Annotated in this window: 101 protein-coding genes, 1 tRNA gene, 1 pseudogene and 1 riboswitch (2 of these 104 running past the window's edge); of the genes and pseudogenes, 45 read left to right on the forward strand and 58 right to left on the reverse strand. The window is 61.8% G+C overall.

Annotated features, from left to right (window positions below):
* The 11 genes from frdA to ACWHVV_RS01975 all read left to right on the forward strand — a co-directional run.
* On the forward strand, positions 1–962 hold the 3' portion of the coding sequence (gene frdA / locus ACWHVV_RS01925; RefSeq protein WP_447927829.1) for a fumarate reductase (quinol) flavoprotein subunit. 832 nt of this gene lie to the left of the window's left edge; 962 of the gene's 1,794 nt are visible here — the last part of the coding sequence; its start codon lies off the left edge, out of view; it ends in the stop codon at positions 960–962.
* Positions 959–1,726, forward strand: coding sequence for a succinate dehydrogenase/fumarate reductase iron-sulfur subunit (locus ACWHVV_RS01930; protein ID WP_447927830.1), 768 nt, complete (start codon positions 959–961; stop codon positions 1,724–1,726). Before frdA ends, ACWHVV_RS01930 begins: the two co-directional genes overlap by 4 nt.
* Positions 1,719–2,114 (forward strand): fumarate reductase subunit C, encoded by a 396-nt coding sequence (locus tag ACWHVV_RS01935; RefSeq protein ID WP_447927831.1) that lies wholly within the window; start codon positions 1,719–1,721, stop codon positions 2,112–2,114. Before ACWHVV_RS01930 ends, ACWHVV_RS01935 begins: the two co-directional genes overlap by 8 nt.
* Positions 2,115–2,116: 2 nt before the next feature.
* Complete coding sequence (gene frdD / locus ACWHVV_RS01940) at positions 2,117–2,524, forward strand: fumarate reductase subunit FrdD (RefSeq protein WP_447927832.1); 408 nt, start codon at positions 2,117–2,119, stop codon at positions 2,522–2,524.
* 40 nt (positions 2,525–2,564) lie between these two features.
* Entirely contained in the window at positions 2,565–3,425 is an 861-nt protein-coding gene (gene menB / locus ACWHVV_RS01945; protein WP_447927833.1) for a 1,4-dihydroxy-2-naphthoyl-CoA synthase, read from the forward strand.
* On the forward strand, positions 3,425–4,366 hold the full coding sequence (menC, locus tag ACWHVV_RS01950) for an o-succinylbenzoate synthase (RefSeq protein WP_447927834.1): 942 nt from the start codon (positions 3,425–3,427) through the stop codon (positions 4,364–4,366). The genes menB and menC overlap by 1 nt, the downstream gene beginning before the upstream one ends.
* A gap of 55 nt (positions 4,367–4,421) precedes the next feature.
* A complete protein-coding gene (gene menE, locus ACWHVV_RS01955) occupies positions 4,422–5,852 on the forward strand; it encodes an o-succinylbenzoate--CoA ligase (RefSeq protein WP_447927835.1) in 1,431 nt (476 codons plus the stop codon).
* A 243-nt stretch (positions 5,853–6,095) separates the two neighbouring features.
* Positions 6,096–6,920, forward strand: a complete 825-nt coding sequence (locus ACWHVV_RS01960; RefSeq protein ID WP_447927836.1) for a toll/interleukin-1 receptor domain-containing protein — start codon at positions 6,096–6,098, stop codon at positions 6,918–6,920.
* A 72-nt stretch (positions 6,921–6,992) separates the two neighbouring features.
* On the forward strand, positions 6,993–7,916 hold the full coding sequence (locus ACWHVV_RS01965; protein WP_447927837.1) for a hypothetical protein: 924 nt from the start codon (positions 6,993–6,995) through the stop codon (positions 7,914–7,916).
* Between the two features lie 117 nt (positions 7,917–8,033).
* Positions 8,034–9,608, forward strand: a complete 1,575-nt coding sequence (locus ACWHVV_RS01970; RefSeq protein WP_447927838.1) for a transposase — start codon at positions 8,034–8,036, stop codon at positions 9,606–9,608.
* 204 nt (positions 9,609–9,812) lie between these two features.
* The gene (locus ACWHVV_RS01975) at positions 9,813–10,130 is read left to right on the forward strand and encodes a hypothetical protein (RefSeq protein ID WP_447927839.1); all 318 of its coding nucleotides are present in this window, start codon (positions 9,813–9,815) and stop codon (positions 10,128–10,130) included.
* A gap of 161 nt (positions 10,131–10,291) precedes the next feature.
* On the opposite strand, the gene ACWHVV_RS01980 is transcribed toward ACWHVV_RS01975, so the two are convergent.
* Genes ACWHVV_RS01980 through ACWHVV_RS02000 form a run of 5 tightly spaced genes read right to left on the reverse strand, consistent with a single transcriptional unit; the run spans position 10,292 to position 15,606 of the window.
* The gene (locus ACWHVV_RS01980; protein ID WP_447927840.1) at positions 10,292–11,701 is read right to left on the reverse strand and encodes an amidase; all 1,410 of its coding nucleotides are present in this window, start codon (positions 11,699–11,701) and stop codon (positions 10,292–10,294) included.
* Positions 11,701–12,969 (reverse strand): Zn-dependent hydrolase, encoded by a 1,269-nt coding sequence (locus ACWHVV_RS01985; protein ID WP_447927841.1) that lies wholly within the window; start codon positions 12,967–12,969, stop codon positions 11,701–11,703. The genes ACWHVV_RS01980 and ACWHVV_RS01985 overlap by 1 nt, the downstream gene beginning before the upstream one ends.
* Positions 12,966–13,823, reverse strand: a complete 858-nt coding sequence (locus ACWHVV_RS01990; RefSeq protein ID WP_447527600.1) for a FadR/GntR family transcriptional regulator — start codon at positions 13,821–13,823, stop codon at positions 12,966–12,968. Before ACWHVV_RS01990 ends, ACWHVV_RS01985 begins: the two co-directional genes overlap by 4 nt.
* Before the next feature lie 11 nt (positions 13,824–13,834).
* Entirely contained in the window at positions 13,835–15,352 is a 1,518-nt protein-coding gene (locus tag ACWHVV_RS01995) for a sodium:solute symporter family protein (RefSeq protein ID WP_447927842.1), read from the reverse strand.
* The gene (locus ACWHVV_RS02000) at positions 15,352–15,606 is read right to left on the reverse strand and encodes a hypothetical protein (protein ID WP_447927843.1); all 255 of its coding nucleotides are present in this window, start codon (positions 15,604–15,606) and stop codon (positions 15,352–15,354) included. The genes ACWHVV_RS01995 and ACWHVV_RS02000 overlap by 1 nt, the downstream gene beginning before the upstream one ends.
* 377 nt (positions 15,607–15,983) lie before the next feature.
* On the opposite strand from ACWHVV_RS02000, the gene ACWHVV_RS02005 reads away from it, so the two are divergent.
* Positions 15,984–17,264 (forward strand): aminotransferase class III-fold pyridoxal phosphate-dependent enzyme, encoded by a 1,281-nt coding sequence (locus ACWHVV_RS02005; RefSeq protein WP_447929110.1) that lies wholly within the window; start codon positions 15,984–15,986, stop codon positions 17,262–17,264.
* 17 nt (positions 17,265–17,281) lie between these two features.
* Positions 17,282–18,778: a CoA-acylating methylmalonate-semialdehyde dehydrogenase gene (locus tag ACWHVV_RS02010; protein WP_447927844.1), complete on the forward strand. Its 1,497-nt coding sequence runs from the start codon at positions 17,282–17,284 to the stop codon at positions 18,776–18,778.
* Between the two features lie 78 nt (positions 18,779–18,856).
* Here ACWHVV_RS02010 and ACWHVV_RS02015 read toward each other — a convergent pair whose 3' ends face one another.
* Positions 18,857–19,714, reverse strand: coding sequence for a PhzF family phenazine biosynthesis protein (locus ACWHVV_RS02015; protein WP_447927845.1), 858 nt, complete (start codon positions 19,712–19,714; stop codon positions 18,857–18,859).
* The gene (locus ACWHVV_RS02020; protein ID WP_447927846.1) at positions 19,701–19,901 is read right to left on the reverse strand and encodes a DUF1127 domain-containing protein; all 201 of its coding nucleotides are present in this window, start codon (positions 19,899–19,901) and stop codon (positions 19,701–19,703) included. Before ACWHVV_RS02020 ends, ACWHVV_RS02015 begins: the two co-directional genes overlap by 14 nt.
* A 163-nt stretch (positions 19,902–20,064) precedes the next feature.
* Between ACWHVV_RS02020 and ACWHVV_RS02025 the strand changes: the two genes are divergently transcribed.
* Positions 20,065–21,495 (forward strand): aminotransferase-like domain-containing protein, encoded by a 1,431-nt coding sequence (locus ACWHVV_RS02025; RefSeq protein ID WP_447927847.1) that lies wholly within the window; start codon positions 20,065–20,067, stop codon positions 21,493–21,495.
* Positions 21,496–21,627: 132 nt separating this feature from the next.
* Positions 21,628–22,164 carry a DUF1176 domain-containing protein gene (locus ACWHVV_RS02030; RefSeq protein WP_447927848.1) on the forward strand — a complete coding sequence of 179 codons (537 nt, stop codon included), beginning with the start codon at positions 21,628–21,630 and terminating at the stop codon, positions 22,162–22,164.
* A 139-nt stretch (positions 22,165–22,303) separates the two neighbouring features.
* Here the strand turns inward: ACWHVV_RS02030 and ACWHVV_RS02035 are convergent, their stop codons facing one another.
* Entirely contained in the window at positions 22,304–23,902 is a 1,599-nt protein-coding gene (locus ACWHVV_RS02035) for a hypothetical protein (protein ID WP_447927849.1), read from the reverse strand.
* 384 nt (positions 23,903–24,286) lie between these two features.
* Between ACWHVV_RS02035 and ACWHVV_RS02040 the strand changes: the two genes are divergently transcribed.
* The 5 genes from ACWHVV_RS02040 to ACWHVV_RS02060 all read left to right on the forward strand — a co-directional run bounded on the left by ACWHVV_RS02040 (position 24,287) and on the right by ACWHVV_RS02060 (position 33,985).
* A complete protein-coding gene (locus tag ACWHVV_RS02040) occupies positions 24,287–24,916 on the forward strand; it encodes a hypothetical protein (RefSeq protein WP_447895023.1) in 630 nt (209 codons plus the stop codon).
* Between the two features lie 24 nt (positions 24,917–24,940).
* Positions 24,941–26,872, forward strand: a complete 1,932-nt coding sequence (locus tag ACWHVV_RS02045) for an SPFH domain-containing protein (protein WP_447927850.1) — start codon at positions 24,941–24,943, stop codon at positions 26,870–26,872.
* Positions 26,873–26,979: 107 nt separating this feature from the next.
* Positions 26,980–31,923, forward strand: coding sequence for a DNA repair ATPase (locus ACWHVV_RS02050; RefSeq protein WP_447927851.1), 4,944 nt, complete (start codon positions 26,980–26,982; stop codon positions 31,921–31,923).
* Positions 31,924–31,984: 61 nt separating this feature from the next.
* Positions 31,985–32,263: a PAAR domain-containing protein gene (locus ACWHVV_RS02055; RefSeq protein ID WP_447527622.1), complete on the forward strand. Its 279-nt coding sequence runs from the start codon at positions 31,985–31,987 to the stop codon at positions 32,261–32,263.
* Positions 32,264–32,896: 633 nt separating this feature from the next.
* Positions 32,897–33,985, forward strand: coding sequence for a type VI immunity family protein (locus ACWHVV_RS02060; RefSeq protein WP_447927852.1), 1,089 nt, complete (start codon positions 32,897–32,899; stop codon positions 33,983–33,985).
* A 53-nt stretch (positions 33,986–34,038) separates the two neighbouring features.
* Here the strand turns inward: ACWHVV_RS02060 and ACWHVV_RS02065 are convergent, their stop codons facing one another.
* Complete coding sequence (locus ACWHVV_RS02065; RefSeq protein WP_447927853.1) at positions 34,039–34,593, reverse strand: zf-TFIIB domain-containing protein; 555 nt, start codon at positions 34,591–34,593, stop codon at positions 34,039–34,041.
* A 312-nt stretch (positions 34,594–34,905) separates the two neighbouring features.
* Between ACWHVV_RS02065 and ACWHVV_RS02070 the strand changes: the two genes are divergently transcribed.
* Positions 34,906–35,526, forward strand: a complete 621-nt coding sequence (locus ACWHVV_RS02070) for a TetR family transcriptional regulator C-terminal domain-containing protein (protein WP_447927854.1) — start codon at positions 34,906–34,908, stop codon at positions 35,524–35,526.
* Between the two features lie 112 nt (positions 35,527–35,638).
* Positions 35,639–35,941: a putative quinol monooxygenase gene (locus ACWHVV_RS02075; RefSeq protein WP_447927855.1), complete on the forward strand. Its 303-nt coding sequence runs from the start codon at positions 35,639–35,641 to the stop codon at positions 35,939–35,941.
* Here ACWHVV_RS02075 and ACWHVV_RS02080 read toward each other — a convergent pair.
* From ACWHVV_RS02080 to pdxR, 3 genes are all read right to left on the reverse strand, one after another.
* Complete coding sequence (locus tag ACWHVV_RS02080) at positions 35,938–36,630, reverse strand: uracil-DNA glycosylase family protein (RefSeq protein ID WP_447927856.1); 693 nt, start codon at positions 36,628–36,630, stop codon at positions 35,938–35,940. The genes ACWHVV_RS02075 and ACWHVV_RS02080 overlap by 4 nt on opposite strands.
* Before the next feature lie 3 nt (positions 36,631–36,633).
* Positions 36,634–37,359 carry a phosphatidylcholine synthase gene (gene pcsA, locus ACWHVV_RS02085; RefSeq protein WP_447927857.1) on the reverse strand — a complete coding sequence of 242 codons (726 nt, stop codon included), beginning with the start codon at positions 37,357–37,359 and terminating at the stop codon, positions 36,634–36,636.
* A gap of 203 nt (positions 37,360–37,562) precedes the next feature.
* Positions 37,563–39,062, reverse strand: a complete 1,500-nt coding sequence (gene pdxR, locus ACWHVV_RS02090) for a MocR-like pyridoxine biosynthesis transcription factor PdxR (RefSeq protein WP_447927858.1) — start codon at positions 39,060–39,062, stop codon at positions 37,563–37,565.
* Positions 39,063–39,155: 93 nt separating this feature from the next.
* Here pdxR and ACWHVV_RS02095 point away from each other — a divergent pair, with 93 nt between their 5' ends.
* Positions 39,156–39,599: an N-acetyltransferase family protein gene (locus ACWHVV_RS02095; RefSeq protein ID WP_447927859.1), complete on the forward strand. Its 444-nt coding sequence runs from the start codon at positions 39,156–39,158 to the stop codon at positions 39,597–39,599.
* A 14-nt stretch (positions 39,600–39,613) separates the two neighbouring features.
* Positions 39,614–40,069, forward strand: a complete 456-nt coding sequence (locus ACWHVV_RS02100) for a rhodanese-like domain-containing protein (protein ID WP_447927860.1) — start codon at positions 39,614–39,616, stop codon at positions 40,067–40,069.
* Between the two features lie 41 nt (positions 40,070–40,110).
* Here ACWHVV_RS02100 and ACWHVV_RS02105 read toward each other — a convergent pair whose 3' ends face one another.
* The 5 genes from ACWHVV_RS02105 to ACWHVV_RS02125 form a co-directional block, all read right to left on the reverse strand.
* Complete coding sequence (locus ACWHVV_RS02105; protein ID WP_447927861.1) at positions 40,111–40,608, reverse strand: 6,7-dimethyl-8-ribityllumazine synthase; 498 nt, start codon at positions 40,606–40,608, stop codon at positions 40,111–40,113.
* Between the two features lie 99 nt (positions 40,609–40,707).
* Positions 40,708–40,858: riboswitch (FMN riboswitch) on the reverse strand.
* 108 nt (positions 40,859–40,966) lie between these two features.
* Entirely contained in the window at positions 40,967–41,440 is a 474-nt protein-coding gene (locus tag ACWHVV_RS02110; protein WP_447927862.1) for a YbaK/EbsC family protein, read from the reverse strand.
* Positions 41,441–41,491: 51 nt separating this feature from the next.
* Positions 41,492–42,739, reverse strand: a complete 1,248-nt coding sequence (gene codA, locus ACWHVV_RS02115; RefSeq protein WP_447927863.1) for a cytosine deaminase — start codon at positions 42,737–42,739, stop codon at positions 41,492–41,494.
* 11 nt (positions 42,740–42,750) lie between these two features.
* Positions 42,751–44,022, reverse strand: a complete 1,272-nt coding sequence (gene codB, locus ACWHVV_RS02120) for a cytosine permease (RefSeq protein ID WP_447927864.1) — start codon at positions 44,020–44,022, stop codon at positions 42,751–42,753.
* Positions 44,023–44,192: 170 nt separating this feature from the next.
* Entirely contained in the window at positions 44,193–45,083 is an 891-nt protein-coding gene (locus ACWHVV_RS02125) for an ABC transporter substrate-binding protein (RefSeq protein ID WP_447927865.1), read from the reverse strand.
* Positions 45,084–45,286: 203 nt separating this feature from the next.
* Here ACWHVV_RS02125 and ACWHVV_RS02130 point away from each other — a divergent pair, with 203 nt between their 5' ends.
* Complete coding sequence (locus tag ACWHVV_RS02130; protein WP_447927866.1) at positions 45,287–46,072, forward strand: class I SAM-dependent methyltransferase; 786 nt, start codon at positions 45,287–45,289, stop codon at positions 46,070–46,072.
* Here the strand turns inward: ACWHVV_RS02130 and preA are convergent.
* The 4 genes from preA to ACWHVV_RS02150 are packed head-to-tail and all read right to left on the reverse strand — an operon-like array spanning position 46,069 to position 51,150.
* The gene (gene preA, locus ACWHVV_RS02135; RefSeq protein WP_447927867.1) at positions 46,069–47,403 is read right to left on the reverse strand and encodes an NAD-dependent dihydropyrimidine dehydrogenase subunit PreA; all 1,335 of its coding nucleotides are present in this window, start codon (positions 47,401–47,403) and stop codon (positions 46,069–46,071) included. The genes ACWHVV_RS02130 and preA overlap by 4 nt on opposite strands.
* Complete coding sequence (locus ACWHVV_RS02140) at positions 47,400–48,779, reverse strand: NAD(P)-dependent oxidoreductase (RefSeq protein WP_447927868.1); 1,380 nt, start codon at positions 48,777–48,779, stop codon at positions 47,400–47,402. The genes preA and ACWHVV_RS02140 overlap by 4 nt, the downstream gene beginning before the upstream one ends.
* Before the next feature lie 31 nt (positions 48,780–48,810).
* Positions 48,811–50,253: a dihydropyrimidinase gene (hydA, locus tag ACWHVV_RS02145; RefSeq protein ID WP_447927869.1), complete on the reverse strand. Its 1,443-nt coding sequence runs from the start codon at positions 50,251–50,253 to the stop codon at positions 48,811–48,813.
* Positions 50,254–50,283: 30 nt separating this feature from the next.
* Positions 50,284–51,150: a nitrilase-related carbon-nitrogen hydrolase gene (locus tag ACWHVV_RS02150; protein ID WP_447927870.1), complete on the reverse strand. Its 867-nt coding sequence runs from the start codon at positions 51,148–51,150 to the stop codon at positions 50,284–50,286.
* A 590-nt stretch (positions 51,151–51,740) separates the two neighbouring features.
* Here ACWHVV_RS02150 and ACWHVV_RS02155 point away from each other — a divergent pair.
* Positions 51,741–53,243: an NCS1 family nucleobase:cation symporter-1 gene (locus tag ACWHVV_RS02155; protein WP_447927871.1), complete on the forward strand. Its 1,503-nt coding sequence runs from the start codon at positions 51,741–51,743 to the stop codon at positions 53,241–53,243.
* 17 nt (positions 53,244–53,260) lie between these two features.
* On the opposite strand, the gene ACWHVV_RS02160 is transcribed toward ACWHVV_RS02155, so the two are convergent.
* The 8 genes from ACWHVV_RS02160 to ACWHVV_RS02195 all read right to left on the reverse strand — a co-directional run bounded on the left by ACWHVV_RS02160 (position 53,261) and on the right by ACWHVV_RS02195 (position 63,676).
* A tRNA-Sec gene (locus tag ACWHVV_RS02160) sits at positions 53,261–53,358 on the reverse strand.
* 27 nt (positions 53,359–53,385) lie between these two features.
* On the reverse strand, positions 53,386–55,302 hold the full coding sequence (selB, locus tag ACWHVV_RS02165) for a selenocysteine-specific translation elongation factor (protein ID WP_447927872.1): 1,917 nt from the start codon (positions 55,300–55,302) through the stop codon (positions 53,386–53,388).
* Positions 55,299–56,735, reverse strand: coding sequence for an L-seryl-tRNA(Sec) selenium transferase (selA, locus tag ACWHVV_RS02170; protein WP_447927873.1), 1,437 nt, complete (start codon positions 56,733–56,735; stop codon positions 55,299–55,301). The genes selB and selA overlap by 4 nt, the downstream gene beginning before the upstream one ends.
* A 54-nt stretch (positions 56,736–56,789) precedes the next feature.
* On the reverse strand, positions 56,790–57,752 hold the full coding sequence (gene fdhE, locus ACWHVV_RS02175) for a formate dehydrogenase accessory protein FdhE (protein ID WP_447927874.1): 963 nt from the start codon (positions 57,750–57,752) through the stop codon (positions 56,790–56,792).
* Between the two features lie 39 nt (positions 57,753–57,791).
* A complete protein-coding gene (locus tag ACWHVV_RS02180; protein ID WP_447927875.1) occupies positions 57,792–58,511 on the reverse strand; it encodes a formate dehydrogenase subunit gamma in 720 nt (239 codons plus the stop codon).
* 2 nt (positions 58,512–58,513) lie between these two features.
* Positions 58,514–59,467, reverse strand: a complete 954-nt coding sequence (fdxH, locus tag ACWHVV_RS02185) for a formate dehydrogenase subunit beta (RefSeq protein ID WP_447527648.1) — start codon at positions 59,465–59,467, stop codon at positions 58,514–58,516.
* Positions 59,464–62,550 (reverse strand): formate dehydrogenase-N subunit alpha, encoded by a 3,087-nt coding sequence (fdnG, locus tag ACWHVV_RS02190; RefSeq protein ID WP_447929111.1) that lies wholly within the window; start codon positions 62,548–62,550, stop codon positions 59,464–59,466. Before fdnG ends, fdxH begins: the two co-directional genes overlap by 4 nt.
* 211 nt (positions 62,551–62,761) lie before the next feature.
* The gene (locus ACWHVV_RS02195) at positions 62,762–63,676 is read right to left on the reverse strand and encodes a LysR family transcriptional regulator (protein ID WP_447927876.1); all 915 of its coding nucleotides are present in this window, start codon (positions 63,674–63,676) and stop codon (positions 62,762–62,764) included.
* A 182-nt stretch (positions 63,677–63,858) separates the two neighbouring features.
* Between ACWHVV_RS02195 and ACWHVV_RS02200 the strand changes: the two genes are divergently transcribed.
* Positions 63,859–66,945 carry a bifunctional diguanylate cyclase/phosphodiesterase gene (locus ACWHVV_RS02200; protein WP_447927877.1) on the forward strand — a complete coding sequence of 1,029 codons (3,087 nt, stop codon included), beginning with the start codon at positions 63,859–63,861 and terminating at the stop codon, positions 66,943–66,945.
* On the opposite strand, the gene ACWHVV_RS02205 is transcribed toward ACWHVV_RS02200, so the two are convergent.
* Genes ACWHVV_RS02205 through mobA form a run of 4 tightly spaced genes read right to left on the reverse strand, consistent with a single transcriptional unit; the run spans position 66,911 to position 70,825 of the window.
* On the reverse strand, positions 66,911–67,945 hold the full coding sequence (locus tag ACWHVV_RS02205) for a CobW family GTP-binding protein (RefSeq protein WP_447927878.1): 1,035 nt from the start codon (positions 67,943–67,945) through the stop codon (positions 66,911–66,913). The genes ACWHVV_RS02200 and ACWHVV_RS02205 overlap by 35 nt on opposite strands.
* A 3-nt stretch (positions 67,946–67,948) precedes the next feature.
* A complete protein-coding gene (moaA, locus tag ACWHVV_RS02210) occupies positions 67,949–68,941 on the reverse strand; it encodes a GTP 3',8-cyclase MoaA (RefSeq protein ID WP_447927879.1) in 993 nt (330 codons plus the stop codon).
* A gap of 22 nt (positions 68,942–68,963) precedes the next feature.
* The gene (locus ACWHVV_RS02215) at positions 68,964–70,223 is read right to left on the reverse strand and encodes a molybdopterin molybdotransferase MoeA (protein WP_447927880.1); all 1,260 of its coding nucleotides are present in this window, start codon (positions 70,221–70,223) and stop codon (positions 68,964–68,966) included.
* Complete coding sequence (gene mobA / locus ACWHVV_RS02220; RefSeq protein WP_447927881.1) at positions 70,220–70,825, reverse strand: molybdenum cofactor guanylyltransferase MobA; 606 nt, start codon at positions 70,823–70,825, stop codon at positions 70,220–70,222. Before mobA ends, ACWHVV_RS02215 begins: the two co-directional genes overlap by 4 nt.
* A gap of 177 nt (positions 70,826–71,002) precedes the next feature.
* On the opposite strand from mobA, the gene ACWHVV_RS02225 reads away from it, so the two are divergent.
* The 3 genes from ACWHVV_RS02225 to ACWHVV_RS02235 are packed head-to-tail and all read left to right on the forward strand — an operon-like array spanning position 71,003 to position 73,062.
* Positions 71,003–71,329 (forward strand): DUF1244 domain-containing protein, encoded by a 327-nt coding sequence (locus ACWHVV_RS02225; protein ID WP_447527655.1) that lies wholly within the window; start codon positions 71,003–71,005, stop codon positions 71,327–71,329.
* A 13-nt stretch (positions 71,330–71,342) separates the two neighbouring features.
* Positions 71,343–71,852, forward strand: coding sequence for a molybdenum cofactor biosynthesis protein B (moaB, locus tag ACWHVV_RS02230; RefSeq protein ID WP_447530489.1), 510 nt, complete (start codon positions 71,343–71,345; stop codon positions 71,850–71,852).
* Positions 71,845–73,062 (forward strand): molybdopterin molybdotransferase MoeA, encoded by a 1,218-nt coding sequence (locus tag ACWHVV_RS02235; protein WP_447927882.1) that lies wholly within the window; start codon positions 71,845–71,847, stop codon positions 73,060–73,062. Before moaB ends, ACWHVV_RS02235 begins: the two co-directional genes overlap by 8 nt.
* Here the strand turns inward: ACWHVV_RS02235 and ACWHVV_RS02240 are convergent.
* From ACWHVV_RS02240 to ACWHVV_RS02265, 6 genes are all read right to left on the reverse strand, one after another.
* On the reverse strand, positions 73,059–73,592 hold the full coding sequence (locus ACWHVV_RS02240) for a chemotaxis protein CheW (RefSeq protein ID WP_447927883.1): 534 nt from the start codon (positions 73,590–73,592) through the stop codon (positions 73,059–73,061). The genes ACWHVV_RS02235 and ACWHVV_RS02240 overlap by 4 nt on opposite strands.
* The gene (locus ACWHVV_RS02245) at positions 73,585–75,252 is read right to left on the reverse strand and encodes a diguanylate cyclase (protein WP_447927884.1); all 1,668 of its coding nucleotides are present in this window, start codon (positions 75,250–75,252) and stop codon (positions 73,585–73,587) included. The genes ACWHVV_RS02240 and ACWHVV_RS02245 overlap by 8 nt, the downstream gene beginning before the upstream one ends.
* Before the next feature lie 16 nt (positions 75,253–75,268).
* The gene (locus ACWHVV_RS02250; protein ID WP_447927885.1) at positions 75,269–75,640 is read right to left on the reverse strand and encodes a response regulator; all 372 of its coding nucleotides are present in this window, start codon (positions 75,638–75,640) and stop codon (positions 75,269–75,271) included.
* Between the two features lie 28 nt (positions 75,641–75,668).
* Positions 75,669–77,786 carry a hybrid sensor histidine kinase/response regulator gene (locus tag ACWHVV_RS02255; protein ID WP_447927886.1) on the reverse strand — a complete coding sequence of 706 codons (2,118 nt, stop codon included), beginning with the start codon at positions 77,784–77,786 and terminating at the stop codon, positions 75,669–75,671.
* Complete coding sequence (locus ACWHVV_RS02260) at positions 77,776–79,191, reverse strand: CheR family methyltransferase (protein ID WP_447927887.1); 1,416 nt, start codon at positions 79,189–79,191, stop codon at positions 77,776–77,778. The genes ACWHVV_RS02255 and ACWHVV_RS02260 overlap by 11 nt, the downstream gene beginning before the upstream one ends.
* 84 nt (positions 79,192–79,275) lie before the next feature.
* On the reverse strand, positions 79,276–81,231 hold the full coding sequence (locus ACWHVV_RS02265; RefSeq protein ID WP_447927888.1) for a methyl-accepting chemotaxis protein: 1,956 nt from the start codon (positions 81,229–81,231) through the stop codon (positions 79,276–79,278).
* 426 nt (positions 81,232–81,657) lie between these two features.
* Between ACWHVV_RS02265 and ACWHVV_RS02270 the strand changes: the two genes are divergently transcribed.
* A complete protein-coding gene (locus tag ACWHVV_RS02270; protein WP_447927889.1) occupies positions 81,658–82,572 on the forward strand; it encodes a hypothetical protein in 915 nt (304 codons plus the stop codon).
* 7 nt (positions 82,573–82,579) lie between these two features.
* Here ACWHVV_RS02270 and ACWHVV_RS02275 read toward each other — a convergent pair whose 3' ends face one another.
* The 6 genes from ACWHVV_RS02275 to ACWHVV_RS02300 all read right to left on the reverse strand — a co-directional run bounded on the left by ACWHVV_RS02275 (position 82,580) and on the right by ACWHVV_RS02300 (position 86,822).
* Positions 82,580–83,746, reverse strand: coding sequence for a glutathionylspermidine synthase family protein (locus tag ACWHVV_RS02275; RefSeq protein ID WP_447927890.1), 1,167 nt, complete (start codon positions 83,744–83,746; stop codon positions 82,580–82,582).
* 7 nt (positions 83,747–83,753) lie between these two features.
* Entirely contained in the window at positions 83,754–84,365 is a 612-nt protein-coding gene (locus tag ACWHVV_RS02280; RefSeq protein WP_447927891.1) for a DUF1190 domain-containing protein, read from the reverse strand.
* Positions 84,366–84,375: 10 nt separating this feature from the next.
* Complete coding sequence (locus ACWHVV_RS02285) at positions 84,376–84,786, reverse strand: DUF350 domain-containing protein (protein ID WP_447527660.1); 411 nt, start codon at positions 84,784–84,786, stop codon at positions 84,376–84,378.
* 62 nt (positions 84,787–84,848) lie between these two features.
* On the reverse strand, positions 84,849–85,574 hold the full coding sequence (locus tag ACWHVV_RS02290; protein ID WP_447927892.1) for a DUF2491 family protein: 726 nt from the start codon (positions 85,572–85,574) through the stop codon (positions 84,849–84,851).
* Positions 85,575–85,643: 69 nt separating this feature from the next.
* The gene (locus tag ACWHVV_RS02295; protein WP_447927893.1) at positions 85,644–86,345 is read right to left on the reverse strand and encodes a PspA/IM30 family protein; all 702 of its coding nucleotides are present in this window, start codon (positions 86,343–86,345) and stop codon (positions 85,644–85,646) included.
* Between the two features lie 15 nt (positions 86,346–86,360).
* Positions 86,361–86,822 carry a DUF2170 family protein gene (locus tag ACWHVV_RS02300; RefSeq protein ID WP_447927894.1) on the reverse strand — a complete coding sequence of 154 codons (462 nt, stop codon included), beginning with the start codon at positions 86,820–86,822 and terminating at the stop codon, positions 86,361–86,363.
* 179 nt (positions 86,823–87,001) lie between these two features.
* Between ACWHVV_RS02300 and ACWHVV_RS02305 the strand changes: the two genes are divergently transcribed.
* The 3 genes from ACWHVV_RS02305 to ACWHVV_RS02315 all read left to right on the forward strand — a co-directional run bounded on the left by ACWHVV_RS02305 (position 87,002) and on the right by ACWHVV_RS02315 (position 89,137).
* Positions 87,002–87,622, forward strand: coding sequence for a cyclodeaminase/cyclohydrolase family protein (locus ACWHVV_RS02305; RefSeq protein WP_447927895.1), 621 nt, complete (start codon positions 87,002–87,004; stop codon positions 87,620–87,622).
* Between the two features lie 142 nt (positions 87,623–87,764).
* Positions 87,765–88,913, forward strand: coding sequence for an MFS transporter (locus ACWHVV_RS02310; RefSeq protein ID WP_447927896.1), 1,149 nt, complete (start codon positions 87,765–87,767; stop codon positions 88,911–88,913).
* Between the two features lie 35 nt (positions 88,914–88,948).
* Entirely contained in the window at positions 88,949–89,137 is a 189-nt protein-coding gene (locus ACWHVV_RS02315) for a DUF1289 domain-containing protein (RefSeq protein WP_447927897.1), read from the forward strand.
* Here ACWHVV_RS02315 and ACWHVV_RS02320 read toward each other — a convergent pair.
* The 3 genes from ACWHVV_RS02320 to ACWHVV_RS02330 are packed head-to-tail and all read right to left on the reverse strand — an operon-like array spanning position 89,134 to position 92,848.
* The gene (locus ACWHVV_RS02320) at positions 89,134–90,177 is read right to left on the reverse strand and encodes an ABC transporter ATP-binding protein (protein ID WP_447927898.1); all 1,044 of its coding nucleotides are present in this window, start codon (positions 90,175–90,177) and stop codon (positions 89,134–89,136) included. The genes ACWHVV_RS02315 and ACWHVV_RS02320 overlap by 4 nt on opposite strands.
* Entirely contained in the window at positions 90,165–91,871 is a 1,707-nt protein-coding gene (locus tag ACWHVV_RS02325) for an ABC transporter permease (RefSeq protein WP_447927899.1), read from the reverse strand. Before ACWHVV_RS02325 ends, ACWHVV_RS02320 begins: the two co-directional genes overlap by 13 nt.
* The gene (locus ACWHVV_RS02330; RefSeq protein WP_447927900.1) at positions 91,871–92,848 is read right to left on the reverse strand and encodes an ABC transporter substrate-binding protein; all 978 of its coding nucleotides are present in this window, start codon (positions 92,846–92,848) and stop codon (positions 91,871–91,873) included. Before ACWHVV_RS02330 ends, ACWHVV_RS02325 begins: the two co-directional genes overlap by 1 nt.
* Positions 92,849–93,040: 192 nt before the next feature.
* Between ACWHVV_RS02330 and ACWHVV_RS02335 the strand changes: the two genes are divergently transcribed.
* Genes ACWHVV_RS02335 through ACWHVV_RS02350 form a run of 4 tightly spaced genes read left to right on the forward strand, consistent with a single transcriptional unit; the run spans position 93,041 to position 96,611 of the window.
* On the forward strand, positions 93,041–93,907 hold the full coding sequence (locus tag ACWHVV_RS02335; protein WP_447927901.1) for a putative selenate ABC transporter substrate-binding protein: 867 nt from the start codon (positions 93,041–93,043) through the stop codon (positions 93,905–93,907).
* A gap of 2 nt (positions 93,908–93,909) precedes the next feature.
* The gene (locus ACWHVV_RS02340) at positions 93,910–94,563 is read left to right on the forward strand and encodes an ATP-binding cassette domain-containing protein (protein WP_447927902.1); all 654 of its coding nucleotides are present in this window, start codon (positions 93,910–93,912) and stop codon (positions 94,561–94,563) included.
* A complete protein-coding gene (locus ACWHVV_RS02345; protein ID WP_447927903.1) occupies positions 94,563–96,038 on the forward strand; it encodes a PhnE/PtxC family ABC transporter permease in 1,476 nt (491 codons plus the stop codon). The genes ACWHVV_RS02340 and ACWHVV_RS02345 overlap by 1 nt, the downstream gene beginning before the upstream one ends.
* A gap of 27 nt (positions 96,039–96,065) precedes the next feature.
* Positions 96,066–96,611 (forward strand): YgjV family protein, encoded by a 546-nt coding sequence (locus ACWHVV_RS02350; protein ID WP_447927904.1) that lies wholly within the window; start codon positions 96,066–96,068, stop codon positions 96,609–96,611.
* Here ACWHVV_RS02350 and ACWHVV_RS02355 read toward each other — a convergent pair whose 3' ends face one another.
* The 7 genes from ACWHVV_RS02355 to ACWHVV_RS02385 all read right to left on the reverse strand — a co-directional run bounded on the left by ACWHVV_RS02355 (position 96,612) and on the right by ACWHVV_RS02385 (position 104,867).
* Entirely contained in the window at positions 96,612–96,896 is a 285-nt protein-coding gene (locus tag ACWHVV_RS02355; RefSeq protein ID WP_447927905.1) for a YrhK family protein, read from the reverse strand.
* 39 nt (positions 96,897–96,935) lie between these two features.
* The gene (recQ, locus tag ACWHVV_RS02360; protein WP_447927906.1) at positions 96,936–99,056 is read right to left on the reverse strand and encodes a DNA helicase RecQ; all 2,121 of its coding nucleotides are present in this window, start codon (positions 99,054–99,056) and stop codon (positions 96,936–96,938) included.
* A gap of 81 nt (positions 99,057–99,137) precedes the next feature.
* Entirely contained in the window at positions 99,138–99,977 is an 840-nt protein-coding gene (locus ACWHVV_RS02365) for a carbohydrate ABC transporter permease (protein WP_447927907.1), read from the reverse strand.
* A 13-nt stretch (positions 99,978–99,990) separates the two neighbouring features.
* On the reverse strand, positions 99,991–100,875 hold the full coding sequence (locus ACWHVV_RS02370; protein WP_447927908.1) for a carbohydrate ABC transporter permease: 885 nt from the start codon (positions 100,873–100,875) through the stop codon (positions 99,991–99,993).
* 70 nt (positions 100,876–100,945) lie between these two features.
* Complete coding sequence (locus ACWHVV_RS02375; RefSeq protein ID WP_447927909.1) at positions 100,946–102,223, reverse strand: ABC transporter substrate-binding protein; 1,278 nt, start codon at positions 102,221–102,223, stop codon at positions 100,946–100,948.
* A 15-nt stretch (positions 102,224–102,238) separates the two neighbouring features.
* Positions 102,239–103,363, reverse strand: coding sequence for an ABC transporter ATP-binding protein (locus ACWHVV_RS02380; protein WP_447927910.1), 1,125 nt, complete (start codon positions 103,361–103,363; stop codon positions 102,239–102,241).
* Positions 103,364–103,454: 91 nt separating this feature from the next.
* Entirely contained in the window at positions 103,455–104,867 is a 1,413-nt protein-coding gene (locus tag ACWHVV_RS02385; RefSeq protein ID WP_447927911.1) for a sigma-54 interaction domain-containing protein, read from the reverse strand.
* A gap of 206 nt (positions 104,868–105,073) precedes the next feature.
* Between ACWHVV_RS02385 and speB the strand changes: the two genes are divergently transcribed.
* From speB to ACWHVV_RS02405, 4 genes are all read left to right on the forward strand, one after another.
* A complete protein-coding gene (gene speB / locus ACWHVV_RS02390; protein ID WP_447927912.1) occupies positions 105,074–106,024 on the forward strand; it encodes an agmatinase in 951 nt (316 codons plus the stop codon).
* Between the two features lie 107 nt (positions 106,025–106,131).
* Positions 106,132–107,514 carry a YjiH family protein gene (locus ACWHVV_RS02395; protein WP_447527685.1) on the forward strand — a complete coding sequence of 461 codons (1,383 nt, stop codon included), beginning with the start codon at positions 106,132–106,134 and terminating at the stop codon, positions 107,512–107,514.
* 10 nt (positions 107,515–107,524) lie between these two features.
* Positions 107,525–109,147: a 5-guanidino-2-oxopentanoate decarboxylase gene (locus ACWHVV_RS02400; RefSeq protein WP_447927913.1), complete on the forward strand. Its 1,623-nt coding sequence runs from the start codon at positions 107,525–107,527 to the stop codon at positions 109,145–109,147.
* Between the two features lie 9 nt (positions 109,148–109,156).
* Positions 109,157–110,605: an aldehyde dehydrogenase family protein gene (locus ACWHVV_RS02405; protein WP_447927914.1), complete on the forward strand. Its 1,449-nt coding sequence runs from the start codon at positions 109,157–109,159 to the stop codon at positions 110,603–110,605.
* 48 nt (positions 110,606–110,653) lie between these two features.
* On the opposite strand, the gene ACWHVV_RS02410 is transcribed toward ACWHVV_RS02405, so the two are convergent.
* The 3 genes and pseudogenes from ACWHVV_RS02410 to ACWHVV_RS02420 all read right to left on the reverse strand — a co-directional run.
* On the reverse strand, positions 110,654–111,334 hold the full coding sequence (locus tag ACWHVV_RS02410; RefSeq protein ID WP_447927915.1) for an RES family NAD+ phosphorylase: 681 nt from the start codon (positions 111,332–111,334) through the stop codon (positions 110,654–110,656).
* Positions 111,331–111,732 carry an MbcA/ParS/Xre antitoxin family protein gene (locus ACWHVV_RS02415; protein WP_447527689.1) on the reverse strand — a complete coding sequence of 134 codons (402 nt, stop codon included), beginning with the start codon at positions 111,730–111,732 and terminating at the stop codon, positions 111,331–111,333. Before ACWHVV_RS02415 ends, ACWHVV_RS02410 begins: the two co-directional genes overlap by 4 nt.
* 134 nt (positions 111,733–111,866) lie before the next feature.
* A pseudogene (locus ACWHVV_RS02420) lies at positions 111,867–112,076 on the reverse strand (hydroxymethylglutaryl-CoA lyase); the annotation flags it as partial.
* A gap of 559 nt (positions 112,077–112,635) precedes the next feature.
* On the opposite strand from ACWHVV_RS02420, the gene ACWHVV_RS02425 reads away from it, so the two are divergent.
* The 3 genes in view from ACWHVV_RS02425 to ACWHVV_RS02435 are tightly spaced (at most 8 nt apart) and all read left to right on the forward strand, a layout consistent with a single transcriptional unit that may run on beyond the window.
* Positions 112,636–113,250: a dual OB domain-containing protein gene (locus tag ACWHVV_RS02425; RefSeq protein ID WP_447927916.1), complete on the forward strand. Its 615-nt coding sequence runs from the start codon at positions 112,636–112,638 to the stop codon at positions 113,248–113,250.
* Between the two features lie 8 nt (positions 113,251–113,258).
* On the forward strand, positions 113,259–113,699 hold the full coding sequence (locus tag ACWHVV_RS02430; protein WP_447927917.1) for a DUF488 domain-containing protein: 441 nt from the start codon (positions 113,259–113,261) through the stop codon (positions 113,697–113,699).
* Positions 113,699–113,964 carry the 5' end (the start) of a DUF4326 domain-containing protein gene (locus ACWHVV_RS02435; RefSeq protein WP_447927918.1) on the forward strand. 340 nt of this gene lie beyond the right edge of the window, so 266 of the gene's 606 nt are visible here — the first part of the coding sequence; its start codon is at positions 113,699–113,701; its stop codon lies off the right edge, out of view. The genes ACWHVV_RS02430 and ACWHVV_RS02435 overlap by 1 nt, the downstream gene beginning before the upstream one ends.

The raw sequence follows: 113,964 nt of genomic DNA on the forward strand, positions 1-113,964 counted from the left end.
CGCTGGGCCAACCGGAAAACAAGTACATGGAGCTGGGCCCGCGGGACAAGCTCTCCCAGGCGTTTTGGCAGGAGCAGCAGGCCGGGCGCACCGGCAAGTTCGGCGACAGCGACGTGGTGTATCTCGACCTTCGCCACCTGGGTGAGAAAACCATCCTCGAGCGCCTGCCGTTCATCTGCGAGCTGGCCAAATCCTATATCAACGTCGACCCGGTGAAGGAACCTATCCCCATTCGCCCCGCCGTTCACTACACCATGGGCGGGATCGAAACCAACCCGCAGTGCGAAACCTCGATTACTGGGCTCTATGCCGCCGGGGAGTGTGCCTCGGTCGGCTTGCACGGCGCCAATCGGCTGGGTTCCAACTCGCTCACCGAACTGCTGGTGTTTGGCCGCCTGGCCGGTGAACAGGCAAGCCGGCGTGCGGCACACACCGAGTGGGCCGATAGCGCTCTTCTACACGCCCAGGCCGAGCGCCAACAGGCCACGCTTGCGCGCCTTTGCGATGGCACCCGCAGCGGCAGCGGCGAGAACTGGGTGGATCTCAAGCACGCCATGGTGCAGGCCATGGAAAGCGGCTGTGGTATCTACCGCACCGAGGAGAGCATGGCCCAGGCGTTGGCACAAATTCGAAAGCTGCGCGCGCGCTACCGCGAGATTCGCGTCAACGATACCAGCAAGATATTCAATACCGAGCTTCTGGAGTGCCTCGAACTTGGGTGTGGCCTGGATATCGCCGAAGCCTCGTGCCTTGGTGCTCTGGAGCGGCGTGAATCCCGCGGTGCCCACCAGCGTCTGGACGAAGGGATGCAAACGCGGGACGACGTTAACTACCTCAAGCACAGCCAGGTGATCTATCAAGGCGAGGCGCCTGCCAGGCTGCACTGGCAGGAGGTCGATGTACGGTTTTCCGCCCCGGCGGAACGGGCCTATGGGGATGCCGGTAAAGGGGGCAAGGTATGAACAAGACCATTAGCGTTAAGCGCTACGTACCCGATAACGCGGCGGAGTCTTACTGGCAGCAGTACAAGCTGCCGGTTGATGACAGCACGTCGCTACTGGACGCCCTCAACCATATAAAAGAGCAATTGGATAGCACGCTGAGCTACCGCTGGTCGTGTCGCATGGCGATCTGCGGCTCCTGTGGGGTCATGGTGAACGGCATTCCCAAGCTCGGCTGCAAAACCTTTTTGCGCGATTATGACGGCGAGATCCGTATCGAGCCGCTAGCCCACTTTCCGGTACAGCGCGACCTGGTCGTGGACATGGAGATCTTTCTCGAGCACCTGGCGGCGGTGAAGCCCTATCTGATTGACGACAATCCGGTAAAACCTTACGACCCTAAAGCGCCGGAAACCTATAAGCAGTCGCCGGCGCAGCTTGCCCGCTACAAACAGTTCGCCAACTGCATCAACTGCGGGCTCTGCTACTCGGCGTGTCCGCAGTTTGGGCTCAACCCGGAGTTTCGGGGCCCGGCGGCGATCGCGCTGGCCCACCGTTATAACCAGGACAGCCGCGACCACGGCAAAAAGCAGCGGATGGCGGAGCTCAACCGCCACGAGGGCGTGTGGAGCTGCACCTTTGTCGGCTTTTGCTCGAAGGTGTGCCCGAAGCACGTCGACCCCGCCGCGGCGGTGAACCAGGGCAAGGTCGAAGCGGCCAAGCATACCTTGATCGCCTTGTTCAAAGGCGATGAGATGAACGGTGAGGGGAAGGCGCATGAATAAAACATCATCGCAACGCTTGCCGCCACTGAAACGCAACTGGTGGCTAAAGCATCGGTTTTTCAAGCTTTATATGCTGCGTGAAGCCACGGTTTTGCCGCTGGTGTTTTTCCTGCTTTGTTTGATGGCAGGAATGGTGGCGCTCGTTCAGGGGGCGGAGAGCTGGCAGGGCTGGGTGGGCTTCATGGGCTCGCCGCTGGTGCTGGCGCTGAACCTTCTGGCGCTTGCCGCCAGCCTTTATCACGCCGCCACGTTCTTTGTGCTGTTTCCACGGGTCATGCCGCTGCGCATCGCGGGCCGTAGCCTGCCTGACAACATGATCGTGGCGGGGCAGTGGGCAGGTGTGGTGGTCGTCGCGCTGCTGTTCTTCTGGTTATTGGGGAGGGCCTGAATATGAGCAAGCAAGCCATGAGTAAACCCGGCAGTACACAGGCGGCCCCCCACCAACAAGCCTTCGATGAGCCGCTTTGGTGGGGGCTTTTCAGCGCGGGCGGCGTCTGTTTTGCCGTCCTTTTGCCCGCCGTTATCCTGTTTATTGGCGTTTTGTTGCCGCTTGGGCTGCTGCCCGCCGACGCGCTAAGCTACGGGCGGGCCACGGCGCTACTGTTCAGCGTACCGGGCTTTTTGTTTGTCGGCGCAGTGGTGTGCCTGCCGCTCTTTCATGCTGCCCACCGGCTGCGCCATGGCCTGTTCGATATAAGCGTGGGCCGCGACGGCTTCAACAAGAAACTGATGTACGGCGCGGCTACGCTGCTGAGTATGCTGGCATTAGGCCTGGTGGTGGCCGGTATGCTGAGCTGACCGGGACGCAGAACGCCTTAACCGATTAAAAGAGACTGACATGATTAACGGACTGACTGAATCAGAACTCTATGCCCCCATCGAGTGGCAGGACAACTCCGCAGACTACCAGGATATTCTGTATCACACCTCGAGCGAGGGCGTGGCCCGCATCACCATCAACCGGCCCGAGGTGCGCAACGCCTTTCGCCCGCAAACGGTCAATGAAATGGCCCAGGCGCTCAACCGCGCCCGCCACGACAGCGCTATCGGCGCCATTCTACTGACCGGCGCCGGGGATAAAGCGTTCTGCTCCGGCGGCGACCAGCGCATTCGAGGCGACTACGGCGGCTACCAGGACGAAGAGGGCACCCATCACCTCAACGTGCTGGATTTTCAGCGTGATATTCGTACCTGCCCCAAGCCGGTGGTCGCCATGGTGGCGGGCTACGCCATTGGCGGCGGCCACGTGCTGCACCTGATGTGCGATTTGACCATCGCCGCCGACAACGCCGTGTTCGGCCAGACCGGCCCCAAGGTCGGCTCGTTTGACGGCGGTTTTGGGGCCTCGTATCTGGCGCGCATCGTGGGTCAGAAAAAGGCCCGGGAGATCTGGTTTTTGTGCCGCCAGTACAGCGCTGACAAGGCGCTCGACATGGGCCTGGTCAATCACGTGGTGCCGCTTGCCGAGCTAGAGCGTGAGAGCGTGCGCTGGTGTCGCGAGATGCTCCAGCACAGCCCCATGGCGCTGCGTTGCCTGAAGGCCTCGCTCAATGCCGACTGCGACGGCCAGGCCGGGCTTCAGGAGCTGGCCGGCAACGCCACCATGCTCTACTACATGACCGAAGAGGGCCAGGAAGGGCGCAACGCGTTCAACGAAAAGCGCCGCCCAGACTTCTCCCGCTACCCGCGTAACCCCTGATGGCGCGGGCGCTCTACCGCTACGCGCTGGCGCTGACTAAGCCGCTGATCTTCAACGGCCAGCGGCTGACCCACCGCGAGGGGCTGCTGGTCGAGATTGACGGCCAGTGGGGCGAGATCGCCCCGCTGCCGGGCTTCTCCCGCGAGACACTGGCCCAGGCCGAAGCCGAGGCGCTTGACCGCCTTGCCGCCCTCGAGCGCGGCGAACCCATCGCCCCGCAGCTTGCCTCGGTGCAGTTCGGCCTCGACTGCGCCCGGCGCGCCTGGCCCGAACACTTGCCCGAGGCGGCCGCCCCTTATCCGCTGCTGCAGGGCACGCCCGCCTATCTGATGGTCGCTATCGAAGTCCGCCTCAAGGCCTGGCGAACGGCGCCGCCTGCGCGCCTCAAACTCAAGGTCGCCCGTTACCCCCTCGATGAAGAGCTGGCGCTCATCAAGCGGCTAAGCGAGCGCCTGCCCACCACCCGGCTGATCCTCGATGCCAACGGGGGCTTTACCCGCGAGCAGGCGCTGCGTTTTTGCGCCCGGCTGCCCGAGGGGCAGGTCGACTATCTGGAAGAACCCTGCGCCGCGCTTGCCGACACCCAGGCGGTGGCCGAGGCGACCGGGGTGGCGTTTGCGCTGGACGAAACGCTCTCGCAGCAGCGCCCCTGGCAGCCCCACCCGCAGCTCGCGGCGCTGGTCATCAAGCCCACGCTGGTCGGCTCGCTCTCCAAATGCCAGGCGTTGGTCGAACGCGCCCGGGCGTTGGGGCTTCGGGTGGTGGTCTCGTCGAGCTTCGAATCCGACCTAGGGCTAGGCCTCCTTTCGCGCCTTGCCCGGGAGTGGGCGCCTGGCCAGCCGCCGGGGCTCGATACCGCGGACTCGCTTGCGGAGCGCATCACCGATGAGCGCGGCGCGGTCCTGCGTGAGCGCTGCCAGTGCCTTTACCGCGCCGAGTGAGACGCCATTACGTTCCCCGTTATCCACTTCATTCAGCCATCGTCAGGAGTGTTGCGTGACCGAGCCATGCCCCATCCATTACTGGGCCACCCAGACCCCCGAACATACTGCGATCGAAGCGGGCGACCTGCGGATAAGTTACCGCGACCTGGACCGCCGCGTGGCCGCCCTTGCCCAGCAGCTGGCGCGACACGTCCCGCCCGGCGAGCGGCTGTTGGTGCCCGCCCGCGGCTCGCTTGAAGCGCTGTTGCTGGCCTGGGCCTGCCTGCGCGCCCGCGTGGTGTTCTGCCCGGTCAACCCGGCATTTCCCGCTGCCCAGCAGCTCGCCATGGCGGCGCGCCTGCCCGCGCGTTTCGTGGCCCAGCCCGAAAGCATCAGCGCGGAGCTTACAAGCGCCAGGGCACTGACGCCGCTGGCGCTGGACTTCACCGCCGAGGCCGAACCGGGCGAACCCACCCTCGACCCAGAACAGCCCAGCAACACGATTTTTACCTCCGGCTCCAGCGGCACGCCCAAGGCGGTGCAGCACCGGCTGGGTAACCACCTGGCCTCCGCCCGAGGCTCGGCGTCGTTCATTCCCGTCGACCAAACGAGCGGCTGGCTGCTCTCGTTGCCGCTTTTTCATATCGGCGGCTACGCCATCGCCTTTCGCGTTTTTCTGGCCGGCGGGCGCGTCATTATCGACGACGGCTCGCCCTTATTGGCGCGCCTCGAGCAGCGGCCGATCACCCACCTGTCGCTGGTGCCCACCCAGCTCTGGCGCCTGCTCCACGCGGGCTTCGACCCGCAAAAGACAGCGCTGCGCGAGCTGCTGCTGGGCGGCGCGGCGATCCCAACGCCGCTGGTCGACAAAATGACCGGGCTCGGCCTGACCCCCAAAGTGAGCTACGGGCTCTCGGAGATGGCAAGCCAGGTATGCACCGGCCTGCCCGGCGACCCCGGCGTGGTCGGCGTACCGCTACCCGGGCGCGAGGTACGCATCAAAGAGAGCGAGATTCAGGTGCGCGGCAAGACGCTCTTCGACGGCTATTTGCGCGAAGGGCAGCTCGACCCGGCGGTGGATAGCGAGGGCTGGTTTGCCACCAAGGACAAGGGTTACTTCACCGAACAAGGCGAGCTGGTGGTTGAGGGGCGGCGGGATAACGCCTTTATCTCCGGCGGCGAAAACATCCAACCCGAAGCCATCGAACAGCGTCTGGTCGACCACCCCGGCATCGCCCAGGCGCTGGTGGTGCCCGTGCCCCACCCGGAATGGGGCGAACGCCCGGTGGCCTTCATCGACTACCACGCCGAGGCGGTGGCCGAAGCCGCGCTCGACGCCTGGGTGCGCGAGGCGTTGCCCGGCTTTATGGTGCCCGATGCATGGCTTGCCTGGCCCGAGTGCGTGGGGTTCAAGCCCTCGCGGCAGGCGTTTGCGGCGAAGGCGCGGGAAGCGCTTGGGCAAGTCGAAAAAGCTGGTGAGTGTACATCTACGACCTATGACTGATGGGTGTCATCAAATTTTTGCGTGATCTAAGTTAAGTTTGGCGATAGGGTATGGTTGAATCGAGTAAAACGAGCGGGCACGCGAACAGTGGATAGGCTGTCTGGAAATTTATCGGCGGTATAGTGATCAGTAAGTTAGGGTCCGCGGGCGGGCCACATAACCCCAATAAAAGCGCCGGCGCGTTTATTGGGGTTATGTAGATGGGCATATAATCGCTGTTAAACGTTATCCAAGGATTGAACATTGAAAGAAGAACATAGATCTTATCTGCTAGAGTTGGATTATGGGAACCGGAAAGGAGAGAGGGACTTTGTAAAAGACATTCTGTCTCGATACGATAGAAACACCTTAGTAGGGTCACTTCTTTTTGTTAATAACAATCCGTATCACTTCGAACTTTTGTGGTTTCTAAACTTCGAGAAATCACATGAAGATTTTGATAAGTATTTGGCTAGCAAATATCCAGCTACGAAAAGAGCCTATAATCGGTTCGTTGATGACCTCATGGCCTCGATGGGCAATAAGTCGTACAACGTTATTTCAGTGAGCAATCCGGAAGACGTGGATAAAAATATGACGTCTGAAACAAACGAAGCGTTTTTCTTTCCAGACAGAGATGTATTTTTCGGCATATGGGGTAAACCAGTAACTATGGATAAATTCACAGTATTTTTATCTCATTCCAGTAAGGACAAGAAATTTGTAGATAGTATATTCAATGAGCTTCAAAAATCTGAAGTTCGCGCCTGGTATGACAAAGAGGAAATTGCTCCGGGAGAAAGTATTACCGACAAAATAAATGATGGGCTAAGGAAGTGTGATTTTGGTCTTATATTCCTTTCAAGCAATTTCCTCAATGGAAAATCAGGATGGACGACTGCTGAGGCAAACTTTTTTATGCAGCAGAGAATGAGAGACAGATCAAAGAAATTCGTGATAATCAATATTGATGTTGACCATCCTGACATGCCGCCTCTGATGCAAGATTATAGGTATATCGATGCTTCAAGTGATGGATTTATGGAGGACATAAAGAAAGCGATTAGTCATCACCAGAAAAACGTTTAACAAGCGCATCAATTAGGACGCTCGCAAGCTCGCGCCTATTACGCGGGCGTTATATTAAATTTGGAACCGTGTATGGAAAAGACACTTCAGTCAGGCTGGTTTGATATATTCAGAAAAAAGTTGATGGCTGAGTTTAATTTGGATGTCAGGAAAATTAAGAATTATCAGCCAGATATGTCTCCAATAGTGTATTGCTGTTTACAGCACAGGCGAGTTAAACCTAAGCCAAGAAATGTAATTTTAAGCAAAAAACTCCAAGAAAGCTCATGGGCTACTAATAAAGAATGGATGTCGCTTCAAGAAAGCATTAAAAAAGGAGATGATATAAATGGGTATATGAGTAAGAAAATAAATGAATGGCAGGCAGTTGATTATTTGCTCTATACATGCAATATATCGCATTTTCACTTGTATAAAAATAAGAAAGGGGGGGTCAGAGAGTCTTTGGTTTTCGGTATTTTTACGAAAGATTTTTTTTATGCCCTAGATATTGGCGGTCATAACGACTTATACAAGGCGGACTATTTAGTTTCTATTGTTAGTTCAAATTGGCCCAGCCTAGATATTTTCAAAGTAAAAGAAGCAGCAGGAAAAACAGAAGCAGAGTTTAATCAAAAAAAATTTAAGCGAACTGCAAACGACCCTAATTTACAGTGCAACATGATAGCCCCTACATGTTTCACCGATCATAATGGCCAACGAAAAGAACTAGACAACCATCAAAATACAGCATTAATAAGCTTCAAGTTAAATGGTATTGATATTGGGAAAATACCATTTAGAGTTTACTGTGCCTACACTAATGAAATAAAGCACTTAGAGGAGCTTGACGCAAGGCTGTATGAACGCTACAAGGCAAAAAGGATGTCACTTGAGATAGATGCTAAAAAGAAAAACTATTCTGTAGAAGTCCATCTTCAGCGCAGTAAAAAACTAAATTACAAAATACCTAAAGGTTTCATAACTTGCAGCCTTTATCATCATGCCAGCAACTAAAAATATAACAATGCATTGCAGCGGACAAGCCGCTGAATGCGGCGTTGAGGCTGTAGAAAAACCCCGCTGATGGCCAGGTTTTGGTAGGATCGAGGAAACAGACGAGGAGTGGTCAGCATGCCGCGTTTCAAGGCTTATAACTACGATCAGAACGCCATGGTGGTGATCAACTACCAGGATCAGCTCCAGCCAGGTACTTTTGAACACGCCGGGCACTACCTGATCGAGCACAAGCTCGACCTATCCGTTTTCCATCCCAAGTACCGCAACGATGCGACCGGTCGGCTGGCCTATGATCCGGCTATCCTGCTCAAGATTATCCTGTTTGCTTACTCAAAAGGCATCACTTCCAGTCGTGAAATGCAATGGTGCTGCGAGACCAACATCATTTTCAAAGCCCTTTCCTGCGATACCGTTCCCCACTTCACCACATTGGCCAGCTTCGTCAGCCGCCATGCTGATGAGATTGAAGCGCTGTTCGAACAAGTGCTGCTGGTGTGCCACGAACAAGGCTTGTTGGGTAACGAACTCTTTGCCATTGATAGCTGCAAGATGTCCTCCGACGCTTCCAAAGAGTGGTCTGGCACATTCAAAGAGTTGGGCGAGAAGCGTGAGAAACTGAGAGGCCTGATTCGGCATCACCTACTGGAGCACTACACGCGCGATGAGGCCGAGACGGAAGCCGATCTGGATCGGGATATCCGTCGGGCCAAAATGATCCTCTCGTTGGATGATGCCATGAACAAAGTGGACCGTTTCCTAAAGACGAACAGCCCAAGGATGGGCCGCGGGAAGCGAATCAAGGAAGTGAAGAGTAATCTCACCGATAACGAAAGCGCCAAAATGACCACCAGCAAAGGAACGATCCAGGGCTATAACGGCGTCGCCACGGTGGATAAAAAATACCAGATCATCATTGATGCTCAGGCCTTTGGCGAAGGCCAGGAACATCACACCTTGCAGCCCGTACTGGAAACGGTCGAAGTCCGTTTTAAGAAGCTGGGGATTGCGGGCAACATCTATCAGAAAGGCACCATCGTCACTGCCGATACAGGCTTTGCCAACGAAGCTAATATGAAGTACCTGCACGAACAGCAGATCAATGGCTACATCCCCGATAACCAGTTCCGCAGCCGGGATCCGAAGTTCGCCGACCAGAAAGACAAATACGGCAAGCGCCACCAGAACCTGCCGGACAAAGGCTGGCGAGAGACGACGCCCGCCAGCGCGTTTCAGTTTGATCCAGTAGCGCTAACGTGTGTCTGCCCAACCGGCGAAAAGCTGTCCTATCGAGGGCAACGAGAAACGGACACTGGCAAGATCCGGGTACACTTTGAAGGGCGTTTGTTGCAATGTCGGCACTGCCCCAAGAAAGTCCGATGCATGCAGACCCCGAGCTCTGCCGACCATCGTAACGGCGCAGGGCGACAAGTGTCTTTTATTGTCGAGAACAACCGTTTACCCAATTACACTGACTGGATGAAGCACCGAGTTGATAGCCCGAAGGGCAAAGAGATTTACAGCCATCGCATGTCAGTTGTAGAGCCGGTGTTCGGCAATATTGGCACAACGAAAAGACTGAACCGCTTCAGCCTTCGCGGTAAGAAAAAGGTGCAAGGCCAGTGGCAGCTCTACTGCTTAGTGCACAATATTGAGAAGTTGGCGAATTATGGCCACTTGGTTGCGTCATGAAGGGCTATGAGCGGGATAAGTTGCGTTTAAGAGCAAAAGGCCGTCTTCAGCAAGCTTTAGCTGGCCGCTCAAGTGGTTAAATGCCGATATTAAGATTACTCAGCCATATATCCGGCTGGGTAAATGAATAAGGGCAAAAGGCGGTAGAGACGGCTCGAAATCGGGTTTTTCTATAGCCTCGTTATGGACAGAGGAGATGAAAGTTTGGAGCAAGCTGTATTGAAACTGGCAAAGATACAAGACGCCTTCTGCAAACTTCTTGAGCTCAAGGATGGCTGGGGGAAGGATATTCCGAAGCCTCTCAGGTTCATTCTTTTGGCCGTATCGTCGTTCTTCACGTATGGCATTTACAAAGCTCTTGGTGGGCTGGAGTTATCCCAGATCAATCTTCTTCTGGAGAAGTATTTCAGCAATCCAACTGCATTCGGCATCGGTAGCTACGTCGCTGTCTGGAGTGTCCTGGGGCTATATTCTTCACTGCTGACTGCCACGCTGGCAGCAAGTTTGGTGCCCCGTCCATAACCAGTCGGTCAACCGGACGCCAAAAGCGTACCGCTTTTGGTTCTCTCCGCTGGCGCTCCGGCGCCGGCTACTTCAGCGTTATGACGAAACGAGCCCACCCTTCAACATAAACGCCGCCTTATTGAATATCCCGATAAGCATTTCACTGCCGTTGGTTATATTCATGCGGCAGGTGGCGTTAACCTCGGCAATACCCCCTCCAACACCCGCGCCACATGCAGCACCTTCATATCCTGATATTTCCCCGCCACCAGATGAAGCCCTACCGGCAGCCCCTGGTCATCCAGCCCGCAGGGCATCGACGCTGCGGGTTGCTGAGTGAGGTTGAAGGGGTAGCTGAACGGCGTCCAGTCCATCCAATCCTTATAAGGCCCATCGGGCGGCACGTTATGGCCCGCTTCGAACGGTGATATCGGCATGGTGGGGGTTACCAGCAGATCAAAACGTTCGTGAAACGCGGCCATGTGGGCGGTCAGCGCGCTGCGCGCGCGCCGGGCGGCCAGGTAGGCCGAAAGCGATACGTTTTGGCCGCGCCGGGCAATGTCCAAAAAGCCCGGGTCCAGGGCCGCTTGCTGCGTCTCGTCCAGCTTCTCAAGCGCCTGGGTGGCGCCCGCGAACCAGAGCGTATTGAACGTCTCGAGCGGCTTGGCAAAGCCCGGGTCGACGCGCTCGACCGTGGCGCCCAGCGCTTCAAGGTGCGTGACCGCTTCTTCCACTCGCCTGGCGATGTCCGGCGCCACGTCCACGTAACCCAGGTCCGTGCTAAAGGCGATGCGGTAGCCGCTCAGGTCGGCCGGCGGGGGTGCTAGCCAGTTGGGGCCTTGTGGGTTGCCCGCATAGCCGTCCCGGCTGTCCGGTTGGGCCATCACGCTTAACATCAGCGCGCTGTCCGCGGCGGTGCGGGTCATGGGCCCCAGGTGCGAAAGCGTGCTCATGGCGCTGGCGGGCCATTGGGGTACCCAGCCAAACGTTGGCTTGATGCCGAAGGTGCCGGTAAAGCTGCACGGAATACGAATGGAACCACCCGCGTCGCTACCCTGGTGCAAAAGCCCCAGGTTGAGCGCCGCCGCCGCGCCCGCACCGCCGGAAGAACCGCCGGGCGTCAGCCGGGTATCCCAGGGGTTGCGGGTGATGCCGTGCAGCGGGTTGTCGGTGACGCCTTTCCAGCCAAACTCCGGCGAGGTGGTCTTGCCGATCACGATGGCCCCGGCCTCGCGCAGGTGGCGGCTGATGGGCGCGTCCACCTCCCATGGGCCTTCGGCCGATGTGGTGGTCGAGCCCATGCGGGTGGGCAGCCCCTTCGTCAGGGTCAGGTCCTTGATGGTCACCGGTACGCCGTCCAGCGGGCCGCAGGGCGTACCCTGTTGCCAGCGCTGGTGCGATGCCCTAGCGAGTTCGCGCGCCTCACGCTCATTGACCACGCTAAAGGCGTTCACGCGCGGGTTGTCGCGCGCGATACGGGCCAGGCAGTCCTCGACGAGGGTTTCCGGGCTGAGCGTGCCTTCGCGAAACCGCGCCAGCGCTTCACGGGCGGTCAGCGTCTCGAAGGTTTCCTGGGGAGGGGTGGTCATCACGCGCCCCCTTCATCGGTGCCCGCCGCGTCCAGCACCGCCTGGAGCAGCACATTGGCGCCAGCGTGAACGTGTTCGGGCGTGGCGCTTTCGGCCTCGTTGTGGCTAATGCCGTCCTTGCAGGGGATGAAGATCATCGCCGCCGGCGCCACGCGATTGATGAAAATAGCGTCGTGGCCTGCGCCGCTGATGATCTCCTGATGCGAAAGCCCCAGCGTCTCGGCGCCCTGGCGAACACGCTCGACGCAGGTTTTATCGAAAAACTCCGGCGCGAAGGTCGCTGTCGGCGTGAGCTCGTACTCGAGCCCGTGGCGCTTGCTGATCTCCTCGACGGCCTGGGTTACCTCGCGGCTCATCGCTTCCAGCGCCTCGGGTTCCCAATGGCGCATGTCCAGGGTCATCTTCACCTGACCGGGGATTACGTTGCGCGAGCCCGGGTGAAGCGCCATGTAGCCCACCGTGCCGCGGCCGTGGGGCGCGTGGTTGTGGGCGATACGGTTGAGCGCTTGGGTGACTTCCGCCGCGCCCATCATGGCGTCGCGGCGTAAATCCATGGGCGTGGGGCCGGCGTGGGCTTCTAACCCGGTGAGCGTCAGGTCGAACCACTGCTGGCCGAGGGCGCCGATCACCACGCCAATGGTGGTGTCGGTGTCTTCGAGGATGGGGCCTTGCTCGATGTGGGGTTCGAAGTAGGCCGCGATTTCCTCGGGGGAGACATCGTCGCTGCCGCGATAGCCGGTCTCATCCAGCGCGTCGCTTGCCGTCATGCCCGCGGCATCGGTGCGGGCCATCATCTCGTCGAATCCGAGCTCGCCGGTAAACACGCCGGAGCCCATCATGCAGGGGGCAAAGCGGCAGCCCTCTTCGTTGGTCCAGGCGGCGATCTCGACGGGCGCCCGGGTTTTGATGTCGTGCTGGTTCAGGGTGCGCACGACCTCGAGGCTTGCCAGTACGCCAAAGGCGCCATCGTACTTGCCGCCGGTGGGCTGGCTGTCCAGGTGACTGCCGGCCATGACCGTCCTGGCCTGCGGGTCGCGGCCTTCCCGGCGGGCGAAGATGTTACCGATGCGATCGATACGGACCGTGCAGCCTTCGGCCTTGCACCACTCGATGAATAAATCCCGCCCCTGGCGGTCCAGGTCGGTGAGCGCCTGGCGGTTGACGCCGCCCTTGGCGGTGGCGCCGAGCTTGGCCATCTCCATCATCGAGGCCCAAAGGCGGTCGCTGTCGGTGGTCAGGTCGGTTGGGGTGGTTTGCGTCGCGGTCATGTTGTTCTCCTCGCAGGGTTAAGCGCTGAGGGCGCCGGTCGAGCGTTGTCTGTCAACAAATCGTGCAGTTTGGAGCGTTGATGTGAATCGAAGTGAAGGCTGCCGGTGAGCATCTGGGCGGCCATCTCGGCTTCCAGGGCGCTCATGTGAAATTCCGCATCCGCCATGTGCTCGGCCATTATCTTGCGCACGCGCGGCGTGTCCTCGGCGCGGTAGGCCTCTACCAATTGACGGTGGTAGTCCTGGTTGGCCCGGTCGAACTGGCCGCGTTCGGGCACGTAAGCTTTCTTGATGACGACCAGGTCGCGCAGCATGTCGTTGAGAAACCGGCACATGAATGCCAGCAGCGGGTTGGGGCAGGCGGCCGCCAGCAGCTGATGGAACTCGAGCTCCAGAAACCGCTGATGGCGGTGATCGTCCTCGCTGGCACCACAGCCGCCGCAAGCGGCCATATTGGCTTCGAGCTGGCGGTAATCTTCCTCACTCAGCCGACCGACCACGGAGGCGGCCAGCTCCACTTCCAGAAGTTTGCGCAACTGGTACACCTGCCAGCCGTCGAGCTTTTGAAAGTGCAGAAAATTGCGCAGCATGCGGCTGGCGGGTTCCATGCCCGGCTGATTGATCACCGCGCCTCCTTTGGGGCCGGTTTTCAAGGTGATCAGCCCCTCGACCTCGAGAATCTTCAGCGCCTCGCGCACGGTGGCTTTGGCGCTGCCGTAGAGTTCCATCAGGGCTTTTTCATTGGGCAGCCGGTCGCCTTCACCGAGCGACTCAGCGGCGATCCAGCGCTTGATGTCGTCGCTGATCAGCTCGGCGAGCTTGGGGCGGCGGCCGGGCGTGGCGGGGTGAGCCATCAAGGCGCTCCTTACCGGTTACGCGTCGCGGTGGAAACGGTATCGGTGGTCAGGCGCTCCGGGTGATACTCGGCGTCGTACTCCCTACGCGCCTGGGTGAAGCGCTCGACCACCTCGGTGTCGCGGCGCTCTAACGCACGGCTCAGCCCGATAAACAGTAAAACGTTGAGCAAAAGCCCCCAGATACCAGCGTGAAAACCGAAGGGCGCGCTCAGCGGGCCAAAGGTCATCAGCAGTACGCAGGCCACGCCCGCCCACAGGCCGGCCAGGGCGGCGGTGGGGTGGGCTCGCTTCCAGGCGATAGCGCCAACGGTGGGCACGATCAGTTGCGCGGTACCCGCCAGCGCGGCAATGCCGATGGTCACCAGCACGCCGGGTACGGTGAGCGCCATGATATAAGCGGCCAGCGAGAAGCCGACCAGCGAGTAGCGCCCGATGGTCACGATGCGTATCTGGCTCGCGTCCCGGTTCACGTAGCGCTTGTAGATATCCATGGTGACCACGGTGGACACCGCGTGGATCTGGGAGTTGGCCGTCGACATCGCCGCCGAAGCGCCCGCCGCCATGATCAGCGAGGCAAGCAAATAAGGGGCGTACTCCATCAGCATGATGGGCAGGATCTGGTCGGGGTTTTCCACCCCCGGCTCCAGCAGCACGCCGGAGTAGCCCGACAGCACCGAACCCACGTAGGCAAAGGCCGCCAGGCCCAGCAAAAAGGGCATCAGGTTGAAGAGCTTGCCGTGTTTGACCGAGTACATGCGCAGCCAGATTTGCGGACCCATGAAGGCGCCGATGGCGGTAATCGCAAACAGCGAGAACCACATGGGGTAGCCCATGTTGCCGTTCGGCCCCGGCAGGGTCAGGTGCGCCGGCGAGGATTGCTGTAGCTGGCTGAATAGCGCGACGGGCCCGCCCAGCTGGGTCGAGATGTAGTAGCCCGCGTACATCATGCCGAAAAACAGCAGAGCGCCGTAGATCACATCGGTCCAGGCGATGGCGCGGATACCGCCGATCCAGACGTAAACGATGATGATGAAGTAGAAAAGCAGCGCGGCCAGCCAGAAGGGAATCAAGCCGTTGGAGGCGACTTCGATCAAGTAGGCGCCGCCGGTGAGCTGGATCTGCAGATAGGGGACGGTAAAAAAGAGAATGATGGCGGCCACGGTGATGCGCAGCGCCTCGCTGTTATAAAAGTCGCCCATCAGGTCCGAAGGCGTTAAATAGTCGAACCGCTTACCCAGAAACCAGACCCGTTTACCCACGGCGTAATACATGAAGCCAAACAGGAGATTCCAGGCAAGGGCGGTGAGAAAGACCGGCCCGTTGGTGTAGAACGTGGCGTTGGAGCCCAGAAACGCGAAGGCGCTCCACCAAGTCGCCGCCACGGTAAAAAATACCGCAATACTGCCCATTGCCCGGCCCTGAACGAAGAAGTCCTCGCTGGTGGCCTGGGATTGGCGGGCCGATAGCACCCCAACGATCAACGGGATGATCATGAAGGCCGCAATGATAAAGAGGCTGCCAGACATTATTTTTCTCCCTGATCAGCGGGGTGGTCGCCTCGACGAGCCGGTGCCGCGCTGCCCCAGTTGGTGAAATACGCCACCAAAAACGTCAGCGTCAGCATCAGCCACCAGAACAGATTCCAGGCCAGGAAGAAGGGAATACCGAGCACCGTGGGCTCGATACGATTGGCCACCAGGATGAGGGGGCTTTCCAGCATTACAAAACCAAACGCGATGGCGCCATACAGCCACAGCTTGGCAGGAGGGAAGTTCTTCATGACGAGTTAGCCCTTTGTTGATATCCGCTTTATACGTAGTTGTGAGCGGTGGTCAGCACCGTCGAGAGCCGCAAGGGCGCCGCGATGTGTGACCTGGGTAGGCGTGCTTATCGGTTTTTATATTTATTCGTATAAATACAATAATTAGGGCTATTCCAAAAAAACGTCAAGGAGTGCATGCCTGTCAGGGCCACGTATTACGTATAAATTTACTAACGTGAGCTAAAGAGAAATCTTGTTTGATAAACGTATTTCGTAACGCATGCTGACTTCATATCCCTATCGCTATGGAGTTTGCTACCGTGACGGATCTCTCCACGACCTCGCACGCTGGCGCCCAGCAAGGCGCCAACGAAACGCTGAACCAGCACTACTGGATGCCCTACACCGGCAACCGCGATTTTCGCGCTCACCCCCGTGTGATTACCGGTGCCGAGGGGCGCTACTACATCGACGACCAGGGTCGTAAGTTGTTCGATTCGCTCTCCGGGCTCTGGACGTGTGGCGCGGGGCACAACCGGGAAGAGATCCAAAAAGCCGTCTCGAAGCAGCTTGGTTCGCTGGATTTCGCGCCGGGTTTTCAAATCGGCCACCCCCTGGCGTTCGAGCTGGCGGAGAAGATCGCAAGCCTTACGCCTAAAGGGCTCGACCATGTCTTTTTCACCAACTCCGGCTCGGACGCGGCGGACACCTCGCTCAAGATGGCCAGGGCCTACTGGCGCTTGAAGGGCAAGCCCGAAAAGTCGCGCCTGGTCGGCCGCGCCAAGGGGTATCACGGTGTGAACGTGGGCGGCACGAGCATGGGCGGCATTGGTGGCAATCGTAAGCACTACGGCCAGCTGCTGGACGTCACGCACTTGCCGCACACCCTCCAGGCTGGCCACGCCTTCACCAAAGGCCAGGCCGAGACCGGCGCGGAGCTTGCCGACGCGCTGCTCGACCAGATTGCCCTGCACGACGCCTCGAACATCGCCGCGGTGATCGTCGAGCCGATGTCCGGCTCCGCCGGCGTCATCGTGCCACCCAAGGGTTACCTGGACCGGCTGCGCCAGATCTGTACCGAGCACGATATCCTGTTGATTTTCGACGAAGTGATCACCGCCTTCGGGCGCAGCGGCGCGCGCACCGGCGCCGAGGCCTTTGGCGTGACGCCGGACATCATGAACGTGGCCAAGCAGGTCACCAACGGCGCGGTGCCCATGGGCGCGGTGATCGCCAACAGCGAAATTTTCGATACCTTCATGCACGGCGGCGGGCCGGACCACGCCATCGAGTTCGTCCACGGCTACACCTACAGCGCCCACCCGGTGGCCTGCGCGGCGGGGCTGGCCTCCCTCGAGCTGTTCGAGCGCGAAGACTTCCCCGGCCAGGTGCGCGGCATCGCTCCGGCGTTCGAGGCGAAACTGCACGCGCTAAAAGGCCGCGCGAACGTGGTGGATATTCGTAATTTTGGGCTAGCCGGGGCGATTCAGCTTGCCCCGCGCGATGGCGATCCGACCATTCGCCCCCGGGATGCCCATATGGCACTCTGGGAAGCCGGCTTTTACGTACGCTTCGGTGGCGATACGCTGCAGTTCGGCCCTCCGTTTGGTACCACGGAAGCCGAGCTCGAGCGGCTGTTCGACGCGGTGGCAAGTACCCTGGATTCGTTGGCATAACCGATTGGAGTAAAGCGATGAGCGTTGTTTCTCATTTCATCAACGGCGAGCGCGTCGAAAGCCCGCGCACGCTGGACGTCACCAACCCCTCGACCGGCGACGTAATCCGCCAGGTGTGCGATGCAAGTGCCGAGGATGTCGAGCGCGCAATCGAAGCCGCCCAGGCCGCGTTCCCGGCCTGGCGCGATACGCCCCCGGCCAAGCGCGCCCAAGTGATGTACCGCTTCAAGCAGCTTTTGGAAGACAACCAAGAGCGCCTGGTGCAGCTCGTTAGTGAAGAGCACGGCAAGACGCCGGAAGACGCCTTGGGCGAGCTCAAGCGCGGCATCGAGAACGTCGAGTACGCCTGCGGCGTGCCGGAGCTTTTGAAAGGCGAGTACTCCCACAACGTGGGCCCAGGCATCGATGCGTGGTCGAACTTTCAGCCGCTGGGCGTGGTGGCCGGCATCACGCCGTTCAACTTCCCCGCCATGGTGCCGCTCTGGATGTATCCCATGGCGATCGCCTGCGGTAACTGCTTCATTTTGAAGCCCTCGGAGAAGGATCCATCCTCCACCATGGCCGTGGCCGAGCTCTTGAAAGAAGCGGGCCTGCCGGATGGCGTGATGAACGTGGTCCACGGCAGCCGCGAGGCGGTGGAAACGCTGCTGGATGCCAAGGCGGTGAAGGCGGTCTCGTTCGTGGGCTCCACCCCGGTGGCCGAGGCGATCTACACCCGCGGCACGGCCAACGGCAAGCGCGTCCAGGCCTTGGGCGGGGCGAAGAACCACGCCGTGGTGCTGCCGGATGCGGATCTGGATAACGCCGCCAATACGCTGATGGGTGCGGCGTTCGGTAGCTGCGGCGAGCGCTGCATGGCGATTTCGGTCGCGGTATGCGTGGGCGATGAAACCGCCGACCGGCTGGTGGACGCCATGCTGCCCAAGATTGCCGATCTCAAGGTCGGCCCGGGTACCGACAAGGGCCTGGACATGGGCCCGCTGGTCACCGCCGAGCACCGCGACAAGGTGCTGAGCTTTATCGAAGAGGGCGTGAACGCCGGGGCAAAACTGGTCGCCGACGGCCGCGAACTTACCGTGAAGGGCCATGAAAACGGCTACTTCGTCGGCGGCTGCCTGTTCGATAACGTCACCGCGGATATGCGCATCTACCAGGAAGAGATCTTCGGCCCGGTGCTCTGCGTGGTGCGCGTGGGCAGCCTGGATGACGCCATGCAGTTGATCAACGACCACGAGTACGGCAACGGCACGTGCCTGTTCACCCGCGACGGCGAGGCGGCGCGGCGCTTCACCGACGGTATCGAGGTCGGCATGGTCGGCGTCAACGTACCGCTGCCGGTGCCGGTGGCCTACCACAGCTTCGGCGGCTGGAAGCGCTCGCTGTTCGGTGACCTGCACGCCTACGGGCCGGACGCGGTGCGCTTTTACACCCGGCGCAAGGCGGTGTCTCAGCGTTGGCCGTCGGTTAGTGAGGCGACCCGTGCGGAGTTCTCGTTTCCTGCCAATCAGAACTGATGAGAAGCGCCAGGCGTTAGCGCCTGGCGCAGCGGCATTGAGAGCCCCATCCGGATAACCGGGTGGGGCTTGTTCATGTTAATCCGGTAAGTAGAGCGTGCCTTTGCCCACCAGCACCGCTTCGCCGCCAACCTCTACCAGCTCACCCTTCATCTCGGTCTCGATCACGCTGGGCCGGCCCATCTCAACGCCCTGATGAATCGTCCAGCGGCGCGCCTCGCCTTGGGTGGCCAGGTAACCGCTAAGCGCCGCCGCCGCACTGCCGGTGGCCGGGTCCTCGCAAAGGCTATCGTGCATCGAGAACATGCGGCTGCGAATGGCGCCCACGTTATTGGTGTCGGTTTTCCGCACGTACAGATAGACCTGCTCGGCGCCGCTCGGGGCGATTGTCGCGCTCCACTCGGTGGCGGACACCTGCACGGCGCCCAAGGCCTTGGCATCACTCAGCTCGACAAGATGAAACGCCAGCCCGCAGGAGGCGACGACCGGCTTATCCATTACCTGGCCAGGTTCAAGCCCTAAAAGGGCCGCGGCGCCTTCGTGGTTGAGCGGGCTTACGTCGATGCTGGCCGCGCGGGCGGTCGTAAACGTGGCTTTTGTATCCGAGAAGCGCACGGCCAACTCGCCTACCGGCGGCGCCAATATCAGCGTTTGCTCGCGCTCGACCAAGTCGAGCTCGGCGAGCAGTTGTGCGGTACCCACGGTGGGGTGGCCGGCGAAATCCAGCTCCTCGATTGGGGTGAAGATGCGCATCGGGTAGTGCCCGGGCGCTTGGGCCGTACCCAGAAACACCGTTTCCGCCAGGTTCAGTTCGTGGGCGATCGCCTGCATGGTGGGGGTGTCGAGCGCGTCGCTTTCCAGAAACACCGCCAGCGGGTTGCCGGTAAAGGGTCGATCGGTAAATACATCGAGCAGGTAGTAATCAGCGCGTGTCATACGGGCCTCCTTGGGGTAGTGAGCTGCGCCAGCACGGGCGCTTGGCTTCGCGATTGACCTGGGCGCGGCTCATGCCGATATCGCGCAACAGGCGGTCGTCGAGGGTTAACAGCTGGCGGCGGCTGCGGCGGCGTTCGAGGTACTTGCGTAGGGTAGCGCGAAGCTGGTTCAGGCTGAAACGGGGCATGGCGAGTCTCCTTGGGAGGGCTTTCCCAAGGTAACCGGCGCGCGAATGAGGATACAGATATAGGATTTATTGATTTTAAGATACAGAGGGTCGATATTAGCGCTCTGTAGGGTAAAAGTCCTTCAATCTGTATGGTCGTTGAAGCTTTCATCGGGAGACTGGTATGACGCGTTACGAGCAAGTGGCGGGTATTCTGCGCGAGCGCATCGAGCACGATATTTACCCCGTGGGCGAGCGGCTACCCTCGATTCGCGCCGTATGCCAGGAGCTGGATGTCAGTATTTCCACCGCCCAGGAGGCGTACCGCCAACTGATGGATTCGGCGGTGATCGAATCCAGGCCGCGGTCGGGCTACTTCGTGTTGGCCCACCGGGCGCCGGCGGCGTTGCCTTCGGTGTCGCGCCCGGCCCAGCGCCCGCTGGACGTCTCCCAGTGGGACCAGGTGCTCGAGATGGTCGCCACCCAGCGCGACGATCAGCGCCTGCTGCTGGGGCGCGGCATACCCAATTTAGCGTACGAAACGCTCAACCCGCTTTCCAAAATCCTCTCGGGTCTGCACCGCCGCACCGACCTTCACGGCTTCAACTACGACAAGCTGATTGGAAGCCCGGAGCTTCGCCAGCAGGTGGCGCGCCTGGCGGTCGCCTCGGGCTGTTTGCTCCACCCGGACGACATCATGGTCACCACCGGCTGCCAGGAGGCGCTGTCCATCGCGCTGCGCACCCTGACCCAGCCTGGCGACGTGGTCGCGGTGGATTCCCCCAGCTTCTACGGCACCATGCAGATTCTCAAGGCCAGCGGCCTGAAGGCGCTCGAGATCCCCACCGACCCGCAAACCGGCATCAGCCTGGAAGCCCTTGAGCTGGCCCTGGAGCAGTGGCCGATCCGTGCTATTCAGGTCACGCCCACCTTTAATAACCCGCTGGGCTACACCATGCCCGCCGCACGTAAGCGGGCGCTCTTTCAGCTCGCCCAGCGTTTTGATGTGGCGATCATCGAAGACGACATCTACGGCGACCTGTCATTCAGCCAACCCCGACCGCCCACGGTGAAATCCTTCGATGACGATGGCCGGGTGCTGCTGTGCAGCGGCTTTTCCAAAACCGTGGGCCCCGGGCTTCGAGTAGGGTGGATGGCACCGGGGCGCTACCGCGACCAGGCGCTACATATGAAATACGTCTCCACCGGCGCCTCGGCCACGCTTCCCCAGTTGGCCGTGGCAGAGTTCGTCGCCAAGGGCTATTTCGAGCGCCACCTGCGTTTTGTTGTCCGCCAGTACCAGCGCCAGCGCGATGTGATGATCAGCTGGGTGCAGCGCTACTTCCCCGACGGCACGGCGATCAGCTACCCCCAGGGCGGCTTTCTACTCTGGGTAGAGCTGCCCGCCGCGGTGGACTGCGTACGCCTGAACGAGCGCCTGGCCACTCATGCGCTTCATATATCGCCGGGGTCGCTCTTCTCTGCCTCGGGCAAGTTTCGCCAGTGTTTGCGGCTGAACTACGCGTTCACGCTGACCCCGGCGATGGAAACCGCGGTGCGTACGGTGGGGGAATTGGCGGGGGAGATGGTGGAAGAGTCGCGTAAGCAAGTCTGATAGATAGGTAACGACCAGCCAAACCGAAATAGCCACGTAGCATGCGCTTCGATAATGCGTTATGAAGTAGCCAGTATTCATCGGCGCTTGTCGAAAAACCTTATCCAAGGCAAACCAAAACAGGAGGTGGATATGACGTTACGCACATTAAGCTGGTTGACCGCCGCGACGTTGACGGTTTCCGCCGGCTTTGCCGCCGCGCAGATGAATGAGACCTCTTCGGCGCCCCAAGAGTTGCCGGAAGAGGTAGCCGCAATGGTGGGGGAGGCCTGTGGGCCGATCGACCCCGCCCGGGGAATTGCGCCGCAGCATCACGAAATCGAGGATGATCTGGTCAGTGGCGATTTGTGGCTGGTGCCGTGCAACGCCGGTGCCTACCAGACCTCTTATGAGGCGATCTATCAGGCCGAGGACGCCGATCCGCGCAAGCTACTCTTTGCCCAGTGGCGTAACGGCAGTTGGACCGGCACCGATCAACTTTTCGACCCAACGTTCGATGCCGATACCGCGGTGCTGAGTGATCAGTACAAGGACCGCGGCGTTGGCGGCTGTGGCGGTGCGCGCACCTGGCAGTGGCAGGGCGCCGATTTTCACCTTACCGAATACCGCGCCGCCGAAGCCTGCGACGAACCCGTCGAGGAGTACCCGGTTATCTTCGAAGCCGAGTAACGGTTTATTGGGCGCCTGTCATCCCGGGCAGGCGCCGGGCCTTCTCATCTAAACACCCGTCTCGGTCGAAGGCGGGTTTTTTATGCCCGTGCGGCAGCCGTTCTCCAGGTTCGCCATTCACGCATTAACCCGGTGAAAGCTACAAACTCAACGCGACGAGGGCAGTAATCACCATCACGACCAGGCAGACCCCCAATATCCCTTTCACCAGGGGGCTGGTGGCCGCGCTATCGTTTCGCTCGACCTCGTCCAGGAAGACGTTGACGCGCATGCTGGAAAAAAACGACGCCTTGAGATTTTGATCGCTGATCCGTATGCCTTCATACCACGGTTCGGGGAAATCGATGAGCGCGGGGGGGAGCACCAGAATGTCGTCGATACTGGAGAGCGGCATGCTTTGGGAGGCCATATCGATCAGTTCGCTGCGGCGGGGGATCGAGGTGGGTACCTTCGATTCCTGTATATCGGCATTCTTCAGCGGCTTGCACACGTAGTGGCCACCCTCCTGGCCGAGTAGCAGTACGGGCACCTGTTCATCCGCACATTGAAAGCGCGCCAAGCAGGGAAAACGGTGGTCGGTGTAGTCCGGCTGAAAAGGCTCGAACTGGTTGATTACGTGGCCAGGTAGTAGCCCTTCCAGGCAGTTGCCGAACAGCGCCACGTCGAAACTTCGCCCTCGGTGGAGAAATATCCAGGCGAGATGATCCACGATACGCTCGCGTAGCGCTTTGCTGGCGCGGTGGATGCCGGTGTTGTCGGGTAGCTCTGTGTTGGCCTGACATAGCGACGCCGGCACCCACAGTGGTGTGAAGAGCGCCTTGATGTTCAAGGGTGTGGTAAAGCTGATCGTGACCTTCCAGATCGCCGAGGTATTGGCAGATTCTTTCTCCTGCGCGTCAGCGTCTGCAACGTTCAGGGTGATGTCCAGGGCTGAGGGTACGATGTCCCGCCCCATCATGGCCCGCAGCTGGTTGAAAGAGGTCAGCGCTTGTCCTTCGGCCAGGCTGTTGTGGTAGGGCTGCTCGCCTTCGAGAGGCTTTGCTGGCTCCAGGTTCAGGCCTCTTAGCAGCGGCCATCGTGTACGCTCGAAAAAGGCCTTAGCGCCGGGCGAAAGGGTGCTCAACGCAACCGCGCCTTCGGGCAGGTCGGGAAAGAGCGGGTTGGCCCAATCCAGCTCATCGTCAAATACGTAGATCGACGCTTTTAGGCTCGTGTCCTGGCTGTCGAAGGGCTCGGGGCTTGCGTCGTACCAGTACTGAACGGCGCCGTGCGGCACGGTTTGGGCATCGTGCGCTGGTGCGAAAAAGAAAATGTCCGCTTGGTAGAGGGTCTCTTTACTTTCCGGCAACGCCACCACGGCGGTCAACCCCAGTGTTAGCAGGGTCGGGCGGTCGAGATACTGGCCGTTTTCGTCGTCGAGAATGTGTAGGCCCACAGCATAGAGGTACGCATTGCGCGCCAACTCATTGAGTGGCAGTGGCTTGACGACCACTTCGCTGCCTTCTGCAAGCTTGGCTCCAGCCAGCAGGGTGTGCAAGGTGTCCGGGCTGGTGGAGGCGACGTAGCGTGACGCCGAGTCCATCTGAACGACGGCCGGCTCTTCCTCACCTGCTGCATTGCGCACAAAGGCCGAATAGAGTTCGCAGTCGGCCCATTGCAGCAATGTGCGCTGATCCGCCGATAGCCGGTCTTGCTGAAACTCGGCCAAAGAGAAGCCGTTAGAAAGCGTGTCATCCATGGTATTCATCCCTGAGTTGGATAGCCGTTTGCCGAGTTGCGTCAGAGTACTGCGGCGCGCCGTGTAAGCGCTTGGGGCCTTAATGTATGACGTGGCGTTTATTAAGGCAAAGCTAATAAGGTCATCGAGGCCGTACGCTTCCATTCAATTTTTTAATAACTACAGTCGAATTAACTCGAAATGTAAGAGATTGCCTACACGCTATGTAAGTGATCGCTTAAAAACTCCTTATATCTTGCTTTTAAGCATCGCTCCTGTAGTTTTTGCTAATCCTGAGGGCAGGAAAATAGCGCGCGGTGCGCCTGCTCTCGCTGACTCTCACTATCGCGCAGGGGGTTCGCTGCGAGCGCCATCCTGACCCGGCTTTCAAGGAATAGAAGGCGCATGCCTTTATTTATCTCGATCATTTCGACCTTCCCGACGGTGATTTTCACCATTCTGCTCAGCGTGGCCGTCATCTACTGGCTGATCTCGCTGTCTGGCATGACCGGTGACGACCTGGGCGATATGGACGGCGCCGATGGCTCCGTGGACGCCGGCGGCCTGCTGGCGACGTTAGGCCTCAAGGGCGTGCCACTCCCGCTGGCCGTTACCCTGGTCGTGCTGTTTGGCTGGCTGTTTAGCTATTTCGCCGAGCTCTTGGTGGGGGAGTACGTCGCTGCCGGGCTTTTATATGGGCTCTTTGGCCTGGTCGTGCTGGTCCTCGGGTTCTTCGTGGGTATCTTCATTACCTCCTGGCTGATCAAGCCGCTGCGCCCGCTCTTCAAGCCCGCGCTGCATTTGCCTACCGAGCAGCGCCTGGCCGGCACGCTTTGTACGATCCGCTCCGGCAGCGTCGACAGAGCCCGCGGGCGCGCCGACGCCTATATCGACGGCGACCATCTCATCCTTCAGGTGCGCAGCGACAAACCGCTGGTACGGGGGGACCGTGCGATTTTGATTAACTACCTGGCCGATGAAGACGCCTACCGGGTCATCCCGGAAGACGATTTCAACGCCGGCTCGAACGACTGACCCCCCGTTAACAGGAGAGAAAAAATGGACTTACCGTGGCTCATGCCAACGCTTTTTGTCATTGGCATCATTGTGGTTCTTTTGTTGGCGATTTTATCGCTCATTAAAACGTTCTACCGCAAGATCGACCAGGGCCAGGCGCTGATCGTCAACGACCTGGCGACCACGCCGAAGGTCTATTTCACGGGGGCGATGGTGCTGCCGGTGATTCATCGCGCCGAAACCATGCAGATCTCGGTCATTACCCTCGAGCTCAACCGGACGGGCAAAGAGGGCTTGATTTGCCGGGATAACCTGCGCGCCGACATCAGCGTGGCCTTCTACCTGCGCGTTAACGCGACCGCCGAGGACGTGCTGCGGGTGGCCAAGTCCGTGGGCGTGAACCGCGCCTCGGACCGCGACGCCGTCAACGAGCTTTTTAACGCCAAGTTCAGCGAGGCACTGAAGACCGTCGGTAAGAAGATGGAATTCATGCAGCTGTTCGACGAGCGCCAGCAGTTCCGCGATGCCATCGTCGAAACCATCGGTCAGGATCTTAACGGCTACGTGCTCGAAGACGTGGCGATCGACTACCTGGAGCAGACGCCCAAGAGCTCGCTCGACCCGAACAACATTCTTGATTCCGAAGGTATCAAGTGCATCACCGAGATTACCGCGAAGCACAATGTCGAGACCAACCGGCTCGAGCGCGATCAAGATCTCGAGGTGCAGCGCAAGAACGTCTCGGCGCGGGAAGCGGCGCTCGAATTAGAGCGTACCCAGGCCGACGCCGAGGCGCGCCAGCGCCGCGAGATCGAAAGCCTACGCTCGCGCGAAGAGTCCGAAGCCGAGCAGGTCAGCCAGCAGGAGCGCTCCAAGAGCGAAGCCGCTCGCATCAAGACCGATGAAGAGCTGGCGATTGCCGACGAGAACATGCAGCGCCAGATCGAGATGGCGACCAAGGCCCGCGAGCGCGCTGTCCAGATCGAAGAAGTGCGTATTCGCCAGGCCAAGGAGCTCGAGGACGTCAACCGCGAGCGGGCAGTCGAGATCGAACGGATCGGCATGGAGAAAGCGCTGGAAGAAGAGCGCAAGGACATTGCCGAGATTACCAGCCAGCGCATCGCCGTCGAGCGCAGCGTGGCCGAAGAAGAAGAGAACATCAACGATGTTCGCAACCGCTCCGAAGCCGAGCGTAAGAAAGTCACTCGCCTGACCGCCGCCCAGGCCGAGGCCGAAGAAAGCAAACTCAAGGAAGTGCGCGCCGCCGAAGCGGTCTTCGAGCGCTCCAAGCTCGAAGCCGAAGAAACCGTCATCCGCGCTCAGGCCGAGCTGGATTCCGCCGAGAAGCGCGCCGCCGCCGAAGAGAAGCAGGCGCGTGGCCACCAGGCACTGGCCGCGGCGGATGGTCTGGCCGAAGCCCAGGTGCTGGAAGCGCGGGCCCACGCCCAGCGCAGCGAGGGCCTGGCCCAGGCGGAAGTCAAAACCGCCAATGCCAAGGCCGACGAAGATGCCGGCATGGCCGAGGTGCGCGTGCTCGAACAGCGCCTGGAAGCCGAAGCCATGGGCGAAGAGAAGCTGGGCACCGCCAAGGCCCAGGCCCGCGAGGCGATGGCCAAGGCCGAGGCCAACGGCCTGGTCGAGAAGCTGCGCGCCTACGACAACATGTCCGAAGAAGCGCGCAACTTCGAAGAGTTCCGCATGAACCTGGAGGTTCACGAGAAGGAAGTGATGGCCCAGATCGAGGCGCATCGTGTCGGTATGCTGGAAAACGGCAAGGTCATGGCCGCTGCCCTGCAAAATGCCAAGTTCGAGCTGATCGGCGGCGACGGCGACATCTTCGAGAAGTTCGCCACCGGTATCGGTTACGGCAAGTCCATTCAGGGCGTGCTCGACAAATCGCCGGCGCTGCAGGCCACCCTTGCAGGCCTGGCCGACCGCGCCCTGGGCGCGAAAAAGTCGTCCGAAACGGTTTAACCGCCGCCTTGTAGCGCCTTCGAAAGACCGCAGGTGTTCGCCACGTGCGGTCTTTTTTGTTTTGTCGTGAGCCCTTGTCTCGCGAGCACTCATTCAGGATGGACACGATGTCGAAGGACACTGGATCAAGCGATACTACGTCGAAGGACGCCGTCGAGAACCTCGTCAGGGAGAGCTCGGCCTTCGAGACCATTCAGCGCCGGCTGACCACCCAGTCAAGCGAGCTGGGCGCGTCGGTGACGCGTTTGAACGACGCGCGCGCCGAGGTTTTCGGTACCAGCAACATGGCGCTGTTGGGCCGCGCCCGGGTGCGTACCGAGAACAACGCCGTCGCCCGCGACATGGTGCGTATCGGCGGCCAGATTCTGTTCGGCTTCAATGTTCAGCTAGGGCTTCGCAAGGCGCTCGAGGCAAGCGACGTCTTCGCGCTTTATCATCTCAAGGATGACGACGACGGGCTCGAACTCACCGAAAGCACGTTGGCCGATAGCTTTCTAACCGACGAGCAGTTCGTCCGCGACTTTCGCGAGCTACAGCAGTATTACAGCAACGCCACGCTTTCGCAGATGGCCACGTTAAGCGGCAAGCTATTGGTGGCGTTTCAGATCGGTGAAAAGCTCACCGACTTGCGGGTTTTCCGCTGGGAGCTCAGCGCCCAGGGCGAGGTAAGCCGCTATATCGACAACCGCGGCGAGCGCGACCTGGTCTTTCCCGAGCGCTTCGCTTTCGCCTGGCAAAGCGCCGGGCGCGATATGCAGGAGCAGGGCCGTGCGCCGCACCTGAACATTCTCGATACGGTGTTCGTCGACAACCTGGGCGGCAACATCACGTTCAAGATCGAGAACAACACCAAAAGCGGCGAAGGGATCTTCAGCGACCCGGTCGATTCGGACTCCCAGTCGCTGGACGATGCCACCTTCGAGTACGCCGACCTGGGCGCGGTGCTGCTGGTGCGCATTCTGCCCTTCAACGAAGCCGAATGGCGCTACTACCTGTTCAATCGCGGCGAGCAGCACGTCAAACGCATCGACGCCATGGCGGGCTCGGTGGTCGAGCTTCCGGAAAACCACGGCATCATCTTTCCCACCGGGTGCTACCTCAACAATGGCGAGCTGACCACGTTCGAGGTGCCCGAAGAGGATCTGCGCTTCAAGCGCGTCGTGCGCTCGCCCAATGGCGAGGACGTGCTCTACGTGTTCTACGCCGTGAGTACCGGGCAGGTCGTGCTGTACCGCTACAACCTGATCCGCAAAGAGGTCGACACGCCCATGGTCGGCCATGGCGCCGCGGTGCTCGAAAACGGCCACCTGGCGATTTTCTACGCCGAGGACGAGCCGACCCTGGTGCACCCCATTCAGGTGTGGGCGACGCCGTTCATGTCCGAAGGCTTTCACGCCCAGGAGGCGGTGCGCAACGACACGCCCATGGGGCGGATCGGCAACCCGGAGCTGGTGCGCGGCATCGCCGAGCTCAACAGCATCGTTCAACTGGCCGGCGACGGTCAGGCCAACGAGCGCCACTTCAACGCCATCATCCGCCGGGTGGACCGCACGCTGAATCAGTTCTACTGGATGGGCGAGGCGGACTTCTCCGCCATTCACGCCGTGCTCGAACAGCTCAAGCACACCGCCGAGCTGATGCTCGACGAGTACGAGAAAGTACAGGCGATCCGCGCGCAGACCGCCGAGGCCCTGAATGAGCTCGAAAAGGCCCAGTCGGCGCTTCTGCGCGAGCTCAAGCCGAGCAGCTGGAAAACGCCGGATCTGTTCGTCACCTACCTGAAAAAGCTGCGCGATCACCGCGGGCGGCTGATGGCGCTGGGCGAGCGGCGCTATCTCGATACGGCGCGCCTGGCCGAGCTCGAACAGGCGCTGGATAAAGCCGAGGCGTCGCTGACCGAGCAGACGTTTTCGTTTCTCGCAACGCCCGAGGCGCTCGAGGGGTATCGCGCCACCCTCGACGAGATCAAAACCGCGGTCAGCGAAGCGGAAAACCGCAAGGCGCTGGCGGAGTGCGTCGAGCGCTACCGCGAGCTGACCGCCGGTCTCGACATGATCCAGGGACTGCTCTCGTCGATGCCCGGCGGCGACGCCCAAGAGCAGACGCGCATTACCGAGAATATCTCGAGCATCTACGCCAGCATCAACCAGCAGCGCTCGAAAGCCGAAATCCGCCTGCGCGAGCAGGGCAGCGCCGAGGCCCAGGCCCAGTTCGCCGCCCAGATTCGCCTGTTCGAGCAGAGCCTGGCCAACGGCGTGGGCGCCCTTCGCGAGCCGGATGACTGCGACCAGCTGATGACGCGCATCCTCGACCAGCTTCAAGAGCTCGAGAGCCAGTTCGGCGAGTATGACGAATTCTTGACCACGATCCTCGAGCAGCGTGAAAGCGCCCACGAGAGCATCGAAAGCCGCCGCCAGCAGCTTCAGGACGAGCGCCAGCGCCGCGTTACCACCCTGACCGACGCCAGCCGGCGCATTCTCGACAACGTCGTCCAGCGCACCGAGCGCTTCGAAACCCTCGAGGAGCTGCACAGCTTCTTCGCCGCCGATGCCATGGTGGGTAAGGTGCGCAGCATGGTGGAGGAGCTGCGCGGCTTCGGCGCCAATCTGGAGGCCGACGACATCGGCGGGCGCCTGCGCGCCTCCCAGGACGCGGCGCTGCGCAGCGTGCGCGACCGCGCCGATATCTTCGAATCCGGCGGCAACGTGATTCGCCTGGGCCCGCGCCACCGCTTCAGCGTCAACCAGCAGCATCTGGATTTGACCCTGGTACCGCGGGACGAGCGCATCATGCTGCACCTGACCGGCACCCAGTATTACGAGCCGCTGACGGATGAGCGCCTGAGTGCGCTTAGCGGCTACTGGAGCATGTCGCTGCCTTCCGAGAGCCGCCAGGTCTACCGGGCGGAGTACCTGGCCTACCGCTTCATGGAGGAGCTTGCTAAGCCCGACGCCGCGCCCATTAATGTTGAAGACACCGAGGCGCTCCAGCGCGAGATTGCCACGTTTGCCTCGCCGCGTTACCGGGAAGGCTACGAGAAGGGCATCCACGACCACGACGCCGCCTTGATCGTGCGCACGCTGTGGCCCGCCCGCCAGAGCGCCGGGCTGCTCGGCTTCGGGCCGCTGCCGCGGGCGTTGGCCATGCTGTTCTGGGCCGACCGCTTGAGTGACGACGAAGCCGCGCGCAACCTGCGCGCGCGCTGCCTGTCCGCGGGCATTTTGAGCCGCATCATGCAAAGCGAAGACCTGCTGCGCGCGCTGATCGACGAGATCGCGCCAAAGCTAAGCGCCTTTGTTGAGCACCATACGCTCCCCGGCGGTCCCGCCGAGCGCGACAGCGCCGCGGAGTTTCTGGTGCGCCAGCTTGCCGAGGAAGGCGAAGCGTTCTCGACCACGCAATACGCCGCGGCCCTCACCGAGGGCTTTATCGAGACCATGCAGCGCCAGGGGCACTACGCCCATTTTCAGGAGGCGCTGGCGGTGGTCAAAGGCCAGCCCGGCGCGCGCTGGACGATTACGTCCCACTGGCTCCAGGCCCACGCCCGCCAGGCCGGCCAGCAGGGCGTGCTGCACTATCTGCCCGAAGCCATTGCCCTACTCAACACCGCCCAGCGGCTGACGCCGAGTGCCCACAGTGTCGAGCTCGCCTTTACCGTCGAGGGGCTGATTGGCCAACACGAACGGTTGGATCAGCAGAGCCTTGCGCTACAGCTCGACGACTTCCAACAGCGGCTGCGCCACCACGAGCACGTGGTGATTCGCGACTGGACACAGCTTCAGGAGCGCCGCCAGATCATTCTGCGCGAGCAGCGCGAACGCTTAAGGCTCGAGGAGTACCTGCCCAAGCCGCTGAACTCCTTTGTGCGCAACAAGCTGATTACAGAGAGCTACCTGCCCATCATCGGCGACAACCTCGCCAAGCAGATGGGCACCGTCGGTGAGTCGCGCAGCACCGATAACAGCGGCCTGTTGATGATGATCTCGCCGCCGGGTTACGGCAAAACGACGCTGATGGAGTACGTTGCCAACCGGCTGGGGCTGATTTTCATGAAGATCAACTGCCCAAGCCTTGGTCACGACGTGACGTCGCTGGACCCGGAGTCCGCCACCCACTCCACCGCGCGGGCCGAGTTGATCAAGCTGAACCTGGCCTTCGAGATGGGTAACAACGTCATGCTCTATCTCGATGACATTCAGCACACGCACCCGGAGTTTTTGCAGAAGTTCATCTCGCTGTGCGACGGCAGCCGGCGAATCGACGGCATCTGGAACGGGCGCACCCAAACCTACGACATGCGCGGCAAGCGTTTCTGCATCGCCATGGCGGGCAACCCCTACACCGAAAGCGGCGACGTCTTCAAGGTGCCGGACATGCTCGCCAACCGCGCCGATGTCTACAACCTGGGCGACGTATTGAGCGGCATGGAAGAGGTGTTCGCGCTCTCCTATATCGAGAACTCGATGAGCGCCAACACGGTGCTGGCGCCGCTTTCTACCCGCGGGCTGGACGACTTCTACCGCTTCGTCGACCAGGCCCAGGGGCGCGAGGTGCCCAGCACCGACTTCGAGCACGACTACAGCGGCGCAGAGCGCGAAGAGATCCTGGCCGTGCTCAAGAACATGTTCAAGGTGCGCGAGGTGGTTCTACGGGTCAATCAGCAGTACATCGCCTCCAGCGCCCAGGCCGATGAGTACCGCACCGAGCCGCCGTTTCGCCTTCAAGGCAGCTACCGCAACATGAACCGCCTGGCGGAGAAGATATCGCCCATCCTCAGCGACGCCGAGCTCGAGGCGATCATCGACGACCACTACGTGGGCGAAGCGCAGCTTCTCACCCAGGGCGCGGAGGAGAACCTGCTCAAGCTCAAGGAGCTGCGCGGCACGCTAAGCGAGAAGGAAAAAGCGCGCTGGGACGAGATCAAGCGCGAGTTCAAGCGCCGCCAGCTCACCGGCGGCGACGAAGAAACCGGCGCGTTGGTGGTGCGCCAACTGAGTTTGATTGCCGAAGGTGTTGGGCAGTGGGGCAAGACGCGCCAGGACGAAGGCTGATGAGGCCTTATGACGTACCGGGTGTGACAGCCGAAAACACGTTTTTTCAAGGAGTTCGACCATGAGTGGCAAGCCAGCAGCACGTGTGACCGACGACACCGCGTGCCCGATCCCCGGGCACGGAACCAACCCGCTGGTCGAGGGCTCCCCCGACGTGTTTCACGACGGATTGTCCGCGGCACGGCTCGGCGACAAGTCGGCCTGTGGAAGCCCCATCACCGGGACCGTTTCCTCCACGGTATTCATCAACGGCAAGCCCGCCGCCGTTCTCAGTAGCGTCGGCGCCCACGGCAATACCGTGATCGAAGGCTCGGGCACGGTCATTATTGGCGATGTTTGAAGTCGGGCCGCGTTGTCGCGGCCTCGCAGGTACGCCCGACTTACCCGCGCTATTCGACGGCGGAAAAAGAATCCTCGCTCATTAAAACACTCGGGAGATCCTAATGCCGATCAGTTAAGCTTGGCTAGCCCCTGTGGGACGGAGATTTAGCTCGCGACGGGTGGCTTGGCCAGGGCGCCTGACGGCGCCATTCGCCGAATGGTCGGACTACCGCTGAAGCGGGCTCCACAACAACGAAATCTTGCATCCATCCCTTGTAGGAGCAGGCTTCAGCCAGCGATGCAGCGCAACGCGCTGCCGGGGTTGGTGATGATGGCAACCAAAAGTGCCGTCGCCACCGAAGGGCGGCTATCGCCGCCATCGCCCAATGGAATTGGGCTCCTACAATGGAGTCGTGCCCCATCTCCCGTAAGAGCAGGCTTTAGCCAGCGACGCAGCGCAACGCGCTGCTACAATAGATTTACCGCTCGTTATGGGTAGGCAAAAGCCTTAACTGATCGGCATTACCCGGGAGATCCGGCTTTTATGGGTGTTCTTGAAGCCACTGGCGAATCTCTAGCGCCTTAAGGGTTCTTGGCCGGGCATCGCATGCGCCTTCGCCCACTTCTGCCCACTAATTCAGGGGAGGCTGCTGTGAAATTACCCTTTGATCTGGCCGAAGAATTAGCTAAACATCCCCATTTACTGGAAATCCCCGGCAATCTTTTAATGAAAGGCGGACCCGAAGAGTATATCGGCGCCGTGATCTGCCTTCGAGGTACGCTCTACTTCAAGAATGCGCATACACCTGAGGTGCGCGAGGCGCTGTGCCATTGCTTCGATGCGTTCAAACGTCTGGCCGAGCCCCACCTTACCTGGCTGTGGCGCGAAGAGCCGCCAGAGGGAAGCCCATTGACGCCTTATGCCCAGGCTCGGTCGCTGCGCGAGATGTTGTCTCGCATGGATGAAAATTATCCTCTGAGTTTTTATTACACCAGCGGTCAACAGTCTAATGATGCAAGTGACTGGTACTTTAGAATATTTGGCAGTGCAGGGTGGGAGTCCAATATTGGGCGTGATCTTAGTGTAATTGTGTTTTCTATTCCGCTACTTTACCAAGAGCAACATTCTCTCGAGTTTCTGCATTTGTTCCAGGACTGCGCGCGACAGCTCAATGCGGAACATGGCTATGCAGGGTATGCCTTCAACCTTTCGGTGACAAATCGTGGAGAGAACGAGCCCACAGAAGCCTTCATGGCCGAGCGCATGCCAGGTTTGGACGCAGGAACGGCAGCTTTATTGACCAATCGACCGGAGTTCAAAAAAGGCAAAATCAAGACGGTCAGCTGGCTGACACTGCTCGACCAGGAGCGTTTACAGCGGGTTGGCGGGCTCAATGCCTTAAAAGCACAACTGCCCAACAGCCACTTTGCCTTTTATGAAGCAGGCTCGAGCGTGGTGATTCAAGCGGGGGCCTATCCGTACATTGCTGGCGATGCCGAAGGTACCAGACCAGCCCCTTACGTGCTGTTGAATCATCTGCTCAAGGATATCCGTTGCGAAACGGTCGGGGGTCTACACGGCGGCTCCCGCCACGGCGAGCTGCGCCTGACCGGCTGGGCGGCGGACCAGTGGTTGAAGCGCCTGGATGTGGATGAGCAGGAGGTTCCGACTTGGCGAGCCCAACTGCTGGAGCAGGAACCGCGGCTGGACAACACCAATAGCCTGCCCGAGCGGTTATAGCGTCAGGTCCAGTGCCGTGCTGAACAAGTATCCCCTGGGCCCGCCTTGCGCGTTTATTCGACGGCGGAAAACGGGTTCTCGGCCATCAGGAACGCCCGCAGGTCCGGCTTTTGCGGGTGGTCGTGAAGCCATTGGCGAATCGCTAGCGCCTTCTCGTAATCGCTATCGCCAAACTTCTGGCGGTAGAGGTCGGCGAAGGTGTCGCTGGTTCTTTCCGCGCGAATGCGCTGCTGCCAGTGATCGGTGAGAATGGCGTTCAGATTACCCGCCAGGCCTTCCGCCACCAGCATTTCCCACTCGCCCCGATTGAGCCAGACCCCGCCGACCCGCGCGCTGTAGTCCAGGCGGTGGCTGTGGTCCTTGCTGATACGAAACTTGCTCATGATGCCGCCGGTGACCGGGCAGATCATCGCGCCCACGGTGTCTTCGGCATCGATGTTTTCGATGTGGTCGTCGTCGAACACGTGCTCGGGGTGGCGCTCTTTCCAGCTGATATAGTCTTCGATCAAGAGCCAGTTGCCGCCGCAATTTTCGCAGGTATGACAGCGAAAGAGCGAGTCGAGAAAACTGGGAACGAGTTTGCCTTCTTGGCAGGCCGTACACTTCATGGGGCGCTTCCTTGAATGAGTCAGTGTTCGAGACACTTCTGTCGAACCAACGGGCGATGCCCGGCCGCTTTTGGCGGGCTCCCAGGCACTCCGGTTAGCCTACTCGAACGGTCTCTAATATACAAAACGGCAAAGAAGGCTTTGGCCGCACGAAGGCTCAAGGGCGGCCGCTGCGCAGGGAGTGAGAAAGCGTCTGGCTTATCATCCGCCGCTGGAGTTGACGTTGGTGGCTATTCAGGTGATCGTCACAGCGTCTTCACCCGGTGGGGGCGTGCTTTTTTAGGTCACTGAATGGAAAGGGAAGTGTATCGCGTGGCGAGAACCCAGGATGAAATTCGGCAAACCAACGTCAAGAACATTCTCGAGGCGGCGGAGCAGCTGTTTGCGGAAAAGGGCTACGCCGGCGCCTCCATGGCCGAGATCGCCGCCCGGGCGGGGCTGCCCAAGTCCAATGTGCACTACTACTTCTCGACTAAAGAGGCGCTCTATCAGGAGGTGCTGCTGGCCCTGTTAGCGCTTTGGAAACAGGATGCGCTCTGCTTCGAGCTCTACGATGACCCTCGCGTGGTGCTTTCGAGCTATATTCGCGCCAAGATGAACCACTCGCGCTATCGCCCCCAGGGCTCGAAAGTATGGGCGGCGGAGGTGATGCAGGGGGCGCCGATCCTCAAGGAGCGCCTGCGCGAGAACCTGTTCGATTGGGCCAAGCTCAAAGAGGCCAAGATCGCCGAATGGGTCGCCTCCGAGCAGATCGCGCCGGTCGACCCTTCTCACTTGCTTTATATGATTTGGGCCACCACCCAGCACTACGCCGACTTCGACTACCAGGTCGAACTGCTCAACGACGACCAGCCACTTAGCGACATGCAGTTCGAGAAGGCGGTGCAGTCGGTGACCTCGATCGTGCTGCGCGGGATTGGGCTCTCGGTGTAGCCACCGCCCGGGGCGTGCTTTCCGCTTCTGAAAAGCGGCTTTGAAAGGTTGGCGCTACAGACCGGCAGGCGGGCCGAGTACGCTATGTCTCCTGACCCCAAAGGAGAACGAAATGACGGCTTACTATCTATGCGCGCGTATCCGCGCCACCGACTTCCAGCGCCTCGATGAAACCCGGGAAAGACTTCTGCAGCTGGAGGCAGCGACCCAAAATGAGCCTGCCTGCCATCAGTTTCAGGTGCTGGAAGATAGCGCGCGGGCCGGGGATTTTTTGCTCTGGGAGTGCTGGGAAGGCAAGGCGGGGCTAAAGGCCCACTACGAGGCACCGCACACCCAAGCGCTGCTGGAAGCGAAGCTCACCGAGATCATCGAGATTACCGAGCTGGCGCCGCCAGGCGCCGGCCGCGCCGCTTAAAGCCGCAGGTTATCCTGGCGCACATCGAGCTGCGCCAGACGCTGCTTCAATAAACCGGGAAAGCGGGTGTACCAGGTCTGGTTGAGCGGAGAGGGGTGGGGCAGCGGGTGAAGCGTGACGCTGCGCGCCTCGCCCTTACCGTCTTCGAGGGTCACATCGATACTGCTCTCGAAGCGGTCGTCACGTTTCCAGAACGCCTCGAGCCGGGCGCGCTCCTCCTTGGAACGATTAATCCCGAACCACAAAAACGCCTCGCGCCCCAGGGTGATCAAATCCTGGCCCTGCCAGTCTGCAACTACTACCTCGCTGATCAAGGGATGGAAGCGGCGTTTGACCTTCATCGACCACGCCTTGTTGCCGGTAGGCTTATAGGGCACGGTGTTGATCCAGAAAAAGTGCTCACCCACTGCGCGGGAGGCCTCGAAATTCGGCATTTCTTCGCCGTAAAGGCGCTGATAAAGCGCTTTTCTCACCAGTTGGCCGCCGGCGCCGATGAAGGGGTCGCCATGGCGGACCTCGTCCCGGCCCGGGTCGCGGCCGAAAAAGCCGACCCGCAAATGGGGCTCGCCCAGGCCGATGATCGGTTTAAGCGGGTCGCGCTCGAAGCGCGCGTACACCTCGAGATCGATCCCGTCGGTCTCGGCGGCCAGGGCTTCGAAGTGTTCGAGTTGGCGCGGCGTGAGGGACATCGTTTACTCGAACCACTCCTGGGCGGTGCGCCACACGCACATGCCGACAAAATAAACGGAGGATATCGCAAGCCCCACCAGCGCCCAGCCTGCGTGTTGCGGGCTTGAAAGCACCAGCGCGGTGGCGCACACGCACCATAACAGCGTGATGGCGATATTGACCGGCATGAACCGGCGCACTCGGAAGGGGTGAAGGAACTTCATCCTGGTAACGGTGAGCACGGCCAGAAAGATGATGCCGGCAAAGGTGACCCAGGCGGGGAAGCCGAGAATATAGAAGTAGACCGCGGCGATATTCCAGGCCGCGGGAAAGCCGACGAAGTAGTTATCCTGGCTTTTCATGTCCACGTTGCAAAAGCAGAACATCGACGAAAGCAGGATGGTGAAGACCGCCAGCAGCTCGAACCCGGCGGGCAGGTCGATGAAGTAGTAGATGAAAAGCGCCGGAATGAACGCCCAGGTCAGGTAATCGATGACCATGTCCAGGGTGGAGCCGTCGAAGTGCGGGAGTATCGTTTTGACCTCGTACTTGCGTGCAAGCGTGCCGTCGAAACCGTCGATCATCATCGCCGCGCCTAGCCACAAAAGGCAGGCCACCGGATTGTTATCGACCAGCGCCAGAAGCGCCATGGTGCCCAGCAGCACACCGCTGGCCGTTAACACGTGCACGCTCCACGCCTTGTATCGTGATGCGTGTGAGGGGGCGGGTGAAGAGAGCGGTTGAGCCACGTTAACCTCATGGGGAACGCCGTGTTCCCGGACTGTTGGGTGTATAGATGTGCGTTTAAAGCGCTACCCTACTACAAGACGCTGCACCGGGAATACGTGACCCGATGGCGTTCTTTTGGTCGCGGGCGCTTTGAAGACGCCAGGCGGCTTTAATGAAGATAGCTGAAACATTGAAGCCGCGGGCGTTTAAGATGCTTGCCGCATTAGCCGGTGACGCCGCTTGACGGGTCGCGCGTTACCTCGAGCCACGCCTGGCTGAGCCAGCGGCCGGCGCGGGAAAGTTCGTCCTCACTCGCTCCGGCGTAGCCCAGCACCAACCCGGCACGCTGGGGCTGGCCCATATAGTAGCGGGAAAGCGGTGACAGCGTCACTTCAGCCTTTCGCGCCTTATCGACGAGCGCGCGCTCTTGCTGCACGTTTTCAAGCTCGGCGACCAGGTGCATACCGGCATGGCCGGACGACAGGGCCAGCCCGGCTTCGACTGCCGGTGCCAGCGCCCGGCGCAGGCAGGCCTGGCGCTGGCGGTAGTAGCCACGCATCCGCCCGATATGGCGGGAAAAATCCCCCTTCGTGATGAACTCGGCCAGTGCCGCCTGCAGCGGGTAATGCCCCTCGCGGTGAAGGCGGGCGTTGGCCAGCCGGAAGGTATCCGCCAGCGCCTCGGGCAGCACGATATAACCCAGCCGAAGCCCGGGGTAGAGCACCTTGCTGAAGGTGCCGATGTAAATGACCCGCGCCGTCTCCGACAACCCCTGAAGCGACGGGGCCGGCGCAATATCGTAGCGAAACTCGCTGTCGTAGTCGTCCTCGACCAGCCAGGCATCCTGGGCGGCGGCCTGCTCCAAAAGCGCCAGGCGCCTGGGCACCGGCATGGTCACCCCGGTGGGGTACTGATGCGAAGGCGTGACGTAAATAAGCCTTGGCGGCTTGGAGCCCGCCGGGCAGCGCGCCGGGTTTAGGCCGTTGTCATCCACCGGCACGGGGATCAGATCGAGCCCGGCGGCCAGAAAACTGGTTTGCGCCCCGCCGTAGCCCGGCTCCTCCACCCATACGCCGTCGCCGGGGTCGGTCAAGAGCTGGGTGATGAGTTCGAACGCCTGCTGGGCACCCTGGGTAATCACTATCTGCGCCGGGCGGCAGCGCACCGCGCGCGAGAGCGTCAGATACTCGCACAGCGCTTCTTTTAAAGCGGGCAGGCCGCCTTGCGTTTGATAGCCAAGCCACTGGCTTTCGGCCTGGCGGTAGTGGCGGCGTAAAAGGCGCTGCCACTGGGCGTGGGGGAAAAGGTCGAGCCCCGGAACGCCGGGGGCAAACGCCAGGTGCTCTTCGCTTAGCGTGGCGCAGCGCGCCATCAGCGCCTGGCCCCGTTGGGACGGGCTGAACGCGGCGGGCGGCGGCGGCGCATTAGGGGCGGCGAAAGCGGGCAGCTCGGCAACGTAAAGCCCCGCGCCCTTTTTCGAGACCACCAGGCCCTCTGCCACCAGCCGCTCTAACGCGGCGAGTACCGTGTTGCGGCCAAGCGCTAGCCCGCCTGCCAGCCGCCGTGACGAAGGCAAACGGCTGCCGGCGCCCAGCTCGCCGCGCTGTATCCAGTCGCGAAGCGTGGTGTAGAGCTGGCGGTTCAGCGGCGTGGCGGTGTGCGGGGCGACCCGCAGTGCCAGGGCATCGATGATCCAATCACTGGCGGTAGCGCGCTGGCTCACTGGTTCCCCCGATATTACAAAAAGTGGCTCTTACCAAGGGGCCACTATAGCGCGAGACTGAATCGTCCAACAGCCAGTCAAGAGGAAAAGCCCATGACGATCAGAGCCGCCGTAATGAACGATCTCGAAGCGTTGACCGTGCTGCTGGATGCGTACCGTCAGTTCTACCAGCAGCCCGGCGATGTAAGCGCCGCCCGCCATTTTCTGGAACAGCGCTTCGGGCTGGGGGACTCGTTCATTTTGGTCAGCGAAGACGCACGCGGCGAACTCGACGGGTTCGTGCAGATATTTCCCGGGCTCTCCACCGTCGGCCTGAACGCGCGCTGGACGCTCAACGATCTTTACGTCGACCCAGGCGCCCGCCAGCAAGGGGCTGGCCGGGCGCTAATGGAGGCTGCGGCATCGCTTGCCCACGAGCACGGCGTGGCACGGCTAGTGCTGATGACCCAGGTCGAAAACGAACCGGCCCAGCGCCTTTACGAAACACTGGGCTGGCAGCGCAACACGGCCTTCTACAGCTACCTGTTGAATACCTGATAAAGGAGCCATTCGTGACCGACACACCTTCTTCCGCGGTGCTCGCCTTCCCGCCTGCGGCCCCTTCCGATATGGCCAAAGCGATGTACGACAAGCTCTGCTACCACACCGATGCCTGGGATCTGGCCCAGGATCTCGCCAACGACGTCGAGGAGGTCGTGGTGATCGACACGCGAAGTGTCGAGCACTACTGCGCCGGGCACATTCCCGGGGCGGTGAGCTTTCCCCACCGGGAAATGACGCCCGAGCGGCTTGCCGCACTCGACCCCTCGAAAGTGTACGTCACCTACTGCGACGGCATCGGTTGTAACGGCTCGACCAAGGGCGCGTGGAAGCTGGCAAGTGCCGGCTTTCGTGTAAAGGAGCTTTTAGGCGGGCTGGATTTCTGGCGCCGGGACGCGCACCCGGTACAGGCAGGGGAAGAGCGGGGGCGTCTTTTGAAAGCGCCGCTTGCGGAGTGCGGCTGCTAGCCTAAAAAACCGGGGCCCGGCAAAGGCCGGGCCCCGTGCGGTTACACTTCGCTTAGCTTGCGCGCGCAGTAGAGGTTTTCCATGGTGTTAAGGCAGGCGCTTGCCGCTTCCTTGCCCTTGGCCAGGAAGTGCTGGAAGTAGAAGTCGTGATGGGTGGCGTGCTCGTGGAAGTGGTGCGGGGTGAGCACCACCGAGATCACCGGGACCTGGGTGTCGAGTTGGACGCGCATCATGCCGTCGATCACCGCGTGGGCGACGAAGTCGTGGCGGTAGATGCCGCCATCCACCACGAAGCCTGCGCCGACGATCGCCCCATAGCGGCCGCTTTCGGCTAGCACTTTCGCCTGTAGCGGAATTTCATAAGCGCCGGAAACGGTAAAGACATCGACCTGATCGGCTTTGAGGCCTTTTTGCTCGATTTCTGCGATAAACGCCTGGTATGCCTGACCGACGATGTCGCCATGCCAGTGGCCCTGAATGAAGGCGATACGCTGAGACGTAGTGTGCGAGGAAAGCTCTAACGGAAAGGTCTGATTCATGGTCATTCTCATTGAATAAAGTGCCAGAATCAGGGCATGCGGCGCCCGCCCGCCACGCCCTTGCACGCGCCCAGAGGTACGCATAAAAGCGGGTAGCGGCGCCGTTCTCTTTCATCCGGACTATCACCGTCGGCTTCGGAGTCTCACCGAATCTGCTGACCTCCAACATAAGGCTGGAGCGCTCGCGGGCTTGGGCGTTTAGTGCGCCATCACCGCCGGTGGGGACTTGCACCCCGCCCTGAGAACGTCGCTGATCGCTCACACCGTATCGGCGCGAGCCGTTAGCCCGCTTAGTGTACGCACAAGGGCCCTGCGCCGCCAGCGGCGCAGGGCCCTTGTACTGATCGATTTAAAGCGCTTAGCGTGTGTCGTTGAGCGAGCAGACATCCACCCACTCGGCGTGCACCAGCTCGGCGAGCCGTTCCGGGGCGATGCGTACGGCGCTGTTGCCGGAACCCGCGGCGGGCAGCACTTCATCGAAGCGCTTGAGCGAGGCATCGCAGTAAACGGGCACGTCGGCGGCAAGACCGAACGGGCAGACACCGCCCACCGGGTGGCTGGTCAGCTCCATCACCGTATCGGCGTCGAGCATCGTCGCCTTGCCTTCGAATCGCGCGCGGATCTTGGCGTTGTCGATGCGCACGTCCCCGGCGGCTACGATCAAAAGCGGTTTCTCGTTCACCTTGAAGGCGAGCGTCTTGGCGATTTGGCCCGGCTCGACGCCGTGGGTTTGGGCCGCCTCGGCCACGGTCGCCGTGCTCTCGTTGGATTCAATGATCTCGATGTCCGGGGCGTGCTCGGCCAGAAAACTGCGCACGGTTTCAACGCTCATACATCCACCTCCTTGTTGGGAACCGTTTCAGATTAACGCGGTTTTTTCGACTCAGCCAATCCAGTTTGGGGTGACGATGCGCGAGGGCTCGCGCTGCATGATGGTCTCGCCGTTTCGCACCGAGAGCAGCACGTCGCCCTGGTTGCGCAGCACGCTGTAGTCGTCCTCGCCGTCCAGTACGTTGAAGCTTGCCGGCTTGCCCACTTCGATGCCGTAGCGCTCCTGGATATTGAGCGTGCGCGCGCTGTTGTCGGTTACAAGCGACAGCGCCTGACTGAAGTCCTTGTAGCCCATCATCTGACAGATATGCAGGCCGAAATCCAGCGTACGCAAGAGCTTGCCATTACCCAGCGAATACCAGGGATCAAAAATCGAGTCCTCGGCGAAGCAGACGTTGATCCCCGCCTCATTGAGCTCTTTAACGCGGGTCACGCCGCGGCGTTTGGGGTAGGTGTCGAAGCGCCCCTGCAAGTGAATACTCTCGGTCGGGCAGGAGATGAAGTTAATGCCTGACTTCTTGAGTAACAAGAAGAGCTTCGAGCAGTAAGCGTTATCGTAGGAGTGCATGGCCACGGTGTGGCTGGCGGTCACCCGCGAGCCCAGGTCGTTGAACAGCGCCTCGGCCGCCAGTACTTCGAGAAAGCGCGAGTTGGGGTCGTCGATCTCGTCGCAGTGCACGTCGACCAGCCGGTCGTACTTCAGGGCCAACTCGATGACGCGCTTCATGGAGGCCACGCCAAGCTCCCGGGTGTACTCGAAGTGGGGGATGCCGCCGACCACGTCGGCGCCGATCTCCAGCGCCTCTTCCATGAGCTTGTCGCCGCCGGGGTAGGAGAGCAGCCCATCCTGGGGAAACGCCACCACCTGAATCTCGATCTTGTCCTTCAATTCGTCGCGCAGTTTACATAGCGTGCGCAGGCCGACCAGGCTCGGGTCGCTGGTGTCGGCGTGGGTGCGCACGAACTGCACGCCGTTGCCGATCAGCAGGTTCAGCGTTTTATATACGCGCTCGCGAATATCGTTTTCCGAGAGCAGCGGCTTGCGCTCGCCCCAGCGCTCGATGCCTTCGAACAGCGTGCCGCTCTCGTTCCAGGCAGGCTCGCCGGCGGTCAGCGCGGCGTCCAGGTGAATATGGGGTTCGATGAAAGGCGCGCAGACCAGTTGGCCTTTGGCATCGGTTTGTTCTGGTGTCGCCTGATTGTGCCCGTCCTGGGCAGTAATGGCGCTAAATACGCCGTCCTCGATCGTAAGATGAAAAAGCTCGGAGCGGTGGCGCAGGCGGGCGTTGACGATATCCATGGGAAGCTCACTTATTGTTTAGCGGTAGCGGTAGCGGGTGAGGGGGCGGTTGAAGAAGCCTGGTTCAGGCGAAGCAGTACGGCGTAGCTTAGCGCAGCGGCCAGCACTCCCACCAACGGGGGCAGCAGCGGCGAAAAGTAGGCCGCGCCCGCGCCGAGCGCGTAGGCGGCCAGGCCTCGGCGGTTGAAGTCGGGAAGTCGCGCGGTGTCCAGCGCCGGGTAACGGCCTTTATGTTTCAGCCAAAAATCCGCCATGATGACCCCGCCCATCGGCGGGATGAACGTACCCAGCAACACCAAAAAGGGAATCAGCAGGTTATACATACCGCCCACCGCGAGTACGGTACCGATGGCCGCGCCGGCCACCGTGACCAGCCGGCGGCGTTTAGTGCGCAGCAGGTTACAGCCGGCTACGGCAAAGTTGTAGATGGTGTTGTCCTGGGTGGTCCAGATGTTGAGAAACAGCATCAGCACCGCCATGGAGACGAAGCCCTGGGCGATGAGCACGTCGACGATATCCGCCTGCTGGTAGATCATCGCGCCGAGCGCGCCGGTCAGCACCATCAGGCCGTTGCCGACAAGAAAGGCTGCCAGCGTAGCGATGACCGCAATACGCGGGCTTTTGGCGAAGCGGCTCCAGTTGGTGGCCTGAGTGCCACCGCTAATAAACGTGCCGATGATCACCGTGACCGCCGCGGCCACGCTCATGCTCTCGGTGGGCGTTTGCTGGCCAAGTCCGGCCAGGCCGCCCACGTCCACCAGGCCGGTGAACAGGCTGATCACGATGAACAGCATCATCGCCGGCACGGCAAAACGCGAAAGCCAGTCCATACCGCGGTAACCAATCATCGCCGTGATGCAAAAGCCGAAGCCAAAAAGCACCATTAAGGGGCTTTCCATCCATTCGGGCATCCCCGTGGTGCGTACCAGCACTACCGCAATGGTCGCGGTGCCCCAGGCGTACCAGCCGATCTGGGTAAAGCCGAGGATGAAATCCGACAGCTTGCTGCCTTTTTCGCCAAAGCAGAAGCGTCCCATCAATACGGCGTTCAAGCCGCTTTTGCAGGCGATATAGCCAAGGGCCGCGGCGTAGGTGCCGAGTAGCAAATTGCCCGCCAGAATGATCCATAAAAGCTGGCCGATGGGAAACGCCTGGCCCAGCGAGCCGCCGGCCCACATGGTGGCGGTGAAGAAGGTGAACCCGAGCAGGACCACCGATGTGGATAAAAGCCCCTTGCGAGCGCTTTGGGGTACCTCTTTTAGGGGATAGTCGGAAGTTTGCACGGGCGTGGCCTCATGGTTAGCAACGTAATTGTTCGCAACGTAGTACTAACAATAAGCAATAATAGTGCCAGAACAGGGGCTTAATGGTTTGACGCCAGGTGTCGCCCAGGTTACTTCCATAAAAAAGCCCCTGCCCACCAGGTGGGAGGGGCTTGCGTACCCAAGGGGCGTTACGGCTGGGTTGCTAGTGCGCTGACCACTTCTTCGATCTGTAGCGTCAGGCTTTGCAGGCCGCCGCCGGAAAGATACCAAAGTTCCGGCGAGAGCAGTGCCACCTCGGCATTGTCGGCACCGGCGTCCGCGAGCTGCTGGCGCAGTTCGTCCGCATCCAGCGGCTCCTGGCCGATGGCGGCGCTACGGTCGACGACCAACAGGCGCTCGGGGTCGATCTCGGCGATGGTTTCGGGGGTTAGCGTGACGAAGGTGCGCTCGCCAAACGTGCGTCGTTCGGCGCTCTCGGGGATGTCCTGGGTCGCGACCCCCAGCACCTCGTGGACCACCGGGTTTTCGTTCAGCGAGTAGCTGCCGTCGTTGTGCATGATCACCAGGGTGCGGGGAGCGTCCTCGAGCGCTTCGCGCTGGTTTTCGATTTCGCTGTGTAGCGTTTCCAGCGAGGTTTCGGCTTGCTCTTCGACGCCGGCGTGCTCGGCCAGAGTACGGACGTTGTCGTCGAAGGCGGCCAGGTAGTCGTCACCGCTAATACCGGCATCGAACAGCGGCGCGAGCTCTTCGAACTCTGCTTTCGACTCGTTTTGGCGGCCGGTGTAAACGATCAGCGTCGGTTCGCTCTGTTTGAGCACCTCGAGATCCGGGCTTTTTAGCCCGCCCAGGTCGGTGTACTCGTCGGCGTCGAAGTGAGCAAGGTAGTCCGGCAGCACCTGCTTGGGCAGGCCCACGACCTGGTCGCTTGCGCCCAGCGCGTCCAGGGTGTCCAGGCTACCCAGATCGAAAACGGCGAAGCGCTCATCCGCGTGGGCGGAAGCGCTCATGGCGGCCGCGAGCAGCGACGCCGTGATGACCGGTGTCTTCAGGGCGGCGTTGTTGAGGGGCATTTTTTTCATGATGTCTCCTTTTTGAGAAAGTGTTTTATATGAGATCGATTATCATAATGGCAAATTAGTCTGAGACTGTCACGCTAATTCATTGAATTCGCGAGCGCCTCGGGGAGCTCGCGGTTAATGGTTTTATTTGATATGTTATAATGTAATTAAATAAATGGCCTCGTTCGGCCATTAAAAAGGGCAACCAGTTTTGGGAGGGGCACGTGGCCTCACTACTTTTCGAGCACATCGAGGCGCTTCAGGGCGAGCGCCCCTGGGGCCACTTTCTGGACGCCGGGACCGGGGTCAACTCGATTGGCTGGGTCAGCGCTTTGAACACCGAGAGCTGGACGGCGGTCACCGGTGCCGGCGGCATGGCGCAAAGCGTCGAGCGCGCGGTGGCGGGCAAAAAACGCGACCAGGACCGTTTGGTACTGGGCAACTGGCAAGACCCGCGCTTTCTGGAAGAGGAGCGCTTCGACACCGTGCTGGCGGATTACCTGCTCGGCGCCATCGACGGCTTCGCCCCTTACTGGCAGGACGAGCTTTTCCCAAGGCTATGTGCGCTCACCAAAAAGCGCCTTTACCTGGTCGGCCTCGAGCCCTACGTGCCCTTCGATGCCACCACGGCATCGGGCAAGCTGGTGGTGGAGATCGGCCGGCTGCGCGACGCCTGCCTTTTGCTTGCCGGCGAGCGCACCTACCGCGAGTACCCGATTAGCTGGGTCGAGCGTCAGCTTGCGCGTGCCGGCTTCGAGGTCATCGAGACCAAACGCTTCCCGATTCGCTACGCCAGGAAATTCGTCGAGGGGCAGATGAAGATGTGCCGCCAGCGCATGGCGACCATTGCCGATCGCAAGCTGGCCCGGGCGATGCTCGAGCACGTCGACGACCTGGAGCGCCGGGCGCTTGAGCATATCGAGATCGACGGCGGGCTCAGCCACGGGGCGGATTACGTGATGGTCGCCGAGCCCAAAAAAAGCGCCCCGCAGGGCGCTGAAGGCGATTAGCCAGCGGCCTTGAAGGGGTTGCGCGGGTCGTGGTCCCAGGCCAGGAAGGGCTTGCCGGTGTCCTGGGGGACCATGGTGATGCAGTTCTCTACCGGGCAGGTGATCTGACAGAGGTTACAACCCACGCACTCCTGTTCGATGATTTCGTAACGGCGCGAGCCGTCGGGCTCGGCGAGCTTGGCGATCGACTGGTGCGAGGTGTCCTCGCAGGCGATATAGCAGCGCCCGCACTCGATGCAAAGATCCTGGTCGATGTGGGCGATGGTCTGGAAGTTGATGTCCAGGTGCTTCCAGTCGGTGGTCTGCGGGATCGCCTTGCGCGAAAACGCCTCGATGGAGTCATACCCTTTCTCTGCCATCCAGCGCGACAGGCCATCTTTCATCTCCTCGACGATGCGAAAGCCGTTGAGCATCGCCGCAGTGCAGACCTGCACGCTGCCCGCCCCCAGAGCGATGAACTCCGCCGCATCCCGCCAGCTGGCAATACCGCCGATGCCGGAGATGGGCAGCGTCGGCGTTGCCGGGTCCCGGGCGATCTCTGCCACCATGTTCATGGCGATGGGCTTGACGGCGCTGCCGCAGTAACCGCCATGGGTGCTTTGATGACCCACCGTGGGCTTGGCGACCATGTTGTCCAGATCGATGCTGGAGATCGAGTTGATGGTATTGATCAACGCGACCGCATCCGCCCCGCCGCGCAGCGCCGCCCGGGCACCCACGCGAATGTCGGTGATGTTGGGGGTGAGCTTCACGATCACGGGTTTGGAGTAGTACTTCTTGCACCAGGCGGTGACCTGTTCGATCAGATCCGGGTTCTGGCCGACCGCTGCGCCCATGCCGCGCTCCGGCATGCCGTGGGGGCAGCCCAGGTTTAGCTCGATGCCGTCGGCGCCGGTGGCATCGACCCGCGGCAGGATGTACGCCCAGGACTCCTCCACACAGGGCACCATGATCGAGACGATCAGCGCCCGGTCCGGCCAGTCTTTCTTTACTTGGGTGATCTCGGCCAGGTTCACCTCCAGCGAACGGTCGGTGATCAGCTCGATGTTGTTGAAGCCGATCACCTCGCGGTTCTTGCCGTAGTGGGCGGAGTAGCGCGAGGAGACGTTCACCGCCGGGGGCTCTTCGCCAAGGGTTTTCCAGACCACGCCGCCCCAGCCCGCCTCGAACGCGCGGGTCACGTTATACGCCTTGTCCGTGGGCGGGGCGGAGGCGAGCCAGAAGGGGTTGGGCGCCTTGATGCCGGCGAAGTTCACTGAAAGATCGACCCCGTTGACGATGTTTTCGCGGCTGTTTTGCCTAACGCTGGGGTTAAATGCGAATGTGCTCATGCGGCCTCCTGCTGGGCGGTCAACGCCTGGTGGATGGCGTGGGCGGCGAGCTTGCCGTGTTGCACCGCCTGGACGGTCAGATCCTGGCCCGGCGCGATGCAGTCGCCACCGGCATACACATCGCCAAGCGAGGTTTGAAAGTGGGCGTTGACGCGAATGCGTTCGCCGTCGCGGTCAAGCTCGCGGGCGCTGATATCGGCCAAGCTTTGGTCGTCGAAGCCCTGGCCGATGGCCTTGAAGATGGCGTTGGCGAGGATCTCGAAGGTCTCGCCGGTGCTCACCAGGCGCCCGTTCTCGTCCTTCGTGGCTGCAAAGCGCATGCCGGCCACGCGGCCCTGCTCGTCGAGCAGCACTTCGTCGGGCTGGGCCCAGGTGACGAGGCGCACGCCGTTGGCCTTGGCGATGTCCTGCTCGTGTTGGGTGGCGGACATCGCTTCGCTGCCGCGGCGGTAGACCAGCGATACCTCTTTGGCGCCGAGCCTTGCCATCTGGGTGGCCATGTCGATCGCCGTATTGCCCGCGCCGATGACGATGCAGCGATTGGCCACCGCCAACCGCTCGAGATCCGTTTCCTGACGCAGCGGTTTGATGTACTCCACCGCGGGCAGCAGCCCCGGGGCATTTTCATCCACCAGCCCAAGGGCGCGGCTGGTGCCCAGGCCGAGCCCCAAAAAGACGCTGTCGTGGCGCTCGCGTAGTGCCTCGAGGTTCAGGTTGTCGCCCAGGCGCTGGCCGTACTCGATGGTGATGCCGCCCACGCCGAGCAGGAACTCGACCTCCCGGCGGGCGAAATCGTCGGTCATCTTGTAGCGGGCGATGCCGTACTCGTTCAAGCCGCCGGGTTTTTGCTCGGCTTCGAAAATCGTCACCTGGTGGCCCAAAAGCGCCAGGCGATGCGCGCAGGAGAGCCCGGCGGGGCCGGCGCCCACCACGGCGATATGCTTGCCGGTCGGCGCTTCCCGCTGGAAAGGGTGGCCGTCGAAGTGCATGTTATCCGTGGCGTGGCGCTGCAAGAGGCCGATCAACACCGGCTGGCACTCGGCGTCGTGGTTACGCACGCAGCTTTTTTCGCAGAGTATTTCCGTCGGACAGACCCGGGCGCAGCTACCGCCCAGGATATTGGCCTCGAGAATCGTTTGTGCTGCGCCGTTGACGTTGCCATCAGAGATCTGGCGAATGAAGCTCGGCACGTCGATTTCCGAAGGGCAGGCCTCGACGCAGGGCGCATCGAAGCAGTAGAGACAGCGCTGGCTCTCGATGATCGCCTGGCGATCGGTGAGCGGCGGGTGAATATCGCTGAAGTTGCGGGCCAGCGCTTCGGGGTCGAAGGTGCCGACCTCCTTGGCGCTGGGCAGGTGATCGAGGGAATGGGTCACGGTCGTTTCTCCCGGGTTGTTATTAGCGTTATTAGCGGCTCACGGCCTTGGGGGCTTCACGCTCGGCGCGCTTTTTGAGCTGCTCGAAGACGCCGGGGTAGGCCGGGCGCTCAAGATAGCGCCCGGCGCCACGCTCGGCGTGAAGCTCCTCGGCGTTACGCCACACCCACTTGCCCTGGCTTACGGTATGGCGGGCGATACCGCGCACCGTCTTGCCCTCGAAGATGTTGAAATCGACGTTCTGGTGGTGGGTTTTGGCGGAGATCGTGCGGGTGCCGTTAGGGTCCCAGACGACGATATCGGCATCCGACCCTACCTGGATGGCGCCCTTGCGCGGGTAGAGATTGAAGATGTTGGCGGTATTGGTGGAGGTCACCGCGACGAACTCCTGGGGCGAGAGCTTGCCGGTGTTCACGCCTTCATCCCAGAGCACCGCCAAGCGGTCCTCGACCCCGGCGGTGCCATTGGGAATTTTCGTGAAGTCCTCGCGGCCGTTGGCTTTCTGCTCTTCGCAGAAACAGCAGTGGTCGGTGGCGGTGGTTTGCAGGTTGCCGGACTGCAGGCCGTGCCAGAGCGCCTCCTGGTGGCCTTTCGGGCGAAAGGGCGGGCTCATTACGTGGGCCGCGGCGGTGGCCCAGTCCGGGTTCTGGTAGACGCTGTCGTCGATCATCAAATGCCCGGCCAGCGCCTCGCCAAATACCGCGTGGCCCTGGCGTCGGGCGTAGGCGATCTCGTCCACCGCGTCTTTGGTCGAAACGTGAACCAGATACACCGGCGCGCCTAACGTACTGGCGATACGGATGGCGCGGCTGGCCGCCTCGCCCTCCACTTGCGGTGGGCGGGAAAGCGGGTGCGCCTCGGGCCCGGTCATGCCCTGGGCGAGCAGTTTCTGCTGCATGTGGTAGACCAGCTCGCCGTTTTCGGCGTGCACCGTGGGCACCGCGCCCAGCTCCAGGCAGCGCGAGAAGCTCTCCACCAAAATATCGTCGGTGGCCATGATCGCACCCTTGTAGGCCATGAAGTGCTTGAAGCTGTTTACACCGTGCTCGCGTACCAGCGTGCCCATCTCCTCCTTGACGCTCTCGTCCCACCAGGTGATCGCCACGTGAAAGGCGAAGTCGGTGGCGGCTTTCTCCGCCCAGCCCTGCCAGGTGTCGAACGCCTCCAAAAGCGACTGCCCGGGCTGGGGGATGACGAAATCGATGATCGTCGTCGTGCCGCCGGCCATGGCCGCGGCGGTGCCAGTGTAAAAATCTTCGCTGGCCACCGCGCCCATGAAGGGCATCTGCATGTGGGTGTGCGGGTCGATGCCGCCGGGCATGACCAGCTGGTCCGTGGCATCGATGACCTCGCAGCCCTGAGGCGTATCCAGATCGACTCCGATCGCTTCGATCTTGCCATCCACGCAGAGGACGTCGGCGCGGTAGGTGTCGGCATGGGTGACGACCGTGCCGCCCTTGATCAATAGGCTCATTGCGTTACTCCTGCTTATCCAGTCGCTTGATTACTCGCTGTCGGTCAGGCGCGTGTAGGTCTCGGGGCGGCGGTCGCGGAAGAACTGCCAGTTGTTGCGCGCCTCGCGCACCGCGTCCAGGTCGATCTCGTGGACGAGCAGCTCGTCCTCGGTGGCGCTGGCCTGAGCTTCGATCTTGCCGCGCGGGTTGACGATGTAGCTCGAGCCGTAGAAGTCGCCGATGTTCCAGGGCGCCTCGGTGCCCACCCGGTTGATGGCGGCGATGAAGCAGCCGTTAGCGGCGGCAGAGGCGGGCTGCTCGAGCTCCCAAAGGTATTGGGAAAGCCCGGCGACCGTGGCGGAGGGGTTGAAGATGACCTCGGCGCCATTGAGCGCCAGCGCCCGCCAGCCTTCAGGAAAGTGGCGGTCGTAGCAGATGTACACGCCAATTTTGCCAAAGGCGGTATCAAAGACCGGCCAATTGGACTGTCCCGGTTTGAAGAAGTATTTTTCCCAGAAGCCGGCGACCTGGGGAATATGCGTTTTGTGATATTTACCCAGGTAGCTGCCGTCGGCATCGAACACCGCCGCAGTGTTGTAGTAAACGCCGGTTTCGGTTTCTTCATAGACTGGCACGATGATCACCATGTGGTGCTCGGAGGCGAGTTTCTGCATCATCTGACAGGTGGGGCCCTCGGGTACCTTTTCGGCGGCGGCGTACCACTTTTCGTCCTGGCTGGGGCAGAAGTACGGTTGGTTGAAGACCTCCTGAAAACAGAGCACCTGAACGCCCTGTTCGGCGGCCTGCCTGATCATCGGCAGATGCGCCTCGTTCATGGCGTCACGAATCTCTGCCGGGTCGGCATCCGTGCTCGCTTTTAGCCCCATTTGAATCAAGCCGATTTTCATTGTTTGCATGCAAGAGCCCTCTCTCGTCGTCACACACCCCGCCCCACTCGATGAGGCGGTTATCCGTTGAAAGTATTGTTAGCGTTAGTGGCGTGCTGTTAAGCCTCTTTTAATCAAAAGGCCGTTGTTGTTTTAAAAGCTGTCCGTGAAGACAGTTTTTAGATTAGTGGTATAAACCCTGCTGTTTCAAGTGTTTTTATAAGCGCCCGTAAGTTTATGATTAATCTTGTTTTAAATCGTTTTTTGTCAACCTGGTGAATCGCTGCACTTATTTACGGCATTTATTTATTTTATTAAAATCATGGTCTTAATGAGTATTATGAGAATTATTTACGTTAACTTGTGCTTTTATGGTGCTTTTTTATTTTTAGGCGTACTCTCTTGATTGAGTGGCTTTTAATAACGCTCACCAAAATAACAACAACCTGTAAAGAGGCGCTTTTTCTGTCGAATAAGTCAGCTTTTTATCAATAAGTTATAAACCATTGCTTACGGTTAGGCATACTTATTGCTCTGGTTTCAGATGACCTGGTTTTAGATGACCGGGTTTTAGCTGACTCAATAACGATAATAGACAGTGGCTCTTCGAGGAGGAACTCATGACCGTTTCAGCATCCCGGATGGTGGATCGAGAAGGATTGATCGAGCTTGAAGTGAATAACGACGTGCGCGATAGCCCGCGCTTCAATGAGGATATCGCCCCCACCACCGCCGCCGAGCGCACCTGGAGTAAATGGAACATAGCCGCGCTTTGGGTGGGCATGGCGATTTGCGTGCCCACCTATACCCTGGGCGGTGTGTTGACGGCGTATTTTGGCCTAAGCGTGGGTGAGGCGCTGTTTGCCATTTTTCTCGCCAACGTCATTTTGCTGCTGCCATTGACGCTCAACGCCTTTCCCGGCACCAAATTCGGCATCCCGTTTCCGATCGTGCTGCGCTCCTCCTTCGGCATTTTGGGCTCCAACGTGCCGTGTCTGGTGCGCGCGCTGGTGGGGTGTGGCTGGTTCGGTATTCAGACCATGTTCGGGGGGCTGGCCATTCACCTGCTGCTGTCGGCGCTGTTTCCCGCCTGGGCGGCGCTTGGCGGGGTCGGCGAGGTGATCGGCTTTTTCGTATTCGGGGCGATGAATCTTTACGTGGTGATTCGCGGGGCGGAGTCGATCAAATGGATGGAGACGCTCGCCGCGCCGTTGCTGCTGCTGGTGGGCGTCGGCTTGATGGTGTGGGCGTGGCCGAACATGTCGATGACCGCGCTTTTGGCCCAGCCACCGTCGCGGCCCGAAGGCGCCTCGGTCTACGGCTACTTCTTTGCGGGCTTGACCGCCATGGTCGGCTTTTGGGCCACGCTTTCGCTGAATATTCCCGACTTTAGCCGTTTCGCCAAAAGTCAGAAGGATCAAATCGTCGGCCAGATCATCGGCCTGCCGCTGACGATGTTCTTCTTTGCCTCGCTCGGCGTGGTGATGACGGCGGCCTCCGAGTCCCTGGTGGGGCAGACGGTGGCGGACCCGGTGCGCCTGATCGGTTTCATCGACAGCCCCTTCTGGGTGATTCTGGCGATGCTGTTGATCGTCGTCGCGACCATTTCGACCAACACCGCCTCCAACATCGTCTCGCCCACCAACGACTTTCAGAACATCGCGCCGAAATTGATCAATCAGACCCGCGGGGTGCTGTTGACCGGGCTCGTGGGGGTGTTATTGATGGGGTATGACCTGCTGCAAAAGGCGGGGGTAATCGCTCAGGGTGTGTCGCTCGAGCAGATGTACTCCAACTGGCTGCTGGGGTACTCGAGCCTGCTGGGGCCGATCGCCGGCATCATGGCGGTGGATTACTTTTTGATCAAAAAGCAGCAGTTGGATGTGCCGAGCTTGTATCAGGATGGGCGCGCTTATCCGGCGGTCAACATCGCAGGCTTTATCGCTTTCGGCGTGCCCGTCGCGCTGACATTGATGGCGCTTTTGACCGGTACGATGAGCTGGTTCTACGACTACGGCTGGTTTACTGGCTCGGCCCTGGGGGCGGTGGTTTACTACCTGGCCAGCACCGTGCTTGGCAATGAGCGCGCGGCGGGGGGCGTTGCGGCGGCGCAATCGCGCTGAGGGGCACGGCCAAAAAATGGCGGAGGAGGGTGAGAGTCGAACTCACCAGGGGCTGCATGGCAGCCCCTACACGGAGTTGAAGTCCGGTCGCCCCACCGGGGAACGATCCTCCTCCTCACACACCAGGAAAGCCTAACGGTTTTTAACGCCACATGCCAGGCTGGCGCAGCTTACGCTCGTCGCGCACGCGCCGGGTATAACCGACGCGGTCGAAGAATTCGAGCTGGGCGATGGCGAGCTTGCGCCCGAGGCCGGTACGGTCGCGGTAGCCGGCGGCGGTGATGGCGCCATGGTCGGCCTCGAGGGTCTCCACCTGTTCGGCCAGACGTTGCAAAGTGGCCAGCGGGTAGAAGTGATCCTTGCGGACCTCGAATAACCGCCCTAAACGCGCATTGGCGCGCAGCACCTCGCGTACGCGGGGCTCATCGAGCTGTTGGGCATGGGCGATATCGCGCACGCGAGGGGGATCTAAGGTCGCTTCCAACAGGGGCAATAATGTCTGGGACTGTGCTTCGTCGGCCTCATCGAGGCGGGCGCGGTGTTCGGGCAGTGCGATGAAGGGGCCCTGGGCGCGAACCTGGTTTGCCTGAATCAGCGTGTCCAGCCAGCGGCGAAAGATGCCGTCCGGCCATTTGGAGGCGACCCAACGGCGCAGGCGGTCGCGCTCCACGCCGACTTCGGAGGGGGCATTCTCGTGGTACGCGGCCAGCGCCTGGCAAAGCGTCTGACCGAGTGCTGCGAGGTTCGCCGGGTCGAACGCGCGGTGCTCTTCGCCGGCGCTGAGCAGCGTCAAACCCTGCTCGCTCGCTTGGCTTTCCAGCGCCTCGAGTGGGCGGTTGAAGGTGGCGGCCAGCGCGACAAGCGATACGCCGTTGGCTTGCTGCTGCGCTAGGGTTTTCAGCGTGTCGGCGTAGCCTTCGAGGCGCTCCGGCGCGCCGCTTTCAATCGCCTGCTCCAGGGTTTTGAGTGTGCGCAGCCGTTCGGGGCGCCGCGCGCCGCGCCGGGGTGGCTGCGGGTCGAGCACGCGCCCGCCACCCAGGGTGTGGTCGGCGCTTTGGGTGCGGATAACGAAGCGGTCGCCGCAGCAGGCGTGTTGCGGGGTGTCGAGGGTCAGCTGGCCCAGCGCCCGGCCGCCGGGGGCAAGGCTTTGGCCCTCCAGCAACCCCAAGCGCCCGGTCAGGTGGGCCGCTCCAATATGCACGTGAACCGGCGTCCAGTGAGGCGTGTCGCGCTCCAGCGAGTCGAGCAGGTTGACCGTGACATCGAGGCGCTGGCTGCCGGGAAGCGGCGCCGGTGCGTCCAGCAGCCAATCACCCCGGGCGACGTCTTCGCGCTCGATGCCGGCCAGGTTGAGGGCGCAGCGGTCGCCGCGCTGGGCGCTTTTAGAGGGCTGGTTCTGGCGGCGCAGTCCGCGCACCCGCACACGCTTGCCCTGGGGCAGCAGCCAGAGGTGGCGGCCTTCTTCGATGGTGCCGTCCACCACCGTGCCGGTCACTACGAGGCCCGCGCCTTTTTTACTGAACACGCGGTCGATGGCGTGGCGAAAGCGCCCCGGTGCCGGGCGCGCTTGCCAGCGTTCGGCCCGTTCGCTTAGCCACTGGGATAGCGCCGCCACGCCTTCGCCGGTGCGTCCGGAGACACAAAAGACCGGTACGTCGCCGACGAGGGCCTGGGCTTGCTGGCGGCGAAGCGTGTGGGTCTCGGCGCTTGTCAGGTCGCTTTTGGTCAGTACCACGGCGGTAATCGAAATCGAGAGCAGTTGAAGAATGGCCAAATGCTCGCGGGTTTGCGGCATGACGCCATCATCGCAGGCGATGATCAACAGCGCGCCGTCCACACCGGCCACGCCGGAAAGCATGTTGTGTATAAAGCGCTCGTGGCCGGGCACATCGATGAAGCCAAGCTCCGCCTTGCCGTCGGTCTCCGGGTAGACGAAGCCGGGCTCGATGGTCAGCCCGCGGCTTTTCTCTTCCTTGAGCGTGTCGGTGTCGACGCCGGTCAACTGCTGGATCAGCGTGGTCTTGCCGTGGTCGACGTGGCCGGCGGTTGCCAGAATCATGAAGCCGTCTCTTGGGTCAGCGCGGTGTGTAGCTGCTCGGCGAGCAGCGCTTCGTCGTCAGGGAAAAGGCAGCGTAAATCGAGCCATAGCGCGCCTTCCTTGATGCGCCCGATGATCGGCCGGGGCAGGCCGCGAAGCGCGCTTTCCAGCCGGCGCAGATCGCGCTCGCGGGTCTCGCGCCGCTTTGCGGTCGAGGCGATGACCAGCGCTTTGCTGGGTAGCCGATCCACCGGGAGCGAGCCGCTGCCCAGCTGGCTCATGCAGGACACCAGGGCGAGTTCGTATCCCCCCGGCGGCGTTGCGAGCGTCGCCATCAAGCGCTCGCCCGCCGCGCGAATATCCGATTCGGGGCGGGTGAGCATTCTGAGCGTGGGCAGCGTTTGATTCGGGTGTTCGTCGTCGCGGTAGTGTCTGAGCGTGGCCTCTAAAGCGGCCAGCACGAGTTTGTCCAGGCGCAGCGCGCGCTTGAGGGGATGGCGCTTGATGCGCTCGATACAGGCGCGGCTGCCCGCGATGATACCCGCCTGGGGGCCGCCCAAAAGCTTGTCGCCGCTGAAGGTGACGACATCGGCGCCGGCGGTGATGGCATCCAGGGGCTGGGTCTCATAGGGCAAGCCATACCGAGAAAGGTCGGTCAACGCGCCGCTGCCCAGGTCCACCACCAGCGGTAGCCCGGCTGCGTGGGCGATCTCGGCCATGCCGGCTTCGTCGACTGACTGGGTAAAGCCCTCGATGGCGTAGTTGGAGGCGTGCACCTTGACCAGAAGCCCGGTGTTTTCGTTGATGGCCTCGCGGTAATCGCGCGGATGCGTGCGGTTGGTGGTGCCGACTTCGCGAAGCTGGCAACCGGCGGCGGCCATGATGTCCGGCATGCGAAAGGAGCCGCCGATCTCGATCAGCTCGCCGCGGGAGACGATTCCTTCTCGCCCGGCGCCCAAAGCGCCCAGGGTGAGCACCACCGCGGCGGCGTTGTTGTTGACCACCGTGGCGGCCTCGGCGCCGGTCAGCTCGCAAATCAGCGCCTCGATGAGATCATCCCGGTCGCCGCGCCCGCCGGTGGCCAGGTCGTACTCCAGCGCCACCGGCGAGCGGGCAACGCTTGCCATGGCGTCGATGGCAGGCTCCGAGAGCAGCGCACGGCCCAGGTTGGTGTGGATCACGGTGCCGGTCAGGTTGAACACGGCGCGGGCGTTGGGGCGGATAGCCTCCAGAAGCCTTGCCTGCACCTGGCGGGTAATCGCCTCGTCATCCAGCGGCGCGTGAAGCGGGGCCTGGCGCAGCGCGCTTAACGTGTCGCGGGTCATGCGCTTGCAAAGCGGCTTGCCGTACTGGGCGGCAAGCGCCAAAAGGTGCGGGTGGTTGAGCAGCCGGTCGACCGAGGGCAGCGTGCGGCGCCAGTCTTCGGTTGGTTGAGAGGGGGCGATATCCGTCATCAGGCTTGCATCCGTGTCGAGCGGTGTCCGGGAGTGATATCGCAGGCGCGGGGGCTAGCCGTCCTCGCCGCCAAAGGCGAGCAGCGGGTTGAAACCGGCGCGGGCGTAGCCCTGCTCTTCCAGTAGTACGTCCAGGCCAAGCGTTGCGATATCGTCGGCAAAGGGGTCGGTGTCGGCTTCCCATTCGCGGTCCATTAACTTAACGCTTGCCCGGCAGGCCCCGCAACTCTCGGCGCGAATGGGCAGGGCACGCTTGCCGTCCGGCCCTTCAACACCAATATAGTCGAGCTTTTCGGTGTCGAAACAGTGGCTGCAGCGCGTCCGCTCCAGGTACCACTGGGTGGCGCAAAGCCCGCACACCAGATAGCGTACCCGCGAGCGGTGACGCCCTAGCTGTACGGTAGAGGCCACCGGCGGCGTACCGCAGCAGGGGCAAAGTCCCTGGGCTGCGTCCTTGGGGCGGTGGGGAAGCCGGGCAAGCGACTGCGCCAGCCGCGTCCAGGCCACCTGAAGCGCCGCGCCAACCAGCGGCGCCAGGCCGCGAAGCTCGGCGTCGACGCCTTGCTGCTCGACAATCGCCCGGGCAAGCTCGGACACCTTGCGCTCACTGAGGCCACCCAGCCTGGCGAGTAGCTCACGCTGGGCGGCGAACGTGGCGTTTTCGGCCTCGAGCGCCCGGTCGAGCTCTGCGATCAGAGCGTTTAGGTCCGCCTGCCAATCCAGGGTAGTAATCAGTGCCGAGGGCGCGAGCGGCGGAAACTCGTGGTCAAGCGCGACATCCCAGCTTTGTGAATCAAAGGACTCGGCCTTGCGATCCTTCAATACACGGTGCTGAGCGCGGGCCAGGTGGGCGTTGAAGGCGAGAAACGGCGCCATCTCATCGAAGCGCGTTTCGAGTTCGCTAAAGCGAGTGGCCCGCGTAGCGAAAAGGCGCGATTCCGGCAGCACCACCAATGGCGGCTCGCCGTGGCGCGGCGGCTTGGGGTCGTGCAGCGTATCGGAAATCCATTCGCTCATGCCTGCTCCTGTCACACGGGGCGCCGTTGGCGCCCCGTGTTAGTCCTGAGTGTTGAGTTGGTGCGGGTCGTCGGGCGCCGGAGTGGGCTCCCGGGATTGGCGTTCGCGCTCGCCTTTAACGTGCTCATCGTACCAGAGCGGATGGTGGTGTTTGGCCCAGGCGTGGGTCACCCAGCCGCGAATCATGGCGCCGAACGAGCCCTTGATCCAAATCGCCGCGTAGATGTGCACCACGATCGTCACGATCGCCCCGAAGGCGGCCACCGCGTGCAAAAGGCTTGCGATACGCACCACCGTGACTGGGAAGTAACCGGCAAACCAGGGGCGCCACATCAGCACACCGGTGATCAGAAGCGTCGGCACGCAGAGCACCAACAGCCAGAACACCAGTTTTTGGCCCGGGTTGTACTTGCCGATCGGCGGGACTTTCTCATCGCGGTTGCTCAGCACATCATCGAGCTGCTTCATCCAGCGCACATCGTTTTTGATCGGCAGGTTGGAGCGAACGTGGCCCACGGCCATGAGGGCAAAGAGCAGAAAGAACACCACGCCGATGAACGGGTGCAGAATGCGCGCCCACACCGGCCCGCCCAGGGTGTGGGAGAGAAAGAAAAACGCCGGATGAAAGAACGCCAGCCCCGACAGCGCCAGCAAAATGAAGCTCAGCGCCATCGTCCAGTGGTTGACCCGGGTAGAGGGCGGGTAGCGCAGCATCATGCGCTGACCCAGCTGGTTACGCTTGTAAGAATCGCGTTTCATCGTCACTTCTCCTGCCGAGCATCGGCCTGCTCGGCGTCCGGCGCATCAGAGGGATGATCGCGCAGGTAGGCGTCTTCGCCTTCCGGGCCGAACACCTCTTCATCCAGCGGCTCGTCCTTCGGCCCCTTGGTGAGGTAGTGCATGAAGCCGGCAAACGCCGTGATGCCGATGATCGCGCTCATGATCGGCTTGGTCGGGCCTTTCCAGGCGCTGACGAAGGGCGAAATGCTCGGGTCATTAGGCAAGCCCGCGTAGATGTCCGGGGTGTCCGCGTGGTGCAGCACGTACATGACGTGGGTGCCGCCGACGCCGGCCGGGTCGTAAATGCCTGCCTCACTGAAGCCGCGGCCTTTCAGATCGTCCACGCGCTGGGCGGCGCGGGTCAGCATGTCCGCCTTGGAGCCGAACTCGATACAGCCGGTCGGGCAGGTTTTTACGCAGGCGGGCTCCAGGCCCACCGAGACCCGATCCGAGCAGAGCGTGCACTTGTAGGATTTGCTGTCACGCTCGGAGATCCGCGGAATGTCGAAGGGGCAGCCGGTCACGCAGTAGCCGCAGCCGATACACTTGTCCGAGTCGAAATCGACGATACCGTTGGCGTACTGAACGATGGCCCCCGGCGCCGGGCAAGCGGTCAAACAGCCCGGGTCGGCGCAGTGCATGCAGCCGTCCTTGCGGATCAGCCACTCGAGATCGCCCTGGGCGTTCTCGAACTCGGTGAAGCGCATCACCGTCCAGGAATCCTCGGTCAGATCATTGGGATTGTTGTAGGTGCCGGTGTTGATACCGACCTCGTCGCGCACGTCGTTCCACTCCATGCAGGCGACCTGGCACGCCTTGCAACCGATACAGCGGCTGACATCGATCAGCTTGGCCACGGGCTCGACCTCGTGACGCCCCTGGGGGGGCGTCGTGGTCGTGGCCGAGCGGCGCAGGATATTTTGCGGATTGCTCATGCCCTGCCTCCTGTGGTGTCTTTTTCAACGTTGACCAGAAAGGATTTGAACTCCGGGGTCTGGGTATTGGCATCGCCTACGAAGGGCGTCAGCGTATTCGCCAAAAAGCCCTTCTTGGCGAGCCCCAAAAAGCCCCAGTGGATCGGAATACCGACTTGGTGCACGATGCGGTCCCCCACGGTAATCGCCTTGATCCGCTTGGTGACCACCGCCACGGCGCGAATGTAGCCGCGTTTCGATGAAACCCGTACCCAATCGCCTTCCACGATGCCGAGTTCGTTCCCCAGCGCCTCGCCGATCTCCACGAACTGCTCCGGCTGCACGATCGCGTTCAAGTGAACGTGCTTGGTCCAGTAGTGGAAGTGCTCGGTCAGGCGGTACGTGGTCGCCGCGTAAGGGTAATCCTCCCAGGTGCCCATCATCGCCAGGTCCTCGTCGAAGACCCGGGCCGCCGGGTTGTAGCGCACCCGGTTGTTGCGCGGGAAGAGCAGGTTGCCCTCCGGCACCGGGCTCTCCAGTGGCTCGTAGTGGGTGGGGAAGGGGCCTTCCGCCATGCCCTGGCTTGCGAACAGCTTGCCCACGCCCTCCGGGTTCATGATGAAAGGCATCTGCCCGCGGGTGGGGGCGGAGTCGACCGGGAAGTCCGGCACGTCCGCACCGGTCCAGCGCCGCGTCACGTTATCCCACCACACCAGCGACTTGCGCTCGGACCAGGGGCTGCCGTCGAGCTTGGCCGAGGCGCGGTTGTAGAGAATGCGCCGGTTGGCAGGCCAGGACCAGGCCCAGCCCAGGGTTTGGCCGATGCCGTAGGGGTCGGCGTTATCGCGGTTGGCCATCTGGTTACCGGCCTCGGTCCAGGAGCCCGCGAAAATCCAGCAGCCGCAGGCCGTCGAGCCGTCGTCGCGCAGCTCGCCAAAGCCCGCGAGCTGCTCACCCATGGGACGCACCAGCCGCCCGTCGACGTACACATCGCTCAGCGCGCGGCCGTTGTATTCCCGGGCAAGCTCTTCCGGTGCGGGCTCCTCGGGCTTTTTGTAGTTCCAGGCAAGGCCCAGGATCGGGTCCGGGAAGGCGCCGCCGTCGCGCTCGTAGAGCTCGCGCACTCGGGTGAACAGGGCCCCCAGAATATGGGTGTCGGCGCGCGCCTCACCGGGGCCGTCCGCGGCGGGGTAGTGCCACTGCAGCCAGCGGGCGCTGTTGACCGTGGAACCCGCGTCCTCGGCGAACGACAGCGCCGGCAGGCGGAACACCTCGGTCTGGATCTCGCTCGGGTCGACGTCGTTGTACTCGCCGGCGTTGCGCCAGAATTCGGCGGTTTCCGTGTTGAGCGGGTCGATCGAGACCAGATAGCGCAGTTTCGAAAGCGAGCGTGACACCTTCGCCTTGTTGGGAATCGCCGCCAGCGGGTTGAAGCCCTGACAGAAGTAGCCGTAGATCTCGCCTTTCGACATCCGGTTGAAGGTGTCGAGGATATCGTAGAGCGGCTTGTCGAGCTTGGGCAGCCAGTCGAAGCACCACTGGGTGTCCGCGCGGGCGTTGTCGCCGTACCAGGCCTTCATCAGGCTTACGAAAAACGCGTCGGCGTTTTGCCAGTAAGAGACCTGATTGGGTTGCAGCGGCGCCCGCCGCCGGGCCTCCAGGAAGGTGTCCAGGTCTTCCTCGTCGTCCGTTGGTGCGGCGATGTAGCCGGTCAGCTGGTTCGAGAGCAGGCCAAGGTCGGTCAGCCCCTGAATGTTGGAGTGACCGCGCAGCGCGTTCACGCCACCGCCGAGCTGGCCTATGTTGCCCAGCAGCAGTTGCACCATGCCCGCGGTACGAATGATCTGCGAACCCAGCGAGTGCTGAGTCCAGCCAAGCGCGTACAAAAGCGTGGTGGTGCGATCTGGCGTGGCGGTGCTCGCCAATGTCTCCCACACGCGCATGATCTTGTCCACGGGCGTGCCGCAGATCGAGGAGACCATTTCCGGCGTGTAGGCGTCGAAGTGCTCGCGCAGCAGCCGGTAGACGCAGCGCGGGTGCGTCAGCGTATCGTCTCTAAGCGCGAAACCGTCTTCATCGGTTTGATAGACCCAGTTCTCCTTATCGTAGGAGCGGGTCGCTTCGTCGTAGCTGTCGAACAGGCCTTCTTCGAAGCCAAAACCTTCGTCCACCAGCAGGGCGGCGTCGGTGTAGTTGAGCACGTAGTCGTGCTGAATCTGGTCGTTGTCGATCAGATAGCGAATCAAGCCCCCGAGAAAGGAGATATCCGTGCCGGTACGAATCGGCGCGTAGAAATCCGCCACTGAAGCCGTACGCGTAAAGCGCGGGTCCACCACCATCAGTTGGGCGTTATTGTGCTCTTTTGCTTCGGTGACCCAGCGAAAACCGACCGGATGCGCCTCAGCGGCGTTGCCACCCATGACCAGAATGACGTCAGCATTGCGAATATCGACCCAGTGGTTCGTCATCGCACCGCGACCAAATGTTGGGGCAAGACCTGCCACCGTTGGTCCGTGTCAAACGCGCGCCTGGTTGTCGAAGGCCAGCATGCCAAGGCTGGTTACAAACTTGTGGGTGAGATAGCCCGATTCATTGGAAGAGGCCGAGGCCGCCAGAAAGCCGGTGGTCGTCCAACGGTTGACCGTACGGCCCTCGTCGTCGGTGGCAACGAAGTTCTCGTCGCGATCGGCTTTTATGTGGCGGGCGATACGGTCGTTAGCTTCCTCCCAGGAGATGCGCTTCCACTCGTTGGTGCCGGGCTCGCGCACCTCGGGGTATTTTAGGCGCGAGGGGCTTTTCACGTAGTCGAGTAGGCCCGCGCCCTTGGGGCAAAGCGCGCCGCGGCTCACCGGATGGTCCGGGTCGCCCTCGATGTGGATGATCTGCTGGTGGGCATTTTTCGCCTCGTCGCCGCGGCTATAGATCAGCACCCCGCACCCCACGGAACAGTAGGTGCAGATATTGCGCGTCTCTTTCGTGTGCGTCAGCTTGAAAGGGCGAATAGAAGAGGCGGCGGCTTCCGGGGAGAACCCCATCATCGCCATACTGGAGGTGGCAAGCCCTGCCGCCCCCAGCTTGAAAAACCCGCGTCGGGTTACTTGAATCGTCATGGTCTCACCTCGTGCATCGATCGACACGGGCAGACGAGTAGCGCTTCATGAAAAGCGCTCCCCTCACACCCGGGGCGATCCGGTCGTGATGCTGATTTTTTTATGCAAGTTTTAAACACACTTTAGCAGCTAATCGAGGCCGTTTGCGTCAATTTATATTCAACGATTGTAGTAAAATGTGTGCGCCCGACCTTGCCAGCCGCGGCTAGGTATCGGCCGCCGCGGTGCTCACCAGGCTCAAGAAGGCATCCACCACCCGGTTGGGGCGCCGGTCGCGGCGGGTAATCAGCACGAACGGAACGCGATAGCCGTACTGGTCGGTGCATAGCGGGCGCATTTTGCCGGCGGCGACCCACTGCGCGGCCACGTGTTCGGGTAAAAAGCCGATGTAGTGCCCGGTGAGAATGAGAAAGGCCGCGCCCTCGCGGTCCGAAGCCGAGGCGCGTAGCGTCAAGGCGTCGTGGGCCTGGCGCGCTTTGGGGGGCAGCGGATAGCGCGGCGCCACCCCCGGCGCCCGGGTAATTTCGGCCGCATCCGGGGGCGGGCTTGTGGTTTCGAAAAGCGGGTGGCCGGCGCCACAGTAAAGGTAGGAAGGCTCGTCGTAGAGCCAGCGTGTCTCGAGGCTTGCCGGCAGGTTGACGCTGGGGACGACGCCCACGTGCAAGTGGCCGTCCATCACCTGGCGAATCACCGCGTCGGAGGGCTCCATATGGATATTGACGCTCACCTCACTGCTTTGCCCGGTAAGCTCGGCCAGGGCGTTGGTGACGTTCATGGCGGGCAGCGTGACCAGGTTATCGGTAATGCCGATATTGAGCTCACCCTTGATGGTATGATGTAGGGCGTTGACGTCGCTGCGAAAAGCTTCCAGTGCGGCGAGCAGCGTGAGCCCGGCCTGGTAGAGCTCCTTGCCCTCTTCGGTGAGGCTAAAGCCACCGCGCCCGCGCTGACAAAGCGACAAACCCACGCGTTTTTCCAGGTCGCTCATGTGCTGGCTGATCGCCGAGCGGCTGATCCCCAGGGTCGTTTCCGCCGCGGTAAAGCCGCCGCACTCGACCACCGTATTGAACACGCGGACCAAGCGGATCTCGTAATCACTCATTTGCCCAAGCGATACCATGGGCGCCTCCTTCGCGCTGTACGAAACGGCCTTGCTTAACAAATCATTTACAATAAAAACGGTTTGTATCGAAAATAGCACGCTGCGATTAGACAGGACCACGTTTTTTAAAGGAAAATGGCGCCTCGGGTGGCTGTTTTTACAGCGGTTTGCAGGGTTTATTAAGAAAAGGCATACGCGCAATGTCCGTTGTACCGGATACTTCCCCCCCGGCCGCTATTGGGCCCGATGAAACCGCCAGCGCCAGCCGGCGCGCCGTACTGCTCTACGTGCTGGCGCTGCTCTTCATGGCAAGCATGTTCGGCTGGCTGGCCTATGAGCAGTACCAGCGCGAGATAGAAGCGGCCACGGTACGCATGGAGGCCCGCGTCGGCGTCGTGGCCCAGTGGACCCAGGGCGTTTTGGGCCAGAGCGAGCAAGCGCTTTTTAGCCTCAACGAGCTGGTCACGTTGTTCGAAGATCCCGATGAGCAGAGCCGCCAGGTGCTCGAGGAGGCCATCGACGAGCTCACCCAATATGTGTCGTCGGTGGATGCCATGGGCGTGCTCGATACCTCGGGGCGCGTCGTGCTGAGTAGCGACGAGCGCTACGAGGGGTTCTCCTACCGCAACACCGAATTCTTTCAGGCGTTTCGAGACAGCGAGCTCACGCGTGAGGTGACGACCCTACAGCGCTCCCCGGAAAGCGGCGAAGTGTTTCTGTACAACGCCAAGCGGTTGGAGAATGCGCTGGGCGAGTTTGCCGGTATCGCCGTTTCGCGCATCCAGCCGCAAATCTTTGCCGATGCGCTGCAACGACTGAGCATGAATGAAGGCGAGAGCATCACGCTGGTCGATACCGATTTCCAGTTGATAGCCCGGCATTCACAGCCGCCCCTGGACGTCACGGTAGGGCAAAGGTTGGAACCGCCGACTCAGTGGCGCCCGGTGGGCGGCGGCGAGGCGGGCCAGGCCTTTCGCATGCGCTCGCCGGTCGACCAGCGCGAGCGCCTGTTTCGCCTCGAGCGTATCGGCGACTACCCCGTGTACGCCGTGGTCGGCGTCGACCTGCAAAGCCTGCTCAGCGATTGGCGCGACCGCACGGCGCTGCTGCTCGTCATCATGGTGGTCATCGCGCTGCTGGGGGGCTGGGGGCTTCGCCACTACCTCAATCGGATAACGCTTTCGCGTCTTTTGCAAAGGCGTATCGAGGAGCGCGAGGCGGCCCGCGCTCATGCCCTCGAGCGCGAGGTCCGCCTGGACGCGTTGGTCAATTCCCTGCAGGACCTGCTTTTCGTGTTCGATGAGCAGGGGCGGTTTCGCCATATTCACGCCATCGACCAGCGGCTTCTGTTGATCGACCCGGACGCGGCGCTTGGTCAGCACTTTTCGAACATTCTGCCCGCCGACATCGCGGAAACGTTCAGCGACGTCTTCGATCGGGTCAAGCGCTTCCATCAGGTCAAAACCTTCGAATACGCGCTGATGATCGACGGCCAGCACCACTGTTTCCATGCCACGGTGAGCCCGCTGGTCGATGTCAGCAGAACCTTTAGCGGCGTGCTCTCCGTGGTGCGCGATGTGACCGAGGACAAAAGGCTCCAGGCGGAGCTCAAGATCGCCGCCGCGGCCTTTCAAACCCACCTGGGTATTTTGATCACCGACCGAAAGGGCTACATCCTAAAGACCAACGACACGTTCAAGCGCATCACCGGCTACCAGGACGCCGATATGGTCGGCAAGACCCCGCGGATGTTCAGCTCGGGCCAGCACGGCGCGGCGTTCTACCGCGAGCTTTGGCAGCGCGTCAATCGAGTGGGCAACTGGGAAGGCGAGATCTGGAACAAGCGTAAAAACGGCGAGTTTTTCCCGCAGTGGATCACCATCAGCGCCATTTACGACGATGACGGCACGCTCAGCCATTACGTCGCGACCATCAGCGATATCAGCGAGCGCAAGGCGGCCGAGCAAGAGATACATCAACTGGCGTTTTACGACCCGCTCACCGGGCTGATCAACCGGCGCCTGTTCATGGACCGTTTGGAAGCGGCGTTGAAAGAGCTTAACCGTCATCAGCGCTACGGTGCGCTCATGCTCTTCGATATCGATAATTTCAAGGAGGTCAACGACACCCAGGGGTATCACGCCGGCGACCAGCTCTTGCAGGGCGTGGCGCAGCGCCTTTCGCGGATGCTGCGCGATACCGACACCCTGGCAAGGCTCGGGGGCGACGAATTCGCCGTGCTGATCGAAGGGGTCAACAGCAACCTCGCCCAGACACACCAGCTTGCCCAGGGAATCGCCTACAAACTGATGGAGTCGTTAAACGAGCCCATCAAGCTCAATAATAGCCTGGTAACGATCACCGTCAGCGCCGGGGTCACGATGATGTCCAGCGACCAGCACAACATGGACGATTATCTCCAGCAGGCGGACATGGCGCTCTCCCAGGCCAAGAGCAGCGGGCGTCAAACGCTGCGCTTTTTCAACCCGGGTATGCAGGCCGAGCTACTGGCCCGGGTACGGCTGGAGTCCGATCTTCGCCAGGCGGTACTCTTCAAGCAGTGGCAGCTTTACTACCAGCCCCAAGTCGACCCGCGCGGCGTCATGAGTGGTATGGAAGTGCTGCTGCGCTGGCACCACGCGGAGCGCGGGATCATCTCGCCGGGCGAGTTCATACCGCTTTTGGAAAGCACGGGGCTGATCAACGAAGTCGGCGAGTGGATACTCGAGCAGGCCTGCTGGCAGCTCAACGAGTGGGCGGGGCACCCGGTGTTGGGTCGGTTGACCATCTCGGTGAATATCAGCCCGGTGCAGTTTCGCGAATCAGGCTTTGCCGAGCGCATCGAAAGCGTCTTTGCCCGCACCCGCGCGCCGCTGGAGCAGTTAAAGCTCGAAGTGACCGAGTCGCTGTTCGTCGAGGCGCCGAGCGAGGTGCGCGAGACCATGCTGCGCCTGAAGGCCCGGGGCGTACGTTTCTCGCTGGACGATTTCGGCACCGGCTACTCGTCGCTTGCCTACCTGGCCCAGCTGCCGTTGGATCAGCTCAAGATCGACCAGTCTTTCGTGCAGCAGATACCGGGCAGCACGGCCAACGCCGCCATCGTGGAGAGTACCATCGCCCTGGCGAAAAGTTTGAACCTGGACGTGATCGCCGAAGGCGTGGAAACCCGCGAGCAGTACGCCTGGCTTCTCGCCCATGGCTGCCTCTCGTATCAGGGGTTTCTCTTCGGCCGGCCCATGCCGGTGGCCGCGCTCACGCGCCAAGCGCTGGGGGTGAGCGGGACGTAACGGCGTGCAGGCGCTCGAGCAGCTGGTGCGGGTCCAGCGCCGGACATTCCGTGGGAAGGATGATCTCCAGGCGCGAGTCCTGGCGCCAGGCGCTCGCCTCGATGCTCAAGGTGCCCAGGCCTCGGTTGAGCCGCTTCCAGCCATCGGTAGTGTTGAAGACGCCCTTGGCGCGCGCCTTTTTGGGGAGTGTCGAAAGCACTTGGGCGAGCTGGTCGAGATCGAAGCGCTCGCTTGGGTGCCAGCGAAGCCCGGTGCTTTTATAGCCCAGGGCGCTGGCGGTTTCGACGCGCGGGGCGCCGGGCTCGGGCGGGGCATCGAAAAACACGCCTTCGACAGAAGGAGGCGGCTCGAGGGCTCGATGCGCGGCGGGCCGGTCGCGCTCTTCGGCCGCGGTGGGCCCGCTTTGAAGAAGAAGCGAAAGTGGGAGCGTGCCGCCTGCGGCCCGGTGCACCCATTTGGGGGCGGGCCAAAGCGTTTCGATAAACGCATCGCCACGTTCGAGCTGTAAAGCGCTTGCCTGCTCGGTCATGGTCAGCGCCAGCGCATCGGCCACGGCGAGCTGGTCGTTGAAGGTCTCGTGCTCGCGCACGCGGGCCTCGTCCAGCCGGCGCGGGTCGAGGGTGGCGATGATATCGCGCACCTCGAGGGTCGAGGCAAAAGCCTCGCCGCGCAGCAGGTCCAAAAGCCCCGCCGGGTGGCCAAGCCCCGAGGGTTCGATGATCAGCCGGTCGGGTTGGGTGCGGGTGATCAAGCTCACCAGCGCCGCCTGCAACACGAACGCGAGCTGGCAGCACAGACAGCCGCCGGGCAGGCCCTTCACCACGACATCGTCGCGGTCTTCGAACATTGCCTGGTCGATGCCGATCTGGCCGAACTCGTTGACCAGAATCGCCCATTTCTCGTCCACAGGCTTTTGCTCGATCAGGCTGTGGATAAGCGTGGTCTTGCCGCTGCCCAGAAAGCCGGTCACCACGTGGGTGGGGATGCGCGCCGTCGCCACCGCCTAGCCGCCGGTCATATTCATGAAGCGCACCACCTGAACATCGCCGTCGGTGGTGAAGTGGTGACGCTCGGGTTTTAGCGGCAGCGCGTCGATGATGGCGCGTTTGAGCGCGTCCATGTCGCCGGGGTGGCGGCGCATGACCGCGCGCAGGTCCACCGAGTGCTCGTTGCCCAAACAGAGTAAAAGCCGCCCCTCGACGGTGACGCGCACGCGATTGCAGCTTTCACAGAAGTTGTGGGTGTGGGGCGAAATAAACCCGACACGGCTGTCGCTGTCGCTCATTTGGTAATAGCGCGAAGGCCCGGGGGTCGTCACCGTGCTCGGGGTCAGCGGGTAACGCGCCTCGATTAGCGCCTTGACGTCGTCGCTGGAGTAGAAGGTCTCCGCCCGGGAGTGATCCGATACGTCGCCCAGCGGCATCTCCTCGATGAAGCTGATATCGAGACCCTCACGGCGGGCGAATTCGACCAGATCCAGCACTTCGTCGTCGTTACGCCCTTTTAAAATTACCGCGTTGAGCTTGATGCGCTCGAACCCCGCCTCCTTGGCGGCGCGAATGCCGTCGATCACCTTGTGCAGATCGCCGGTACGCGTCAGCGCCTTGAAGCGTTCGGGGTCGAGGGAGTCCAGACTAACGTTGAGCCTTCTTAGCCCGCCATCGAAAAGGCGCTTTGCGTGCTTTCTGAGCCCGGCACCGTTGGTGGTCATGGTGAAATCGTCGAGCCCCGGCAGCGCGCCGATCTCGTCGACCAGTTGTTCGATGTTTTTACGCACCAGCGGCTCGCCGCCGGTCAGGCGGATCTTTTCGACCCCCAGCTCGGTAAAGGCGCGGGCGATGGTGGAAAGTTCTTCCAGGGTCAGCACCTTGGCCCGGGGGAGAAACGTCATCTCCTCGCTCATGCAGTACACACAGCGAAAGTCGCAGCGGTCAGTGACTGAGATCCGTACGTAGTTGACCCGGCGGCCAACGCTGTCAATCAGTTGCTCGGTCATTGCCATCTCTCTAGCCTGTGAATTAGGGCAGTGTAGGCGATTGCGGCGAACGAAGCGGCTGAATAACGACCACTTCGCCTTCAGCGGCGGCCTCGAGCGCCTCGTTGAGTTCGATCAAACAGTTGGCCGCTACCATAGAGGTTAACATACCCGAGCCCTGGGCTTTGAGCGCGTAAACGCGAAGCCTGCCCTGGGTATCGCCGCGGTATACCCCGCGAATCAGGTCGGTGCGCGCCAGGCGTCCTTCGACCGGCGCGTCCAGCACCGCCGTCAGGCGCCGGGCCGGGCCGGGCGTTTGCCCCTCCAGGCGTGACAGCAGCGGCGCGACGAACTGATGAAACGTCACCATGGCCGCCACCGGGTTGCCGGGTAGCCCGACGAAAGGGGTTTGATCATCGCCCAGGTAGCCGCAGGCCAGCGGCTTGCCCGGGCGCAGCGCCACGCGCCAGAACACCAGCTTGCCCAGTTCTTCCAGCGCCGTGCGGGTGAAGTCCCGCGCCCCGGCGGACACGCCGGCGCTGGTCAGCACTAAATCGCACTGCCCGGCGGCGTTGCCAAGTGCGCTCCCAAGCGCCGCCGGGTCGTCGGGCAGTATGCCCAGGTCGAGCGGCGTGGCGCCGTGTTCGCGCACAAGGCCCATGAGCGCAAAGCGGTTGGCGTCATATATACCCGCCTCGGCCAGCGCCTCGCCGGGGGCGGTCACCTCGTTGCCGGTCGAAAAAAGCGCGACCACCGGGCGTTTGAAAACGCTGACTCTGGCAAAGCCGAGCGAGGCGATCAGGCCAAGCGCGGCGGCGTCCAAACGCGTGCCCGCGCTTAGCACGGTAGCCCCCGTGGCAATCTCTTCCCCGGCCAGGCGCACGTTCTGGCCTTTTGTTACGCGCTCGGGGGCGGTGAGCGTTACCCCCGCGCCGTGCTCATCGAGCTGCTCCTGGGCAATCACGGTGTCGGTGCCCGCGGGCAGCGGCGCGCCGGTGGTGATGCGTACGCAGGTGCCGGGCGCCACCGCGCCTTCGAGCGCTTGGCCTGCGAAGGCGCTACCCGCCAGCGGCCAATACCCTTGCGCCTCGTCAGGCCAGGCAAGGGCTACGCCGTCGAGGGCGGCGTTGGTGTACCGGGGCACGTCGAGCGGGGCGATGGCCGGCGCGGCCAGGCGGCGGCCAAAGGCTTCGTCGAGGGCGATTTCTTCCACACCCACCTGACGGGGGATCAACGCAGCCAGCGCCTCGCGGGCCTGGTCGACCCCGAGGAGCGCATCGTCTTCGAAGCAGGAGAACGTCATGGGCGCCCCTTCGACTCGGCGCGGGCAAACGCCAGGCGCTGCTTCTCCGCTTCGCTATTGAGATTGACGAATGCGTCCTTGATGTCCGCCATGTCAACATTTTGGGCGCCGTGGCGCTCGTACCAAAGGCCCAGCTTGCGCTCACCCGAGGCCAAAAACGCGCCCAGATCCGCCGCCAGCGACGTGGCGATCAGCGCCACGGTCGGGTGGCGGCGCTCGCCGTCGAAGGCCACGGCGATGTGGCCGTCACCGATTGCGGCGCTCAGGCGCTCGGCCAGCGTCGCCGGCAGCAGCGGCGTATCGCAGGGGACGACGAGCAGCCACGGCGTTTGCGCCGCCAAAAGCCCGCTGTAGATGCCCATGAGCGGCCCATGAAAGCCCGGTTCGACGTCCTCGATCACGCGGTGGCCGAACAGCTTGTAGGCATCCAGATTGCGGTTGGCGCTGACGAGGATCTCGGCCACACGGCCCTGAAGCGGCGTCAAGGCGTGGGCAAACAGCGGCAAGCCCTCGAAGGGCTCGAGGCCCTTGTCGCGCCCGCCCATTCGCCGGCCTTCGCCGCCAGCTAAAATCATTCCGGTCAGTTCGTCTTGGGCGATCATTGAAATGCCTTGCGCGTGATGAGTGAGCCCGCCCCGGCAAGCGGCGCTGCCAAGCGTTGAGTATAGACCCGGGCAGGGCCGGCGAGTGCCCGGGGTTTGTCATATTCGCAGCGGTGAAGGCGTTTTTAAAGCGTGTCTTTTGCTATGCTGGGAAACGTCCGACACCCGGGAGATAGCATGCAAGCCTTCAACGAATTAGACCAGACGACCCAGACCGAGCTCGAAGCCGCCGCCTTTCGCAGGCTCCTCACCCACCTGGACGACAACAAGGACGTCCAGAACATCGATTTGATGATCCTGGCGGATTTTTGTCGCAACTGTCTCTCCAAGTGGCTGGTGAGCGCCGCCGAGGCGCGCGGCGAGACGCTCGATTATGAAGCCGCCCGGGAGCACGTCTACGGCATGCCCTACAGCGAGTGGAAAGAACTGTATCAGGCCAAGGCAACGCCGGAACAGCTGGCCGCCTTGGAAGCCCGCCAGGCGACAAAAGAGCACAAGGAGTAGCGCTTTGGAAACGATGGTGGCGTTGAATATCGCAGTGCTGACCGTATCCGATACCCGTGACGAGGCGAGCGACCGCTCCGGGGCGCTTTTAGTAGAGCGCCTGAAAGAGGCCGGCCACCGGCTGGTGGAAAAGCGTATCGTGGCGGATGACACCTACCGCATTCGTGCCCAGGTGGCGCACTGGATCGCCGAGCCCGAGGTCCAGGTGGTGATCACCACCGGCGGCACCGGCTTTACCGGGCGCGACTCCACGCCGGAAGCGGTCTGTGTACTCTTCGACAAGGAAATCCAGGGCTTTGGCGAGCGTTTTCGCCAGCTAAGCGGTGACGAGATCGGAAGCTCCACCATCCAAAGCCGCTGCCTGGGCGGGCTTGCCAACGCCACCGTCATCTTCTGCCTGCCGGGTTCGACCGGGGCATGCCGTACCGGCTGGGATCATCTCTTGGCCGAACAGCTCGACAGCCGCCACAAACCCTGCAATTTCGCCAACCTGGTGATCCCCGGGCGAGGCCAGCATGGCTAAACTCGCCCCCATCGAGCAGGCCCTCGAGGCGCTGCTTGGCGACGTCACCCCGCTTGGCGCCGAACACGTCACGCTTGCAAACGCCGCCGGCCGAGTGCTGGCGGTAGACGCCGTGGCCACCCTGGATGTGCCGGCCTTCGATAACAGCGCCATGGACGGCTACGCCCTGCGTGCCGCGGACGCCGGCGGCTGGCTGCCGGTGTCCCAGCGTATTGCGGCGGGCAGCCCCGCCGCGCCTTTGGCGCCAAACACCTGCGCGCGCATCTTTACCGGCGGCGAGCTCCCAAAGGGCGCCGACTGCGTGGTAATGCAGGAAGAGGTCGAGTGCGGGGGTGAGCGCGGCGACGAGCGCGCGCGCATTCCCGCCGGTATAGCCCCGGGTAATAGCGTGCGCCGCCGCGCCCGCGACGTCGCCAAAGGGGCCACGTTGATCAAAGCCGGCACGCGACTGAACGCCGCGGCGCTGGGCCACCTGGCGGGGCAGGGTATCGCGCACGTCGAAGTGAGGCGCCGACCTCGCGTGGCGCTTTTATCGACCGGCGACGAGGTCGTCGAGCCCGGCACCCCCTTGAAGCCGGGCCAGCTTTACAACAGCAACCGCCCGATGCTCAAGCACCTGTTGGAAACCTTCGGCGCCGAGGTCGTGCAGCTTGAAAGCGTACCGGACAGCGCCGAGCGCACGCAGCAGTGTTTGAAAGAGGCCGCCACGCTGAGTGACGTGGTGATCACCACCGGCGGGGTGAGCGTGGGCGAAGAGGATCACGTCAAAAACGCGCTGCAGAGGCTGGGGCGGCTGGATCTCTGGCGGCTGGCGATTCGCCCCGGCAAGCCCCTGGCGCTGGGGCGCCTGCCGCGAGAAGACGCAAGCTTTGCGCGCTTTGTCGGCCTTCCCGGTAACCCGGTGTCGGGCTTCGTGGGGGCGTGGCTCTTTTTGCGCCCGCTGATGGGGGCGCTACTTGGCTGCCCGGCGCTTGGCTCGCTTCCCCGGTTGAGCGCGGTTGCGGCGTTCTCGACCACCACCGGCCCGCGCCAGCACTACATGCGCGTTACGCTTTCGTTCACCCCGGCGGGCATCGAGGCGAGCGCCTTTGAGGATCAGGACTCGTCGGTGCTTTCGTCCTGCGTAGCGGCGGACGGCCTGGCGGTGATCGACCCCCATCAGACGGTCGAACCGGGGGATACGGTGGCCTGCCTTTGGCTTCAACCCTAAGGGGCGAAAGCGGCGCCGCTAGCCCGGTCAGGGCCTGGCGGGCGCTGGCCTGACTGCAGCGCGCTCAGTAGCGCGTCGGCATCCAGCACATGGATCGTTTCATTGATCGTTGCATGGCGCGCTGACTCGATCAGCGCGCAGACGAAGGGGGCAAGCGCCTCGGCCTGGGCCCTGGACGGCGTTTTCAAGGCGCTCACTTTTACCTCGCAGACATCGTCCAGCGCCTCGATACGCACGCCGGTTCGTATCGAGGCGGCGTTGACGAGCAGCACCATGCCGCCTGCCCCGGCCGGGTGAAGTCCCAAAAGCGTGTGAAGCGTCATGACGGATTCGATTCTGCCGCGCCGGTGAATCACCCCTTCGACGTAATCGCCCGCGCCGGGTACGAAGTAGACGCTCTGATCGCCGCTCAATATCTCGCTGACGTGATGTCCCTTGAGCGCAAAGCGCTGCCCCGCCAGGCGAAACAGTACCAGCTGCTCGGTCGGCTCGTCGGCCTCGCTCAGGCCCGGGGGGTCGGGTTCACTCACCCGGCGGATCCTGGCTGATGGCGACCTGGTTGCGGCCGCGGTTTTTGGCCCGGTACAGCGCGCGGTCGGCGCTCACGCGCAGCGCCTCGGTCGACGGCTGCTCCGGAAAAGCGCTCAGGCCCACGCTAAAGGTGCAGCTAAAGCGAGCGCTCCCGGCGTGAAATTCGACCTGTTCGAAGTCGTGGCGTAGCCCGTCGATGAGCGTAACCGCGCACTCGACGCTGATGTCTTTGAGTAACACGACGAACTCCTCACCCCCGCAACGGCCCACGATGTCGGATACCCGCAGGCGGGTTTTGAGCATGTGCGCCAGGGTAATGATGACCTGGTCGCCGGCCAGGTGGCCGTGGGTGTCGTTGACCTCCTTGAAGTGGTCGATATCGATCATCGCCATGACATGTCGGCCATCGTCGCGATACGCCTGAACCAGCGCGCGGTCGATTAGATCGGTCGTGGTGCTGTGGTTGTATAGGCCGGTCATACTGTCCTGGGTCATCAGCGTGCGAAGATGGCGCAGCCGCTCGGCGCGCAGCCGCACCGCCGAGACGAGTTCGGCAGGCACGACCGGCTTGGTAATGAACCCTTCGACGCCCGCGGTCATGGCGGTGAACTGCTTTTGACTGTTGGTCTCGCCGGAGAGATAGAGTATCGGCAGCCCCACGTGCTCGGGCTGCTGACGAATGATCGTGGCCAGCTCCTCGCCGGAGCAAACCGGCATGTACATATCCATCAAAATCAAATCCGGGCTGAAGTGCTCGAGCGCCCCCAAGGCCTCGGACGGGTGGTGGGCCTGCTCGACGACCATACCCGCCTGCTCGAGCAGCAGCGCGTGATAGCCGGCCATCTCCGGCTCGTCGTCCACCACCAGCACACGCAGCGCCTCGCCATCCGGCGGCGAAGTCATCTCGTCCACGGCCAGCATCACGTCCAGCGGTTTGAACGGCTTGGTGAAGTAGCCCTTGCAGCCCGCGCGCACGGCGCTGAGCCGCGAATGGAAATCGCCGAAGGCGGAAAGCACGATGGCCGGTAGGCGCTCGCCGGTGAGCTTGTTCAGGCTGGTCAGCGTTTCGGTGCCGGCGGTATCCCCCTGGGGGAACTGCACATCCATGATGATGGCATCCGGGCGGCGTGTCAGCACGGCGTTGAAGAAGGCGTGAGGATCGGCAAAGTGGACCACTTCGTGCCCGAAGCAGCGCAGGTGATGAAGCAGCTGGCTTATCTGGCCGGGCTCGTCGTCGCACAGGTAGATCAGCCGCTGGCGGCTGCCCGAAGGCCTGGCGGGCGCGGCGAACTCGACGGTATTGAACGATGGCGGCGTGGGCGGCGGCGTTCGCTCATGACGTAGCTGTGTCTGCTCCTGGGTGAGCCTTTCCAGCAGGTGTTCGATGGTGTGATCGAGATCCTCGGGCAGCGGAGAGAGCGTGAGCGCCTCTTCACCCTGGTGCGCCAGTGCAGCGATCCGCTCGAACCCGAGGGAGCGTCCGGTCCCTTTCAAACTATGAAAAAATCGGTGAAGCTCCGGGGCCAGGCGCGCCCGCGCCGGGAGGCAGAGCCGACTTTGCTGCCACTGCTGGGCGGTGAGCTGTAACCGGGCGGGTAGCTGCTCGATAAAGCGCCACCGTAGCTCGTCAAGCTTCTCGTGCAGTGTCATGGAAGACATGAGCGTACCTGTTAACTTAAAAGCGGGCGGGCGAAGGATTCAATGCCTGGTCGATGGTGCGACCCAGCGTGTGCGCCAGGTCTGCCTCTTTTTGCAGACATGCATAAAGGCCCGGCGTGGCGGCGAGCGCGGTATCCGGGGGGTCGCCGGTCAAAAGGATAAACGGAAGCGTCACGCCTTGCTCGCTTAACATGGCATGAAGCTCCACGCCGTTGACCAGCGGCATGTACATATCGCTGACGATCAAGGCGATATCCGGTTGCGCCTGCAACTGTAGAACCGCCTCCATCGCATTGTGCGCCGTCACCGGCGCGTAATCCTGCGCGGCGATGATCGCAGCGGTCATTTCAGCCGACAGTTCATCGTCGTCGACGACTAAAATCCGCATGATTATCCTCTTTTTAAAAACGCGGTGACTAGCCCAGCAAGGTCTTCAGCGTGTCCACCAGGTGGTTTTGGTCGAAGTCGCCTTTAATGATATAGGCGTTGGCGCCTGCCGCCATACCCCGCTTACGATCCATCTCTTGCTCTCGCGAGGTGATGATGATGATCGGCACCTGGCGGTAGCGCTCGTTTCGACGCAGCCGGGCTATGAGGGTAAACCCATCCATTACCGGCATTTCGATATCCGTGAGTATCGCATCGAAGGCGTTCGCCAGCGCCTTGTCGAGCCCCTGTTGGCCATTTTCGGCAAGCGTCACCCGGTAGCCCCAAGCCTCGAGCACGTCCTTTTCGATTTCGCGCGTGTGGAGCGAATCATCCACGATCAGGATACGAGGCGAAAAATGGCCGTCGGGTTCCCCGGTGCTGTCGCGCTCCGGGTGTAGTTTAACCTGGGTTAATAGCGAAGGGACGTGTAACAGACTAACGAGTGCGTTTCGCCCCGTGCTGACCATCCCCGCGACCAGCGGCAGATCGCCCAGGTGCTCGGGGAGGGGCTTGATGACCATGTCGCGCTCGTCGATGATCTCGTCGACGATGAGCGCAAGCTTCTGCGTTCCTTGCTGGGCGATGAGTAGCAGCAAGCGGTCGTTTTCTGGCGCCGCCTCCAGCCCCAAAAGCGTCGCCAGCGCGGCCACGGGAATGGAGGCGTCGCCCAAAATCAGCGTGCGCTGGCCCGCGGTGTCGGTCAGCTCCTTTCGCCAAACCTCTAAAAGCGTTGCCACGTAGGGCGCGGTAACGCCAAAGGTTTGCTGGCCCGCGCGGACGAGCAGCACCCGCATCATGGCAAGTGACAGCGGCAAGTGTAGAGTCACGGTGCAGCCTTCGCCCGGGCGGTGGGCGAGGCGGATATCGCCGCTTAGCTCATCCACGACGGTGCGCTTGACGGCGTCCATGCCCACCCCCCGGCCGGACGTCTCGGTGATGGTCGGCCGGGTCGAAAAGCCCGGGGCAAAAATCAGCTCGACGATCTCCTGCTCGCTCAAAAGCGCCAGCTCCTCTTCGCTTACAAGCCTGCGCGCCAGCGCCTGCTCTCGAACCACGTCGATGTCGATACCCGCGCCGTCGTCGCCAAGCTCGATGACCACACCGTTGCCGTCCTGCCTTGCCTCGAGGGTTATTCGCCCCTGGGCGTTCTTGCCCGCCAGGCGGCGCGCCTCGGGGAATTCAAGGCCGTGATCGAGCGCATTGCGTAACAGGTGGAGCAGCGGCTCGGAGAGGTGGTCGATCATCTGCCGGTCGAGCTCGATGTCGCTGCCCTGGAGCCGGCACACGGCCTTTTTGTCGAGCCCTTGCGCTAGGTCCCTGGTCATCTGCGCGAGTGGGTCGAACACCACGGACAGCGGCAGCATACGCAGTTGAAGCGCGCGGTCGTGGAGCTCGCTCATCGAGGCGTCCTGGCTTTGCACGCTATCCTTGAACTCCCGGTGAAAGGCGCGCATCGCGGGCTGGTGCCCCTCGGGGAGCGCGGCGCCGAGCCCTCGCGCCTGGTCCACCAGGTCGTGCAGGTGGTGGTGGCCTGACAGCACCTCGCCCATCAGGTGGATAAGATCGTCCAGCCGCTCCCGGCGAACCCGAACGCTGTCGCTGAGCCGAAGCCGCGGCGGGGGGAAGCCGCTGGCAACCGAGGGCGTGGCCTGGTCAGAAGGCGCCGCCGCGGCGCTGCTGTCCCGTTTGAGCGCGCTGTCCGGGGCCTGGATCGCATCCGGCGCCACCGTCAGGGCGCGATAAAGCGCCGGGTCGGCCTGGGGGAGCGTCTGTGGCGGGTGGCCCTCGGCCAGCCGGTTCACCTGGGTGTCGAGCAGGTCGGCGGCCTGGTTAAGAAGCCCAAGCGTTGCCGGGTCCGGCTCGCGCAGCCCATCGCGCAGCGCGCCCAAAAGCTCTTCCATGGCATGGGTCAGCGTGCTAATCGCCTCCAGGCGGAGCATGCGCGACGAGCCCTTGAGCGTGTGCACCGCGCGAAACAGCGCGTTGATCGCCTGCGGGCGGTGGCCGCCGTGTTCGAGCGCGGTCACGCCTTCGCGCAGGCGCGGCAGTTGATCCTGCGCCTCCTCGACAAAGCGTTCAATAAAACGGGTAATATCAAGGGCCATGGCGGGCGCGCTCTAGCGTATCGCTTGCGAGATCGCTCTTTGCAAGATTGCACTGTGCAAGATAGCACTTTGCCAAAAAGGCCGCGTCTCCCGGCGGGATAGGCGAGCAAAGAAACGTCAGCCCGCCACTGGACCTGGGGTTTGCCGCGAGAAGGCGAAGGGCCGTCTCGTAACCCAGGCCAAGGGGCTCTGACCCGGGCGGGAGTTCCTCGAGGCGGAAAAGCTCGGCCTGATAAAAATGGGCCGGCCAGCACTCGGGGGCGATAGAGAGGGCGCGCTCGAAGTAGTCGTAGGCCTTTCGCGCCTTTCGCTGCCAGCGTGCCGCCAGCCCCGCCAGTAAAAGGGCGTCCACGCTCCTGGGGTGTTCGCTCAAAAGGGCGCTCAAAAGCGTTTCGGCGTCATTGAAACGGCTTTGATCCAGGTGCGCATGGGCGGCGTGAACACGCTGGCCGAGCGTTTCTTCAAGCGCCGCTTCAGCCGGCGATGCGGGGGTGAGCGCCTCGCCCGCACAGGCGCTTGCCGGCGTACTGGCGTCCGTTTGAGCACAAGCTTCTTCGTGACTTTGAGCGACCAATGTCAAAGGCGGCGGCGAAAGCGCGGCGGGGGGCGTAGTCGCGGGGCGATGGAAGTAGAAAATGCCCTGGTTTTCGGCAAGTTCGAGCACGCCCAGGTCGTTGCCCAGCGTTTCGGCGACGCCGCACAGCAGGATGCCCTGTGGGGCCAGGCGCTTTGCCAGGCGCTTTTGAATGAGGCCGCGCGTTTTATGATCGAAATAGATCGAGACGTTGCGAAACAGGATCACGTCGAAGGGCGCGGCATCCGCGTGTTCCTCGAGGACGTTGAACGTGCAAAAGCCGACCCAGCCGCGCAGCGAAGCGTCGATGACGTAGTGGCGGCCCCGGGCGGTGAAGTAGCGCCTTTTAAGCGCTTTTGGCAGGGCGCGAAACGCCAGACCCGCGTAAATACCGCGCCGGGCGCGGGCCAGCACCTGGTGGTCCACATCGCCGCCGATGATATGGAAAAGCGTTTTAGCGCGCTCGCCAAAGCGCTCCAGAAGTGCCATGGCCAGGCTATAGGGCTCCTCGCCAGAGGAGCAGCCTGCGCTTAGGATGCGCAGCGGCGGCGTTTTTTCGGCCAACAGGGCAGGCAGGTAGTGGCTTGCCAGCCAGTCGAGCGCTTCGGGTTCGCGGTAAAAGTAGGTTTCGTTGATGGTCAACTGGCTGATGAACGTGTCGAACAGGGCGCTTTCCTGGCGCAGTCGACCGGCAAGCGCCGCGCTATCCGTCTCGCCGGTAGCGGCGTGAAGCGCCTCGACTGCTTTAACCAGCCGCGGCTCGGCCAGCCCATCGAGGCGCAGGCCGTAGTGTTCGTACACCAGCCGCTTGAACGGGGCGTATGAGCTCATAACGGCAATGACCGGGAGAGAAAAGCGCCCTGGCGGGTCGGCAGGGGGGCGCTTACCGTCTTGTCTCCGGGCAGGCGTTCTGGTTTAGCGGGTGTCATCGGGCGCCACGGGAAGCGTAAATTCCTGGACCAGCTCGTTGAGCTCGGCGGACATCTTGATCATCTCCTGGCTGATCTCGGTAATATGGCGCACCGACTGCGCGTTGCGGGCGCCAGCCTGGTCGATATCGCGAAGCGCGCTGACTACCTGGCCACTGGCGGTTTTTTGCTGCTGCGTAGAGAGCGATATTTGTTGAGCCGCGCTGCTGGTCTGGCGGGCGGCCATCAATACGGCCTTCAGATCCTCGGCGGTGGTAAAGCTCACCTCGACCCCTTTCTCGATCGAGCCCGCGCCTTTTTCCGAGGCCACGACCAGCCGGCTAATCGAGCGCTGAATATCCTCGGTATGCTCTTCGATCTCCTGGGTGGAGTCGGTCACGCTATCGGCCAAGCGGCGAATCTCACTGGCCACGACCGAAAAACGCCGCCCGTACTCCCCTGCGCTCGAGGCCTCGAGCGCGGCGTTGAAGGCGATCAGTTTGGTTTGAGCGGCCAGGCCGTTGATGAGCACCATCACCTTATTGATCTGTTTGGACTTGGTGCCCAGCGCGACGATTTCGGCAAGGCTTTGCTCGCTGTCGCGACGAATATCCTGCATTTGCGACTGCAGGTGCGCCATGGCGTCGGAGCCCTTGCGGCTACGCTCCAGGGTTTGGTTGGCCACCTCCACCACCGACTGGGAGTGATCGGCAATTTGCGTCGACGAGGCAGAGAACTCCTCCATGGTGGCGGTAATTTCGGCCACCGACGAGGCCATTTCCTCGACCGCCGCGGCCATGGTTTGGTCGGCTTCCAGCCCCGGGCCGCTTGGTTTCGCGCCGGAGAGGCCCGCGGTATGCGCCAGCCGGTCCGCCACGCTATCGAGCGCCTGCGCATTGTGGGAGACGGCGGTCATGGCCCGCGCCAGGCGCGCTAATAGTTCGTTGGTTTGCTTGGCCAAATCGCCAAGCTCGGCCCGGTCATCCGTGGTGACCCGGCGGGTCAGGTCGAGACTCAGCGTGATCTCCTTGAGCTGGCGCTGAAAGCGCTTCAACGGACGCAGCAGGCTAGCGGTCAGCGGGTAAAGCAGTACCAGCCCCGCGAGCAAAATCAAAAATCCCCAGCCGGTCGAGCTCAAAAAGCGCTGCTTGGCGGCCAAGACGTACTCGCTTTTGGCGACCTCGATCACCAGGTAGCGCTGTAGCTCCGGCATCCAGCGGGTGGCGGTGAGATAAATGGCGTCACCGCGAGTGATCTCCTCGACCTGAATGCCGCTACGCTTGCGCGCCTCGCCTGACAGGGCTGGACCAGGCCTTGGTAATCGGGTGCTTTCGCTGTCGATCATCCGCTCGCCTTCGGCGTTCAAAAGCGCTGCCCGGCCGGTCTCCCCCAGTGAAAAGCCTTCGATGAGCCGAGACATCTGCGCCAGGTTGAGCCCCGCGCCCGCCACGATGAGCGGGCGACCGTTAGGCGCCGACGCCTCGCTTCGAACGTTCAAGAAAACGAAGGCATCGCTTGGCGTGAACGTGTCGGCGTCCAGGTTGAGGTTATAAGGTGCTTCGCTACCGATGAACTCGAAGTACCAGCGGTCGCCGCTGGCTGGGTCTTGAAGTGGGCGCTGTAAAAGCTCGCCGTCGCGGTACTGAAAGTAGTAAGCCCCGGCCGGGGACTGAACGGCCAAAAAGGACAGGTCCGTATCCAGCTGGGCGTTGGTACGTGAAAGGTAGCCGGCAACATCGGGTCGCCCGGTTTCCGGCAGGCCGTCCAGCACCCACTGCTCGAGCATGAAGCTATTCGCCAGGCTTTCCGATATCGCAAGCGACGGGCTCAAGCGCAGCAGCAAGTGCGTGGCGAGCCCTTCTACCTGCTGGGGCAACTCTTCGTTGATTAGCCGCTCGAGGCGCGCCAGGCCTTGGGCCCGCGCCTGCAAATAAAGTGCTAGCAGCAGGGTGAGTGCCAGCACCGCTCCAAACGAGAGGAATAGTCTTAAGCCAAGGGATAAGGACTTCCAACGCGCCGTTATCAACACTGATGCTCCAGAGAAACCGGTAAGAACGCTAGCAAGCGCTACGTATGATTAGGCCCATCATACGGGCAACGCGCTCGCAGGTTATAGCTCGTTTCTAGTTTATCGGCTAAAGGGGACGCGACTGAAAAGGCGCCATTTCACCTGTACCGCGTATTGAAATAACATTGGTTAATATTATACAGAGGTATCTTTGCCTTTATTGGAAGCGAGCTTTTCATTTCATGTTTTTTTGATAAATATCAGAATTTGAAGCATTTTTAAGAATTTTTTGCGGATTCGCTAAGTGTAATTATTTTGACAAGAGTGATACATCAAAGTAATTTACCGTATCAGATCGACATACTTGCAGAGGATGCTGTCATGTTGTCACTCTCTTTTGAAACGACCTCGAGCGTTCTTCGCGCGGTGACGGCTCAGTACTATCGGGTGAAGCATACGGATATGCTGCCCAGTGCGGGCACCCCCGAACGCGCCGGGTTGATGCATGCGCTCGAGCACTTTTTCGGCACGCGCACGCTTTCACTGCCCGCGTCTTCGATCACCTTGAGCGAATGGGCAAACGCCTTGAGCCATGCCGAGATCGACTATCTCAATCTTTTCGACACGACCTCCGGGGCGTTTTGTAACCGCCTGCAGCGCCCTTACCGCCATTCGAGTACGGCACTTGTACAGGAAGCCGAAGGGTTGAAAGCGTTTTTGGATCTTCCGACAGGCGGCGGGCGCACGCTGATTAGCTGGCTTTCGCTACAAACCGTTTCGGGCTTCATGCTCGGCGCGCTGCTGCCCCAACAGGCCAACTGGAAGGCGCGTTCGCTTTTCGAAAGCGCCGCGGCGCTTTGGGAACTCAACGCCGGCGATGTCATTGCCACCGACAGCGCGCGCTGGCGTCAGCTGGTCCAGCGTTTGCCAACGCTTCCCGAGGGCATCACGGCCCTGGCCACCACGCCGCTGGACGCCGACACCCACCGTGCGCTGAAAGAAAAAGGCGTTGCCCATATCGTGGAGCTCTATAGCGAGCCTGCGCTGGGCGTTATTGCCGCCCGCCGCGCGCAGCAGGCGCCGTTCGAGCTTTTAGCACACTGGCACCCCACGGAAAGCGACGACTATCTTTTGCGTTTCTCAAAAGGCAGCGCACTCGAGGAGGTCGAGCTGGGTGGGCCTGTCTCTTGGGTTGGCCCGCGCGGTTTCGTACTGCCGGAAGCTGAACGCGATGCGCCCGCCCTGGCAAGCCGCGCACGAAGCGAGCACTCACTGCAAAGCGCAAGCGCCGCCTAAAAGCGGCTTAAACGATGGCGTGGGGTACAAAACAGGAGGAATCCTTGGTAATGCGCCCCACATCCTCGCGGATGCCCATTCCGCAGGCACGATCACCGATGACCCAGCTCCCCACCAGGGCGTGATACTGCCCAAAGCGCGGCATCGGGTGGTACGCCTGGCGAATCCAGGGGCTATCCACGTAGGGCCCGCTGACCTCTTCAAACTCGCCTTTATCGGTCATCATCGCGACGTTGCTACCCTCGCGGGAGAAAAACGGCTTGCGCACCCAGCCCGGCGCCAGCGGCGACTCGCCCGGCTTTTCGAAGTAGGCGGGCAACAGGTTGGGGTGGTCCCGATACTCTTCCCATAAAAGCGGCAAAATCCCCTTGTTGGAGAGCACCGCCTTCCAGGGCGGTTCGAACCAGTGGGTCGCAAGCTTAGGGATCATCTTGCCGAAGTCTTCAAGCGCCAGCTCTTCCCAGGGGTAGAGCTTGAACAGAGCGCCGATCGGCGCATCGTCCATATCCAAAAAGTAGTCGCCGCCGGGCTGGTAGCCGATATCCTCGGTATGGATGAACGGCGCCTTGAGCCCTGCCTGCACGGCGATATCCTGTAGATAGTGAACCGTGGCGCGCTCCTCGACGTTGTCCTTGATACACGAGAAGTAGAGGGTGGCGTCGTCGAGGCGCTGGCCGATATGGGCCAGGGCGCCCATCAAACGCTCGTGGACCGAGTTGAACTGGTCGGCCTGGCGGGGAATGAGCCCCTGTTGAATCGCCTGCTCGAGCCACACCCACTGAAAAAGCCCGGTCTCATAGAGCGAGGTCGGCGTATCGTAGTTGAGCTCCAAAAGCTTCGCCGGGCCTGCCCCGGCGTAGGCGAAATCCATACGCCCGTAGAGATGCGGCTGCCCGGCGCGCCAGGACTCAAAAATGGTGTCCCACATGAACTCGGGAATGGCCAGGCGCTGCATCAGGGCGTTGGAGTGGCAGACCTTGTCCACCAGCGCCATGCACATCTCGTGAAGCTCCTCGGTGGGCGCTTCGATGTCGCGTTCCACCTGTTCGAGGCTGAACTGGTAGTAGGCGCTCTCTTTCCAGTAGGGCTCGCCGTCGATGGTATGAAAATGAAACCCCAGCTCATCGGCCAGGGTTTTCCATTGGGGGCGTTCGGCAATATCGACTCTCAACATGACGGTTTTAAGAGCCCCAGCCGCCGCGCGCCGAGGAGCGCGAACCAAAGCCGCTGCGCTGGGTGGCTTGGCGGTTCTGCGTGGCGCTGGTGCGCATGGTTTGCTGGCGCTGATTGACGCGTTGGCTTGCCTGGTTGGTCGCCGTGTTCCAGTTGCCCTGGTTTTGCCGATTACGATAAACCGGCTCCTGGTAAAGGCCCCGGTTGGTGGCGCCGCGGCTGGTGCGCGACATCATGTTACCGACCATATAGCCCATCATGGCGGGCATGAACCAGCCGCCACCGCTACCGCCGGTGGCGGCTTGGGCCTGCTCTTCGGTCGGCGCGACGCAGGCGCCTTCGCCGTGTTCGGCTTCGCAGGCCTCGATGGATTCAAAGCGCGGTACTTCCTCGAGCGAGGCCTCGTAAGACTCCTCGCAAGCGCTTTGGGTATAGACGTTCGCCGCGACGCACTCGTCGACACTTTGGTAGCTGCGGGGGCTATCGAAGCTCACGTCGGTGACTTCCTCGGACTGGCCGCAGCCGGTGAGCGTAAAGGCGCCGGCGCCCATCAGCGCAAGCGAAAGACGCAGGCTGCGCTTGCGCTGAGGGAGGTGGGACGTTCGATCCTGTTGGGTCATGAGAAGCTCCTTACCACGTCATCGAGGCGGCGTTGAGTAAACCGACCGCAATACAAATACTGCCAACGAGAATGCCGTAGGCCATGTGGCCTTCGCTGATATGCGTCGAAAGGCTTTCACCCTGGTTTTTGAGCACGACTTTCAGCCCGAAGAAGGTGGCCAGCTGCACGCCGAAGGCGATCACGCCCCACAGCAGAAAATCGATAAAGCTGATCGAGTTCGCCATGGCGCTGTAAAGCGGCAGGGTGAAGCCTAAAATGGAGCCAGCGTAGGCCGTAGAGGCCGCCGCGTTGCCCTGGCGGATCAACTGCCATTCCTTGTGCGGGGTAATCCGGCTATAGCAGTACATGAAGGCGCCCAGCAAAATCAGCGCGCCGATCAAATAGCCTAAAAAGTGGGGCAAGCCCTGCAAATAATTCATGGTCGAGTCTTCCTTGTGAGCGAGTGGATCCTGGCCTTTGGATTAGAGTAAAGGCTTGGCGGTCAAATAGCATCAATATCTATCGAGGCTACGTCAACGCCCAGGTTTTCCACCAGCATGAAGCTGCCTTCTTCGTCGTTTTCGGCGCTCATGAGCACGTACTCCATGCGCTCGGAGCCCTCGATCGGGCGCTCGAACAGCATCGCGTGATGTACGACCTGGCGGGTCACCACGCTCTCGATGGTCATCACCTGCTCTTCGAACTGCACCGGCGGGGACCACTCGCTTGTGGGGTCGCCCCAGAGGCGCTCGAAGCGGCGCTCGGTCTGGTCGCCGGTCGACTCGATCGTCAGCTGTTTGGCACTCAGGGGGCTTGCTGCCTTGTCCTCCGGGTTCAAAAGCGCGTCGAACTCCGCCTCGGAAAGGTGGCTCACGCGGTAAAAGTCGAACAGCTTGTACTCGACGACGCGCTGATTCTCGACGTTGGCCTGAAGCCAGGTATCGTTTTCCAGATAAAAACGCACCAGATGCGCCCCCTGGCCAAGCTCGATATGGCCCACGGCGGCGATATGGTAGTCCTGGTCGCTGTCCCAGCCAAAGAGCGTGTCCGGGAACGCGCCCAGCTCGTTGAGATCCAGGCGCACCCGGCCGTCCAGGCGAAGGCCCGCGAAGTCGTCGGAGGACATGCCGATCGGCAGGCCCGCGCTGAACGCTGCCTGGGACGAACCGGACGGATTCTCGCCGTCCTCGCTTTTGCCACCCAACAGCGCTTTCAGGGTTTTAAGCATTTAACTCTCCTGACCAGGGACCGATGGCAAGCCCTCGGTCCTGAACGTGTACGCGGCGGTGCGTCTGGATTACTGCGTTTGTTGGCTGGCGTCTTTTTTGGCCTTGATGCGGGCCAGCACGTCGTCGGCCTTGCGATCGTTGGCGCCGATACCGGCGGCTTTCAGGCGGGTATCGAGGGAGGCGCCGCTCTCTTCGTTGGAGAGCTGCTCGGCGGCTTTCATCTGCGCGGAGTCCAGCGCCTGGCGCTCGCGAATCCGCTCCAGGGACTCCATGGCGCTGCCCATGGCGCTATTTTGCCCGGAATGGCGCGCCGCCACGGCGGACTGGGCGCGCTGGGCGGACTCGGTCGCCTTGACCACGCTGACCTGTTGCTTGAGCTGGCGCAGCTGGTTTTCGGTGTTACGGATCGTGCCGCGCAGGCTCTCGATGCTCGTATCGAACTCGCCCACAATGTGCTGCTCGGCGTCCAGTGCGTCCTGTAGCGCCACGATACGCTCGGCGACTTCGGTGGCGAGCTCTTCTTCGCCTTTATCGAGGGCCGCCGCGGCGCTTTGCTCGAGCTCACCGATCTTGTTTTCGAGGGTGGCGACCTTGTCACTGTTGATCTGGCGCTGGCCCATCAGCCTGGCAAGCTCGGTTTTGGAATCTTTCAGGTGTTGTTCGGAGTCGCGAATTTCCTGGTCCAGAATGCGTAGCGCCTGGGAATCGACCACCGCCTGGCCGGTTTCGTGGGCCTTGCCGCGAAGGGCCGTCATGATCTTGTTCAGCATGGGAACTCCTTGGGTTTAACGTACCGGATTGGAAAAATGTAGCTGGATGAGCTTGGCCACTTCCATCGCCGCACTCGCCGTGGCGTGAAGCTCGGCGCAGATCGAGGCGAGCCTCGAGTCACCGAACAGCTGGCCATAGGCCACGTAGTAGTCGTGCCCATCGATCTCGACGATACCGACGGAGGCCAGCGGCAGCGCCAGGCCCTGGCGTAGCAGCTCTTCGTTGAGCGCGGTGTTATCGCTTACGCTGGCGACCGGGGTGATCGGCGTCATCGCCAGCCACTCGTCGTCGTTTTTGGAAAGCGTCAGCGTCAGGTTGCCGTAGTCGAAAAGCGTCCAGATCAGCGTCTGGTTGGCATCATCGAGCTGTACGTCGGCGCGGGGCCACTCGAGCTCGCCTTCCTGATCAAAGGTGGCTATTACGCGCTCATAAAGCTCGGCAGCGGTGGCGGCGGGGGTATCGCTAAACGTCGTCAAGAGTGAGACTCCTTGTAAAAAAGCGTCCATGGAAACGTATTAAACGGTGTCAACATTAAAGATACTACCTGAACGCTTCTCCACATGCTGGGCAAATGAAGTAACCTTAAAAAAGTCCACTCAATAAGACCCGATACCCTCGCGGGAGTTCGCCGCGCGGGCCGCCTCAAGGAATTTTCATGACCCATGACGCAGAACACGCCGGGCTCTGGTCAAAACGCCTGACGGACTTTAGCGACGGCCTGGCCCACGCGCCCATGCCTGGCTGTGGCGCGGCGGCTGGCGTGACGGCGGATTTTGGCCTGGCGCTGATGCTTAAGGGCCTGCACCTGGGCCAAAAGCACCAGCCAAGCTCTGCGCGCGCCGCGCTGATCGAACAAGGCGAGGCGCTCAAGCGGGCGCTTGCGCCGCTGGCCGACGAAGATGTGGCCGCGTTCGAGGCGATGATGGCGGCGCTGCAAAAACCCAAGGACACCGACGACGAGCAGCGCGCCCGGAAGAAGGCCATTCATAAGGCCGCTAGCCGCGCCGTCGAGGTGCCGCTGGAAACCGCCCGGCGCTGCGTCGAGGCGCTGGCGCTTGGCCAAAAGATCACAGCGCATATCGAGGCGCAGTTTGAAAGCGACGCCACCGCCGGGGCGCACCTGCTCAGCGCGGCCGTTCAAAGCGTGTTGCTCAACGTCGACGCCAACGTTGGCGCGCTGGGAAGCGAGGAGGAGAAGCGCCGTGTGCAGCAGGAAGTCGATGCGTTAAAAAACCGTCTCGCTGACGCGCGCCAGGTCCTCGCGCTCACGCCGTGATGTCCTTATCGGTTAAGCCCCCACCGCTATACCGCCTGACGCTGGAGACTAACGCGCCGGAGCGCCACTACGGCGTCTCGCCCTCGGCCTATCGTCAGCGGTTTCACCACGGCTGCGGCTCTCCCCCTCAAGGAGGCGCCGCATGCCCATGACGGTCGTACTACTTTCGCTGTGTCAGGCGCTGCTGGTCAGCGGTAATATCCTGCTTATTGCCGTTTCACCCTTGATTGGCGCCTCCTTGGCGCCGAGCGCTCATTGGGCCACCGCACCGGTGGCAAGCCAATGGCTTGGGCTGATGTGCGCGACCATTCCTGCTTCGCTCATAATGGGCAAGCTAGGGCGCAAGCGCGGCTTCGTTTTGGGCAATGTCATTGGACTTGCTGGCACGGCCGTGGCGGTGCAGGCGCTGATGCACCAACACTTTGCGCTGTTTATGTTGGCGACCTGGTTAATTGGTATCGGCATCGGCTTTGGCCAGCTCTACCGCTTTGCCGCGATCGAAGCCGCACCCGCTCACCAGCGCGACCGGGCGCTCGGGCTGGTCATGGGCGGCGGTGTGCTGGCGGCGTTTGTAGGCCCTTGGCTTGCCAGGGTGAGCCGGGCGCTTGGCGAGGTGCCCTTTTTGGGGAGCTTTATCGGCCTGGGGGCGCTTTACGCCATCGCGCTGCTGGTGCTTTGCATGACGCGACTGCCGCCGGCCGAAAAGCGCCACGCCGAGGGCGCGGTGCGCCCGCTCAAAACGCTTTTACGCCAGCCGCTGTTCATTCTGGCGGTGGGCTCGGCCATGGTGGGTTACGGGGTGATGAATATTTCCATGGCCGCTACGCCTATCGCGATGGCCCACGCCGGTCACTCTTTCGATCACGTTTCGAGCACGATTCAGTGGCACGTAGTGGCGATGTTCGCACCGTCGTTCTTTACCGGGCCGCTGACCGCGCGGTTTGGCGCCCGTGCGATGATCGTGGCGGGCTGCGTGCTGCTGGCCGCGAGTTCTGTGTCGGCGCAGTGGGGCCTTGGGTTCGGCGACTTCAACCTGGCGTTGATTTTGCTGGGTCTTGGCTGGAACTTTACCTTCCTGCCGGCCACGGGGCTGGTGAGCCAGGCGCACCGCCCGGCAGAGAAAGCGCGGGTGCAAGCGGCCAACGAGTTTCTGGTGTTTGGTTGTGTCGCGCTCTCGGCGCTGCTGGCGGGGCCGTTGGTGAGTACGCTCGGCTGGGCGGCGCTCAACGCGCTACTGCTGCCGGTGGCGCTGTTGCCTATCGCCTTGCTGGCGTGGCAACGATACCGGTAGGATCGCTTTTTTTATGTTTGAGGTCCGCGTCACTGATGGCTCAGAAGATCGAAAGCCCCTGTATCGCCGTGTGCAAGCTTCAGGGTGAGCTCTGTATCGGCTGCGGGCGCAGTATGGAAGAGATCCGTACGTGGTCCGCCATGAGGCGCTCGGAAAAAATGGCCACCCTTGAGCGCGCCGAGCAGCGGCGCAAGAAGCTTGCTCGTCCCCGCGATGAGCGCTAATCCCTTTCCAGGCACCACCCCTGGGTCAGCGTGAGCGCCACCTGCTGACCCGGGGCGAGCGCGTGCGGGTGATAGGCCATGAGCGTGCTGTCATCCGCAAGACGCAGGTGCAGCTCGAAGCGCTCGCCGCGAAAGCTCTGGTGCTCGACCCGAGCGGTCAAATCCGAGGCGGTGGGGCCTTCGGGGGTGATGTGAACGTGCTCCGGGCGCACCAGCACCGGCTGGGTGCGCGCCTCGGGCGAAGCGGCCAGGCCCTGCATCAACGTGGCTTCATCCAGGCGCTGGCCCGGGGCACCGGCGGCGACGGCCAATTCGCTGCCCTGACCGATGAAGCCCGCGACCCACTGGCTTTTAGGCTCGCGGTAGAGCGTCTCCGGCGTGGCCCATTGAACGAGCTTACCGTCGCGCATCACCGCGATGCGATCCGCCAGCGCCATCGCCTCACTCTGGTCGTGGGTGACGTACACCAGGGTGGCCTCGGTGCGGCGGTGAAATGTGGCAAAGCTCTGCTCCATGGCGGCGCGCAGGTGGCGATCCAGGTTGGCCAGCGGCTCGTCGAGCAGTACCACCGCCGGGTCGGTCACCAGGCAGCGCGCCAGGGCCACGCGCTGGCGCTGGCCGCCGCTCAATTCCTGGGGCGTGCGGGTGGCGTAATCCTCGAGCGACACCAACGCCAGGGCCTGCTCGACCCGGCGGCGGTACGCGTCGCCGCGCACCTTTTTGAGCTTCAAGGGATAGCCGACGTTGTCCGCCACGCTCATGTGCGGCCATAGCGCATAAGACTGAAACACCATCGCCATCTGGCGCTGCTCCGGCGGTACGTGATGGCGCGGGCTTGCCAGCAGCGTGTCGTTCAAGCGAATCTCGCCGCGCGTGAGCTGCTCGAAGCCTGCCAGCATCCGCAGCATGGTGGTCTTGCCGCAGCCGCTGGGGCCGAGCAGCGCCACGAATTCGCCGGGTTCCACGGCCAGCGACAGTTCGTCCACGGCGGCGTGCGCGTCAAAATACTTGCTGACGCCTTCAATGCTCAGCTTTGCCACGGTACGACTCCTTTGGGCAGACGCGGGGTCAGCAGGCTCAGCGAGAGCATCAGCGTGGCGACCATACCCACCACCAGCACCGATACCGCCGAGGCCAGCACGCTCTCGCCGCCTTCATCTAGGTTGAAAATCAGCACGCCCAGGGTTTCGTTACCCGCGCTCCATAAAAGCGCCGAGACGGTGAGTTCGTTGACCGCCAGCAAAAATACCAACAGCCCCCCGGCAAACAGCGCCGGCGCCACCAGCGGCAAAATAATCGTACCAAGCCGCCGCCAGGGGCCGGCGCCGGCCAGTTGGGCGGCTTCTTCAAGCGAGGGGTCGAGCTGGGCCAGGCTTGCCGCCACCGGCTTCAAACACACCACCAGAAAGCGCGCGAGATAGGCGATAAAAATCAGCCCCAGCGTGCCGTAGAGCGCCACGTTCACCACGGGAATCGGGCGCACGAACAGCAGAATGCAGGCGATGGCGAGTACCACGCCGGGCAGCGCGTAGGGCAGCTCCACCGCGCTTAGGGTCAGGTTTTGAAGCCTGGGCGGCAGGCGCTGCAGCCGGTAGGCCAGCGGCAGACTCACCGCCATCAATACCAGCGCGGCGCCGCCGGCGAGCCACAAACTGTTGCTCACCGCCCGCCAGGTCACCCCCTGGCGGCTGAGAATTTCCACGTAGGCGCCAAGGGTCAAGGTGGTCGCATTCAGCGCAACGCCCAGGGCGGGCACCAGGGAGCTGACCACGAGGGCCGCCAGCGGGGCGACGAGAATCACCAGCAGGACCGCGACGAGGAGCGTGGTGACGAGCGCGCGGTAGCGCCCCAGCGCGAAGTCGTGGGCACGGCCGCTATGGCCGGTCAGCCCAAAACGGCTACGGCCCATGAAATGCTGCTGAAGCGCCACCCCCGCCAGCGCCACGATGCCGATCAACAGCGAAAGCGCCGCCATCTCGGAAAGCACGCCGGTGCCGAAGCTCGCCATGCGCTGATAGATCAACGTGGGCAGTACGTAGTAACCGGCGGGAATCCCCAGCATGGCAGGGATGCCGAAGTTGCCAAGACTCGAGATGAACGCCATGGCGGCCCCGGCGATCAATCCGCCTCTAGTGACCGGTAGCACGATATGCCCCCACACCTGGGACTGGCGCGCGCCGCTGATGCGCGCCGCCTCGACCAGCTCGCGGGGCAGCGACAAAAGCGAGGTACGCAGCGCCAGAAAGACCAGCGGCGCGCTTTGAATACCCAGCAACAGCGCAATGCCTTCGGCGGAGTAGAGCGGCTGGGGGCTGCCCAGAGGCGGGGCCATGCCGATACTCTTGAGTAACGGGCTCGCCGGGCCAAAAAGCTGCAGCCAAGCGAGCGCCGTGACCTGGGGCGGGATCATCATGGGCAGCATGAAGCAGAACACCAGCGCCGCCTTGCCGCGAATATCGGTGAGCGTGATCACGAAGGCGAACAGGCTACCCAGCAACAGCGCGATGAGCATGCCAAGCCCGGAGGTGTAGACGCTATGCCAAAGCGCGCGCCAGGTGGCGCCGCTTTGCACGACGCGCCAAAGCGGCGCCTCGCTGCCTTGCGTTAGATCCCCCAGCGCCTCGATGAGTAGCCGCACACTCGGCACCAGGCTCAGCAGTACCACGGCAAGCGTTAAAAGCGTTAATAGCCCGCGCTCTTGGCTACCGGCGCGGGGGGCGAGTGTTCCCCGCATCAGCCGCCGAACAGCTCGCTAAAGCGCGCCTTCAACGCCTCTTCCTGTTCGAGGGCCTGGGCGGTGTCCACCGGCATCAGCTCGATGGTATCGCGCGCCGGGAAGCCCTCGGGCGGGGCGATGTCCGCGCGGGCGGGGAGGTAACCCTGGCGGCTGACCAGTTCCTGGCCCTGCTCGGAGAGTACGAAATCGACGAATTTTTGGGCGGCGTCGACGTTCTCGGCGCCTTCCATGATGGCGACCGGCTCGGTCACCGCGCTCACGCCTTCTTCAGGAAACACGAACTCGACCGGCGAGCCCTTGGCCGCTTCGCGAATCGGCAGAAAGTCCACCACGATGCCGTAGGCCTTGGTGCCCGCAGCGACCGCGTTGAACACGCCGCCGTTGCCGCTTTGCGCCTCGGTACGATTGTCGCGTAGCGCTTCATAATACGCCTCACCCAAGTCGGGATGGTCGGTTACCGCTGCCATGTGAATCAGCGCCGCCCCGGAGTAAAGCGGGCTTGGCATGGTCACCAGGCCTTCGTATTCCGGGCGGGTCAAATCCTGAAAGCTGGTCGGCTGCTCCTCGGCGCCGGTGTTGTAAACGATACCGGTGGTGATCAGCTTGGTGCCGTAGTAGTAGCCTTCCGGATCAAAAAGCTCACTATCAAAAGCGTCGCGCTCGGGGCTTTCGTAGGCCTGTAGGTGGCCGTCGCGTTTCAAGGACTCCATGGTCATGCTGTCGGCAATCAAGAGCACGTCCGGGTTGCTCACCCCGGCGGAAAGCTCCGAGCGAAGGCGCGTCATCAACCGCGTAGTGCCATCGCGCACCCATTCCACCTCAATGTCGGGATTCGCTTCCATGAAGGCGTCGACGGTTTGCTGGGCATCGCTTTGGGGCTGGCTGGTGTAGAGCGTCAGCGTGTCGTTGGCGGCGGCATAACCAAAGGTCGCCCCGGAAAGGGCTACCGCCAGACAGAGAGAGCGCTTGAGCATGGGAGTCTCCAGTGAGTGGGCTCCATGACGTTAGGCGCTTTTGCTTACAAGCGTGTGACAGCACCATCAGGAAGCGTTTATATCCGGGGGAGGCGGCCCCGCGTGATTTATGACGAAGAGCTGTTATGCTCTAGTTAGCTTTGCTTCGGCGTGCTCAGCGCCGGTCTCCTATCACCCAAAAAGGATGTACTCATGTCTCGCCAACCGTTGCTGGCCCGTGCGGCCGTACTGTTAGCGCTTGCCTCGCCGCTGGCCGCTGCCGACACCCTGGTCTTCACCGCCATTCCCGATGAGGACGAAACGCGCTTGCAGCAGCGCTTTCAGTCGGTCGCCGACTACCTTTCCGAAGCGCTCGATGTCGACGTGCGCTTCATTCCGGTCACGTCCTACGCCGCCTCGGTCACCGCGTTTCGCAACAACCAGGTGCAGCTGGCCTGGTTCGGCGGTTTCACCGGCGTGCAGGCCCGCGAGCTGGTGCCGGGCTCCCAGGCGATCGCCCAGGGCGTCGAGGACCCGGAGTACAAGAGCTATTTCATCGCCAACGCCTCGACCGGCATCGAGCCGGTGGAATCCGACACCGCGCCGGAAGCCCTCGAGGGGCTGACCTTCACCTTTGGTTCGCAAAGCTCGACCTCCGGGCGGCTGATGCCGGAGTACTTTTTGACCCGGGATTTGGGCGCCTCGCCGGATGAGCTCTTCTCCCGCGTGGGTTACAGCGGCAACCACAGCCGCACGGTATCGCTGGTACAGTCCGGCGCGTATCAGGCGGGTGTTTTGAGCTACACCGCCTGGGAGAACGAGGTGGAGCAGGGCAACGTCGACCCGGATCAGGTGCAGATCGTTTGGGAGTCCCCCACCTACCCGGATTACCACTGGACCGTGCGCGGCGACGTGGACGAGCGCTTCGGCGAGGGCTTCACCGAGCGCCTCCAACAAGCGCTTCTGGACATGGACGACCCGGAACTGCTGGCGAGCTTCCCGCGCTCGGGCTTCATTCCCGCCTCGAACGAGGATTTCCAGCCGATTCATGACGTGGCCGTCTCGCTGGACCTGCTGTAAGGGTGAGCGATTTCGTTCTACAGGACGCCGAGGCGCACTATGGTGCCACTCGGGTGCTCGGGCCGCTGTCGATCAGCGTGGCAGAAGGCGAACACGTGGCGTTGGTGGGCAAGAGCGGGGCGGGCAAGTCCACGCTCTTGTCGCTGATGTATGACCGCTGGCGGTCGCAGCCGGTGGCGCTGATGCCCCAGGCGCTGGGGCTCGTCGATACGCTCTCGGTGTTTCACAACGTCTATATGGGCCGGCTCGACCGCCACCGGTGGTGGCGCAATCTGGCCACCCTGGCGAACCCCTTCAAGCGCGACATCGACGAGATCGTCGCGCTGCTCGAGGAGGTCGGCATCAGTGAGAAGCGCTGGACGCCCTGCGGCGAGCTCTCCGGCGGGCAGCGCCAGCGGGTGGCGGCGGCGCGAGTGCTCTACCAGCAAGGGGCGCTCTTGCTCGCCGACGAGCCGGTCTCGGCGCTGGATGGCCCCCAGGCAAGCTCGGTCATGGGCAAACTGACCATGGGCTACCCGTGCTCGGTGATGGCGATGCACGATCTCGAACTCGCCCTTCGCTTTTGCACGCGCATCGTCGGGCTCAAAAACGGCGCCGTGGTGATCGATGCACCCAGCGAGACACTCAGTAGCGCGTCGCTTCAGGATCTCTACTGATGCCGTTTCGCGCCACGACCCGCGTCACGCTGGGCTTTATTCTACTGGCCCTTGCGTGCCTTCTGCTGGGTGATTTCGAGATCAGCGCCCACGACCCCTGGCGCTCGCTTGGCCAGCTCTTTCTCGGATTGATCCAGCCGGATTTCACCGCCGTCGACTCGCTTGGCGAGGCGCTGTTGCGCACCGTGGCCTTTGCCTTTGTGGGCGTGGGGGTGGGCGCGCTTGCCGGTATGGGGCTGGCGCTTTTGTTCCACCACTGGTGGGTGCGCACCTTCAGCGCCTTCATTCGCGCCATCCACGAGCTGTTCTGGGCGCTGATCTTTCTACAAAGCTTTGGCCTGCACCCGATTACCGGGGTGCTGGCCATCGCTATCCCCTACGCGGGCATATTTGCCAAGGTGTACGCCGAAATACTCGACGAGACCGACCCGCTGCCGGGCGAGGTGCTGCCGCGCCGAACCGGGCGGCTCTCGAGACTCGTCTACGCCCGGGTAAGCCAGGCCTGGCCGCATCTGGTGAGCTATACGGCGTACCGGCTCGAGTGCGGGCTTCGCTCCAGCGCGGTGCTGGGTTTCGTGGGTATGCCGACCATCGGCTATCACCTGATGGCGGCCTTCGCCCAGGGCCACTACCCGACGGTCGGGGCGCTTTTGCTCACGTTTTACGTGCTGATCGGCACGCTCAGATGGTGGGTGCGCCCCCGGCTGTTGCCGGTTTATCTGCTGGCCGCGCCGTTTCTGCTGGGCACGGGGCTACCCATCATGTGGTCGAACGTTACGCGGTTTTTTACCGAGGATATCGTGCCCGCGCCGCTTAGGCGGGGCGAAGGCCTGGGGGCGCTTTGGGAGTGGCTCAGTCAGCTCTTTGTGAACCAGGCGTTGCCGGGCATCTGGAATACGCTCTTGCTCACCCAGATCGCGCTGGTGGCGACCGGGGCGCTGGCGCTTTTGCTGTATCCGGTGATCTCGCGCCATTTCACGAACCGCCCGGGCGGCGCGGTGGGCCACGGGGTGCTGGTGGTGATGCGCTCAACGCCGGAGTACATGCTGGCGTTCATTTTGCTCCAGCTCTGGGGGCCTTCCATGCTGCCCGCGGTGGTGGCGTTGGCGCTGCATAACGGCGGGATCATCGCGCACCTGATCGGGCGGCGCAGCAACGAGATAACGCTGCGGCAGGACGCGCCGCGAGGTATGGACCGCTACGCCTTCGAGATGGTGCCGCGCCTTTATGGCCCCTTTTTGGCGCTATTGTTCTACCGCTGGGAGATCATCCTGCGGGAAACGGCGATTCTGGGGATTCTGGGTATCGCCACGCTCGGCTTTTACGTGGACACCGCCATCCAGGAAATTCGTTTTGATCGCGCGATGGTGTTGATTTTGATCACCGCGCTGATCAACATCGGCGTCGACGTGCTGGCACGCCGCCTGCGGGCCTACCTGCGCCTGCGCCACGGTATCAACCGCCAACAGTGCTGACCCCGCCTGCAGGCCTTGAGGAGTGACATGCTGGACAACGTGAACGTACTGGCCCTGGCGGGCCAGTTTTTTGGTTTGGTGGCGCTCGTGCTGTGCGTGCTGGCGTTCGCCAATAAAGACGATGACAAGCTGATGGTGCTGCTCATCTCGGCCAACGTCGCCTTCATGCTGCAGTTTGGTTTTCTGGGTAGTTGGACCGCAGCGGCGCTGACGGCCATGGTGATCCTGCGTATTGCGCTTGCCCGGCGCTACCCCGGAAGCCTTGCGGTCATGGCCGGTGTGCTCGTTGCCAGCGCCGTGGCAGCGGCGCTGACCTGGCAAAGCTACGTGGATATGTTCGCCGTGGTGGCGATGTTGTTGGGCACGCTTGGCATGTTTCTGCTGCGGGGGGTCATGCTGCGGGTCTTTCTGGGGCTGGCGGCGTTTAGCTGGATGATGAACAACCTGCTGATCGGCTCGATTGGCGGAACACTGGCGGAGGCGCTGGTGGTGATCACCAACTTCATCACCATCGCGCGTCTGATCAAGGCGAAGCGCCGCTACCCCAAAGCGTTCGACGAGATCGAGCCTTGATCAGGCGTCGTGATCGGTATCGGGGAGCTGCTTGAAGTAGATATAGCGATGCAGACGGATGGAGGGGCGAATAAGCAGTTGAACGCTGCCGACCACGAAAAGCCAGACCCCCAGCGTTTGGATCACGCCTTCATAGAAAAAGCAGAAGCTGCCAATGACGAACCAGAGGCCAATCAAGAAGTCGTTGATGATACTCAACGCTTCGTAGCGTTGGTGAATGACCAGTTCGCGCCGCCCGATCGTGAGTATCCAGTCCTGGTGGGTAGGGTCTTGTTGTTGACGCATCGTTTCTTCCTTTGCTCAATCAGTGCGCACTAACTCGCATCAGGCGCCCGTCGAGGCGCGCACGCAGGCCAGTACGTTGTAGTCGAAGCGGCCCTCGAGGGCGTCGAATACCGCCCGCAGCCCCTGGCCCGCGTGCGCTCGAAACGCGCTTTGAATGCGTTCCAGATCGGCGGGTTCCAGCGCCACCACGTCACTAAGCGCCAGCGCGCCGCTTTCGATCACTTCCGCCAGGTGGCGGTAGACGGTGTTGACGGTGATCCCGCGGCTTGAGGCGATCTCGTCGACTGACATCCCTTGGCCAAGCATCTCGGCGGATTGCCGGGCACTGTCGCCGACGCTTGCCGCCGGGGCGCTGCCGCGGTGCTTGTCTATCACCGCCAATATCCCCTCGCCGTAATCCTCGAGCTTGCGCGCGCCGATGCCGGTGATACCGCCCAGCGCCGCCAGGTCCAGGGGCTGCTGCTCGGTCAGCTCATTAAGCGTGGCGTCATTGAAGATCACATAGGCCGGTACGCCTTGTTCGTCGGCAAGCGTTTTGCGGTGGTGGCGTAGCGCCTCCCACAGCGGGCCGTGGCCCTGGGCGGAGGCGCCGCTTCTGCCGCGGCGGGTGGCTTTGGTTTTCGCGGGTTTTCTCAGCGTGAGCGCCTCTTCCCCGCGCAGCACCGGCTTGGCTTTGGCGGTCAGGTGAATGGCGCCGTGGCCTTCGATATCCACGCTCAGGTAGCCGCTGGCGATCAGCTGGCGGTAAAGCGCCTTCCACTCGTTGGCGGAAAGCTCATTGCCGATACCGAAGGTGCTGACCCGGTCGTGGCCAAAGCGGGCGATACGCTCGTTTGACTTACCCAACAACACGTCCACGAGATAGGTCACGCCGAAGCGTTGCTCGGTGCGATATACACACGAAAGCGCCTTTTGCGCGGCCACGGTGGCCTCCCAGGTGTCCGGCGGGGTCAGACAGTTGTCGCAGTTGCCGCAGGGTTGATCCAACTGGTCGCCGAAGTAGCGCAGCAGCGCCTGGCGGCGGCAGGTGATGATCTCGCAAAGCCCCAGCATGGCGTCGAGTTTCTGTTGCTCGATGCGCTTTTGCTGGTCCCCGGCGCTGGAGTCCTGCTGCATCTGGCGCAGGGTGATCACATCCTGGAGCCCGTAGGACATCCAGGCATCCGCGGCCAGGCCGTCGCGCCCGGCGCGGCCGGTCTCCTGATAGTAGGCTTCGATGCTCTTGGGCAGGTTCAGGTGCGCCACGAAGCGCACGTCGGGCTTGTCGATGCCCATACCAAAGGCGATGGTCGCCACCACGACCACGCCGTCTTCGCGTAGAAAGCGGGTCTGGTGTTCCTGGCGCTGCTCCGGGGGCAGGCCAGCGTGGTAGGGCAGGGCGGTCAGCCCCTGGCGCTCGAGCCAGGCCGCGGTCTCTTCTACCTTTTTGCGGGAAAGGCAGTAAACGATGCCGGCTTCGCCATCGTGGGTATCGCGAATGAAGCGTAAGAGCGCCTCGCGGGCGTTACCCAGGTTCTCGGCGATATGGTAGCGAATGTTGGGCCGGTCGAAGCCGTTATTGAAAAGCGCCGCGTCCTGGAGCTTGAGATGCTCGATGATATCGCCGCGGGTGGGCACGTCCGCGGTGGCGGTCAGCGCAATGCGCGGAACGTTCGGAAAACGCTCGTGCAGCTGGGAGAGCTGACGATACTCCGGGCGAAAATCGTGGCCCCACTGGGACACACAGTGGGCCTCGTCGATGGCGAAAAGCGCAATCGGTACCTGGTCCAGCAGCGCCTGCATGCGCGGCATCGCCAGCCGCTCCGGCGCAACGTAGAGAAGATCCAGCTCGCCTGCGCGCAGCTGGTTCTCCACCGCCATGGCGTCCTGGAAATCGAGGCTCGAGTTCAGATATGCCGCGCGCACGCCGTTTTGCACGAGTGCCGCCACCTGGTCCTGCATCAGCGCGATCAAGGGCGAGACCACGATCGCCGTGCCTTCGCGCAGCAGCGCCGGAATCTGATAACAAAGCGACTTGCCGCCGCCGGTGGGCATCAAGACCAGCGCATCGCCCCCGGCGCTTACCTGGTCGATGATGGCCTGCTGCGGGCCGCGAAAGTGCTCAAAACCGAAGACCTCTTGCAGCACCTTCAAGGCCACCGGATTGGATTCGCCGTGCATCCTCGCTCTCCCTAAACGTGAGCGCAGATTGTCGCACGAAACGGCGCGTGAACGCCCGCCCGCATACTCGCCGCAGACGCTTTAACGAATCCCCGCGCGCAGAAACGACTGCACGAACTGGCGCTGAAAGAGCAAAAACGCGATCAAAAGCGGCGCGATGCTCAGGAGCGTGGCCGCGCTCACCGTGGCCCAGTTGACCCCGGTTTCCGGCGCCGAGAACACCCCAAGGCCTACGGTGAGCGGGCGGCTCTCCACCGAGTTGGTCACGATCAGCGGCCACAGGAAGTTGTTCCAGTGGTGGCTGATCGATACCAGCCCGTAGGCGAGATACGTCGGTTTGGCCAGCGGCACGTAGACTTTCCAGAGCACGGCCAGCCAGCTGCAGCCTTCGATACGGGCGGCGTCCTCGAGCTCGCGGGGGATCGTCTTGAAGGTCTGGCGCAGCAAGAAGATACCGAAGGCGCTGGCCACGTAAGGCAGCCCAATACCGGTGATGGTATCCAGAAGCCCCAGGCCGCTGACCAGGCGGTAGTTCTCCACGATCAGCACCTCGGGAAACACGAATAGCTGAATCAGTACCAGCATGAACAGCACGTTCTTGCCCGGCACGGGAAAGCGCGCGAAGGCGAACGCCGCCAGGGTACACACCACGAACTGCGCGGCCACCACGCCGGTGACCAGCAAAAAGGTATTGAGGTAGTAGCGCCCGAACGGCGCCTGGCCCCAGGCGGTGGCGAAGTTATCGAGTGTGAGCGGCGCGAACAGCTCGAAGCGCACCACGAACGCCGGCGGGTGAAACGCTGCCCACACCGCGTAGAGCAGCGGAAAAATCCAGATAAGCGCCAAGAGCCAAGCGGCCAGGGTTTCCAGGGAAACGGCGGCTGCAAGGCGGCGAGGGGCGGCGGCGGTCAACGTACTCATGGGGAAAAAGTGCTCATTGGTAGTGGGTCCTGCGGTCAAGAAGCGTGAACTTGAGCGTGGCCACCAGGGCGAGCACGACGAGAATCACCACCGTGATCGTGGCCGCCGTGGTGCGGTCGAAAAACGCGAAGGCGTTCTCGTACACGTAGTAGAGCAGCAGGTTGGTGGCGTTGTTGGGCCCACCCTTGGTCAAAATGAACAGGTGATCGATCACGCGTACGGCGTTGATCAGCGCGTTGATCAACACGAACAGCGTGGTGGGCATCAAAAGCGGAAACGTCACCCGCCAGAAGTAGCTAAAGCGGCTGGTGCCTTCCAGGTCCGCGGCTTCTTTCAGCTCCGGCGGGATCGCTTGAAGGGCGGCGAGATAGAAGATCATGAAAAAGCCCGCTTCTTTCCACACCGACATGACGATGATCGAGCCCAGTGCCAGGCTCGGGTCGCCCAGCCAGTTCGCCCCGGAAAACCCGAGCGCGCCCAGCAGCTTGTTAAAAAGCCCAATCTGCGGGGCGTAGAAGAACATCCAGATATTCGCCGCGGCGATCATCGGCAAAATGGTTGGCGTAAAGTAAGCCATGCGCACCAGGCCCCGCCCGGGCAGCCGGCCGTTGACGAACAGCGCCATGACGAGGGCCAGCGCGATGGAGGTGGGAATGGTGCCGAGGGCATATATCAGGTTGTTACGCGCCACCTTCCAGAAGGTGGGGTCGTCGAACAGGTACTGGTAGTTCTCCAGCCCCACGAACTGGGCCGGCTCATTGCGAAAGCCGGGCAGGAACAGGCTCTGGATCACCGTGGTGATCGTGGGCAGGTAGGCGAAAACGCCCAGCAACACGGCGGCGGGCAGTAGCAACAGCGCGCCATAGAGCTGCATTTTACGGTGAGCGGTGAGCGTCATAGGAAAGACCGCCAAGAGGTTAAAGCCGGGCATTGGCCCGGCTTATGGATAACGACTCATTAAGCGGTATTTAACGCGCGTAGCGGCGCAGGATACCGTCGGCTTCGCGCTGGGCCTGCGCGAGCGCCTCGGCGGGTTCCATCTGGCCGGTAAGCGCCGCTTGAACCGCGTTATCCAGCGTGCGGCGAATACGCCCGCCCTGGTAGGTGGAGAGCTCGGCGGTGCCGTGTTCGAGCTGGTCGCGGGCGACCGCCGCCGGCGGGAACTCCTCGACGTAGGCCTGGAGCGCCTCGGTTTCGTAAGCGGCGGGGCTCACGCCCATGTAGCCGGTCTCGATCGACCAGTCCGCGGCGCGCTCCGGCGAGGTCATCCAGCGAACGAAGGTCATCGCGGCGCGCTGCTCTTCTTCGCTTGCGTCCTTGAAAATGTAGAAGTTGCCGCCGCCGGTGGGGCTGCCGCGCTGCTCCCTCATGGGCAGCATGGCCACGCCGAAGTCGAAATCCGCCTCGTTACGCGCGGCGGTCAGGTTGCCGGTGGTGTGCCACATCATGGCGGTGGTCTGCTCGATGAAGTTCTGGCGAAGCGTCCCCCACTCGATGATGCCCTCGGGCATGGCGTCGTGTTCCTGGGAAAGCGAAACCCAGTACTCCAGCGCCTCGACGGCGGCGGGGTCGTCGAAGTAGACCTCGGTGCCCGCTTCGTTCATCAGCCGGTGGCCGTTTTGGTAGGCGAACGCCTGGAACATCCAGTAGGCGTAGCCGGTGGAGGGTACCATCACGCCCCACTGATCGTTATTGGAGGCTTCGCGAATGGTGGCGGCCATCTCGGCCATTTCATCCCAGTTCTCCGGCGGCGTGTCCGGGTCGAGCCCGGCGGCCTCGAAGGCGTCCTTGTTCCAGAACAGCACGATGGTGGAGCGCTGGAAGGGAATGCCGTAGGTCTGGCCGTCGAGCTGGCCGTTTTCCATCAGCCCCGGGTAGAAGCTATCCAGCCATTCGCGCTCTTCGTCGGTCTCGATCAGCTCATCGAAGGCGACGATGGCGTCCTGCTCGACGAGCTCGAACAGATCGATGGAGAACATCACCGAAAGCGCCGGGGCGTCACCGGCTTCCAGAGCGGAGGTGGCGCGCACTCGGGTATCGTCGTAGTTGCCCGCGTAGATCGCCTCCACCGAGATATCCGGGTGTTCGCTCTCGAACTCCTCGACCAGGTTGTCGACCACGCCGGTCAGGGCGCCGCCCACCGAGACGGGGTAGTACAGGGTGAGATCGACATCGGCGCTGGCGCAGGAGGCGCTGAGCAAACCCGCGGCCAGGGCCGTTGGGGCAAAGGGAAGACGAAAACGCATGGGAACTCCTAGGGTTTAGTGTTGAAACGAACCCACCTGGGGCGGGCGAGACACGCGGCGCAGTGTGCCGGGTAACGCGCTTGGCGAAAGCTGCGTTTGGCGCAGGCCGTCCTCGGCGAAAAGGTGGGCGCTTTCCGGCGTCCAGAAAAGCCGGCAGGCCTCGCCCGTCAGCGCGGGTTTGCCGTTGACGCGCACGCGCAGGCGCTGCTCGCCCACCGCCACGTAGACGATGGTGTCCGCGCCCAGGTACTCCTCGCTCACTATTTTTGCCGGGATGCCGGGGGCATCCGCCGGGCGTAGTTCGATATCTTCCGGGCGAATGCCCAACTGGCCACCCGCCGCTTGCAGCGGGGCGACGAGGGTCGTGTCGCCGTCGATCACGGCGCCGGTGTCACCGGCCACCAAAGGCAGTAGATTCATCGCGGGGCTTCCTATGAAACTGGCGGCGAAGGCGCTCGCCGGCTGGTTGTAGAGCGCATCCGGCGTGGCGTCCTGAACGATGCGGCCGTGCTGCATCAGGATGACCCGGTCGCCCATGCTCATCGCCTCGACCTGGTCGTGGGTGACGTAGATCACCGTCATTTTCAGGCGGCTTTGCAGCGTCTTGATCTCGCGGCGCATGTCGCTACGCAGGCGGGCGTCCAGGTTGGAGAGCGGCTCGTCCATCAAACAAATCGGGTGCTCGGAGATGATCGCCCGGGCGAGCGCCACCCGCTGGCGCTGGCCACCAGAGAGTTTTGCGGGCTTGCGGTCGAGATAAGCGGTCAAATCGACGAGCTCTGCGACCTGCTCGAGCCGGGCCTGGCGCTCGGCTTTAGCGACGCGGCGACTCTTGAGGCCGAAGACGATGTTCTCCGCCACGCTCAGGTGGGGAAACAGCGCGTAGGACTGAAACACCATGGAAAGGCCGCGATCCCCCGGCGGCAATCGCGTCACGTCGCGCTCGCCGATATGAATCTCGCCCTGGGAGGCGTCCTCGAGCCCGGCGATCATGCGAAGCGTGGTGGATTTTCCGCAGCCGGAAGGGCCTAGCAGAATGACGAACTGGCCCGGGGTGACGTCAAAGGAGACGTTGTCGACGGCGGTGGTCGCGTCCCAACGTTTGGTAACACCTTCCAGGCGGATACGCGATTGGCTCATGACTCGATACTCGTTCGAAACGGTATGACGATGGTCAATCACTCTGCGTCAAAGGTGTTGCGGTTGTGTGACACTCCGGGGTGGGCGTAGGTCAGCCGTTGGCCGCAAGGCCGTAGCGCTTTAGTTTGCGCACGACGCTCGATTGGCTGATGCCTAGCCGTTTGGCGATGGCGTAGGTGCTGGTGTGGGTTTTGCAAAGCCCTTCGAGAAGCTCGCCTTCCAGGCGCGCCAGATAGTCCGGCAGGGTTTCGTCGGCCTCCAGCGGCGCGCTTTGCGCCGCCAGGGGCGAGGGGGCGTCCTGGGCGGCGGTGGGTCGAGGTGAAAGCCCGACCCGATCGATCTGATCAGAGGCGCTCGAAAGCCAGGCACGCTCCAGCCAATTTTCGAGCTCGCGCACGTTGCCCGGCCAGTCGCTTCCCATTAGCGTCGACCAGACGTAATTGCCCAGAAATTTCTGCCGCCCGTAGTGGGCGTTCAGCCGCGCCAGGCACGCTTCGGCAAGGCCGGGGATATCCTCGCGGCGTTCGCGAAGCGGAGGCAATGTCACGGGAATGACGTTGAGGCGATAGTAAAGATCCAGCCGGAAAGCGCCTTCCTGCACCCGGCGCGCCAGGTCCTGATTAGTGGCCACCACCAGGCGAAAATCCACCCGACGCGCGCGGGTGTCGCCCAGCCGGGTGAGCTTACCGTCCTGAATCACTTTCAAAAGCTTGGTCTGCATCAACAGCGGAAGCTCCCCGATCTCGTCGAGAAACAGCGTGCCGCCCTCGGCCTGCTCCAAAAGCCCGGCCTTGCCCTGGCGGGCGGCGCCGCTAAAGGCGCCGGGCTGGTAGCCAAACATCTCGGACTCGAACAGGTTTTCCGGAATGGCGGCGCAGTTGACCTCGATGAACGCGCCTTCACCCCGCGCGCTCCAGCGGTGGAGCTGCCGGGCGAAAGCGGTCTTGCCCACGCCGGACTCGCCCAGCATCAGCACGTTGGCACTCGAGGGCGCAACGCGTTTAAGCAGACGCGCCACCTCGCGCATCGCGGGGCTTCGCACCTGTAGGTGCTCCAAAGCGCTATCCAGCGCGCGGTCGTCGGGGGTCGCGCCGTTGCGGTCGCGCTTGATGTGTTCGTTGAAGCGCTTTTGCAGCAGCGCGTACTCGTCCTGAAGAAGCTGTAGGTCGGTTAAATCCCGGGAGCGGCTGATGATGCGCTCGAGCTTGCCGTTCACCAGCACCGGATGCGCCTCGGCGATCACCCGCCGCCCGGTGCCGGTGGTTTGCATCAGCTGAGCAGCGCGGTGAGTACGCATGACCTCCAGGCTGATCGAGGGCTTGAGGGTGCCGTTTTGTTCGAGGGTTTTGACGTTGCTGCCGAGCAGTTCATCCCGCGACATGCCGTACACCGCCTCGACCCCGGGGCTGATATCCAGTACCTGGCCGCTTGCGCTGACGATGAAGAAGTGGTCGTTGGCGGTTTCCACGATGGTGTTGAGCACGTGCCGATCGATATCTTCCACCCGGTCTCCTTGTTTGAACCGAATATGACTTGGTCAATGCATATATGACTCAATGCTACGCCTTTATAAGTCATTTTTGCATCGATTGGGCTCCAAAAGCCCCGTTCAAGGGATTCCAGCGTTTGGCACGTTAAATGCAGTATCAAGGTAACGCGTAGCCAAAGAGGGCTTTTGAAAGCCCGTCTCGATAACGACAGGAGGTTTTAATGTCCGAGTTCAACCAGCCGCTGGGCGGTAACAGCGTGCCGCGCTTTGGCGGCCCGGCCACCATGATGCGCCTGCCCACCCAGGAAAGTGCCCAAGGGCTCGACGCGGCCTTCATCGGTATTCCCATGGATATCGGGACCTCCAACCGCCCCGGCACACGCATGGGCCCGCGCCAGATCCGCGATGAATCACGCATGCTGCGCCCCTACAACATGGCGACCCGCGCCGCGCCTTTTGAGTATCTGCAGGTGGCGGATATCGGCGACGTGCCGATCAACACCTTCCACCTGCCCAAGAGCGTCGACATCATCACGGCGTTCTTCGACGACGTGTTGCGCCACGACTGCGTGCCGCTGACCCTCGGTGGCGATCACACCATGACGCTGCCGATTCTGCGCGCCATGGCCAAAAAGCACGGCCCGGTGGGGCTGATTCATATCGACGCCCACGCGGACGTCAACGAGCACATGTTCGGCGAAGAGATCGCCCACGGCACGACCTTTCGCCGCGCTCAGGAAGAGGGGCTTCTGGCGAAAGAGAAGGTGGTGCAGATCGGCCTGCGCGGCACCGGTTACTCGGCCGAGGACTTCGACTGGTGCCGGGATCAGGGCTTTCGCGTCGTCCAGGCGGAGGCGTGCTGGTACCAGTCGCTTGCGCCTCTAATGGAGGAAGTACGCGCGCAGATAGGCGATACGCCGGTGTATATCAGCTTCGATATCGACGGGCTCGACCCCTCCGTGGCACCGGGCACCGGCACCGTGGAGATGGGCGGGCTCACCTCCCATCAGGGCCTGGAGATCGTGCGCGGGGCGGCGGGGCTCAATATCGTCGGCGGCGATCTGGTGGAAGTTTCACCACCCTACGACACCAGCGGCAATACCGCGCTGATGGGGGCCACGCTCTTGTACGAGATGCTCTGTGTGCTGCCGGGGGTCAAGCGGGGCGAGTAAGTGCCCGGCGCCGATGACGCTCGATTAAAACAATAGATAACAAAGGGAGGCTAAGCCTCCCACGCCGCCAGCCCACCTCCAATAAGCACTCTCAACAGGTGAACTCTATGTCTGAATCTCAAACGACACGCGACGAGGCTGCGTCAAACGGGCCCATCCCTCGAAGCCATTTGCTCAAGTTTCTGATTCCCTCAGTCATCGGCGTCTTGCTGTTTCTGGTGCCGTTTCAAACCGGGGAGTCGGTCAATATCGGCATGGGCATGATGGCCGATGGCTTACAGGCGCTGCTTGGTCAGGCGCTTCCCTTGATAGCCATGCTGGTGTTGTGCGTGTCGGTAGTGGTGACCCTGTACGTGAAGACGGCCAACCCGGCCTGGGCGCGTGGCGGCCACTTCGGCGATATGTTCAACGTCGGCCCGATCTGGGTGGCGCTGCGTATTCTGGGCGCCGTTTTCGTGGTGATGACCTACTTTCAGGTGGGGCCTGAGTTCGTCACCGCCTCGTTCACCGGCGGGGTGATGCTCGACGATTTGGCGCCGGTGCTGCTGACGTTTTTCTTCTTTGCCGCGATCTTGCTGCCGTTTCTGGTCGAGTTCGGCTTCATGGAGTTTATCGGAAGCCTGGTGCGCAAGCCGTTTCGGATCATCTTCAACCTGCCCGGGCGTAGCGCCATCGACGCCACGGCCTCCTGGATGGGCTCCGGCACCGTGGGCGTGCTGATTACGTCCCAGCAGTACGAGCAGGGCTTTTACAACGGCCGCGAGGCCTCGGTGATCGCCACCAATTTCTCCGTGGCCTCCATTGCCTTCAGCCTGCTGGTGGCCAACTTCGTGGGTATCAACCACCTGTTCGTGCCGTTCTATTTCACCGTGGTGGTGTCCGGGCTTGTCGCCGCGATCATCGTCTCGCGCATTCCGCCGCTTTCGTTGAAAGCCAACGACTACTACGCGCCGGTGGGCTGCCAAATCAGTGAGGAGAATACCGGCAAGGCGGGGCTTTTTCGCTATAGCCTTTTACAGGCCACCCGCCGCGCCGCCGGTGCCCCGGGGCCGGTCGCGCTTGCCAGGCTGGCGCTGATCAACGTGATCGATATCTTCCTCACGCTGTTGCCGCTGGTGTTCGCCATCGGGACCGTGGCGCTGATTCTTGCCGAGTTCACGCCGCTCTTTACCTGGCTCTCCTACCCGATGGTGCCGGTGCTCGAGCTGCTGCGCATTCCCGAAGCCCAGGCCGCGGCTCCGGCCACGCTGGTCGGCTTTGCGGATATGTTCCTGCCTGCAGTACTGGCTACCAATATCGACAGCGAACTCACGCGCTTCGTAATCGCGTGTCTTTCCATGACGCAGTTGGTGTACATGTCCGAGATCGGCGCGCTGCTGCTGAAATCGAAAATCCCCATCGCGCTCTGGGAGCTGGCGGTGGTGTTTTTGCTGCGCACCGCGATCACGCTCCCCATCATCGCCTTCATGGCGCATACGTTTTTCTTTTGAGGCATAGCTCATGAAGGATTTTCAAACGATGACCTGCGCCGAGCTTTTGATTCGCCTGCTACGCGATACCTACGGGGTCGAGTCGCTCTTCGGTATTCCCGGCGTACACACGGTGGAGCTTTACCGCGGCTTAGAAGGCAGCGGTGTACAGCACGTGACGCCACGCCACGAGCAGGGCGCGGGCTTTATGGCCGACGGTTACGCCAGGGCGAGCGGCAAACCTGGCGTGTGCTTGATCATTACCGGCCCCGGTATGACCAATATTGCCACCGCCATGGGCCAGGCCCTGGCGGATTCCATTCCCATGCTGGTGATCTCGAGCGTCAACCGCCGCGATACCCTGGCAATGGGGCAAGGGCGGCTTCACGAGCTGCCAAGCCAACAGCAGCTGGTCAGCGGCGTGGTGCGCTTTAGTCATACGCTGATGGACGCCTCGACGCTGCCCGAGGTACTCGCCCGCGCTTTCGCCGTCTTTAACGGCGCCCGCCCGGGCCCGGTGCATATCGAGATCCCCATCGACTTGTTCGATACGCCGGTGACGGCCCCAAAACATGGCCGGGCGCCAACGCTCTATCGCGCCGCGCCGGACCCGGAAGGGCTGGGTGAGGCGGCGCGCCTGCTAAACGCGGCAAAAAAACCGCTGGTGCTGCTGGGGGGCGGCTGTGTTGCCGCCCCGGATGCGGCCCGCACTCTGGTCGAGCGGCTCGACGCGCCGACGGTGACCACCATCAACGCCAAGGGGCTTTTAGGGCGCGACCACCCGCTGGACCTGGGCGCCAACGCCGCGCTCCCCCCGGTGCGTAAGCTTGCCGCCGAGGCGGACGTGATTCTGGCCGTCGGCACTGAGCTTGGCGAAACCGATTTTGATGTGGTGTTCGACGACGGTTTTCGCCTTGACGGCACGCTGATTCGCATCGACCTGGACCCGGAGCAGCTCGTGCGCAACCAGGCGACCGCGCTGGGCCTGGTGGGCGATGCCGGGCGTAGCCTGGCGCTGCTTTTGGAACACTTCCCCGAGGCGCACGAGCGCGGGGGCGTCGCGCGAACCGCCGCCGCATGGGCCGCGCTCGATCTTGCCAATGATCCGGCGTTCAGCGATTTCGTGCCGCTTTATCAAACCCTTGCCGAGCACCTGCCCGAGGCGGTGCTGGTGGGGGATTCCACCGCGCCGGTCTACGCGGGCAATCACTTGGTGAGCCAGCCCGCGCCGCGGCGCTACTTTAACGCCTCGACCGGCTACGGCACCCTGGGGTATGGGCTGCCAGCGGCGCTGGGCGCTCAACTTGCCCGGCCGGATTTGCCGGTAGTCGCGCTGGTGGGCGACGGCGGGGTGATGTTCACGCTTTCGGAAATCGCCACCGCCGTCGAAGCGCAGATTCCCGTCGTCATCGTGCTCTGGCACAACGCCGGTTATGAAGAAATTCGCCGCTACATGGACGCCCACGGCGTGGCGCGCCTCGGCGTGGATCTTCAGGCGCCGGATTTTCTGACATTGGCCGACGGGTTTGGCTGTGCAAGCGTCCGGGTCGAGTCGCCCGAGGCGCTCGCCCGCGCCCTGATTAAGCGCAACCCTGCCGGCCCGCTACTCATCGAAATCGACGCCGCCGCTTGGCATCACGCCTGCACCCAGTAAAGGATACTTATGAAGACGCTCGATCAGCAGTTCATCAATAACCAGTGGGTGACTTCTCTTGGCAGTCGTCTACTCGAGGTATTCAACCCCTACCGTGAAGAGGTGATCGGCCAGGTAACGGCAGGGGCAGCCGCGGATGTGGACGCCGCCGTGGTGGCGGCCCGAAACGCCCAGCCCGCCTGGCAGGCGCTGGGCGGCGCCGGGCGGGCACCGTATCTCGAAGGCTTCGCCGAGGCACTGCAAGCGCGGCGCGCGGAACTCATCGAACTCAGCGCCACCAACAACGGCAAGCCCTTGATGGAAGCCGGCATCGACCTGGACGACGCGATCGCTTGTTACCGCTACTACGCCGGGCAAGCCCGCGCGCTGGACGCCAGCCAGGGCGAGCGGGTGGCGGTCGAAATGGACGGCGTCGAGGCGTGCACTTATTTTGATCCGGCTGGCGTGGTCGGGCTGATCACCCCCTGGAATTTTCCGTTGGTGACCAGTGCCTGGAAGCTGGCGCCGGCGCTGGCGGCCGGCTGCACCGCCGTACTGAAACCTTCGGAAATCGTACCGCTGCCCGAACAGGCGCTGGCGGAGATCGCCCTGGAAATTGGCTTGCCCGAAGGCGTCTTGAATTTGTTGAACGGTGATGGCGAAGGCATCGGCGCGCCGCTTGCGAGCCACCCGGACGTGGGCAAGGTCTCGTTCACCGGCAGCAACCGCGTGGGCGAGGCGGTGATGAAGGCGGCCAGCGCACGCGCCGCCGGCGTCTCGCTGGAGCTGGGCGGCAAATCGCCCATTCTGGTGATGGACGACGCCGACCCCGCTCAGGCCGCCGACTGGGTGATGGCGGGCATCTATTTCAACGCCGGGCAGATCTGCTCGGCCACCTCGCGCCTGCTGGTGCACGAACGTGTGGCCGAGGCGCTTTACGACGAACTCGCCACGCGCATGGACGCGCTGACCCTGGGCGACCCGCGCTTGGAAGATACTGACCTGGGGCCGCTCACCAGCGCCCGACAGCGGGAGACCGTCAACGCCTACCTGGACGTGGCCGCCCAGGAAGGCCTGACGGTCGTGCGCGATAAAACCCATTACACGCTGCCGGAGCAAGGCTACTTCGTCGCGCCTACGCTCTATCGCGACGTGCCGCCCACAAGCCGGCTCTGGAAGGAGGAAATCTTCGGCCCCGTGCTCTGCGCGCGCAGCGTGGCAAGCGAGGCGGAGGCCATCGAACTGGCTAACGACAGCACCTTTGGGCTGGCGGCCACGGTGATCAGCGGCGACGTCGAGCGCGCCAAACGCATCGGCCGTGCGCTCAAGGCCGGCAGCATCTGGTACAACACCGAGCAACTGGTGCTGCCCGAAACCGCCTGGGGCGGCTTCAAGCAAAGCGGCATCGGCCGCGAGCTAGGGCCCTGGGGGTTGAGTGCTTATTTGGAGGTGAAGCACGTGGTCGGGCCGGGGGCTTGATCTTTAACGTGGTTATAAGGGAGTACTAGAGGCCTGGCCTTGGGTCTATCACTTTAGTAGCGTCAGCTCATAAATATGACGAATGCGCTCGCCATCCCAGTCGTAGCCGAGGTGGCGTCCCTGGTGTGCGGCAGACAGTACCGGCGGGCGCAATACAGCGGCGCACTCACCGCCGGGGGCTCGAACGCTGGGATAAACGATCCCGTCAGCGCGTGTTTCCCAAGCACTTCTTCCCATGGTTTGGCTCACGGTCCAGCTGTCCGGTGCAAGAAGTGCTTGGGTATGAGGTTGTTCGCGCAGGTCGATTAGATGTCCCCTCAAATTCGACAGGTAAACGCGTTGCTGGAGCATCATGGGCGGCTCGCGGGATTCTGCTAAAAACCTCTCCGCGTGATAGACCGTTTCAGCGATCGCCGTGGCCTCTGTAAGGGCGCAGTAGTACACCCCGAACGTGCCATCACTAAAACGTGATCCGGTGGCGGGGAAATGGCAAAAGGCGGCCATGACCGGTGTAAAGCCCGGCCCGTAACGTCGGTCTTCATCGCGAACCAGATGGATAGCGCCTGCCTGTTCGCGTAGCCGCGCCGAGGTTTCACCTTCCAGCTCATTGAGTAAATCCCAATCGCTGGCGCTGGCGTTCACGTTTTCGAACAGGTGAATGGGCGGAAAGCGTGAGGGAATAACGCGATAGCTGGGTCGCCATACAACGCTGTTTGAAGGAAACCTCATGCGTGACCACCACCACGTGCGGCATCAAGGTGCTGGCGCACGACGTACAGGTCCGACACTTGGCCGTTGAGCAAACGTTCCATGGGCGTGTGGCCTGAAAAAAGTGGATTGCTATTGGGTCTGCGAAGCCACCCATCCGCGGCCTCCTGATTAGGCAGCAGAATATGCAGTGCCTTGTAGATCCCAAGTATCAACGACATTCGCTCAAGATGGTTGGCATCGAGGTTTGCGCTTTCTGGCGTTTTTTTCCATCGCCGATAAGTGGAGCCCGGTACGCCTAACAGTAGGGCTGCCTCGCTTTCGCGCATTTTCCAAGCGTGTGAGATGCCGGGATAGGTTCGCATCGCGGCGGCTGCCATCGCTTGGCGTTTAGCCACAGATCGTTGCTGTATTCCCATAGTACTCTCCCCTAACGTTTTTAGAGTTTACGCCAGATGAGCGATATGAGGAAATAGCGCTCATTTGAGCTGTAAAGTTTTAAATCACGGGAAGGCTTGTTAGAAAGCTATCAGCGACTCGAACGTATTGGTTGTTAGTGCGGGACTGGATAACGCCGGTCCCCCTTGCCGGCCTTGACCACCTGCCCGGGTACCTCGTGGCCCACAAGCTCGGGCAGGGTAGCGGCCACATCGAGCAGGGCGTCCAGGTCGACGCCGGTGGCCACGCCCATCGCTTCGAACATGTGCACAAGGTCCTCGGTGCAGACGTTGCCCGTCGCGCCCGGGGCAAAGGGGCAGCCACCAGCATCTTGGTGGCAAAGGGACCGGCGATCAGTTGGCCTAATTCGTGTACTTTCAATCCTTGAAGCGAAAGTTCGCGCGCTTGATCAGCCATGGGGTTACCTTTCCAGTGCCGGTGGGTGTCATTGTTGCGCGAAAGCATGGGCCACTCGCCAGAGCCCGACAATTAGCCAATAGGTAATCAGACGTTCGTCACCGGCGAAGGACGGTGGCGTGTTCAGCGAAGAAACTCGCCCTGCGCCACGACCCACAATGTCTAAAACGCTGCTGGCACGCGCACATGGTCGTGCCGCTTGCCTGCGACGTATTGCCGAGGAGGGACCCCCAATTACAGCGTGACCTAAGGCGCATTAGTGAATAGAGTATGACGAGAAAAGGCACTATGCGCAGGCACGGGAATGCTGCCAATAGTGGCGTAGGGAGAGCTAAGGCTATAAAAAAAATGCTTTTTTTGTGGTGTGCTGCGTAACCTCAATAAATGTGCTGGCGCTTTTATTAAGGTTATGTGGTTGGAGGTATAATCACTATTAAGAGCCAATAATCACGTAGCAAGGATATAGCATGACTCAAGCAGAAATTATCGTACTCGCAAACTCTGTTAAACACAGACAGCACTGCGTTGCTGGAAAGTGTATAAATACAGGTAATTGGATTCGCCCGGTTTCTAATGCAAATGGAGCGGAGTTAAGCCATGAGCAAGCCAAATACAAAAATCCCTACGGCACTTTTGGTGTTAGGCCGCTGCAAAAGATTAGAATGGGTTTTTTGCAACATGTTCCTCTTTCGCATCAACCAGAAAATTATCTAATCGATGGTAGCTTGTGGCTACAAAACTATTCGATTAGAGAATCTGATTTAGTTTTCTATCTCGATACTCCAGATGATCTATGGGGTCAGGATAATAGAGTACAACACAGCCTGATTGCTATGGGGTTCTACAATATTGATCAATCCCTTTACCTCGTAAAAGTTGATGATCTTAACTTATACACTACCGATAATGGGAAAAGACGAGCTTCGTTTGACTACAATGGAAGTGACTACGACTTAGCTGTTACCGATCCGAAATTTGACGAGATATTTCGAGAGCAGCGTGAGGTAAACGGTATTCTTTGTATTAGCTTAGGTGAAGAACATCAAGGATATTGCTACAAGCTTGTAGTTACAGTTTTTTAAGGTCTTCTATGGAAATCTATACGATCGGGTTTACCAAAAAAAGTGCCGAAAAATTTTTTAATTATTTGAAGGTGTCGAATGTTAAAACACTAATTGACGTTCGTTTAAATAATGTGTCTCAATTGGCAGGCTTTGCCAAAAGGGATGACTTGAAGTTTTTTTTAAATGAGCTTTGTGGTGCAGATTACGTGCATTCACCCGAGCTGGCACCGACTAAAGATATTTTGAATGCCTACAAGAAAGGCGATATGTCTTGGGAAGTATACGAAGATAAGTTTTTAAACTTGATGGGACAAAGAAATATTGAAAAATCAATAAAGCCAGCATTGCTTGATCATGGTTGCTTGCTGTGCAGTGAGCACGAGCCGCACCTTTGCCATAGAAGGCTTGTGGTTGAGTATCTTAATAAACACTCGGATTTAAACTTAAAGGTTAAGCATTTATACTAATGGCTACTATATTGATTCTTTACCCAAAGCTCTTTAATTGCTATTCTAAGCTGTCGAGAAAAGTTCTAAAACTAATTTCGAATATCGGCGAAGCTAATTTGGTGTATTTAGACGATCCAAATGGTTTAATTGCAAGGCTCTGTAATGAAACTTCAGAGAAGATAGCACACAAGGAGTTTGCTGGCTGGACCCCAGACGATATAACGCATGCCATTGTTTTCGACGATGGTGAAGAGTTTTTGGAAGAAATATCGAAATTAAAAAA

It is taken from the genome of Vreelandella sp. EE27 (genome assembly GCF_968206495.1).

Bases quoted from the DNA above. Each gene is read 5' to 3' on its own strand.
- ACWHVV_RS02395 (WP_447527685.1), top strand. From the start codon at position 106,132: ATGTCTGAATCTCAAACGACACGCGACGAGGCTGCGTCAAACGGGCCC.
- ACWHVV_RS02080 (WP_447927856.1), bottom strand. From the start codon at position 36,630: ATGTCCCTCACGCCGCGCCAACTCGAACACTTCGAAGCCCTGGCCGCC.
- ACWHVV_RS02055 (WP_447527622.1), top strand. From the start codon at position 31,985: ATGAGTGGCAAGCCAGCAGCACGTGTGACCGACGACACCGCGTGCCCG.
- ACWHVV_RS02225 (WP_447527655.1), top strand. From the start codon at position 71,003: ATGCAAGCCTTCAACGAATTAGACCAGACGACCCAGACCGAGCTCGAA.
- ACWHVV_RS01970 (WP_447927838.1), top strand. From the start codon at position 8,034: ATGCCGCGTTTCAAGGCTTATAACTACGATCAGAACGCCATGGTGGTG.
- hydA (WP_447927869.1), bottom strand. From the start codon at position 50,253: ATGAGCCTATTGATCAAGGGCGGCACGGTCGTCACCCATGCCGACACC.
- ACWHVV_RS02270 (WP_447927889.1), top strand. From the start codon at position 81,658: ATGTTGTCACTCTCTTTTGAAACGACCTCGAGCGTTCTTCGCGCGGTG.
- ACWHVV_RS02310 (WP_447927896.1), top strand. From the start codon at position 87,765: ATGCCCATGACGGTCGTACTACTTTCGCTGTGTCAGGCGCTGCTGGTC.
- moaB (WP_447530489.1), top strand. From the start codon at position 71,343: ATGGTGGCGTTGAATATCGCAGTGCTGACCGTATCCGATACCCGTGAC.
- ACWHVV_RS01930 (WP_447927830.1), top strand. From the start codon at position 959: ATGAACAAGACCATTAGCGTTAAGCGCTACGTACCCGATAACGCGGCG.
- moaA (WP_447927879.1), bottom strand. From the start codon at position 68,941: ATGACCGAGCAACTGATTGACAGCGTTGGCCGCCGGGTCAACTACGTA.
- ACWHVV_RS02425 (WP_447927916.1), top strand. From the start codon at position 112,636: ATGACTCAAGCAGAAATTATCGTACTCGCAAACTCTGTTAAACACAGA.
- fdxH (WP_447527648.1), bottom strand. From the start codon at position 59,467: ATGAGCAATCCGCAAAATATCCTGCGCCGCTCGGCCACGACCACGACG.
- ACWHVV_RS02235 (WP_447927882.1), top strand. From the start codon at position 71,845: ATGGCTAAACTCGCCCCCATCGAGCAGGCCCTCGAGGCGCTGCTTGGC.
- ACWHVV_RS02030 (WP_447927848.1), top strand. From the start codon at position 21,628: ATGACGTTACGCACATTAAGCTGGTTGACCGCCGCGACGTTGACGGTT.
- ACWHVV_RS02355 (WP_447927905.1), bottom strand. From the start codon at position 96,896: ATGCGTCAACAACAAGACCCTACCCACCAGGACTGGATACTCACGATC.
- ACWHVV_RS02280 (WP_447927891.1), bottom strand. From the start codon at position 84,365: ATGACCCAACAGGATCGAACGTCCCACCTCCCTCAGCGCAAGCGCAGC.
- preA (WP_447927867.1), bottom strand. From the start codon at position 47,403: ATGAGCACATTCGCATTTAACCCCAGCGTTAGGCAAAACAGCCGCGAA.
- ACWHVV_RS02380 (WP_447927910.1), bottom strand. From the start codon at position 103,363: ATGAGCCAATCGCGTATCCGCCTGGAAGGTGTTACCAAACGTTGGGAC.
- ACWHVV_RS02255 (WP_447927886.1), bottom strand. From the start codon at position 77,786: ATGGCCCTTGATATTACCCGTTTTATTGAACGCTTTGTCGAGGAGGCG.
- ACWHVV_RS02015 (WP_447927845.1), bottom strand. From the start codon at position 19,714: ATGACACGCGCTGATTACTACCTGCTCGATGTATTTACCGATCGACCC.
- ACWHVV_RS02025 (WP_447927847.1), top strand. From the start codon at position 20,065: ATGACGCGTTACGAGCAAGTGGCGGGTATTCTGCGCGAGCGCATCGAG.
- ACWHVV_RS02430 (WP_447927917.1), top strand. From the start codon at position 113,259: ATGGAAATCTATACGATCGGGTTTACCAAAAAAAGTGCCGAAAAATTT.
- ACWHVV_RS02370 (WP_447927908.1), bottom strand. From the start codon at position 100,875: ATGACGCTCACCGCTCACCGTAAAATGCAGCTCTATGGCGCGCTGTTG.
- speB (WP_447927912.1), top strand. From the start codon at position 105,074: ATGTCCGAGTTCAACCAGCCGCTGGGCGGTAACAGCGTGCCGCGCTTT.
- ACWHVV_RS02040 (WP_447895023.1), top strand. From the start codon at position 24,287: ATGCCTTTATTTATCTCGATCATTTCGACCTTCCCGACGGTGATTTTC.
- ACWHVV_RS02180 (WP_447927875.1), bottom strand. From the start codon at position 58,511: ATGAAACGCGATTCTTACAAGCGTAACCAGCTGGGTCAGCGCATGATG.
- ACWHVV_RS02375 (WP_447927909.1), bottom strand. From the start codon at position 102,223: ATGCGTTTTCGTCTTCCCTTTGCCCCAACGGCCCTGGCCGCGGGTTTG.
- frdD (WP_447927832.1), top strand. From the start codon at position 2,117: ATGAGCAAGCAAGCCATGAGTAAACCCGGCAGTACACAGGCGGCCCCC.
- ACWHVV_RS01985 (WP_447927841.1), bottom strand. From the start codon at position 12,969: ATGACCGCGACGCAAACCACCCCAACCGACCTGACCACCGACAGCGAC.
- ACWHVV_RS02315 (WP_447927897.1), top strand. From the start codon at position 88,949: ATGGCTCAGAAGATCGAAAGCCCCTGTATCGCCGTGTGCAAGCTTCAG.
- selB (WP_447927872.1), bottom strand. From the start codon at position 55,302: ATGATTCTGGCAACCGCCGGCCACGTCGACCACGGCAAGACCACGCTG.
- ACWHVV_RS02275 (WP_447927890.1), bottom strand. From the start codon at position 83,746: ATGTTGAGAGTCGATATTGCCGAACGCCCCCAATGGAAAACCCTGGCC.
- ACWHVV_RS02350 (WP_447927904.1), top strand. From the start codon at position 96,066: ATGCTGGACAACGTGAACGTACTGGCCCTGGCGGGCCAGTTTTTTGGT.
- ACWHVV_RS01990 (WP_447527600.1), bottom strand. From the start codon at position 13,823: ATGGCTCACCCCGCCACGCCCGGCCGCCGCCCCAAGCTCGCCGAGCTG.
- ACWHVV_RS02345 (WP_447927903.1), top strand. From the start codon at position 94,563: ATGCCGTTTCGCGCCACGACCCGCGTCACGCTGGGCTTTATTCTACTG.
- codA (WP_447927863.1), bottom strand. From the start codon at position 42,739: ATGGATATCGTCAACGCCCGCCTGCGCCACCGCTCCGAGCTTTTTCAT.
- ACWHVV_RS02400 (WP_447927913.1), top strand. From the start codon at position 107,525: ATGAAGGATTTTCAAACGATGACCTGCGCCGAGCTTTTGATTCGCCTG.
- fdhE (WP_447927874.1), bottom strand. From the start codon at position 57,752: ATGAGCGAATGGATTTCCGATACGCTGCACGACCCCAAGCCGCCGCGC.
- ACWHVV_RS02005 (WP_447929110.1), top strand. From the start codon at position 15,984: ATGCCCTACACCGGCAACCGCGATTTTCGCGCTCACCCCCGTGTGATT.
- ACWHVV_RS02065 (WP_447927853.1), bottom strand. From the start codon at position 34,593: ATGAAGTGTACGGCCTGCCAAGAAGGCAAACTCGTTCCCAGTTTTCTC.
- selA (WP_447927873.1), bottom strand. From the start codon at position 56,735: ATGACGGATATCGCCCCCTCTCAACCAACCGAAGACTGGCGCCGCACG.
- ACWHVV_RS02000 (WP_447927843.1), bottom strand. From the start codon at position 15,606: ATGAAGAACTTCCCTCCTGCCAAGCTGTGGCTGTATGGCGCCATCGCG.
- ACWHVV_RS02290 (WP_447927892.1), bottom strand. From the start codon at position 85,574: ATGCTTAAAACCCTGAAAGCGCTGTTGGGTGGCAAAAGCGAGGACGGC.
- ACWHVV_RS02215 (WP_447927880.1), bottom strand. From the start codon at position 70,223: ATGACGTTCTCCTGCTTCGAAGACGATGCGCTCCTCGGGGTCGACCAG.
- ACWHVV_RS02250 (WP_447927885.1), bottom strand. From the start codon at position 75,640: ATGCGGATTTTAGTCGTCGACGACGATGAACTGTCGGCTGAAATGACC.
- ACWHVV_RS02325 (WP_447927899.1), bottom strand. From the start codon at position 91,871: ATGCGGGGAACACTCGCCCCCCGCGCCGGTAGCCAAGAGCGCGGGCTA.
- ACWHVV_RS02195 (WP_447927876.1), bottom strand. From the start codon at position 63,676: ATGGTATCGCTTGGGCAAATGAGTGATTACGAGATCCGCTTGGTCCGC.
- ACWHVV_RS02075 (WP_447927855.1), top strand. From the start codon at position 35,639: ATGACGGCTTACTATCTATGCGCGCGTATCCGCGCCACCGACTTCCAG.
- recQ (WP_447927906.1), bottom strand. From the start codon at position 99,056: ATGCACGGCGAATCCAATCCGGTGGCCTTGAAGGTGCTGCAAGAGGTC.
- ACWHVV_RS02260 (WP_447927887.1), bottom strand. From the start codon at position 79,191: ATGAGCTCATACGCCCCGTTCAAGCGGCTGGTGTACGAACACTACGGC.
- ACWHVV_RS02245 (WP_447927884.1), bottom strand. From the start codon at position 75,252: ATGTCTTCCATGACACTGCACGAGAAGCTTGACGAGCTACGGTGGCGC.
- ACWHVV_RS02330 (WP_447927900.1), bottom strand. From the start codon at position 92,848: ATGCTCAAGCGCTCTCTCTGTCTGGCGGTAGCCCTTTCCGGGGCGACC.
- ACWHVV_RS02285 (WP_447527660.1), bottom strand. From the start codon at position 84,786: ATGAATTATTTGCAGGGCTTGCCCCACTTTTTAGGCTATTTGATCGGC.
- ACWHVV_RS02155 (WP_447927871.1), top strand. From the start codon at position 51,741: ATGACCGTTTCAGCATCCCGGATGGTGGATCGAGAAGGATTGATCGAG.
- ACWHVV_RS02295 (WP_447927893.1), bottom strand. From the start codon at position 86,345: ATGCTGAACAAGATCATGACGGCCCTTCGCGGCAAGGCCCACGAAACC.
- ACWHVV_RS01935 (WP_447927831.1), top strand. From the start codon at position 1,719: ATGAATAAAACATCATCGCAACGCTTGCCGCCACTGAAACGCAACTGG.
- ACWHVV_RS02200 (WP_447927877.1), top strand. From the start codon at position 63,859: ATGTCCGTTGTACCGGATACTTCCCCCCCGGCCGCTATTGGGCCCGAT.
- menC (WP_447927834.1), top strand. From the start codon at position 3,425: ATGGCGCGGGCGCTCTACCGCTACGCGCTGGCGCTGACTAAGCCGCTG.
- menB (WP_447927833.1), top strand. From the start codon at position 2,565: ATGATTAACGGACTGACTGAATCAGAACTCTATGCCCCCATCGAGTGG.
- ACWHVV_RS02150 (WP_447927870.1), bottom strand. From the start codon at position 51,150: ATGCAAACAATGAAAATCGGCTTGATTCAAATGGGGCTAAAAGCGAGC.
- ACWHVV_RS02045 (WP_447927850.1), top strand. From the start codon at position 24,941: ATGGACTTACCGTGGCTCATGCCAACGCTTTTTGTCATTGGCATCATT.
- ACWHVV_RS02035 (WP_447927849.1), bottom strand. From the start codon at position 23,902: ATGGATGACACGCTTTCTAACGGCTTCTCTTTGGCCGAGTTTCAGCAA.
- ACWHVV_RS02110 (WP_447927862.1), bottom strand. From the start codon at position 41,440: ATGAGCGTTGAAACCGTGCGCAGTTTTCTGGCCGAGCACGCCCCGGAC.
- ACWHVV_RS02010 (WP_447927844.1), top strand. From the start codon at position 17,282: ATGAGCGTTGTTTCTCATTTCATCAACGGCGAGCGCGTCGAAAGCCCG.
- ACWHVV_RS02095 (WP_447927859.1), top strand. From the start codon at position 39,156: ATGACGATCAGAGCCGCCGTAATGAACGATCTCGAAGCGTTGACCGTG.
- ACWHVV_RS02305 (WP_447927895.1), top strand. From the start codon at position 87,002: ATGACCCATGACGCAGAACACGCCGGGCTCTGGTCAAAACGCCTGACG.
- ACWHVV_RS02365 (WP_447927907.1), bottom strand. From the start codon at position 99,977: ATGAGTACGTTGACCGCCGCCGCCCCTCGCCGCCTTGCAGCCGCCGTT.
- ACWHVV_RS02415 (WP_447527689.1), bottom strand. From the start codon at position 111,732: ATGGGAATACAGCAACGATCTGTGGCTAAACGCCAAGCGATGGCAGCC.
- ACWHVV_RS02410 (WP_447927915.1), bottom strand. From the start codon at position 111,334: ATGAGGTTTCCTTCAAACAGCGTTGTATGGCGACCCAGCTATCGCGTT.
- ACWHVV_RS02335 (WP_447927901.1), top strand. From the start codon at position 93,041: ATGTCTCGCCAACCGTTGCTGGCCCGTGCGGCCGTACTGTTAGCGCTT.
- ACWHVV_RS01995 (WP_447927842.1), bottom strand. From the start codon at position 15,352: ATGTCTGGCAGCCTCTTTATCATTGCGGCCTTCATGATCATCCCGTTG.
- ACWHVV_RS02105 (WP_447927861.1), bottom strand. From the start codon at position 40,608: ATGAATCAGACCTTTCCGTTAGAGCTTTCCTCGCACACTACGTCTCAG.
- mobA (WP_447927881.1), bottom strand. From the start codon at position 70,825: ATGATCGCCCAAGACGAACTGACCGGAATGATTTTAGCTGGCGGCGAA.
- ACWHVV_RS02405 (WP_447927914.1), top strand. From the start codon at position 109,157: ATGAAGACGCTCGATCAGCAGTTCATCAATAACCAGTGGGTGACTTCT.
- ACWHVV_RS02125 (WP_447927865.1), bottom strand. From the start codon at position 45,083: ATGAAAAAAATGCCCCTCAACAACGCCGCCCTGAAGACACCGGTCATC.
- ACWHVV_RS02050 (WP_447927851.1), top strand. From the start codon at position 26,980: ATGTCGAAGGACACTGGATCAAGCGATACTACGTCGAAGGACGCCGTC.
- ACWHVV_RS01980 (WP_447927840.1), bottom strand. From the start codon at position 11,701: ATGACCACCCCTCCCCAGGAAACCTTCGAGACGCTGACCGCCCGTGAA.
- ACWHVV_RS01965 (WP_447927837.1), top strand. From the start codon at position 6,993: ATGGAAAAGACACTTCAGTCAGGCTGGTTTGATATATTCAGAAAAAAG.
- ACWHVV_RS02020 (WP_447927846.1), bottom strand. From the start codon at position 19,901: ATGCCCCGTTTCAGCCTGAACCAGCTTCGCGCTACCCTACGCAAGTAC.